The organism is Archangium sp. Cb G35, assembly GCF_001896145.1.
GTDB classification, from domain to species: domain Bacteria; phylum Myxococcota; class Myxococcia; order Myxococcales; family Myxococcaceae; genus Archangium; species Archangium violaceum.
Map to the genome: position 1 here is coordinate 113,092 of NZ_MPOI01000016.1, position 114,194 is coordinate 227,285.

Annotated in this window: 100 protein-coding genes and 15 tRNA genes (2 of these 115 only partly in view); 46 read left to right on the forward strand and 69 right to left on the reverse strand. The window is 68.5% G+C overall.

Annotation, left to right across the window (positions count from 1 at the left end):
- The 5 genes from BO221_RS41010 to BO221_RS41030 all read left to right on the forward strand — a co-directional run.
- Positions 1-1,563, forward strand: partial view of a DUF4116 domain-containing protein gene (locus BO221_RS41010; RefSeq protein ID WP_073566377.1) — the 3' portion only. The gene continues 609 nt to the left of window position 1, outside the view; only the last 1,563 of its 2,172 coding nucleotides appear in the window; its start codon lies beyond the left edge, outside the window; it ends in the stop codon at positions 1,561-1,563.
- A gap of 20 nt (positions 1,564-1,583) precedes the next feature.
- A complete protein-coding gene (locus BO221_RS41015) occupies positions 1,584-2,399 on the forward strand; it encodes an HU family DNA-binding protein (protein WP_143195981.1) in 816 nt (271 codons plus the stop codon).
- Positions 2,400-2,452: 53 nt separating this feature from the next.
- A complete protein-coding gene (locus BO221_RS41020) occupies positions 2,453-3,784 on the forward strand; it encodes an ankyrin repeat domain-containing protein (RefSeq protein ID WP_073566379.1) in 1,332 nt (443 codons plus the stop codon).
- 214 nt (positions 3,785-3,998) lie between these two features.
- A complete protein-coding gene (locus BO221_RS41025) occupies positions 3,999-4,922 on the forward strand; it encodes a hypothetical protein (RefSeq protein ID WP_073566380.1) in 924 nt (307 codons plus the stop codon).
- 159 nt (positions 4,923-5,081) lie between these two features.
- Positions 5,082-5,522, forward strand: coding sequence for a hypothetical protein (locus BO221_RS41030; RefSeq protein WP_073566381.1), 441 nt, complete (start codon positions 5,082-5,084; stop codon positions 5,520-5,522).
- Here BO221_RS41030 and BO221_RS41035 read toward each other — a convergent pair.
- On the reverse strand, positions 5,519-6,337 hold the full coding sequence (locus BO221_RS41035) for a hypothetical protein (RefSeq protein WP_073566382.1): 819 nt from the start codon (positions 6,335-6,337) through the stop codon (positions 5,519-5,521). The two genes, BO221_RS41030 and BO221_RS41035, sit on opposite strands and share 4 nt — an antisense overlap.
- A 91-nt stretch (positions 6,338-6,428) precedes the next feature.
- Here BO221_RS41035 and BO221_RS41040 point away from each other — a divergent pair, with 91 nt between their 5' ends.
- On the forward strand, positions 6,429-8,312 hold the full coding sequence (locus tag BO221_RS41040; protein ID WP_073566383.1) for a carboxypeptidase regulatory-like domain-containing protein: 1,884 nt from the start codon (positions 6,429-6,431) through the stop codon (positions 8,310-8,312).
- Positions 8,313-8,385: 73 nt separating this feature from the next.
- Positions 8,386-8,739, forward strand: coding sequence for a hypothetical protein (locus tag BO221_RS41045; protein ID WP_073566384.1), 354 nt, complete (start codon positions 8,386-8,388; stop codon positions 8,737-8,739).
- Between the two features lie 99 nt (positions 8,740-8,838).
- On the opposite strand, the gene BO221_RS54345 is transcribed toward BO221_RS41045, so the two are convergent.
- Positions 8,839-9,213 carry a hypothetical protein gene (locus tag BO221_RS54345; protein ID WP_143195982.1) on the reverse strand — a complete coding sequence of 125 codons (375 nt, stop codon included), beginning with the start codon at positions 9,211-9,213 and terminating at the stop codon, positions 8,839-8,841.
- Between the two features lie 73 nt (positions 9,214-9,286).
- Positions 9,287-9,631, reverse strand: a complete 345-nt coding sequence (locus BO221_RS41050) for a hypothetical protein (protein WP_073566385.1) — start codon at positions 9,629-9,631, stop codon at positions 9,287-9,289.
- 256 nt (positions 9,632-9,887) lie between these two features.
- Between BO221_RS41050 and BO221_RS41055 the strand changes: the two genes are divergently transcribed.
- A complete protein-coding gene (locus tag BO221_RS41055) occupies positions 9,888-10,400 on the forward strand; it encodes a peptidase inhibitor family I36 protein (protein ID WP_143195983.1) in 513 nt (170 codons plus the stop codon).
- 55 nt (positions 10,401-10,455) lie between these two features.
- On the opposite strand, the gene BO221_RS41060 is transcribed toward BO221_RS41055, so the two are convergent.
- The 3 genes from BO221_RS41060 to BO221_RS41070 all read right to left on the reverse strand — a co-directional run bounded on the left by BO221_RS41060 (position 10,456) and on the right by BO221_RS41070 (position 15,379).
- Complete coding sequence (locus BO221_RS41060) at positions 10,456-12,009, reverse strand: ELWxxDGT repeat protein (RefSeq protein WP_073566387.1); 1,554 nt, start codon at positions 12,007-12,009, stop codon at positions 10,456-10,458.
- 112 nt (positions 12,010-12,121) lie between these two features.
- Positions 12,122-13,030 carry an SAM-dependent methyltransferase gene (locus BO221_RS41065; RefSeq protein ID WP_073566388.1) on the reverse strand — a complete coding sequence of 303 codons (909 nt, stop codon included), beginning with the start codon at positions 13,028-13,030 and terminating at the stop codon, positions 12,122-12,124.
- Positions 13,031-13,045: 15 nt separating this feature from the next.
- Positions 13,046-15,379 (reverse strand): DUF3857 domain-containing protein, encoded by a 2,334-nt coding sequence (locus tag BO221_RS41070; protein ID WP_073566389.1) that lies wholly within the window; start codon positions 15,377-15,379, stop codon positions 13,046-13,048.
- Between the two features lie 58 nt (positions 15,380-15,437).
- Between BO221_RS41070 and BO221_RS41075 the strand changes: the two genes are divergently transcribed.
- The gene (locus BO221_RS41075) at positions 15,438-16,004 is read left to right on the forward strand and encodes a hypothetical protein (protein ID WP_143195984.1); all 567 of its coding nucleotides are present in this window, start codon (positions 15,438-15,440) and stop codon (positions 16,002-16,004) included.
- On the opposite strand, the gene BO221_RS41080 is transcribed toward BO221_RS41075, so the two are convergent.
- The 3 genes from BO221_RS41080 to BO221_RS41090 are packed head-to-tail and all read right to left on the reverse strand — an operon-like array spanning position 16,005 to position 18,306.
- Entirely contained in the window at positions 16,005-16,892 is an 888-nt protein-coding gene (locus tag BO221_RS41080; protein WP_073566391.1) for a Virginiamycin B lyase, read from the reverse strand.
- A gap of 21 nt (positions 16,893-16,913) precedes the next feature.
- Positions 16,914-17,375 carry a hypothetical protein gene (locus BO221_RS41085; protein WP_073566577.1) on the reverse strand — a complete coding sequence of 154 codons (462 nt, stop codon included), beginning with the start codon at positions 17,373-17,375 and terminating at the stop codon, positions 16,914-16,916.
- 40 nt (positions 17,376-17,415) lie between these two features.
- Positions 17,416-18,306, reverse strand: coding sequence for a hypothetical protein (locus BO221_RS41090; RefSeq protein WP_143195985.1), 891 nt, complete (start codon positions 18,304-18,306; stop codon positions 17,416-17,418).
- A gap of 245 nt (positions 18,307-18,551) precedes the next feature.
- On the opposite strand from BO221_RS41090, the gene coaA reads away from it, so the two are divergent.
- Both coaA and BO221_RS41100 read left to right on the forward strand, forming a co-directional pair.
- Complete coding sequence (coaA, locus tag BO221_RS41095; RefSeq protein WP_073566393.1) at positions 18,552-19,505, forward strand: type I pantothenate kinase; 954 nt, start codon at positions 18,552-18,554, stop codon at positions 19,503-19,505.
- Between the two features lie 204 nt (positions 19,506-19,709).
- Complete coding sequence (locus tag BO221_RS41100) at positions 19,710-20,660, forward strand: tetratricopeptide repeat protein (protein WP_073566394.1); 951 nt, start codon at positions 19,710-19,712, stop codon at positions 20,658-20,660.
- On the opposite strand, the gene BO221_RS41105 is transcribed toward BO221_RS41100, so the two are convergent.
- Entirely contained in the window at positions 20,654-22,396 is a 1,743-nt protein-coding gene (locus tag BO221_RS41105) for an amidohydrolase family protein (RefSeq protein WP_073566395.1), read from the reverse strand. The two genes, BO221_RS41100 and BO221_RS41105, sit on opposite strands and share 7 nt — an antisense overlap.
- 77 nt (positions 22,397-22,473) lie before the next feature.
- Between BO221_RS41105 and BO221_RS41110 the strand changes: the two genes are divergently transcribed.
- The 3 genes from BO221_RS41110 to BO221_RS41120 all read left to right on the forward strand — a co-directional run bounded on the left by BO221_RS41110 (position 22,474) and on the right by BO221_RS41120 (position 24,698).
- On the forward strand, positions 22,474-22,863 hold the full coding sequence (locus BO221_RS41110; RefSeq protein ID WP_073566396.1) for a cupin domain-containing protein: 390 nt from the start codon (positions 22,474-22,476) through the stop codon (positions 22,861-22,863).
- A 131-nt stretch (positions 22,864-22,994) separates the two neighbouring features.
- A complete protein-coding gene (locus tag BO221_RS41115) occupies positions 22,995-23,819 on the forward strand; it encodes an SDR family oxidoreductase (RefSeq protein ID WP_233166486.1) in 825 nt (274 codons plus the stop codon).
- 9 nt (positions 23,820-23,828) lie between these two features.
- Complete coding sequence (locus BO221_RS41120; protein WP_073566398.1) at positions 23,829-24,698, forward strand: alpha/beta fold hydrolase; 870 nt, start codon at positions 23,829-23,831, stop codon at positions 24,696-24,698.
- A 55-nt stretch (positions 24,699-24,753) separates the two neighbouring features.
- On the opposite strand, the gene argJ is transcribed toward BO221_RS41120, so the two are convergent.
- Together argJ and BO221_RS41130 are read right to left on the reverse strand one after the other, a co-directional pair.
- Positions 24,754-26,115 (reverse strand): bifunctional glutamate N-acetyltransferase/amino-acid acetyltransferase ArgJ, encoded by a 1,362-nt coding sequence (gene argJ / locus BO221_RS41125; RefSeq protein WP_233166487.1) that lies wholly within the window; start codon positions 26,113-26,115, stop codon positions 24,754-24,756.
- A 48-nt stretch (positions 26,116-26,163) separates the two neighbouring features.
- Positions 26,164-28,554: a PQQ-dependent sugar dehydrogenase gene (locus BO221_RS41130; RefSeq protein WP_083682234.1), complete on the reverse strand. Its 2,391-nt coding sequence runs from the start codon at positions 28,552-28,554 to the stop codon at positions 26,164-26,166.
- 392 nt (positions 28,555-28,946) lie between these two features.
- Here BO221_RS41130 and BO221_RS41135 point away from each other — a divergent pair, with 392 nt between their 5' ends.
- Complete coding sequence (locus BO221_RS41135; RefSeq protein WP_073566400.1) at positions 28,947-29,222, forward strand: type II toxin-antitoxin system RelE/ParE family toxin; 276 nt, start codon at positions 28,947-28,949, stop codon at positions 29,220-29,222.
- On the opposite strand, the gene BO221_RS41140 is transcribed toward BO221_RS41135, so the two are convergent.
- Positions 29,219-29,962, reverse strand: a complete 744-nt coding sequence (locus BO221_RS41140) for a 1-acyl-sn-glycerol-3-phosphate acyltransferase (protein WP_073566401.1) — start codon at positions 29,960-29,962, stop codon at positions 29,219-29,221. The genes BO221_RS41135 and BO221_RS41140 overlap by 4 nt on opposite strands.
- 93 nt (positions 29,963-30,055) lie before the next feature.
- Positions 30,056-30,595, reverse strand: a complete 540-nt coding sequence (locus BO221_RS41145; RefSeq protein WP_143195986.1) for a hypothetical protein — start codon at positions 30,593-30,595, stop codon at positions 30,056-30,058.
- A gap of 143 nt (positions 30,596-30,738) precedes the next feature.
- Here BO221_RS41145 and BO221_RS41150 point away from each other — a divergent pair, with 143 nt between their 5' ends.
- Complete coding sequence (locus tag BO221_RS41150; protein WP_073566579.1) at positions 30,739-32,964, forward strand: kinesin; 2,226 nt, start codon at positions 30,739-30,741, stop codon at positions 32,962-32,964.
- A 9-nt stretch (positions 32,965-32,973) separates the two neighbouring features.
- On the opposite strand, the gene BO221_RS41155 is transcribed toward BO221_RS41150, so the two are convergent.
- From BO221_RS41155 to BO221_RS55135, 20 genes are all read right to left on the reverse strand, one after another.
- A complete protein-coding gene (locus BO221_RS41155; RefSeq protein WP_158080004.1) occupies positions 32,974-34,062 on the reverse strand; it encodes an SGNH/GDSL hydrolase family protein in 1,089 nt (362 codons plus the stop codon).
- 189 nt (positions 34,063-34,251) lie between these two features.
- Entirely contained in the window at positions 34,252-37,080 is a 2,829-nt protein-coding gene (locus BO221_RS41160; protein WP_073566404.1) for an AAA family ATPase, read from the reverse strand.
- A 94-nt stretch (positions 37,081-37,174) separates the two neighbouring features.
- Complete coding sequence (locus tag BO221_RS41165) at positions 37,175-37,375, reverse strand: hypothetical protein (RefSeq protein WP_073566405.1); 201 nt, start codon at positions 37,373-37,375, stop codon at positions 37,175-37,177.
- 332 nt (positions 37,376-37,707) lie between these two features.
- A tRNA-Ser gene (locus BO221_RS55120) sits at positions 37,708-37,794 on the reverse strand.
- A 143-nt stretch (positions 37,795-37,937) separates the two neighbouring features.
- Entirely contained in the window at positions 37,938-38,480 is a 543-nt protein-coding gene (locus BO221_RS41170) for an HNH endonuclease (RefSeq protein ID WP_073566406.1), read from the reverse strand.
- Between the two features lie 26 nt (positions 38,481-38,506).
- Positions 38,507-38,581 (reverse strand) — tRNA-Leu (locus BO221_RS41175).
- A 124-nt stretch (positions 38,582-38,705) separates the two neighbouring features.
- A tRNA-Thr gene (locus BO221_RS41180) sits at positions 38,706-38,779 on the reverse strand.
- Between the two features lie 17 nt (positions 38,780-38,796).
- Positions 38,797-38,869, reverse strand: a tRNA-Phe gene (locus BO221_RS41185).
- Between the two features lie 9 nt (positions 38,870-38,878).
- Positions 38,879-38,950, reverse strand: a tRNA-Met gene (locus BO221_RS55125).
- 10 nt (positions 38,951-38,960) lie between these two features.
- A tRNA-Arg gene (locus tag BO221_RS41190) sits at positions 38,961-39,035 on the reverse strand.
- Between the two features lie 11 nt (positions 39,036-39,046).
- Positions 39,047-39,121: transfer RNA gene (locus BO221_RS41195), tRNA-Arg, on the reverse strand.
- A gap of 21 nt (positions 39,122-39,142) precedes the next feature.
- Positions 39,143-39,214, reverse strand: a tRNA-His gene (locus BO221_RS55130).
- 9 nt (positions 39,215-39,223) lie between these two features.
- A tRNA-Pro gene (locus BO221_RS41200) sits at positions 39,224-39,297 on the reverse strand.
- 32 nt (positions 39,298-39,329) lie between these two features.
- A tRNA-Pro gene (locus BO221_RS41205) sits at positions 39,330-39,405 on the reverse strand.
- A 6-nt stretch (positions 39,406-39,411) separates the two neighbouring features.
- Positions 39,412-39,483, reverse strand: a tRNA-Asn gene (locus BO221_RS41210).
- Positions 39,484-39,514: 31 nt separating this feature from the next.
- Positions 39,515-39,586 (reverse strand) — tRNA-Gln (locus BO221_RS41215).
- 6 nt (positions 39,587-39,592) lie between these two features.
- Positions 39,593-39,666 (reverse strand) — tRNA-Gly (locus tag BO221_RS41220).
- A gap of 5 nt (positions 39,667-39,671) precedes the next feature.
- Positions 39,672-39,742: transfer RNA gene (locus BO221_RS41225), tRNA-Lys, on the reverse strand.
- Positions 39,743-39,816: 74 nt separating this feature from the next.
- A tRNA-Tyr gene (locus tag BO221_RS41230) sits at positions 39,817-39,897 on the reverse strand.
- 88 nt (positions 39,898-39,985) lie between these two features.
- Complete coding sequence (locus BO221_RS55135; protein ID WP_158080005.1) at positions 39,986-40,138, reverse strand: hypothetical protein; 153 nt, start codon at positions 40,136-40,138, stop codon at positions 39,986-39,988.
- 107 nt (positions 40,139-40,245) lie between these two features.
- On the opposite strand from BO221_RS55135, the gene BO221_RS41235 reads away from it, so the two are divergent.
- The 6 genes from BO221_RS41235 (at position 40,246) to BO221_RS41260 (ending at position 45,680) form a co-directional block, all read left to right on the forward strand.
- The gene (locus tag BO221_RS41235) at positions 40,246-41,577 is read left to right on the forward strand and encodes a P1 family peptidase (RefSeq protein WP_083682238.1); all 1,332 of its coding nucleotides are present in this window, start codon (positions 40,246-40,248) and stop codon (positions 41,575-41,577) included.
- A 130-nt stretch (positions 41,578-41,707) separates the two neighbouring features.
- Entirely contained in the window at positions 41,708-41,890 is a 183-nt protein-coding gene (locus tag BO221_RS41240; RefSeq protein WP_233166488.1) for a microviridin/marinostatin family tricyclic proteinase inhibitor, read from the forward strand.
- Between the two features lie 12 nt (positions 41,891-41,902).
- Complete coding sequence (locus BO221_RS41245) at positions 41,903-42,898, forward strand: MvdC/MvdD family ATP grasp protein (protein WP_073566408.1); 996 nt, start codon at positions 41,903-41,905, stop codon at positions 42,896-42,898.
- Between the two features lie 19 nt (positions 42,899-42,917).
- On the forward strand, positions 42,918-43,919 hold the full coding sequence (locus BO221_RS41250) for an MvdC/MvdD family ATP grasp protein (protein WP_073566409.1): 1,002 nt from the start codon (positions 42,918-42,920) through the stop codon (positions 43,917-43,919).
- Between the two features lie 168 nt (positions 43,920-44,087).
- Positions 44,088-45,395 carry a hypothetical protein gene (locus BO221_RS41255; RefSeq protein ID WP_073566410.1) on the forward strand — a complete coding sequence of 436 codons (1,308 nt, stop codon included), beginning with the start codon at positions 44,088-44,090 and terminating at the stop codon, positions 45,393-45,395.
- 51 nt (positions 45,396-45,446) lie between these two features.
- On the forward strand, positions 45,447-45,680 hold the full coding sequence (locus BO221_RS41260; protein WP_043394185.1) for a hypothetical protein: 234 nt from the start codon (positions 45,447-45,449) through the stop codon (positions 45,678-45,680).
- A gap of 1 nt (position 45,681) precedes the next feature.
- On the opposite strand, the gene BO221_RS41265 is transcribed toward BO221_RS41260, so the two are convergent.
- From BO221_RS41265 to BO221_RS41280, 4 genes are all read right to left on the reverse strand, one after another.
- The gene (locus tag BO221_RS41265) at positions 45,682-46,257 is read right to left on the reverse strand and encodes a ThiF family adenylyltransferase (RefSeq protein ID WP_043394187.1); all 576 of its coding nucleotides are present in this window, start codon (positions 46,255-46,257) and stop codon (positions 45,682-45,684) included.
- A gap of 12 nt (positions 46,258-46,269) precedes the next feature.
- Entirely contained in the window at positions 46,270-46,515 is a 246-nt protein-coding gene (locus tag BO221_RS41270; RefSeq protein ID WP_043394189.1) for a hypothetical protein, read from the reverse strand.
- Positions 46,516-46,614: 99 nt separating this feature from the next.
- Positions 46,615-47,568, reverse strand: a complete 954-nt coding sequence (locus BO221_RS41275; RefSeq protein ID WP_073566411.1) for a DUF1684 domain-containing protein — start codon at positions 47,566-47,568, stop codon at positions 46,615-46,617.
- Between the two features lie 85 nt (positions 47,569-47,653).
- A complete protein-coding gene (locus BO221_RS41280; RefSeq protein ID WP_073566412.1) occupies positions 47,654-48,130 on the reverse strand; it encodes a hypothetical protein in 477 nt (158 codons plus the stop codon).
- A gap of 89 nt (positions 48,131-48,219) precedes the next feature.
- Here BO221_RS41280 and BO221_RS41285 point away from each other — a divergent pair, with 89 nt between their 5' ends.
- The gene (locus BO221_RS41285; protein ID WP_083682240.1) at positions 48,220-48,474 is read left to right on the forward strand and encodes a cupin domain-containing protein; all 255 of its coding nucleotides are present in this window, start codon (positions 48,220-48,222) and stop codon (positions 48,472-48,474) included.
- A gap of 8 nt (positions 48,475-48,482) precedes the next feature.
- Here the strand turns inward: BO221_RS41285 and BO221_RS41290 are convergent, their stop codons facing one another.
- On the reverse strand, positions 48,483-48,698 hold the full coding sequence (locus BO221_RS41290; RefSeq protein WP_198956295.1) for a DUF2905 domain-containing protein: 216 nt from the start codon (positions 48,696-48,698) through the stop codon (positions 48,483-48,485).
- 199 nt (positions 48,699-48,897) lie between these two features.
- Between BO221_RS41290 and BO221_RS41295 the strand changes: the two genes are divergently transcribed.
- Positions 48,898-49,557 carry a DUF2231 domain-containing protein gene (locus BO221_RS41295; protein WP_073566414.1) on the forward strand — a complete coding sequence of 220 codons (660 nt, stop codon included), beginning with the start codon at positions 48,898-48,900 and terminating at the stop codon, positions 49,555-49,557.
- A 15-nt stretch (positions 49,558-49,572) separates the two neighbouring features.
- Here BO221_RS41295 and BO221_RS41300 read toward each other — a convergent pair whose 3' ends face one another.
- Entirely contained in the window at positions 49,573-49,839 is a 267-nt protein-coding gene (locus tag BO221_RS41300) for a hypothetical protein (RefSeq protein ID WP_143195987.1), read from the reverse strand.
- 17 nt (positions 49,840-49,856) lie between these two features.
- Between BO221_RS41300 and BO221_RS41305 the strand changes: the two genes are divergently transcribed.
- A complete protein-coding gene (locus BO221_RS41305; protein ID WP_073566416.1) occupies positions 49,857-52,274 on the forward strand; it encodes a TIM-barrel domain-containing protein in 2,418 nt (805 codons plus the stop codon).
- A 214-nt stretch (positions 52,275-52,488) separates the two neighbouring features.
- On the opposite strand, the gene BO221_RS41310 is transcribed toward BO221_RS41305, so the two are convergent.
- The 4 genes from BO221_RS41310 to BO221_RS41325 all read right to left on the reverse strand — a co-directional run bounded on the left by BO221_RS41310 (position 52,489) and on the right by BO221_RS41325 (position 58,858).
- Complete coding sequence (locus BO221_RS41310; RefSeq protein ID WP_073566417.1) at positions 52,489-52,881, reverse strand: Mov34/MPN/PAD-1 family protein; 393 nt, start codon at positions 52,879-52,881, stop codon at positions 52,489-52,491.
- Between the two features lie 51 nt (positions 52,882-52,932).
- Positions 52,933-53,922, reverse strand: a complete 990-nt coding sequence (locus BO221_RS41315; protein ID WP_073566418.1) for a hypothetical protein — start codon at positions 53,920-53,922, stop codon at positions 52,933-52,935.
- A gap of 16 nt (positions 53,923-53,938) precedes the next feature.
- Positions 53,939-55,711, reverse strand: a complete 1,773-nt coding sequence (locus tag BO221_RS41320; protein WP_073566419.1) for a VWA domain-containing protein — start codon at positions 55,709-55,711, stop codon at positions 53,939-53,941.
- A gap of 171 nt (positions 55,712-55,882) precedes the next feature.
- On the reverse strand, positions 55,883-58,858 hold the full coding sequence (locus BO221_RS41325) for an ATP-binding protein (RefSeq protein WP_073566420.1): 2,976 nt from the start codon (positions 58,856-58,858) through the stop codon (positions 55,883-55,885).
- Positions 58,859-59,084: 226 nt separating this feature from the next.
- Between BO221_RS41325 and BO221_RS41330 the strand changes: the two genes are divergently transcribed.
- From BO221_RS41330 to BO221_RS41340, 3 genes are read left to right on the forward strand one after another with little or no spacing between them, the layout of a single operon-like run.
- The gene (locus tag BO221_RS41330) at positions 59,085-61,376 is read left to right on the forward strand and encodes an ATP-binding protein (RefSeq protein WP_073566421.1); all 2,292 of its coding nucleotides are present in this window, start codon (positions 59,085-59,087) and stop codon (positions 61,374-61,376) included.
- Entirely contained in the window at positions 61,373-61,837 is a 465-nt protein-coding gene (locus BO221_RS41335; protein WP_073566422.1) for a response regulator, read from the forward strand. The genes BO221_RS41330 and BO221_RS41335 overlap by 4 nt, the downstream gene beginning before the upstream one ends.
- Positions 61,834-63,351, forward strand: a complete 1,518-nt coding sequence (locus BO221_RS41340; protein ID WP_073566423.1) for a response regulator — start codon at positions 61,834-61,836, stop codon at positions 63,349-63,351. Before BO221_RS41335 ends, BO221_RS41340 begins: the two co-directional genes overlap by 4 nt.
- Before the next feature lie 33 nt (positions 63,352-63,384).
- On the opposite strand, the gene BO221_RS41345 is transcribed toward BO221_RS41340, so the two are convergent.
- Together BO221_RS41345 and BO221_RS41350 are read right to left on the reverse strand one after the other, a co-directional pair.
- Positions 63,385-65,724 (reverse strand): acyl-CoA dehydrogenase, encoded by a 2,340-nt coding sequence (locus BO221_RS41345; RefSeq protein WP_073566424.1) that lies wholly within the window; start codon positions 65,722-65,724, stop codon positions 63,385-63,387.
- Positions 65,725-65,796: 72 nt separating this feature from the next.
- Positions 65,797-66,444: a hypothetical protein gene (locus BO221_RS41350; protein ID WP_073566425.1), complete on the reverse strand. Its 648-nt coding sequence runs from the start codon at positions 66,442-66,444 to the stop codon at positions 65,797-65,799.
- 683 nt (positions 66,445-67,127) lie between these two features.
- Here BO221_RS41350 and BO221_RS41355 point away from each other — a divergent pair.
- The 7 genes from BO221_RS41355 to BO221_RS41385 all read left to right on the forward strand — a co-directional run bounded on the left by BO221_RS41355 (position 67,128) and on the right by BO221_RS41385 (position 75,089).
- A complete protein-coding gene (locus BO221_RS41355; protein WP_073566426.1) occupies positions 67,128-68,303 on the forward strand; it encodes a protein kinase in 1,176 nt (391 codons plus the stop codon).
- Between the two features lie 8 nt (positions 68,304-68,311).
- Complete coding sequence (locus tag BO221_RS41360; RefSeq protein WP_073566427.1) at positions 68,312-68,734, forward strand: helix-turn-helix domain-containing protein; 423 nt, start codon at positions 68,312-68,314, stop codon at positions 68,732-68,734.
- 52 nt (positions 68,735-68,786) lie between these two features.
- Positions 68,787-69,164, forward strand: coding sequence for a helix-turn-helix domain-containing protein (locus BO221_RS41365; protein WP_073566428.1), 378 nt, complete (start codon positions 68,787-68,789; stop codon positions 69,162-69,164).
- 57 nt (positions 69,165-69,221) lie between these two features.
- A complete protein-coding gene (locus BO221_RS41370) occupies positions 69,222-71,303 on the forward strand; it encodes a serine/threonine-protein kinase (protein ID WP_083682246.1) in 2,082 nt (693 codons plus the stop codon).
- 57 nt (positions 71,304-71,360) lie between these two features.
- A complete protein-coding gene (locus BO221_RS41375) occupies positions 71,361-72,326 on the forward strand; it encodes a DUF2381 family protein (RefSeq protein ID WP_083682248.1) in 966 nt (321 codons plus the stop codon).
- Positions 72,327-72,476: 150 nt separating this feature from the next.
- Positions 72,477-73,817, forward strand: a complete 1,341-nt coding sequence (locus BO221_RS41380) for an AHH domain-containing protein (protein WP_233166489.1) — start codon at positions 72,477-72,479, stop codon at positions 73,815-73,817.
- Positions 73,818-73,832: 15 nt separating this feature from the next.
- Positions 73,833-75,089 (forward strand): imm11 family protein, encoded by a 1,257-nt coding sequence (locus BO221_RS41385; protein ID WP_073566431.1) that lies wholly within the window; start codon positions 73,833-73,835, stop codon positions 75,087-75,089.
- Between the two features lie 115 nt (positions 75,090-75,204).
- Here the strand turns inward: BO221_RS41385 and BO221_RS55140 are convergent, their stop codons facing one another.
- Entirely contained in the window at positions 75,205-76,263 is a 1,059-nt protein-coding gene (locus BO221_RS55140) for a sigma factor-like helix-turn-helix DNA-binding protein (protein WP_073566432.1), read from the reverse strand.
- A gap of 39 nt (positions 76,264-76,302) precedes the next feature.
- Here BO221_RS55140 and BO221_RS55145 point away from each other — a divergent pair, with 39 nt between their 5' ends.
- On the forward strand, positions 76,303-76,635 hold the full coding sequence (locus tag BO221_RS55145; protein ID WP_073566433.1) for a hypothetical protein: 333 nt from the start codon (positions 76,303-76,305) through the stop codon (positions 76,633-76,635).
- A 494-nt stretch (positions 76,636-77,129) separates the two neighbouring features.
- On the opposite strand, the gene BO221_RS41400 is transcribed toward BO221_RS55145, so the two are convergent.
- A complete protein-coding gene (locus BO221_RS41400; RefSeq protein ID WP_073566434.1) occupies positions 77,130-77,858 on the reverse strand; it encodes a hypothetical protein in 729 nt (242 codons plus the stop codon).
- Positions 77,859-78,283: 425 nt separating this feature from the next.
- On the opposite strand from BO221_RS41400, the gene BO221_RS41405 reads away from it, so the two are divergent.
- Together BO221_RS41405 and BO221_RS41410 are read left to right on the forward strand one after the other, a co-directional pair.
- Entirely contained in the window at positions 78,284-78,703 is a 420-nt protein-coding gene (locus BO221_RS41405; RefSeq protein WP_073566435.1) for a biopolymer transporter ExbD, read from the forward strand.
- 14 nt (positions 78,704-78,717) lie between these two features.
- Positions 78,718-79,143, forward strand: coding sequence for a biopolymer transporter ExbD (locus BO221_RS41410; RefSeq protein WP_073566436.1), 426 nt, complete (start codon positions 78,718-78,720; stop codon positions 79,141-79,143).
- Positions 79,144-79,162: 19 nt separating this feature from the next.
- On the opposite strand, the gene BO221_RS41415 is transcribed toward BO221_RS41410, so the two are convergent.
- The 6 genes from BO221_RS41415 to BO221_RS41440 form a co-directional block, all read right to left on the reverse strand.
- Positions 79,163-79,549, reverse strand: a complete 387-nt coding sequence (locus BO221_RS41415; protein ID WP_073566583.1) for a VOC family protein — start codon at positions 79,547-79,549, stop codon at positions 79,163-79,165.
- Positions 79,550-79,565: 16 nt separating this feature from the next.
- Positions 79,566-80,570, reverse strand: coding sequence for a hypothetical protein (locus tag BO221_RS41420; RefSeq protein WP_073566437.1), 1,005 nt, complete (start codon positions 80,568-80,570; stop codon positions 79,566-79,568).
- Positions 80,571-80,579: 9 nt separating this feature from the next.
- Complete coding sequence (locus BO221_RS41425; protein WP_073566438.1) at positions 80,580-82,679, reverse strand: M1 family metallopeptidase; 2,100 nt, start codon at positions 82,677-82,679, stop codon at positions 80,580-80,582.
- A 63-nt stretch (positions 82,680-82,742) separates the two neighbouring features.
- Positions 82,743-83,447, reverse strand: a complete 705-nt coding sequence (locus BO221_RS41430; RefSeq protein ID WP_073566439.1) for a metallophosphoesterase — start codon at positions 83,445-83,447, stop codon at positions 82,743-82,745.
- Between the two features lie 191 nt (positions 83,448-83,638).
- A complete protein-coding gene (locus BO221_RS41435) occupies positions 83,639-86,203 on the reverse strand; it encodes an ATP-binding protein (protein ID WP_073566440.1) in 2,565 nt (854 codons plus the stop codon).
- A gap of 170 nt (positions 86,204-86,373) precedes the next feature.
- A complete protein-coding gene (locus BO221_RS41440) occupies positions 86,374-88,062 on the reverse strand; it encodes a PAS domain-containing sensor histidine kinase (protein WP_073566441.1) in 1,689 nt (562 codons plus the stop codon).
- A 356-nt stretch (positions 88,063-88,418) separates the two neighbouring features.
- Here BO221_RS41440 and BO221_RS41445 point away from each other — a divergent pair, with 356 nt between their 5' ends.
- From BO221_RS41445 to BO221_RS41460, 4 genes are all read left to right on the forward strand, one after another.
- Entirely contained in the window at positions 88,419-89,081 is a 663-nt protein-coding gene (locus BO221_RS41445; RefSeq protein WP_073566442.1) for an RNA polymerase sigma factor, read from the forward strand.
- Between the two features lie 30 nt (positions 89,082-89,111).
- Entirely contained in the window at positions 89,112-90,287 is a 1,176-nt protein-coding gene (locus BO221_RS41450; protein WP_073566443.1) for a hypothetical protein, read from the forward strand.
- A 107-nt stretch (positions 90,288-90,394) separates the two neighbouring features.
- Positions 90,395-91,105, forward strand: a complete 711-nt coding sequence (locus BO221_RS41455; protein WP_233166490.1) for a hypothetical protein — start codon at positions 90,395-90,397, stop codon at positions 91,103-91,105.
- An 87-nt stretch (positions 91,106-91,192) separates the two neighbouring features.
- Entirely contained in the window at positions 91,193-91,993 is an 801-nt protein-coding gene (locus BO221_RS41460) for a hypothetical protein (RefSeq protein WP_073566444.1), read from the forward strand.
- Between the two features lie 23 nt (positions 91,994-92,016).
- Here the strand turns inward: BO221_RS41460 and BO221_RS41465 are convergent, their stop codons facing one another.
- The 5 genes from BO221_RS41465 to BO221_RS41485 form a co-directional block, all read right to left on the reverse strand.
- Positions 92,017-92,676: an oxidoreductase gene (locus BO221_RS41465; RefSeq protein ID WP_073566445.1), complete on the reverse strand. Its 660-nt coding sequence runs from the start codon at positions 92,674-92,676 to the stop codon at positions 92,017-92,019.
- A 51-nt stretch (positions 92,677-92,727) separates the two neighbouring features.
- Positions 92,728-93,840, reverse strand: a complete 1,113-nt coding sequence (locus tag BO221_RS41470; RefSeq protein WP_143195990.1) for an AraC family transcriptional regulator — start codon at positions 93,838-93,840, stop codon at positions 92,728-92,730.
- Between the two features lie 11 nt (positions 93,841-93,851).
- Complete coding sequence (locus BO221_RS41475) at positions 93,852-94,391, reverse strand: zf-HC2 domain-containing protein (RefSeq protein ID WP_073566446.1); 540 nt, start codon at positions 94,389-94,391, stop codon at positions 93,852-93,854.
- Positions 94,388-95,011, reverse strand: coding sequence for an RNA polymerase sigma factor (locus BO221_RS41480; protein ID WP_233166491.1), 624 nt, complete (start codon positions 95,009-95,011; stop codon positions 94,388-94,390). The genes BO221_RS41475 and BO221_RS41480 overlap by 4 nt, the downstream gene beginning before the upstream one ends.
- Positions 95,012-95,143: 132 nt before the next feature.
- Positions 95,144-95,617, reverse strand: coding sequence for a PaaI family thioesterase (locus BO221_RS41485; protein ID WP_073566448.1), 474 nt, complete (start codon positions 95,615-95,617; stop codon positions 95,144-95,146).
- A 30-nt stretch (positions 95,618-95,647) separates the two neighbouring features.
- Between BO221_RS41485 and BO221_RS55150 the strand changes: the two genes are divergently transcribed.
- Together BO221_RS55150 and BO221_RS41495 are read left to right on the forward strand one after the other, a co-directional pair.
- On the forward strand, positions 95,648-97,009 hold the full coding sequence (locus BO221_RS55150) for a hypothetical protein (protein ID WP_073566449.1): 1,362 nt from the start codon (positions 95,648-95,650) through the stop codon (positions 97,007-97,009).
- A 117-nt stretch (positions 97,010-97,126) separates the two neighbouring features.
- On the forward strand, positions 97,127-99,496 hold the full coding sequence (locus BO221_RS41495; RefSeq protein ID WP_073566450.1) for an ATP-dependent helicase: 2,370 nt from the start codon (positions 97,127-97,129) through the stop codon (positions 99,494-99,496).
- 123 nt (positions 99,497-99,619) lie between these two features.
- On the opposite strand, the gene BO221_RS41500 is transcribed toward BO221_RS41495, so the two are convergent.
- From BO221_RS41500 to BO221_RS41535, 8 genes are all read right to left on the reverse strand, one after another.
- A complete protein-coding gene (locus BO221_RS41500; RefSeq protein WP_083682251.1) occupies positions 99,620-100,528 on the reverse strand; it encodes a DUF3396 domain-containing protein in 909 nt (302 codons plus the stop codon).
- Between the two features lie 27 nt (positions 100,529-100,555).
- Positions 100,556-101,398 (reverse strand): DUF3396 domain-containing protein, encoded by an 843-nt coding sequence (locus tag BO221_RS41505; protein ID WP_233166492.1) that lies wholly within the window; start codon positions 101,396-101,398, stop codon positions 100,556-100,558.
- A 58-nt stretch (positions 101,399-101,456) separates the two neighbouring features.
- The gene (locus tag BO221_RS41510; RefSeq protein WP_083682255.1) at positions 101,457-102,266 is read right to left on the reverse strand and encodes a hypothetical protein; all 810 of its coding nucleotides are present in this window, start codon (positions 102,264-102,266) and stop codon (positions 101,457-101,459) included.
- A 305-nt stretch (positions 102,267-102,571) separates the two neighbouring features.
- Positions 102,572-104,134 (reverse strand): DUF2357 domain-containing protein, encoded by a 1,563-nt coding sequence (locus tag BO221_RS41515; protein WP_083682257.1) that lies wholly within the window; start codon positions 104,132-104,134, stop codon positions 102,572-102,574.
- Between the two features lie 11 nt (positions 104,135-104,145).
- A complete protein-coding gene (locus tag BO221_RS41520; RefSeq protein ID WP_073566452.1) occupies positions 104,146-106,416 on the reverse strand; it encodes an McrB family protein in 2,271 nt (756 codons plus the stop codon).
- 194 nt (positions 106,417-106,610) lie between these two features.
- Positions 106,611-107,519 carry a DUF3396 domain-containing protein gene (locus BO221_RS41525; protein ID WP_233166493.1) on the reverse strand — a complete coding sequence of 303 codons (909 nt, stop codon included), beginning with the start codon at positions 107,517-107,519 and terminating at the stop codon, positions 106,611-106,613.
- On the reverse strand, positions 107,512-108,318 hold the full coding sequence (locus tag BO221_RS41530; RefSeq protein ID WP_073566453.1) for a hypothetical protein: 807 nt from the start codon (positions 108,316-108,318) through the stop codon (positions 107,512-107,514). Before BO221_RS41530 ends, BO221_RS41525 begins: the two co-directional genes overlap by 8 nt.
- Before the next feature lie 67 nt (positions 108,319-108,385).
- Positions 108,386-109,453 carry a PQQ-binding-like beta-propeller repeat protein gene (locus BO221_RS41535; RefSeq protein WP_073566454.1) on the reverse strand — a complete coding sequence of 356 codons (1,068 nt, stop codon included), beginning with the start codon at positions 109,451-109,453 and terminating at the stop codon, positions 108,386-108,388.
- 54 nt (positions 109,454-109,507) lie between these two features.
- Between BO221_RS41535 and add the strand changes: the two genes are divergently transcribed.
- Entirely contained in the window at positions 109,508-110,668 is a 1,161-nt protein-coding gene (gene add, locus BO221_RS41540; RefSeq protein WP_073566455.1) for an adenosine deaminase, read from the forward strand.
- A gap of 15 nt (positions 110,669-110,683) precedes the next feature.
- Complete coding sequence (locus tag BO221_RS41545; RefSeq protein WP_073566456.1) at positions 110,684-111,463, forward strand: SDR family oxidoreductase; 780 nt, start codon at positions 110,684-110,686, stop codon at positions 111,461-111,463.
- Here the strand turns inward: BO221_RS41545 and BO221_RS41550 are convergent.
- Positions 111,429-113,384 (reverse strand): ATP-binding protein, encoded by a 1,956-nt coding sequence (locus BO221_RS41550; protein WP_073566457.1) that lies wholly within the window; start codon positions 113,382-113,384, stop codon positions 111,429-111,431. The two genes, BO221_RS41545 and BO221_RS41550, sit on opposite strands and share 35 nt — an antisense overlap.
- 106 nt (positions 113,385-113,490) lie before the next feature.
- Positions 113,491-114,194: the end of a PAS domain-containing protein gene (locus BO221_RS41555; protein ID WP_233166494.1), read on the reverse strand. Its footprint extends 2,035 nt past the window's final position; 704 of the gene's 2,739 nt are visible here — the last part of the coding sequence; its start codon lies beyond the right edge, outside the window; it ends in the stop codon at positions 113,491-113,493.

The window sequence follows — 114,194 nt, forward strand, 5'->3', positions numbered from 1 at the left end:
GACGGACCGGTGGATGTGGAGGTGCTCGAGCCCTTCTTCCCCCGGCTCGAGGCGGCGGGGCTCCAGAGCCTCGTTCTCGCCCTGGATCCCCTGGCTCAGGACGTGGGCACCCTTCCTCTCGAGAGACTCCGCTCGGCCATCACCGGGTGGGGCATGCCCTTGTGCTTCGTTCCCGAGGAGCGCCGCGACGCGGAGCTGTGCCGCCTGGCCGTGGCACACGAGGGTACGGAGCTCTCCCATGTCCCCGAGTCGCTCCGGACCCGGGAGCTGTGTCTCCTGGCCGTGGCGGGCGATGGTAGGTCCCTGCAATACGTTCCCTTCGCCTTGCGAGACCGGGAGCTCTGTCTCACGGCCGTGGAGAAGGGTGCCCTTCTTGGCTACGTGCCCGACACGCTGAGGGACCGGGAGATGTGCCTCGCGGCGGCGAGGCGGGGGGGCGGATTCGTGCTGGAGTTCGTCCCCTTCGCACTGCGTGATGCGGAGCTGTGCCGTCTGGCGATGGAATCCGGCCCGGATCGGCTCGAGCACACGCCTTGGGCGTTGCGCGACCGGGACATCTGTTTCCGGGCCCTGGCCAGTGAGGGTTTTCAGCTCGCCTTCGTGCCGGAGCGTCACCGGGACCGCGAGTTCTATCTTGCTGCGGTCCAGGAGCAGGGCTGCACGCTGGAATTCGTGCCGCTCGCGATGCGGGATCTGGAACTCTGCGTGGAGGCGGTGCGTTCGGAGGTGCACGCCTGGCGCTACACGCCCCCGGAACTGCGTCCGGCGATCGCCGCCGCCACGGGCGTGGACCTGGAGGACGAGCAAGTCCGGGTGATCGTCGGCGGGTTCGCCCAGCTTCCGTTTGCCGAGCGGACGCGCGAGCGCTGTTTGGACGCCGCTCGGGAGAATCAGTTCGACCCCGGACTGGCTCCTGACGTCCTGCGCGATCGTGAGACGTGTTTGAAGTTCGCCGCGAGAAGGATCGCACTGTATGTTCCCGATGAATTCCGGACCCGTGAGGTCTGTCTTCCGAATGTGGCGTTCGATCCGAACGGCCTCGCCTCCATTCCCGAGGGGTTGCGCGATCGCGAGATGTGTCTGGCGGCCGTGCGCGGGTTCGGCGAGCAATTGAGCTTCGTCGCCGACCCTCTCCGTGACGAGGAGATGTGCCGTGCCGCCGTCGCCTGCTCGGGCGATGCGCTGTCCCATGTGCCTTTCGCGCTCCGTGACCGAGCGCTCTGTCTGGAAGCCATTCGCGAAAGGGCGCCTCCCTTCGAGTACCAGAGTGGGGGGTTGAGGGACATTCCGGATTCACTGAGGGACGAGGAGCTATGCCGTACCGCCATCGCGGGGTGGGATCGGGGGTACCATGTGCATGCCTTCGGGCTGTTGGACCACATCCCCTTCGCCTTGCGCGACGCGGAGATCTGCCGCAAGGTGGTTGACATCATTCCCGATAGGTTGATGCATGTACCCCACGCGTTGCGTGATGCGAGCCTCTGCGCCGCCGCTGTCTCCATGGCGGCCCGCTTGCGCCGCCATGTTCCGGCCGCGATTCGTGAAGCCTTGCGTGGTAGGTAGCGCCCACGGAGGTTCTCGTGGTGAAGGACAGCCCTGAGTGGGTCGAAGCCCCCGAGGAATGGGGCATTCTGAGCGACGAGGGCGAGGGCGAGCCCGACGAGGCCGCCGACGCGCGGCTCTCCGCGTTCGCACGGACGGCGCTCGAGGCGATTCGGGGCGCGCGAGGTGATGAGCGGGCAGTGCGCGGGACCCTGGCGGTGTTCCACCGCGGGTGGGAAGCCGTGTGCGAGCAGAACGGGTCCGCTTCGGACACGGAAGTTCGCGAGAACGTCTACGAATTCTTCGAGAGCCTCACGGATGCCGCGGGCTTCGAGGGCCGTGCGTCACGCTGGTGGAGCGAGGCTCGCGAGGGCTGCCTCGATACGACAGTCGATGAGCTCGGCTCACGCCTCGAAGGCATCGCCGCGAGGAGCGGAATTCCCAGGGACACCCTCGCGAGCAGCTTCGAGACGTTGGTGGCCCGGGTCCGCGAGGAGCTCACCACCTCCGGCGAAGCGATGATTCCCGGTCTTGGCACGCTGCGGAAGCGCTCGCGGGGTCCCGGCGGGGTTGTCGTGGTGATGTACCCCTGGGCCAGCGGCGAAGAACTCGATGAGGGTGCTCCGCCCCGCCCACCCGTGGAGCCGTGCGTGAGCGCGCTGCTCGAGGACATTCGTCAGCGTGGACCGGTCCACCTGAGCGGTATCGGCATCATCGGACGCCGGGTGTACCCGGCATACGAGGGCCGTAATCCGCGCACGGGGGCGGTGGTCCATGTGCCCGAAAAGTCCGTGTTCACCTGCCTGGCGGACGAGGAGCTGGAGCGGTTTCTCGACAACAGGCTGGCACCAGCGTAGCGAGCCCTGGCTCGCGGTATGCTCCAGCCCGTCTGGACCGAGGGGGGTCCTCCATGGACGACGCTGAGAACGAGGATCCGAAGGAAGAGGATCTCTACTCCGTGGCGAGGGATGGCCGCGTGGAGGACATCCCCCGCATGCTGCGGGAGCACGGCGGCCTGCGGAGTTCCAGTCTGCGAATCGAATCCCTCGGCGTGGCGGTCACGCCCCTGCATGTCGCGGCGGATGGCGCGACGGTGAGGGCCCTGATCGCCGCGGGAGCGGATCCGCACGGGGGAGTCCAGGGCTGGACGCCGTTGCACCAGGCCTCCCATGATGGCCGGCTGGAGGCCGCGAGGGCCCTGCTCGAGGCGGGGGCGAAGGTGAAGCGCGTGCGCAAGGGGACGCAGGAGCAACCCCTGCACCGGGCCGCGTTGGGTGGACATGCGGACCTCATCCAGTTGCTCGTGGAACGAGGCGCGGATATCGAGGCCCAGGCCCGGCTGGGCACGCGTCCGTTGCACCATGCCTCCACGCCCGAGGCCACGGAGGCCCTGCTGCGCGCGGGCGCGGACGCCACTGCCCGGGATGTGCTCGGCGCCACGGCGCTCGATCTGGCGCTGCAGCGGGGTGACGCCGGGTCCGTGCGGCTTCTGGAAGAGGCGGGTGGCTCTTGGGGGAGGCGTCCGTTCCGCTACGAGCCCGAGCGGGCCCAGGTGGGGTTGATGCGCATGGATACCGGCTACGAGTCCTCCTACACGCACGACATCTTCCCGGCGATCGTCATCGGGCATGCGGATTCCACGCTCGCCCCCTACCTGGCGGGCGATTGCCGGGGCCTGGAAGGCGTCCTCCCGCATCCGAACTGGTTCGTGGAGATGAGCCTTCGGGTGGGTGGCACTCCGCCGCGTGAGGCCGGCGTCATGGGGTTGATGCTGCGGCTCGAGCAGAACGCGGCCCATGCCCTCCAGGCTCCCGTCCGGCTGCTTCGGGGGCTGCGCCGCTCCTACTCCGGCTCCAAGGAGGAATTCCCCCTGCTGGACCCCGCCATGAAGAGCCGGGAACAGGAGCTCACGCGCGAGGCCCTCTCACTCCTGCACCAGGAGGTGTCTGCCTGCTACCGCCTGCCCGTGTTCGACTGGGGCCTCGAGTCCTTCGTGCGCCTCGAGGAGACGGACCTCGTGCGGACGTTCGCGGGCTGGCGCGTGGTGGGCCACAGGCCCCTTCCCGAGGGACCCATCGAGGAAGGCGCCCGCTGGTTCTACGAGCCGGACCAATCGCGGCGAGCGGAAGACGTGACACTCACGTCCGAGGTGCTGAGCACGCTCCAGGCCTGCTGCGAGCGTTTCCTGGGCAGAACCCTGCCCGCGCCACGTGCCTGGTTGGTCTGGCAGAACAGTCGCTGAGCCCGGCCGCTATTCCGCTGAAGGGGCGTCCTGCGCACGAACCGATGCGAGCCGCCGTCACATCCGCGCGGAGCCCACTCATCGCTTCTCCTGCACCCTCAAGAGCGCTCCTCCGGTAGTGCCAGGAGCATCCGGTTTCGTCCGGCGTTCGAGCCGGGCGGAGCCGTGAATTCATTCCAAAATTAAAGTTGATGAGTCTTCAAGGAGTCGTGCAATGACAATCAGGATTCTCTCGAAGTTGGCTCTCGGTCTGGGGTTGGTGTGTCTGGCCGCGCCGGCCCTGGCCGCGACCGAGAACGTGCAGTGGACGAACACGGCGGGCGTTTCCGTCTCGGGAAACAGCTTGACCAGGAACCTCCCAGGTGAGGGCTGGAACGCGGGAGCCAGCTCGACCAAGGCCATTGCCTCGGGGGACGGTTTCGTGGAGTTCAGGGTGACCGAGACCACGACCGACCGTGTTGGAGGTCTCAGCCGGGATGATGGCAGCCAGTCCTTCGCGGACATCGACTATGGGTTCTATCTCAGCCGTTTCGGTTCTCTCGCGGCCGTCGAGGGTGGAGTGGTCCGGCCCATCGGCAGCTACGCGCCCGGAGACATCCTACGCATCGCCGTCGAGGGCGGCGTGGTGCGGTACCGCAAGAACGGCGCCCACGTGGAAACCGGCCTGGCGGCACCGACGTTTCCTCTCGTCTTCGACACGGCCCTGTTCCACAACGGCGCCACCATCACGAATGGCGTGATCTCGGGAGACCTGGTCCCGGCCGTGTTCAATTCACCGGGTGGCTACGCGGTCGGTGGCCTGCCGGTCATCGATGGCCAGGGCAAGTGGGTTGGAGTGCCGCCGATCGGGCCGCAGGGACCGAAGGGCGACAAGGGGGATAAGGGAGACAAGGGGGACAAGGGGGACACTGGGCCCGCGGTGCATTCGTTCGCCGCTTGCGGAAATGGCACTGTACCCGATCCGATCCGTCAACCCGGAATCTGCATGAACTCCTGCGACGCACTCTGCAGGAACAGCTCGGGCATCCTCGCTACCGTCCCCGGCCTGGGCTGCACCGTCACCTCGGAGACGGGCCCGTGCACCCTTCCGCCCAGTCACCCAGTCCCGTGCCCCATGTGCTGTGTCTGCAAGCCTTGAGAACGGGGGGCTCGAGGTTCACTCGTAGTCGGCCGGGGTGTTCCGCGGGCGCGATGCCCATCCCGTTTCCTGGACGGACGATGGAGCGGCTCGCCGTGCGTGTCACTCGGAACAGGCCTCGCCGGAGGAGTGGCAGGGCTTCTGCACAGGACGCGGCGCATGCGCCAAGCGATTGCCTTCCTCCTGTTCGCCCTTCTGGGTTGTGGCTCCTCCGGTCAGCGGTTCCAGGGTGTCTACGCGGTGACGGGCACCGCCTACTTCAGCATCCAGGACATCGGCCACTCCTCGGCCCAGGTCCTGGACACCTTCCACGTCTCGGAGGGCACGGACTCGGACCTCCTCCTCACCGATGCCGCGGGACGGTGCTCGCTGCTCGCGGACATCGAGGGGGAGCGGGCCGTCCTCCGGCCGGGCAGCTCCTGCACGTACCTCGGTGACAACGGCCTGACCATCACGGTGACCCTCACGCGCGGAACGTTCTCGCTCTCGGGCGGGAGTGGCCGGTTCGACATGGCGGGCTCGGCGACGGCTACGGCGTGGGGAATGCGGTACCCCGGCTCCTTCTTCCAGAACGCCACGCTCACCCGGGTGGGGGATTAGTTCCAGGGCGCGTCACATTGGGGGCACAGCGTGGTGCGCTCGTAATCGGCGCTCCGGCCCTCGAATCCGCAGGCGTAGCAGGTGCGCCAGGCTCCCCTCGGGGGCGCCTGCGTGGGCATGGGCGGCTGCCAGTGCGCGGCCACGGTGGTTTCGGGCAGGGGCATGCCCGGCGTCCAGACCGTCTTGAGCTGGGGCTCGGACAGCACTTCCACCGTGCCCTCGACCACCGCGGCGGTGAAGAAGGTGGGGGTGGGGGCCGCCGCGTGACGCTTGCCGGCCATGACCTTCATCGGGTCCGGGGCTCGGGAGGAGCCGGAGCCCACCTGGAAGGAGAGGGACAGCCCTCCCGACAGCAGCGTATCCATCACCGAGCCCGCGACGTCGACCCCGAACTCGGGCGACGTGGACACCGTCTTCATCTCGCTCTCCTTGGGAATCTCGAGCGTGTCGAAGAGCTTCCACGCGGGGCGGACGCGCTCGGCCTTGGGGTGTGGCTTCGCGCTCACGTGGAAGTGGATCTCGTCGAACTCCGGAGGGAGGGACAAGGGCAGGCGCCAGCGCACCACGCGGCCTCCGTCGAGGGAGGGCAGGGGATACTGGCCGAGCATCCGCTGCGCGGGGCCCTGCTTCTGCCCGCCCATCACCAGGAGGGACTGGCCGCTGGAGGCCAGGGGCTCGAAGGCGCTCTGCAGCCACAGGACGGCCACGGCTTCCCCGAGGGGCCCGCGGGTGATGGGCTCCACGTGGAGATGGATGGCGCCGAACTCACGGGGGGTCCGCCCGAGGTGGTCGAGCACGTCTGCGTAGTGGTCCATGCCCCTCGGATGCTGGCCGATTCCACGGGGAATGTAGACCCATTTCCCGCGCCATGCGTTCACAGGTCATTCCCACTCCCCTGGAGGTCCCATGGCCCGCTCGGCCCTGGCCGCGCTTTGCCTGGCGCTGTCCATCCCCGCATCCGCTCAGACGCCCAACGCCCCGACGCCCAACGCTCCACCCGTGAAGTGCGAGGTCCAGCCCCAGCAGTCGGCGGCGTCTCGGGGGGACCCGAAGGTCCGCGAGGCCGCCCACAAGGGGCTCGGCTATCTCTCCCGTTCCAGCGCCGAGTGGACGGCGCGGCACCAGTGCTTCGGCTGCCACGTCCAGGCCGTCACCCTCGAGGCCCTCACGGCCGCCAGGAACCACCAGTACGACGTCGCCCCGAAGGACATCGACGCGATGGTCAAGGCCCTCAAGCTCGGCGTCACGGCGGGTGGCCGGGTGACGGGCGCCGCCTTCGAGGGCTCGGCCTGGGCCCGGTACGACCGGTGGGTGGACGCGAAGTTCACCGATGACCTGCTGACGTACGCCAAGGAGCTCGTCTCGCTGCAGGCGAAGAACGGCAGCATCCCGGACGACGACGCCCGCAGGCCGGTGACGGGCGGCACCATGCAGACGACCTTCCAGGCCGCCCAGACGTGGCGTCAGGCCCATGCGAGGACCGCGGACGCGAAGTGGCTCGCGCCGCTGCGCAAGGCCGAGTCCTTCCTCACCTCCACCTCCGCCCAGTGGCAGCGCTCGGGCGCCGACGTCTACCTCCAGGACATCAACTTCGCGCTCCTCGGCCTGAATGCCGCGGGCGTGGGCCGCGCCGAGCCCGGCTCGCTCCGGCTCCAGCGGATGCTCCTCGAGCGGCAGAACCAGGACGGTGGCTGGGGGCTGGCGAAGGGGAAGAGCGATGCGTTCGCCACGGGCCAGACGGTGTATGCCCTCAAGCTCGCGGGCTACTCGGACTCGGATGCGCCCATCTCCCGGGCCATGCGCTACCTGGTGCAGCGCCAGGACAAGACGGGCGCGTGGATGACGTACAAGAGCGACCAGGGCGGCGCGGAGAAGGCGGAGACCATGTGGGCCGTGCTCGGGCTCGTCACGGTGGACGTCGCGAGCATCGCCGTGAGCGGGCTCGTGGATGGCCAGCACGTCACCGACTCGATGAACATCCAGGTGGAGGCCACGGACAACCAGGCCGGTGGTATCGCCCGGATGGAGTTGCTCGTGGACGACCTGCCGGTGCACACGGCGTGTGGTGGGAAGCTCGCGTATGCGTGGCGCACCGTGGGCCTGAAGGATGGCAAGCACGTGCTGGACGTGGTGGCGACCAACGCGAAGGGGCAGACGAGCCGCCGGCGTTTCGAGGTGTTCGCGGGCAATGTCTTCATGACCCAGGTGGGCGTGAACTTCGACGAGGCCTCACAGCGCACGCTCGTCACGTTCCGCAACATCGCGGACCCGGCCGCCGGTGGCTCCATCGAGCTGGAGGTCTGGGAAGTGGGCGAGGGCAGCGAGGCGAAGCCGAAGGCCAAGGTGTTCTCCCTGACGAAGAAGGGGGAGATGGGCGCGGTGGAGCTCGCGTGGGACGGCAAGGGCAATGACGGCAAGGCGAAGCCGCGCGGGCGGTACCAGGCCCGGCTCGCGTACAAGAACGCGGGGGGCAAGGTGCTGCAGACCGAGAGCGCGCTCTTCTTCCACGACAGCGAGACGAAGCAGCGTCAGCGCTACGGGGAGATCGAGGGGCAGCTCTCGCTCAAGGCGGGCCAGGGCCAATCGGCGAACACGCTCATGGAGCTCGTGGACGATCAGGGCCGTGTCGTGCAGTCGACTCGGACCACCGAGCAGGGCAACTACCGGTTCAAGAACGTGGACAAGGGCAACTACCGCGTCCGCGCGAAGAAGGAGGGGTTCCGCGATCTGGAGCAGCCCGTCGCCGCGGAGCCGGCCGCCCCCGCCGCGAAGGCGAGCATGACCTGGTGAGGCCCCCGGCAGCGGGCCCGGGTCATGTGCACATTCCGCGAGCCGGGACGATCCGGAATCGAGGAGGTGCTGCATGGAGAACTGGACACTGGGGTATGGCTCGCTGCTGACGACGCTCGGCGTGGGGGGATTCCTCGCGACGGGCAGGCAACACAAGACGGCGCTCATCCCCGCGGGCTTCGGCTCGGCGGCGCTCGGGCTGGGCGTGCTGTCACGCCGCATGTCCTCCCCACGGTGGGTGCTGGGCGGCTCGGCGCTCGTCGGGCTGCTCGGTTTCCTGGGGGCCGCGCGAGGCCTCCGCCTGCTGCCCGCCCTGCTGCGTGGGGAGAAGCTCGAGCGGCCCGCCGCCGTCATCTCCCAGTCGGTGATGGCGGGGCTGTCGGCGGCGTACACGGTGCTCGGCGTGCGAAGCCTGCTGCGCGCGTAGGCACGGGTGTCGGGTTCACGCTGCACACGGCGGAGTCAGTTAGGGGGGCCTGTGTCCACAAAACCCCGGGGCAGGCGCAAAAAACCGGGGCAGGCGCACTCAATTACAGGCCTTGAGATGGCTGAATGAACCCGGCACCTTGAAAGCGTGCTCCATCGTCTGTCCATCTTGGAGCGTCATGCACGGTCCGTCAGGATTCCAATCGATGGCCGCCCTGACGCTTTTCGTCGAGCCGCATTTGTTCTTTATCTTGACGCTCCGGTTGTAGCCGCTGTTGTCGATGATCAAGTCGTAGCAGGGTATTTTCGTATCGACCGTGCCATCCTCTTCCTGGGGCGCGCCGGCCGGAGTTGCGGCCTGGGCTGGCGTACTACCAACGCCAAGACTCGCCATCACATAAAGAAGAACCACGCCAAACACCCGCCTTGCGCCGGGAGTCCAGCGTTCACGGCGAATAGATCCCACTCTGTTCATAGGTACCTCCCTGCTCGAGTAACAAGCAACCACCGTGTCACGAATGCAGCTCGTTTCGGCGAGATGTTGATGCTCACGGCTTTTTGCCGACGACCTTCATCTCGAGTGGGTAGCCACCGCCGCAGTCCAGGATCGAGGCCTTCTCCTTACCCTGGGACCGCTTGCCCTTCGTGCCGCGGAGGGGCTCGGTGACGCTGCCTGGACCGCCGCACCTGGCTTGGACGTACCAGGTGCCGTTGCCGCGGTCGCACCAGCCGACGGCGACGTGGTCGTCTTTATGGCTCTGGTATGCTTTGCACCCTTCTGGGCCGATGCCGGCCTGCTCGGCTGATTCCTCGGCCAGGGCCGTGCTGGCGGCCAGCAGGCCGATGCTCGAGGCGATGAGGCCGGTCATCGTGCGTATGCGTAGACGCTTCATCAGGTGTTCCTTTGCTCGAAAGGCATCAATCCGCCTCCAGGAGAAGTGGCAACCCGTGCGTACCGGCACAAGGCGCACATCAACCAGGCAAGCAACACGTAGGTAAGGAGTGAGGAACTCTCGCTCTCCGCGTTGCCGAAAGGCCAGCGCGGCGAGGGAACCCCCGAACGGTCCATGTGGTGCTGCGCTTCGCCTCGGCCTCTAGTTTGAGTGGGCTGCCCACTTCGGGACAGCGCTCACCCATGGGGAGGACGAGATGGCGAACCCTCTAACTGGCAGCATGCTCAACGAGCTTCGCGCGCTCGCCATCGCTGGCGGGGCTGCCGTCGCACTCACCTTGCTGGCCGGAGGAGCTGCTCGAGCCCAGGCTCCGGAGACCGAGTCCGATGAGCCGGCTGCCGAGGCCGCCAAGACGGACACGACCGACAGCGGCATCACCACCACCACCCTGAGCGACGGGACCGTGATCACGAAGGCCCCGGAAGGTACCGCCGAAGCCGCCGACCAGAGTTGTGCCCCGGAGCGCGTCTGTTTCTGGAGCAAGAAGAACTACAAAGGCATCAAGTTCAGCGTCGACCCCTGGCCGGGCACGATCTGCAACACCTTCATGGATGGGAGCGCCTTCCCGGTGAGATCGCTCATGGTCGGCTCGAAGGAAGGCATCGCCTCGATGCGCACGAAGCCGAACTGCAAGGGCACGCCGTCGAGTAGCTATGCCGGGGGCGCCAAGGTCCCCAGCATCAAGTTCAACATGGCCTCCTTCCGGTGAGGCTCGAGCACTCCCCAGGCGGGAGCAGCTCGAGCCTCACGGCGAGTGCCCGGGACTACTGCGAGGCCAGGGAGCTCCGCGGCGGGAGCACCCACAGCTCGCTTCCATGCGTGGCGTCCTCCGCGACGAAGAAGACGGAGCTGCCCACGCGGGTGAAGCCGCTCGGGTACGAGGAGCCAGGCCCCACATGGACGTCCTGCAGCATCCGCGTGCCCTGCTCCGTGCCATCGCTCACCCAGAGCTCCAGCCCCGTGCCCTCGCCGATGCCGCTGAACAGGATGCGGTCATCCAGCGTGTAGAGCTGCGTCTCGAACTCGTCGGACATGCTCAGCGGCCGGTGCAGCAGCTTCGTTCCGGCGCCCGTTCCATCCGTCACCCAGAGCTGCACGTCCCTCGGAGCCGGGCCCGAGGTGGAGATGGCGAGCCCGAAGAAGAGCTTGCTGCCCGCGACGGTGAAGCGGGTGATGTACGGGTCCGCGTCGGGCTGCCCGGCGAAGGGATTGGGCAGCACCGCGATGCGCCGCTTGGACACCGCGCCCGTCTCGTCCACCCGGAACCTGTACAGGGACAGCCGATGGTCGGACAGGTTGGTGAGCGTGAGGTACAGGCAGCGTCCTCCCACCACCCCGAGCAGCCGCGGATTGTACGTGTCCGGACCCGGAGGAAACGCCTCCACGAGCACCGTGCCACTGCTCGAACCATCCGTCCTCCACAGCTCGCTCATCCCATCCGAGGTCTGCGTGAGGAAGAAGACCTCCTGGCCCACGGCGCGCAGGTAGAACGGATTCGAGCTGTCGGCACCCGGCCGCAGGTCCCGGACGAGCGCCGTGCCAGCCTCGGTGCCATCCGTCTTCCACAGCTCGGTGCCGTTCACCGGGTCCGTGAAGACGAAGAAGAGCGTGCTCCCCACGATCACCTGCGAGGAGATCAGCGACGAGTCCGGCCCCATGTCCCGCACCCGCACCGTACCGGCCTCGGTGCCATCACTCCGCCACAGCTCGGTGCGCCCGGGCGCATCCATCGTCCCGGGGACGAAGCGGAAGAACAGCAGCGTCTTCCCCAGGGCCGTGAGGTTGTAGGGCAGCGTGTCACCCGGCCCCGGCGTGACATCCTTCACGAGCTTCGTGCCCCGGGTGGAGCCATCGCTGACCCACAGCTCTCCGCCGTGGGCCGCGTCACCCGCGACGAAGAAGAGCCGCGTGTCCACGCGCGTCAGCTCCGACACGGGCACCGGGGAGACGGAGCTCGGCGGCGCGGGAAACTCCTTCACCGGCACGGTGCTCGAGCCGCTCCCATCACTGCGCCACAAGCCTCCGCGGCCGTCCTCGAAGTTGGTGGCGAAATAGAGCCTCCCGCGGAACTCCACCAGGCTCGACGGGCTCGGGGTGAGCCACGGCGGCACGTCGCCGGGCGGTGGGAAGATGTCCCTGACGAGGTTCGCGGTCCCCAGCTCCACGCGGCCCCACTGGGCCTCGGGTGCATCGGTCCCTTCCTCCCCCGGTGAGCGGGCTTGCGGCCGCTCGTCTTCCTGGATGGCTTCTTCCGGGAGCCCCCCGCCACAACCCACCATCAGTGAGCAGAGCAGTACCGCGCTACGCCACGCACTCATCCCCAACCTCCCATGTCTTCGTTGGTACGGGAGGGTGGGGAGAGTGAGGCGATTCGTCCAGTGGTGCCCCAGGATGAGCGCATGCCTGCCACCGCTGCGCGTACGGAGTGCTTCACTCCCTGTCGGCCACGACGGGGAACTCGAACAAGGACACTGGCACTTCGGGGAGGCCCGCGGGCACCAGGTAGCGGCGATGGAGCTCCACGCGCTCGGGCGAGGCGTCCTGCCGGAAGCCATGCCGCGCCAGGAATGGACCGAGCTCCTCGTCCCGGACGATCCACAGGAGCGGTTCGCCCGCGAGCCGGAGTGAGTCCGCGATCAGGTGTCGTGTACCCGCTCCCATGGTGGGCCGCCCCTGCGTCTCCCAGCGGAAGCAGGTGCACAGCAGCCGGCTCCCGGGTCCGGTGCTCCGGTGCAGCGCCTCGAGGAAGGCCGAGACGTGGGCCTCCTTCAGGTACATCAGCACGGCCTCGGCGATGACGACGCTCGGGACGTCCTTCCGCCACACCGCGAGCTGGGAGAGGCCCTCCTCCAGGGGCGTGCGGGACAGGTCCACGCCCACCAGGTGCAGGTTCGGCGGCAGCGGTCCCATGCCCTCCAGCGCCTCGCGCTTCATCGCCTGCGAGGCGGGATGGTCCAGCTCGATGAACGTGGCGTCCGGGTACTCGCGGGCCAGCCGCCAGGACAACGTGTCGAGCCCCGCTCCAACGACGAGCACCTGCCGCTTTCCCTCCGCGAGCGCGGCGCGGGTCTCGTCATCCATGAAGCGCTTGCGCAACCCGATGCTCAGCACCTGCCCCGGGGTGGTCGCCTGCTCGATGGAGGTCATCATGCGGCTGTACCAGCGCGCGCCGTAGAGCCGGAGCATCCAGGGCTTCAACAGGCCCGCGTGCAGCATGAGCCGCTCCATGGCCTCGGCGGCCCCCTTCGGCAACAGCGGGGCGAGCCGGGGCTGGCGGGCGAGCACCGCCATGAAGCGGCCTACCTTCACCGCGGTCCGGCTGGCTCGATGGGTTCGCATGGGTGGCGCTCCTGTTCAGTTGGGACGCACGTCGAAGGAGAAGAACTGGGGCGCGCGGCAGGACGTGCAGCGCACGCGGAGGACGGTGATGGCCCGGCCGTCGCTTCCCGTGTGCCGCAATTGCAGGGCGTCCGGCACACGCTCGAAGGTGCCACCGCAGGAGCAGCGCTCACTCCGGATGCGCTGGTCGGCCTGGTCCAGGCTCTCCACGAGCATCACCGCCGCGCCCTGCTCCCGCTCGCGCAGGTGACGCACGGGAGGGGGAGGAGGCGAGGCGCGCCGGGCCTTGCGCTCGCGCAGGAACTGGCGGAACCGCCGGGGGATGCCCAGCACCAGGGCACCCACCACCACCAGGAACACGCCGCTGATGGCCAGGCTCGTGGTGCGCGAGAGCGGCATGTCCTTCGGCGAGGACGACGCGGAGACGATCCCCATCGGCGCGGCGAAGGCGATGCCGAGCCGCGAGCCCATCTCCTTCACCGCCTCGACGTGCCGGGCCAGCGCGTCCGGCGCCACCCGGTCCGCCAGACTCCGGTACTCGACCTGGTAGGTGAAGCCGCCGAACCGGGGGACCACGGACATCCCCAGGCGGGAGGCAGGGCCCTCCACCGTCTGCTCCGACGGGGCGACGCTCAGCAGGGAGCCCGCGTGGACCTCCCACCGCACGCGGAGGTGGACCGGGTGGTCGACCTCCACGGGGTGGACCCGGCCCTCGGTGCGGCGGGGGAGGGCCAGCTCCCGGCTCACCTGCGTGGCGGCGACGCTCAGCCCTCCGTTGGCCCAGGCGTCCTCGAGCTTGTAGTGCTCCTCCAGCGTGAGGGTGTTGGCGTCCGTGTCGTCCTGGACGCGCGGAGTGCCCTCGGACGTGAGCTTGGGGAAGAGGGCGCGGCGCAGGTCGAGGGTGCGGGTGGTGAGCTGCTCCGCGGACAGGCCGGCCAGCCACGAGCGGGCCCTGTCCGCCTCCGTGCGCGTGTAGCGGGTGGTGACGGCGAGCGTCCCGGTGCCATCGTCCTTCACCGAGAGCACGGAGTGGGCATCCAGCTCCGGCCCCGCGGGCGGCGGGAGGGGAATGGCCTCCAGGGCGGTGGTGCCGGGCGCGAGCACGAGCGCCCGGGCATAGGGCAGCGGGCTGCGCGCGCCGAGCCGGCCCCGCTGATGGGTCATGGTGGCATCCACCCACTCGGTGCGTCCGGCCACCTGGGCGCGCACGATGGCGTGGTTGAAGGCGTAGGGCGAGGGCAGTTGGGCGCTGATGCCGCCCTGGCTGCGGGAGTTCACCAGGGCCATGTGGGCGGTGATGCCCAGGGGGCGCAGCAGGGTGGCCAGCAGCAGGGCCTTGTCCTTGCAGTCCCCGAAGCGCTGGGCGAGCACCTGGCCCGGAGCATGGGGCTGGTGGGTGTTGGGGCCGAGCTCGATGCCCAGGTAGCGCACCTCGTCCTGGACGAAGCGCACCGCGGCGAGGAAGCGCGCCTCCTCGGTGGGAAGGGCGCGCCAGGATTCGGCCAGCGCCGTCAGCTCGGGCGAGCCCTCCAGTCCGTCCTGCAGCGCGAGCCCCCAGGAGGCCACGCCGGCCCAGCTCTGGAAGCTGCTCACCTGGACGTGGGGCCAGACGGCCAGATCCGCGGGGACGCCATCCTCCCCGGTGAAGGTGGTCATGTCCTTGCGCTCCCACCGGTACTCGCGCAGCCCTGCCACCTCGCGCACCGTGGGCTCCGCCGCCGTGGTGCCGTGGGTCTTGAAGTGGAGCTTGAGGTCCGCGGGGGCGAGCAGCCGGTGGATGTAGTGGGCCACGGGGACCTGCGCCGCCAGGGAGATGCTGTCCAGGTAATGGCCCCGGAAGATCGCGTGGTCCTCCTCCACCGTCCAGGACTCCTCGAGGAGGTCTCCCGCGCGCACGTCCTGGAGGAAGGCGAGGGCGGTGCGCTCGTCGCTGTAGATGTTCATGTCCAGCCGCTCTTCCTGCTGGATGACCTTCACGTCCTCGGCGCGCAGCAGCTGGGTGCGCACGCCGTCGCGGGTGCGCCACACGCCGTGCAGGCGCAGACGGTCGTGGGTGTTGGAGAACTTCACCTCCAGCTTGGAGCCCGTCTCCACGCCGCGGCTGCTGGCCACGCGCCGCACCTGGCGGACGAAGCGCTCGGTCATCTCGGGCGAGACGCGCACCTGCTCCTCGGACAGCAGCACGTGGAGGCCCGAGACGGCGTCCTGCTCGCGCAACGGCCGCTCGGTATCCACCCGGGTGGGCTCCACCCAGGAGGGAGGCTCGGTCAGCGTGACACCGGCCTCCCCGGCGCGAGCGGGCAGCGTGGCGAGGACGGACAGCAGCAGGAGGAATCGCGACAGGGACATGACGGGCGCATACTCCCAGGAGGGAGGACGGGGAGGGAAGCCCGGGAAGGGGAATCACATGGTCGCGACACGCTGGCGTGCCCGCTTCGAGCCTGGAGCCCTGGTGCTCGCGGGCTATCCGTTTCCACGGGGAGCGCGGCCCACGCGCATTCCCGCCGAGGCGCTGGGCGAGGTGTGTGTCGGGTGGTTTCCACCGGCGGTGCGCAGGCGCGAGGGCGAGTACCTCTTCGTTCCGGCGGAGCAGGCGGGGGAGCTGGCGGACTTCGCGAGCCAGCACGGCATTCCGTTCGTCCGGAGGAACGATGTCTGGTCGTTCATCCTGGAGGAGTTCCTCGACACGGAGTTCTCGCCCGAGCTTCAGGAGTGGACACTGCGGTCGCTCGAGAGCAACGGGGTGAGCCGCGCCGAGACGCAGGCGATGCGGGAGTTGGTGGGGAAGCGGATGCTGACCCTGACGGCGGTGACCTGGGAGTGGCAGCACTACGGCTTGTATGACGTGCTGAGCGCCATGCGGCCCTTCACGTTCACCACGGGCTGGTCGTTCTCCCGGTTCTACGCGGAGTCGATGCTGCTCGCCGACAGAGGAGGCGTACAGCCGGCGAGCCGCGAGGAGTTCTCCCGGTAGCTACTTCGGGAAGAGGCGTCCGATGCTGCCGCGTTCCAGTGCGAACCACAGCGCGCCATCGGGTCCAGCGGCGATGCCGTGCGGCTCCGAGTTGGGTGTCGGGAGCTCGAACTCCGCGTAGTCACCCGCCGGAGCGAGTCTTCCGATGTGGTTGTTGCCCCACTGGGTGAACCACAGCGCACCGTCGGGACCCGTGACGATCGCGTGGGGCCGTGAGCCTTCACGGATGGTGAACTCCGTCACCCTCCCGTCCAGAGCGATGCGGCCGATCCGCCCGGCCAGGATTTCGGCGAACCACAGCGCGCCGTCGGGACCGGGCGTGATTCCCACCGGGCCGGCGCCCGCAGTGGGAAGTGGGTACTGAGTGAGCGTCCCCTCCACGGTGATGCGGCCGATGCTGTTCGCCTGGTTCTGGGTGAACCAGAGCGCCCCATCGGGCCCTGGCGCGATCATGGACGGGAAGGCTCCCGGAGTGGGGAGCGGATACTCGCGGACCTCTCCACGTGGGGTCATCCGGCCGAGCTGGTTGGCGTTCATCCCGGTGAACCACAGGGCGCCATCAGGACCCGATGCGAGCCCGAACGGGCCCGCCCCGGGCGTGGGAAGCGGGAAGAGAGAGACCTCGCCGCTCGTGGTGATCCGGCCGAGCTGATGGCCCTGGTTCAGCGTGAACCAGAGCGCGCCATCGGGTCCCGTCGTGATGATGGCCGGACGGCTGTCCCGAGCGGGCAGCGGGAAGAACGCGAACTCTCCTCCCACGGAGAGCCTGCCGATACGTCCCGCGGCGATCTCCGTGAACCACAACGCGCCGTCCGGGCCACTCGTGATGCTGTAAGGCCCCGTCCCTGACTCGGGGATGACGTGCTCCTGGATGTTCAATCGGGTCATGCCTGGGACGTACCACGGGTTTCAGCGCGTGGGCTTCAGCGTGGAGAGCGAGCGCTCCACCCGGGCCGAACCGGGCCCGTAGTCGCGCTCCGGCGCGGTGTAGAGGACGAACACGGAGCGGTCCGCGAGGGGCAGGAAGTACACGAGGGTCCGTGACGTGCCTTGCTGGAACTCGTAGCGCGCCACCGGGCCCGCGGGGAGCGTGCCGCTCGTGGCGTTCAGCCGCTTGTCCGGCACGGGAATGCCCGCGGCACCCAGCACCTCCTCCGGCGGCGCATCCACCTTGGGCGGCGTGCCCTGTACCGAGCGCAGCTCCAGGCCCGCGTCGAAACGGGCCACGGCCGGTGGACCCGGCTCCTCGGCGCGCAGGGCCATGCCCGAGGGGGGCTCGTATTGGAGTCCGAGCGCATTGAGCTCCGTCTTGCGCGAGCAGGCCACGGCACAGGACAGGAGCAGCCACAGGAGGAGCGTCGAGCGGTTCACGTGCACGACTGTGCCACAGGTGCGAGGCGGAGCGCGGGACTCAGAGCAGGCAGATGCCGCAATCCAGGGTGCAATGCGTGGTGATGAGGCCGATGCCGCAGGACTCGGTGAACTGGCACTTGAGGTCACCGCACGTGTAGATGTCCTGGGCGTGGATGCGGGTGGTGATGGGCGCGTAGGTGATGCCGTTGCGCGTGCACTGTGTGTAGTACGTGTTCGTGGGGTCTCGCGTGCAGCTCGTGGCGCAGCTGCCGGCCTGGACGATGGGCGCGCAGGCTCCGGGCTTGCCCAGGGCACATGCCCTCACGCTGCTCTTGTTGCTGCCCAGCGGCGTGTCGTCGTTGCCGGCGAAGATGCCCTCGCTCGTGAAGAGGTTGCCGAAGAAGCAGCCCTCCCGCTGCGAGAACTCCCGCAGCTCCTCCGGCGTGGTGGCGATGGGCACCCCCAGCGCGTTCCTGCCCTGCACGGAGATGGCCACGCTGCGCCCGAACTTGTTGACGTGAGCGGCCAGACACGCGGAGATGAGCTGCTGCTCGGTCACCGTCGCTGGCTGTCCGCTGGCCCAGTCTGGCGTCAGCCCCAGCGAGCCCTCCCAGACATACGTCCTCCCCTTGCTGTCCGTGTACGTGCGCGTTTCGCCTCCGCGCATGGCACAGGCGACCACGTAGTGCATCACCGTGGAGGCCAGCGTGTCGTTCTGGTTGAACCAGGACGAGAACTCGGGGCTGCTCAGCCCGTTGAAGGCGAGGCCATTGAAGGCCAGCCCGTTGAAGGCGAGGCCATTGAAGGCCAGTCCGTTGAGCGTCTTCCCATTGGTGGTCTCGAGCGCCCACTGCTGGCGGACGGGCTCTTCCTGGGGCTCGGGAGCTTCGTCCACCGGGCCGCAGGCCACGGCGGCGAGCAACAGCAGCACCGAGGCGCTTCGACGCATGGCATGCGTCCTTCGGGTCGCTAGGGTCTGCATGCTTCTCCCCTGGAGTGGCCGGGTGTTCTTGGAAACAGCTCCAGGAACCAAATGCCGCTATTCGGGCAATTCATGTAAGACCTATTCGCCACTGCGTTGCTCAACGGTCACTCCTGGATGTTCTGGATGTGGAGGGGCGAACAGTTCACGAGGATTCCGTCCGGCGCCCGACGCTTGGGTAGGATGGAGACGCCGTCAGGGAGGACGGCCCCATGTCCGCACCCAAGCACCAGAGCGCGTCCATGTTCGTCGACTTCGAGCGCGAGGCGTGGCGGGCCCTGCGCGCCGCGACGCCGCTGCCCCTCAGCGCGGAGGAGGTCGAGGGCCTGCGAGGGCTCGGGGAGCACCTGGACCTCGAGGAGGTGGCGGACGTCTACCTGCCGCTCTCCCGGCTGCTCAACCTGCACGTGGCCGCGACGCAGAGCCTCTGGGCGGCGCAGCATGCGTTCCTCGGCGGCTTCACCCAGAAGGTGCCCTTCATCATCGGCATCGCGGGCAGCGTCGCGGTGGGGAAGAGCACCACGGCGCGCATCCTCCAGGCGCTGTTGTCCCGGTGGCCGGACCATCCGCACGTGGAGCTCGTCACCACGGATGGGTTCCTGTACCCCAACCGCGTGCTCACCGAGCGCAACCTCATGCACCGCAAGGGCTTCCCGGAGAGCTACGACCGGCGCGCCCTGGTGCGCTTCGTCGCAGAGCTCAAGTCCGGCCGGAGCGAGGTGTTCGCGCCCGTGTACTCGCACCTCGTCTACGACATCGTCCCCGACGGGGCGGTGAAGCTGCGCCGGCCGGACATCGTCATCCTCGAGGGGCTCAACGTGCTGCAGACGGGGCCGGTGGAGGGCGGGAAGATGCCGCACACCTTCCTGTCGGACTTCTTCGACTTCTCCATCTACGTGGACGCGCACGAGCAGGACATCCGCCGCTGGTACGTGGACCGGTTCCTCAACCTGAGGCAGACGGCGTTCCGCGACGAGCGCTCCTTCTTCCGGCGTTTCGCCGAACTCACCGAGGAGCAGGCCATCGCCCGCGCCGAGTCCGTGTGGGGGGAGATCAACGGTCCCAATCTGGCGCAGAACATCGCGCCCACCCGCTCACGCGCGCGGCTCATCCTCGTGAAGGGCCCGGACCACCGGGTGCGCCGCGTCCGCATGCGGAAGATCTGACCCCCTCAGGTATCGTGCCCCTGGACAAAAGCGCTGAGAACGCGGCCATTTCCCCTCGCCCTCCGGGAGAGGGACGGGGTGAGGGTGCCATGCATCCCGGGTTGAACCCTCTGTCCACAATGCGGGCCACGGGTTGAAGAACGGGGACAGATACCCTCACCCCGACCCTCTCCCGAGGGGAGAGGGAATAGGAGAGGATTCATCATGAAGTTCGCTTGTTCGCTCCTTGTCGTCCCCGCTGTCCTCCTGTTGTTCGTGCCGCCATCGCTCGCGTGCCTGTGGGACAGCGACACCCTGAAGGAGGAATCCATCGGCCTCGACGAGGTGGCCGCCGTGGTCCGCGGGAGGGTCCTCAAGCACTCGGCCACCTTCTATGAGCGCAAGGTGGCCTACACGCTCCCGCTGCTGGAGCGGGAGGACGTGAAGCCCGAGCGGTACGACGACCTCGCGGTGGCCTACGAGAAGCTCGGCCGCACTCAGGAGGCCATCGCGACCATGGAGGCCAAGGAGAAGCGCTTCCCCGGCCTGTATACGACGGTGGCCAACCTCGGGACCTTTCATGCCCACGCGGGCGACTACCCGCGCGCGCTCGAGGAGTTGCGCCGCGCCCTGGTCCTCAACCCGGACGCCCACTTCGGCCGCGAGAAATACCAGGTGAAGGCCATCGAGTACCTGCAGCGGCTGGCCGCGACTCCCGAACTCGTCCAGAAGGAGGAGTTCCTCGGCCTTCCGCTCGAGCCGGACCGCTACCTCTTCGTCATGAATCCGAAGAAGACCGTTCTGCGGAAGGAGCAGCCCGAGCTCCCCAAGGATGTCCTGCAAGGACTCGTGGGGATCATCCGTTTCGGCAGTGGGGACAAGAGCCCGCACCTGTGGTTCAGCCTGGGCATCTCGCTGGCGTGGAGTGGCCACAAGAACCTCGCCATCCGCGCGATGCGCCGCGCCGAGCTGCTCGGCCATCCCCTGGCGCGTGAGCATGCCGGGGAGCTGATTCGCACCATCAAGGCCTACTCCAAGAAGACTCCGGAATGGGCGGAGATTGCCGCCGAGCTCGACGCGGAGTGGGCCAAGGGGCAGGACCAGGTCCAGCAGAAGCAGCGCCAGGAGGATGCCCTGCTCGCCAAGGGCAAGGACAAGCAGGTCTTCGGTTACTGAACGCGCAGCACGCGCCCGAAGCCCCGCTCCCTGCCCAGCGCGGGCGTGGCCGTGCCTCCGTCCACCGCGAGCCGGCCGTTGATGAGCACCGTCTCCACGGCGCCCCCGTTCTGGTTCACCAGCCGCACGAAGCCGTCGAAGCCCTCCATCGAGGACTCCTGGGGCACATCCAGCCCTTCTCCGAGCCGCTCCGGGTCCACCACCACCACGTCGGCCCGCTTGCCCGGTGCGAGCCTCCCGGCGTCCAGCCCCAGCCAGCCGGCGATCTCCCCCGTGAGCCGCTGCACCGCGCGCTCCATCGGCATCACCGGCTCGCCGCGCCGTTCCGCCTCGCGCACCAGCCGCAGCATCCGCAGCGGGAAGTTGTAGTGCGCCATGTTGCGCAGGTGGGCCCCCGCGTCCGAGAAGCCGATGAGCACGTCCGGGTGGCTCACGATGGACTCCAGCTCGCGCGGCCGGTCATTGGCCATCACCGTGTACCAACGCAGCTCCGTGCCGTGGCGCGCCACCAGGTCCAGGAAGGTGTCCACCACGTCCTGCCCCCGCTCCCGGGCGATGTCCATGAACGAGCGGCCCACCAGCGACGCGTCCGGCGCCTTCAGCACCCGTGACTGGTTGAAATCCCGGTGGAACACCTTGGGCAGCAGCCGACTCTTCCACTGCCGCTTGAACCATGCCCGGTACTTCGCGTCCCCCAACAACCGCCTGCGCTCCACCGCGTCCTGCAGGTGCAGCGCCGCCGCTCCCGCGCCGAACTCCTCGAAGACCACCAGATCGATTCCGTCCGACCACAGATCGAAGATCTCCGGCAGCGCCTGCCAGCGGAAGTCCGCCTTGAGAATCCGGTTGAAGAAGCGCGACAGCAGGCCAATCTGCCGGTGCAGGCCCCGGGTGGCGCGCGTGTCCATCATGGAGATGACCGTCGTCTTCAGCGGCTGGCGCAGCAGCCCCACGCTCTCCCACAGGAAAAGGAGGACGTTCACCTTGGTGGTGATGTTGGGCACGCCCTGGAAGACGCGGTTGCGCTCACGGAGGATGCGCGTGAAGCGGCGGTATTCGGACCAGCTCGCGAAGGTGGAGGGCAGGGGACGGCTGCGGATGCTCCGGCTGCCGCCAATCTTGTCCCACGGCAGCGTCATGATGGAGAGTCCGGCGTAGCCCTCGTCGAGCCCCTCGCGCAGCAGGGCCTCCATCCGCGCCAGCTCTCCGGACGAGGGCTTCACCGTGTCGTCCAGGCTGCGCTCCAGCCCCATGGCGTGCGCTCGGATGGCCGAATGGCCCACGAAGGAGCCCACGTTGGGTCCCAGCGGCAGCTGGTCCAGGTGCGTGAAGTACTCGCCGAGCGTCTCCCAGTCCTTCTTGCGCTCGAGCAGTGAGCGCACCGTGTCGTAGGGGATGGCCTCCACCCGGCAGAACTGGTCGGCGAGGTCCTCGGGCGTGCCCACGGCGAGACTCAGCGAGCAACTGCCCACCATCACCGAGGTGATGCCATGGCGCACGGACTCGGAGAGCGAGGGGGCCAGCTCCACCTCGGCGTCGTAGTGGGTGTGCAGGTCGATGAACCCGGGCATCACCCAGCGGCCCGTGGCGTCGATGACGCGCGTGTCTGGCCCGGTGGGCAGGGGCGACTCGCTGATGGCCGTCACCCGTCCGTCGCGGATGCCCAGGTGCCGCACGCGGGGCGGACTGCCGTGTCCATCGAAGAAGAGGCCGTTGGCGATGACGAGCTCGTCCATGGGGCCCCACCCTAGCTCCCCTGGCTCCTGCTTTCAGCCTGGAGGCGACCCCATCTTCTCCCGAGGAGGCACACGCCATGAGTTCACTCGTCATCAAGAAGTTTGCGCAGCCCGATGAACGGCGGCCCTTCCTAGGGCACGGGCATCTGGATCTGCTCCACCTCGGTGGCAGCAACATCGGGATGGGAGTGTTCGAGCCGGGGTGGAAGTGGTCGAAGGACGTCCAGCCCATCGCGGGGACGCAGAGCTGCCAGGCCGCCCACTCCTGTTACCTCATCTCCGGGAGCATGGAGATCGCCATGGACGATGGCACCCGGGCCGTGCTCTCCGCGGGGGACGTGGCCTACATCCCACCAGGGCATGATGCGTGGGTGGTAGGCGGCGAGACCTGCCTGCTGTTGGATTTCGAGGGCATGGCCGACTACGCGCGGCGCGAGGCGCAACCCTCCGCCCCTTCCATGCAGTAGGGCGGCGGGCGGCACGGCTTGCGCCTGCCCCGTTTCCCCTCCAAGACTCGCCCCCCGGTGCCGGTGGATGAAACCCACCGGTGATGCCGCGAGGGAGGCGGGACCGCCAGATGAAAGAGAAGACCGTAGTCGTGACCGGTGCCAATTCGGGCGTGGGGCTCGCCACCGCGACGGAGCTGGCCCGAATGGGTGCGACCGTCGTCATGGCCTGCCGCAGCGCCGCGCGCGGCGAGCAGGCGCTGACGGAGGCCAGGCAGCGCAGTGGCTCGGACAAGCTCGAGCTCATGCTGTGCGACCTGGGTTCGCTGGAGAGCATCCGGAACTTCGCTCGCGAGCTCCAGGGCCAGCACCCCGTGCTGGATGTGTTGGTCAACAACGCGGGCGTCATCACCGTGAAGCGGGAGACGACGCGGGACGGGTTCGAGTCGCAGCTGGGGGTCAATCACCTCGGCCACTTCCTGCTGACGAACCTGCTGCTGGAGCCGCTGCGCCGGGCACCCCAGGGGCGGATCATCAATGTGTCCTCGGGGGCGCACAAGACGGGGTCCATCCACTGGGAGGATCCGCACCTGACGCGGAACTTCGGCGTGTGGAGGGCCTATTCGCAGTCCAAGCTCGCCAATATCCTGTTCACGAAGGCGCTCGCGGAGCGGCTCCGGGGCACGGCCGTCACCGCCAACTGCCTGCATCCGGGAGCGGTGGGGAGCAACTTCGGCGTGGATCGGCAGACGGGGTTCGGCAGGTCCGTCATGGCGTTCCTCGGGCTCTTCTTCCTGACGCCGGAGCAGGGCGCCGAGACGTCCGTGTATCTGGCGGCGAGTGACGAGGTGGCTTCCGTCTCGGGTGAGTACTTCTACAGGAAGAAGCGCGCACCCGTGACGAAGAAGGCCCAGGATCGCGAGGCCGCCGAGCGGCTGTGGTCCTGGAGCGAGAAGGAAGTAGGGTGGGCCGCCTAGGGGGAAACGATGAATCCTCGAACCGAAGCGGACTTCCTGCGGGCGTACGATGAGCTGATCTCCCTGTGGACCACGGCGCCCGAGTCCCGGGACATCGAAACGCCGAGCGCGCGCACGCGGGTGCAGGTGTGGGGGCGGGAGGACGCACCGCCGCTGGTGCTCCTGCATGGGTTCAAGGTCACGTCCGGCATGTGGGCCTCGAATGCGCTGGAGCTCGGGAAGTCCTTCCGGGTCTATGCCGCCGACACGCCGGGAGACCACGGCTTCAGCGTGCCGCACCGGTCGCTGTTGCGCGTCGAGGATCTCCTCGGCTGGCTGGACGAGCTGCTCATGGCACTGGGGTTGTCTCGGACGAACCTGGGTGGAATGTCCTACGGCGGGTGGCTCTCCGCGCAGTACGCCGCGCGGGCTCCGGAGCGGGTGTCGAAGCTGGTGCTGATCGCTCCCGGGGCCACGTTCCTGCGCTTCAACACCGCCTTCGTCGTGCGCGGCATTCCCTTCCTGATCTGGCCGCGCCGGGACTGGGTCCACGCCTACCTGCGCTGGGCCGCTGTTCCGGAGAAGGAAGCGGGAGGCCTGTACGACAAGGTGATGAGTGGGATCGCCGACGTGATGTGGACGGGGCTGCGCCACTTCGGCTGGTACCCCGGCCAGTGGCCCGGAGTGGTGAAGGAGGAGGTGCTGCGGCGCATCCAGACGCCGACGCTCCTGCTCGTGGGCCAGCAGGAGCGCATCTACGACGCGGAGCCGATGATGGCCCGGGCGCGCACCCTCATTCCGAACCTCACCTGCGAGGCGATTCCCGACGCGAGCCACGACCTGCCCATCCGGCAGCCGGAGCGCGTGGTCTCGCATATGAGGAGCTTCCTCGAAGCTTGAGTGGGTTCCGCATGCACCCTCTCCCAGAGGGAGAGGGAGAGGAGGGGGACGCCACTCAGCTGCGGTAGTCCGCGTTCTCGCTGATGTACTCGTGGCTGCGGTCCGCGCCGAGCACCGTGCACGCCGCCGTGCCAACACCGAGGTCCACGTCGATCTCCACCGAGCGCTCGTGCGGAGGGAACGTCACCGGCGGGCGGAAGGTGAGCCCATCCGCGGGCGGCACGCTCGTATAGAGCTCGGCGCCCTTCATGTGCGCCACCAGGGCCTTCTCCGCCTCGTTGTCGAGCCGGAAGGCGCCGTGCTCCATGATGACGCGGCCTCCCATGCTCAGGGTGCAGCGCGACAGGTCCACCTCGGGGTGGTGCGCGCCCACGTACTTGCCGATCGCCGCCACCAGCCGGCCCACGTTGGGATCATTCCCGTTCACCGCGCACTGGAACAGCGGCGAGTTCACCACCGACTTGCCGATGCCCCGGGCCACGTCCTCGCTCGGCGCGCCGTGCACGCGCACGCGCATGACGTGGTGCACGCCCTCGCCGTTGCGCACGATGTCCTCGGCCAGGTCGGCGCACACCTGCTCCAGCGCGGCCTCGAATTCCTTCAGGCTGGGGCAGGGCACCTTGCGAGACGACACCAGCGCCACCGTGTCCGACGTGCTCGTGTCGCTGTCCACGCTGATGCACCCGAACGTCCTCGAGGACACCGAGCGCAGCGCCGCGCGCAGGGCGTCTCGCGGCACGTCCACGTCCGTCATCAGGAAGACGAGCATGGTGGCCAGGTTGGGCTCGATCATCCCCGCGCCCTTGGCGATGCCCACGATGCTCCCGCTGCCCACCTGGGCCCGGCGGACCTTGGCGTACAGGTCCGTCGTCATGATGCCCTCGGCGGCGGGCAGCACGGAACCGCCCGCGAGCGACGAGACGGCCTGGGGCACCGCGTCCACCATGGCATCCACCGGCAGCCGCCAGCCGATGACGCCCGTCGAGCAGGGCAGCACCTGCGAGGCGTTCAGCCCCAGCTTGCCGGCCACCGCCGCGCACAGCCGCTCGGAGGCCTCGACGCCTCCGGGCGCGCACACGTTGCTCACCTTGTTGTTCACCACCACCGCGCCCAGCGTGGGCTCCTCCAGCCGCTTGCGGCCGAGGACCACCGGTGCTCCCGGGAAGGCGTTCTTCGTGAACACCGCCGCGAACGAGGGCGTCGGCTCGTCGAGCACCAGCAGCGTGAGGTTCATCTTCGCCGGCTTGGCCACCTCGGCGGGCATGAACTCGAGGCGCGTGCGACCGACGCGGAAGCCGCGCGGCAGGGCGGACTGGTGCTCCAGCCAGCTCCGGTGGGCGTCGGCGGACGGGAAGGTCAGGTGCGTGCTGGGAATGGCGGTACCTCGCTGCGAGGAGAAAGGCGCTTGGTGCCGCAATCCGGGGCGCGAATCAATGGGAGAGATGCCCGTCCGCCCGCTCCACGGCTAGGGAGCCGCCGGCCGGAGCCTCTCCGTGGGGATGATCTGCTTGCGCTGGCTGGGGCTCGACCAGTGCAGCCGCATGAGGGCCACGCCTGTCTGCTCGAAGAACTCCAGCTGGATCGCGTGGGCCCGGCCCGCCTGCAGCGTCACGGTGCCCTGGTGCTCGGTGGTGACGTGGACCGTCCAGTCATCGATGAGCAGCTTGCCGTCCACCCAGAGCCGGACCCCGTCATTGGATTGGGTGTAGAAGGTGTAGGTCTCCGAGTACAGGGGCACCACGCTCCCCGTCCAGCGCACCGAGAAGGTGTTGATGTCCAGGGCCGGGGCCGGCGAGCCCTCCTCCCAGCGGAAGTCCACGGTGGGGTCCACCCGCTCCAGCTTCAGGTCCTTGAAGTCGGCCGTGTCGAAGTACTGGGCCCGCAGGCCGTTGGCCGGGGCGCTCGTGTCCCGGAACACCGCCGTGTACAGCGAATCCACCGTGGGCCGGACCTCCTGGCTCGCGCTCCCGCCGTGGCTCCAGCGGTCGAAGACGTACGTCTTCCCGTCCTTCTGTTGGGGCGAGACGGCCCCGAGGGCGCGCACCACGCCCGCCACGGTCTCCACCTCCAGCGGCGTCGGCTGGGGTTGCCCGTCGAGCGTCACCCGCAGCCCCGCCGGCTCGGTGTTCATCCGCAGCTTCACCTTCCGGGGCCGTATGTCCCTGAAGATCTCATGGACGGCCCCGCCGGAGTCCTCCACCCGCAGGTGGATGCGGTACCACACGTTGGCGGCCGTCTCGCCCCGGTCCGGTATGGTGAATCTCCCGCTCCTCACCCCGCGCGTGGCTGGCACGAAGGGGTGCATGTGGTCGTCATGGTGGAAGTCCACCTGCCAGGTGAAGGCGCTGTCCGGCAGCGTTCCGTCTTCGGCGTCAATGCCCCGGCCCTCGTAGGTGATGACGTTCCCCGCGCTGTAGAGCGTCCCGTCCGTGGGCAGGAGGAAGGTGGCGACGGGCGCGGTGTTGCTCCTCACGGTGAGGGTGGCCTCGTTGCTCAGCACCGAGCCGAAGTCGTTGGACACCCGCACCCGGAAGCGGGCTCCCGAGTCCGCCATCGTCACCGCGGGCAGCGAGAGGCTCGCGGCCGTGTACCCCGGGAGATTGGCGTCATTGCGCATCCACTGGTAGCGCAGTGGCTGCGTTCCGGAGGCTCCCACCGTGAAGGTGGCGGACTGGCCGGGCGGTACCGTCAGGCTCGTGGGCTGGCTCGCGAGGGTGGGCGCTTCGTTGGAGGCCGTGTAGCGGATGCGGCGCACCTCGTCCTCCGCGCGGTCCAGGTAGTAGAGGCTGCCGTCCGGCCCCACGTCGAGGTCCACGGGCGAATCCAGGCCCGTGGCGAAGACGGCAACGGCGCCATCCTTCGGGTCATACGTGCGGATCCACCCGTTGCAGTAGTCGGAGAAGAAGTAGCGCCCCGTGTACTCCGTGGGGAACTGGCGTTGGGCCGGGTTGTAGAAGACGCCCGCGGTGATGGCGCAGCCGTTGCTGGAGCCCGAGCCGTGCCGGTAGGCGAACAGCGGGGTGCGGTAGCGCGGGTCCGTGGTGGGGCCCTCGGTGTCCGGCCAGCCGTAGTTCGCGCCGGCGATGCCGTCGTTGATCTCCTCCCAGTCGCCGGCCCCCACGTCGTTGATGAAGATGCGGCCGGTGCCCGGCTGCACGGCGAGGCTGAAGGGGTTGCGCAGGCCGATGGCCCAGATGGCCCGGTTGCTGCCCGTGGTGCGCGTATAGAAGGGGTTGTCCGTGGGGATGCTGCCGTCCTTCTCCAGCCGCAGCACCTTGCCCATCAACGAGTCGAGCTTCTGCGCCAGCTCCGAGCGCGTGTTGTCCCCCACGGCCACGTAGAGCTTGCCGCCGGGCCCGAAGTGGAGGGCGCCCCCGTTGTGGTTGCTGGCCCCCAGCGGCGGGAGCTCGAACAGGATGCGCTCGCTGCCGGGCACGGCCTGGTTGCCATTGGCGGTGAAGCGGCTGACGCGGTTGTGCTCCTGGGGCGTGGTGGCCGTGTAATAGACATACACGTACGGCTGGCGGGGGAAGTCCGGATCCAACGCCACGCCGAGCAGGCCCCGCTCGCCGCTGTCATCCGTGTCCACCGTGAGGAAGGGCACGCTCAGCAACTTCCCGTCCTGGATGAGCAGGAGCCGGCCGTCCTGCTCGCAGACGAAGATGCGCCCATCCGGTGCGATGGCCATGGACGTCGCCGCGTCGAGATCATCGGTGACGAGCGTGTCCGTGAAATAGGTGGGCACCGCGGCTGCCTCCACCTGTTGCCGGGGTGGGCTCGTGGGGGATTGCTCCACTTCCGTACAGCCCCACAGCAGGAGAAGGCAGGTCAGTGCCCGAAGAGCCTCGATACGCATGGCGCACGCTCCAGTCCGGTGGGGAGGACCGCCTCCTCCCGTGAGATGCGGCGCGAAGCTGTAGCGGGTGCTTCCTCTCCGCTCAGGCGGACACGGGGGCTGTGATTCCCCGTACGTCCGCTGCCGGATGATGCGCGAGGGGCGTGCACTTCATCCGGCGGGCGCCCCCGTCTTCGGGGTGGTGGGTGTCACGACGCTTCCGGGTGGGTGTCACCCCTGGTGTGGGTCCACCCGCGCGCCAAGGACAATGGAAACTTCCAGTGTCCATCGCCTGGGGCCATGACCGTTCACCCCTGAACTCCGCTCTCATCCGCGCTGGACTTCTCCGGAAGTGGACTGGCCTTGTTTGTGCTCAAATAATATAGGGAGGTAAACCCACAGGCCTTCGCACCGTGTACACCGTCGAAATCAGTCCATCCGCGTGGAATCAGCTCGCCCACCTGTCGCTGGAGACGTACCGGCGCATCCGGGATGAACTGGATGCAGTCGCCACGGCCCTCGCCAAGGGGCTTCACCCGGGCCGCTCCGAAACGGTGAAGGTGGCCGGGCGCCCGGTCTCCGCTCCCTCGGTGGTGGTGGATGACGCGATCGCGGTCTACGAGGTGGACCACGAGAGCCAGCGCGTCCTGCTGCTCGAGGTGGCGCGCCGGCTCCCCAGGGAGCTCTAACCGGGAGTGGTGGCCCCGGACTCGAGGCGGTCCTTCTCCCGCTGCATGAGGCCGTACACGTGGTCGCGCAGCGCGGCCGGATCGGAGAAGGCGCGCGGGTCCACGGGCTCGAGGATGCTCACCTTGCAGTCCGCCCGGAAGCGGAGGAGCAGCCCGTGCTTGGGCAGGGTGTCACCCGTGCCGGTGAGCACCATGGGGATGAGCGGGCAGCCCCTGGCGTGGGCCAGCCGGAAGGCGCCGTCCTTGAAGGGCCGCATCTGGTTGTCCGGCGAGCGCGTGCCCTCGGGGAAGAGGAGCACCGGCACGCCCCGGTCCAGCCAGCGCTCGCACCCGGCCATCATCCTCGCGATGCTCTCCTTGTCCCCGCGCACCAGCCCCACGTAGCGGTTGAGGTACATGTTCCAGCCGAGGAACGGCAGCTTGAAGTTGCTGGCCTTGGAGACCCACTTGAAGGGCCGGTAGAGGCCGAAGAGCACGAGGATGTCGCCCAGGGACTGGTGGTTGGACACCAGCACCGCGGGCCCGTGCCAGGGCAGGCGCTCACGGCCCTGGATGCGCAGACGCCAGCCGGGGTTCACCCAGAAGTAGAGCTGCGCCCAGCCGGAGGAGAACAGGTGCAGGACGCGCCCGTTGCGGTCGAAGGGCCACGTCACCAGGAAGAGGACGAGCGCCACGCAGAAGAGGACGGCGGAGCTCGCCACGAAGAACGACCAGAAGAGCACCGAGTGGAGCCAGCGCATGTCACCCTGCTCCAGTGGGTTGGAGGAGGGGTCCCATCATCGCACGGCGGGTGACGCCTGGTGGAACACGCGCCGGGCCGGCGGCGCGAGCGGTTACAGCGGCTTCTGGCCGGCGACGGCCGGCATGCCGGGGGTGGCCGGGGTGGCGGGCTTCTCCTCCTCGACCGGGAGCTCGTACTCGAGCGGGGCGGGGGAGATGGCCATGTCCTGCGTGACGACCCAGGAGTTGTAGCGCTTCTGGGACACCTCGATGAGCTTGCCGTCCTCGTAGCAGACGACGTGCAGGACGAAGGAGGGCTCCTGGATGGTGGGCTTCCCGTATTGGTAGCACTCCTGGTTGCCGCGGCGCTCCTTGCTGGTGGGCTGGCCGAGGAGGCCGGAGACCTCCTGCGGCGACATGCCCTTGTTCACCTGCCGGAGACCCCAGGCCGTCTCCACGCGGTAGGGGGTGGCCGCGGGTTGCAGGGCCACGAACCACTTGCCGGCCAGGAAGAGGAACAGCGCCGCGGCGGGGTACAGCAGCAGCAGGCGCTTGGGGCGCCGAGGCTCCTGCTTCGAATAAGCGGAGAAGATGCCCTCGTCCTGGGCCGCGTCCGCTCCACCTGCCCCGATCTGCTGGTGCTCTTGGCTCACACCCTGAGACATGCCCCGTGCGGGGGAGAGATGCAAGAAGGTCCAGGCATGGCGGGGGAGCGAGGGAGCAGGAGAGCGAACAGTTCGCGCCTGGGTTGAAACCGCTTCCCCACCAGGCGGGCAGCTGTGTTCTGGTGGACGCCATGACGCGCCCCCTCGTGTATCGCCGGTATGGCGGCTCGCTGCAGGTGTCCATTCCCTCCTTCGAGGTGCTGGTGGACGCCGTGAAGATTCCGGAGACCCAGTGGCTGGCCACGGCCTGTCCACTCGAGGGACTCCAGTGTGATCCGCGATTCCTCGCGTTCGTCGACACGGATGGGAACAAGCGCATCCGGGTGCACGAGCTCCGCGCCGCCGTCGAGTACGCGGCGAAGATGCTGAAGTCGTACCAGGGAGCGGATACGGCGAGCGACGTGCTCGTGCTGGACACGCTCTCCGAGGCGGGCACGAAGCTGCGGGACGTGGCGGGCATCCTGCTGGAGACGCTGAAGGCGGGGGACCGGACGCGCATCACGTTGGAGCAGGTGCGCACCAGCGAGAAGGCGCTGCTGGAGGCGGGACAGAACGGGGATGGGATTGTCGCCCCGGCCTTCCTGCCCGAGCCGCTGCGGGCGCTGGCCGTGAAGCTCATGGCCTGCTTCCCCGAGGTGAAGAACCGGGCGGGGCAGGCGGGGGTGGACCTGCCCATGCTCCAGCGTTTCCGCGAGGAGCGGAGTGCGCTGCTGACGCACCTGGCGGAGAAGGGGTTCGTGCTGGTGTGGGGCGAGCGGAGTGTGGAGCACGCGCGGCGCATCCAGGAGATCCGGCCGCTGCTGGACACGTACTACCTGCAGTGCCGGCTGGTGGCGGCGCAGCCGGAGGCCGTCTCGAGCTTCAAGCTGGAGCCGGGCCGGGTGCAGGGAGCGCTCGGGGACACGCAGGCGCTGGCGCGGGTGGTGTCGGAGCTGCCGGTGGCGCCTCCCGAGCCTGGGGGCGCGTTGCGCTGGTCGCGGTTGTACCGGGGCCAGGCCTTCGAGCGGCTCGAGGCGTTCCGGAAGGACGTGGCGGTGCCGCTCACGGGGGACCTGGCGACGCTGGCGGACTCGGCGTGGCGCGAGTTGCTCACGAAGGCCGACGCCATCCTGGCGTGGCAGGCGCGGCTGGAGGCGAGTCCGTTGCGCGGACTGGTGGATGCGTTGGCGGGCATCCCCGAGTCCGAGCTCGAGGCGCTGGAGGCGGCGTGCCGGGCGGACCTGGCGCTGAAGGACAAGCTGGACGCGGTGGACGAGCTGGAGCGGTTGATCCTCTACCAGCGCTGGCTGCTGACGTTCGCCAACAACTTCATCAGCATGCCGGACCTGTACCAGACGAAGCGGCGGGCGCTGATGGAGAAGGGGACGCTCATCCTCGGGGGGCGGAGGTACAGGCTGTCGGTGCTGGTGACGAACCGGGCGGCGCACGCGGCGCTGACGAGCCAGGGCACCACGTGCACGCTCTACGTGCAGGTGGTGGCGAAGGAGGGAGGGGAGAGCTACGAGGTGGCGGTGCCCGCCACGCGAGGGCGGAGCGATGGCCTGGCGGTGGGCAAGCGCGGCGTCTTCTACGACGTGGAGGGCCGCGAGTATGACGCCGTGGTGACGCAGATCATCCGTCAGCCCGTGTCGCTGTGGGAGGCGATGACGATGCCATTCGGGCGGATCGGCAAGTTCATCTCCAGCAAGATCGAGGGGATGGCGGCGGCCGGAGAGAAGACGCTCGATGAGTCGCTGGAGAAGGGCTACGCGCAGGGGACGCAGACGGCGCCCGCCGCACCGGCTCCGGGAGCGCCCGCGGCGGCTCCGGTGGCGGGACCGGGGGGCTTCATCGCGGCGACGGGTATCGCGTTCGCGGCGGTGGGCTCGTCCCTGGCGTTCATCGTGTCGCAGGTGAGGTCGCTCACCGTGTTCGATGTCATCTCGGCGGCGATGATCCTGGCCGCCGCGGTGATGCTGCCCTCGGGGTTGTTGGGGTGGCTCAAGCTGCGCAAGCGCAACCTGGCGCTGCTGCTGGAGGGCTCGGGCTGGGCGCTGAACGACCGGTTGATGCTCACGAGGGACCTGGCGGCGATCATCACCCGCCGGCCGAGGCTGCCGAAGAACGCGAAGGTGGACCGCACGGACGTGTTGCAGTCGGTCCTGGCGACGGCGCGCGAGGACGACGAGGAGGAGCCGCGCTCGCCGGGCATGTGGCTGCTCATCGGGCTCGTCATCGTCTTCGTGGTGCTCTGGCAGTTCCGCGAGCCGCTCATCCGCGAGGCCTGCAAGCGCCAGTGGATGGCCGGCGCCGCGTGCGACTCGTTGATGACCCCGGGGTCCTCGCCGTCCGTGCCGCCCGCGCCGCCGGCTCCGTGAGGGCTGGGGCTACTTCCAGCCGAGCAGGTCGCGCAGCAGGGGCGTCATCTGCTCGGCGGTTCGCTGGTGGGTCTTCCGGCTGGGGTGCCAGAGACAGCCGAGTCCCTCGTCCCCGAGGTTGGGAGGTACCTCGGCGAAGTGCACGCGGGAGTCTCCGGACTGGCGCAGGGTCTCCACCACGCCGGAGATGAGGGCCCGGGCGTGTTTGCGCGCCTTGACGTCCTTGGGATGGGTATCGGTGATGCCGGAGGCCAGGACGCAGACGATGTGGGCGTTGGGGTAGCGGCCGCGGATGCCGTCCACGAGGGCACGGTAGGTGTCGCGGAACCGCTCCTCGCCGGGGTGCTCCTTCCAGAAGTCATTGGCGCCGAGCTGGATGAACACGGCATCGGGCACCCAGGAGGAGAAGTCCCAGCGGCTGTCCTCACGATGGGGGAGGGTGCGCAGGTAGAGCTGGGGCAGGGTGGGAGTGGGGTCGTTGGCGAAGTTGACGGCCGCGCCCTTGCCGGAGAACGCGACGATGGAGGCCTCGGCGCCGAGGGCTTGCGAGATGAGGGCGGGCCAGGTGAGGGAGCTGCGCTGGGTCTCCACGTTGAAGCTGCACTGCTCGTTCTTGCCCTCGATGCCGAAGCCGGTGAGCCCTGAATCGCCGACGAACTCGAGGCGGCGCGTGGGGGCCGGAGGAGCGGGCAGCAGCCGGGCACCCGGGTCGAGCTCGAGCCCGAGGAACTGGGTCTCTCCGACGGCGGGCTCGGTTTCCTTCTCCAGACGCAGGACGTGCTCGCCCTCGGGGAGTCCCTCGGCGATGCGGTAGAGCATGCGGCCCTCTCCGACGTAGAGGTCACGGAAGGGCGCACCGTCCACGCTGAAGCGGAAGCGGTTGGGGGCGAGTTCCTCGACCTTGGGCAGATCGAGCAGACGCAGCCCGAGGGACGTACCAGTGAAGCGCACGGTCAGGGACGTGCCACTCCAGGAGAGACGGGGACCACTCGGGTCACCTCTGTCCACGCGGCCACCGAAACGCAACTCGGGGGCCTGGGGCGCCACCTGGACGGGAACGGTGCGGCATCCACTGAGCACGGTAAGGGCAACCACCACGCCCACCAGACTCCAGGGGGTGTGGCTTGGCCGTGAATCGGGATGAAGGCTCATGTGCTCGAGCTTACGTGAGCCACGGGCCGAGGTGCCGGAAGACCTCCCGGTCGCGCTCTTCACGAACTTGTCCAACAGTTGGACAAGTTTTACGAGACCGCGCCCGGGAGGCGCTCCCGTGGTCGTGCTTCGGAATCAGCTCACGGCGCTCGTGGGCCCTGACGTGGGTGGACGGGAGATCCACGCGGCGATGAAGACGTCCAGCTCGCCGCGCAGCACGTCCTTCACGCGTGGCGTACCAGCGCCCGTGCGTGGGTCCTCCACCCGGGCGCCACGGCCCAGGTGGTAGCGACGGGCCTCGTCCGCGGTGTTGCTGCCGCCCTGGCCCTTCACCACCCGCGAGGCGATGTCCTTCATCTCGCCCAGCTCGCCCGCGCACGCCAGCGTCATCATCCGGCCCGTGGTCTCGTCCTTCACCGTCACTTCCGTCTTCACCTTCGCGAGGTAGGTTCCCTCGTGCCGCTTCACCTCGCGGCCGTCCACGTCCAGGCTCTCCTCTTCCTCCTCCGGCCCGCCCCGGTGCACCCGCACGTAGGCGCGGTGGCGCTTCTCCTCGTCGATGCGCCGGTGCAGCCCCGCCTCGCCCGCCAGGTAGCCATACGCCCCGGGCCCCGCAATCCGCACCACCACCCGGAACGGCTCCTCCGCCTCCGCCACCGCCATCGCCTCGTAGCCGCGACGCTCCGCCCAGCCCAGGTACATGGTCGCCAGTTCCTGCACCCAGGCGTCCTGGCCCTCGCCTGTCTCGCTCGCGCAGATGTCCACCAACGCTTCGTCGCCGTGGTCCGTCGCCCCCGCGGCTCCGAGCACCTCGGCCATCTGCACCTCGCGCGCGACCTCCTCCACCTGCTTCGCCGCCGACGCGAGCTGCGCCTCGCCCTTCGCCTCGCGCACCAGCCGCCGCGCGAACGTGGTCCGCTCCTCCATCCGGTCCAGCTCGTTGAGCTGAGCCTCCACCGAGCGGAATGCCCTCAGCGTGGACGCCGCGCGCTGCGGGTCGTCCCACAGGTTGGGTGCCTGCGTCGCCGCCAGCAGCTCCGCACGCCGCTCCTCCAGCCTCGGCCGGTCCGCCGACACCGACAGCGCCCGCGCACGCCCCACCAGCCGGTCCATCTCATTGAGCAGCGACTTCTTGTCCAGCCGCCGCTTCACCGCCGACACCGACTTCTCCGTGGGCAGTGCGAGCTGCGCCGTCTCCTCACGCGGACGCGGGGAGAGCTCGGCCACCGCCACTACCTTGCCTCCCGGCCGCGTCTCCACCCGCACCGGTGCTCCCGGCGGCAACGGCCGGCGGGCGATCTCCACCGCCAGCGCCGCGGTCAGAGTCTTCTCTATCTCCCGCTGCAGGTAGCGCGCGCCGAACTGTGGCGAGTAGCCCCGGTCCACCAGCAGGTCCACCACCGCTGGTGTCACCTCCACGTCCAACCCACGTGCACGGATACCCTCGCGCTCCAGCACCCGGCCCACCTCTCGCTGGGCGATCTTCCGGATCTCCACCTTCGACAGTGGCTGGAAGTGGCAGATGGCGTCGAATCGGTTGAGGAACTCGGGGCGGAAGACCTCGGCGATGCGCCGGTCCACCTCGGTGATGAGCTCCTCGGGACGCCGCGAGCCCATGAAGCCGATGGCCGGCTCCCGGTACACCTCGGCGCCCACGTTCGACGTGGCCACGATGACCGTGTTGTTGCAGGAGATGGTTTCTCCCGCCCCGTTCACGAAGGTGCCCTCGTCGAAGAGCTGCAGGAAACGGTCGTGCACACTCCGCGCGGCCTTCTCGAACTCGTCGAGCAGCAGCACGGTGAACACCTTCCCCTCCAGCAGCGCCGTCAGCTCACCGCGCTTCGTCTCCACCGCGGGCGCCCACGAGGCACCAAAGGGCACGCTCTCGTCGCCGTCGTTAGGGAAGTCCGCCATGTTGAGCCGGACGAGTCTGTCCTGCGAGCCGAAGAGGTACTCGGCCAGCAGCTTGGCGAGCTGCGTCTTGCCCACGCCCGTGGGGCCGGCGAAGAGGAACACGCCCAGCGGCCGGCGCGGATCGTTCAACCCCGCCTTGAGCAACGCCACCGAGCGCAGCACCGCCTGCACCGCGTCCGTCTGCCCGAGCAGCCGCTCGCCGAAGAAGCGCTCCGTCTCCTCCAGGTCCAGCGCCATCGCGTCGTCCACGACGAAGCGCGGCAGCCGGGTGGTGGCGCAGAAGCGGGTGAGGACGTCCTCGGGACCCACGCGGTCCTTGGCTCCTCCGGCGGCCTCGGCGGCCGTCTCCTTGAGCAATTCAATCGCCTTGCGCGGCAGCCTCTGCGCCAGCAGGAACTTGGAGGCCAGCCGCAGCGTCAGGTCGCACGCCGCCGGATCGATGGGCAGGTGCAGCTCGCGCTCCAGTTCCTCGGCCACCCGGCCCAGTATCCACCGGGCCCGCTCGGCGGGCGGCTCCTGGAGCGGCACCAGGTGGAGCCGCTCGGAGAAGGCCTCGTCCGCGCGCAGCAGCTCCTGCACGCGCTTGGGCTCGGTCTCGAAGATGAAGCGGATGCCCCCCGTGCGCAGGGCCCGGAAGGCCACCGGGGCCAGCGGCCCGCCGATGACCGCGGGCAGGTCCCGGATGTACACGATGGGGCAGGGGTGGCGGCTGAGCCAGGCCAGCAGCTCCTCGAAGCTCTCCGCCGCCTGGCGCTGGGTGCTGCGCGCCAGGATGTTGGCGACGGACACCTCCACCATCCGCGCGTTGGCGAGCTCCGCGTCCACGCGGCCCTCGATGATGCGCCGCGCCACTTCCTGCACGAGGGCGGACTTGCCCACGCCCGGATCGCCGGAGAGCAACGGATGCTTGCCCCCCCGCGTCAGGAGGCCCAGCACCTCCATCACCGGACCGTCCACGCCGTGCGCGGCCGGGAGTTTCCCCTCCCGTGCCAGCGCGGTCAGGTCCCGGTCGATGAGCCTCTCGTTGTCCTCGCTCTTCCTGGTGGCCATGGTTGGGAACGCCTCAGGGGGCGCGGCCGCACTCTAACGTGCTGAATCGCAGTGGTGGACCCCGGCCTTCCGTTCCTGGCCGCCCGTGCTGGACTCAGCACTCCGCGACCGGGTGCCCCCAGGGGTTGGAGGCGGGGCACTGACGCAGCAGGGCCTCGAGCCGCCGGGCCCGGGCGCTGGCGCTTTCCTGCTTCGGCGGGAGGGGGTGCGGCACCGTGGCGCTCAGGCGCGCGGCCTGGTTCGCCAGGAGCTGCTCCACCTCCGGAGACAAACGATCGAACTCGAGCCACTCCATGGGCTTCCTCCCTGTGGGGATGGTGTGAACGCGCATCCATGCGCCTTCTGCCCCTGTCGAATCACTACGCCGCGCGTCAGCGGCGAGGTGGAATGACGGGTTCCCAACTTTTCACGGTTTACGGGCTCTTTACAGAACGGAAGGCGGAGGACTCGAACCCCAGACCGGCGACCGGTCCGCACCCGCTAGCAACGGGGCCTGGCGCCATCGCCAGTTCACACTTCCAGGAGAGACGGAACACGGTGGAGTCGAACCACGGACCCCGGAGGGTCCACCTGGTTTCCAGCCAGGCTGCCGGCCACCCGGCATGCATGCTCCAGACAGCAAGAGAGCGGAAGGCAAGGGACTCGAACCCCGAGCGCGTTGAGCGCCCGCACCGCTTTCGAGGCGGGCCACCGGGCCTCCGGTGTCGACCTTCCAGAATGTGCCGGCAGCAGCTCCCGCCTGCCGGCGCGCGGGGCGTACGGGCCGGGGATGCCTCTGGCCTCCCCGTTCATGCACCCGCTCCTGTGACGGAGCGGGGCCCGGGAGCCCCCTCTGGAGGCCCCCGTCTACCCGCCGCTCACTCCTCGAGCTCCGTGTGCCAGTACGCGACGTCACGGAGGAACTTGCGCCAGGAGACGGGCATGCCCTTCTCGTAGGCGAACGTCAGCTGCACCGAGCCGGGGAGCTTGCGCGGCTTCTCCGGCGTGGAGAGCAGCTTGAGCCCTGCCTGCACCGGCGTGCGGCCCCCCTTCTTCTGGTTGCAGGGGACACACGCGATCACGATGTTCTCCCAGGTCGTGCGGCCACCCTGGGCCCGGGGCACCACGTGATCGTACGTGGCCTCGGGGCGCGACACCTTCCGGCCGCAGTACTGGCACTTGCAGCCATCGCGCATGTACACGTTGTCGCGGCTGAACTTGATGCCGCGCCCCTTGCGCCGCTCGCCGCGCAGGAAGCGGATGACAGAGGGCATGCGGATCTCCAGGGTGACGGAGCGGACGAGGCGGTCGTCGTACTCCTCGACCACCTCGACCTTCCCCTGCCACAGCAGCATCATCGCGCGCTGCCAGGAGATCCGTGCCACGGGCTCATACGACTGGTTGAGGACCAGCGTCTCCATGACTCGGTTGTCCTTCTTGGGGGATATGTCCGCGGCGAGAGTCGAACTCGCACGTGAGCTGGGTTTGAGCCAGCCGCCTCTCCCGATTGGGCCACGCGGACGGTTGGGGGAGCCTGTTGCAGTACACGCCCTGGGGATCGAACCCAGCAGACCTGGTATGTGGGACCAGTGCCGTCTCCAGCTGGCTCGGCGTGCAAGAGAAAGGGTGAAGAAGAAGGTGAGGAGTGCCCCCGGTCGGGATCGAACCGACGACCCCCGGTTTACGAAACCGGTGCTGCTGCCAGCTGAGCTACAGGGGCAAAACAGGTACTGCGAGTGCCGGCCCCAGGAATCGAACCCGGTCCTCCCGTGCTTCAGACGGGCGCGCGGACCACCTACGCCAGGACGGCTTGAGACAGTTGCGGAGCAGGGAGTCGAACCCTGCGGCCCAGGCTTATGAGACCCGGTGGGACGTCCGGTCCCACTCCGCATCGAAACGGTTGCCCCCGGCAGGACTCGAACCTGCGGCCTCTCGGTTCGGAACCGAGCGCTCTGCTCCAACTGAGCTACGAGGGCGAAACAAGTAGCGGCTCCGGCAGGACTCGAACCTGCGGCCTCCCGGTTCGTAGCCGGGCGATCTGATCCAACTGAGCTACGGAGCCAGACAATTCATTTCACTCGAGGTCGGCTGGAGGGACTCGAACCCTCTGGAACCGGATTCACAGACCGGTGGCTCACCCTTTGCCTTCAGCCAACATGACACATCTGGGTGACAGGATTTGAACCTGCAACCTCGCGGACCCGAACCGCGCGCTCTACCAAATTGAGCCACACCCAGGAAAGACAACCACTACACTGCGACAGACTGAGTCGGGATGGCCGGATTCGAACCGACGGCCTCGTGCACCCCAAGCACGCGCTCTCGTCCAGGCTGAGCTACATCCCGATGAAGCTCCACAGGAGGGATTCGAACCCCCAACCTGACGCTTAACAGGCGCCCGCTCTTCCCTTGAGCTACTGTGGAATGTGTTGCTTTGAAGTGTTGCATTGAAGAGATCCGGGAGCAGGGTTCGAACCTGCGTCTGCGGGGTCAGAGCCCGCCGCCCTGCCAATTGGACCATCCCGGAATGAAGTGGAGCGGGTGACGGGATTCGAACCCGTGTTTCCGGTATGGGAGACCGGCGTCCTGCCACTGGACGACACCCGCGTGAGTACCTCCGGAGGGATTCGAACCCTCGCCACCCGCTTAAGAGGCGGGTGCTCTACCGATGAGCTACGGAGGCGTGTGCCGCCTCTCGTGAGGGCAGGCGGCGCTTCACCACTGCGATTCAGTTGTCAGAGAGCTGCGAACTGCGAGTGGGGACGCTGGGAGTCGAACCCAGCGGGCCAAGGCTCCGGCTCTACAGGCCGGCGCGTCTCCGTAACGCTCTACGTCCCCAGAGGTGTGAGGCTGGAAATGCGAGAGGCCGGGAACCCTTTCGGGAGCCCGGCCTCCGTCGCGCCGCCTCACGTCTGGAGGCGGAGCGTCAAAAGAGGCTCGGGTATGGCACGCCGTACTGGCGATACCGCGATTGCGAGGAGGGGACAGGCAAGGCACTGACGCGCACGCTGCGGAAACCGGTATGGCTGTTGCGCTGCTTCGGATTCATCATTCCCGGCTTCATCGTCGTCGTTCGCATCGTCACCGCTCCTTTCATGGTGAAGAGACGCCACGCCCCGGGATTCCTGACGGGGTATTTTCCGGGGGATTTTCCTACCCCGCCGGACCCGAGTACCTCCGCACGCTATGAGACCCTTCCTTCCCGCCCGCTTCCTCTCCGCGCTCCTCCTCTGTCTCCCCGGGGTGGGCTGCGCCTCGCCGTCCCAGGCTGCTCCCTCCCGCGCTTCCGCTCCCGCGAAGCCCACCCCCGCGGCGTCCGATCCGGTGACGCCCGGCCTGGCGAAGCCCCGCGCGCGCGGCCTGGGCATCACCTTTGGAGGGAAGACCGGTCCCGCCAACGCCATCACCGACGTGCCCGGGGTGGAGGTGGGCCACACGACGCTCATCTCCGGAGAGGGCAAGCTCGCGGTGGGCAAGGGGCCGGTGCGCACGGGCGTCACCGCGGTGCTGCCTCGCGGGCGCGAGCGCATCGCCGAGCCCGTCTTCGCGGCCTCCTACGCCCTCAATGGCAATGGCGAGGTGACTGGCACCATCTGGGTGGGTGAGTCGGGCCTGCTCAACGGTCCCGTCATGCTGACCAACACCTCCAGCGTGGGCGTGGTGCGTGACGCGGTGGTGGACTGGGGGGCCCGGCGTGGCCTCGGGTGGGAGCTCGGCCTGCCGGTGGTCGCGGAGACCTGGGACGGCTTCCTCAACGACATCTATGGCTTTCACGTCAAGCCGGAGCACGCCCTGCGGACCATCGACGGTGCGCGCGGCGGTCCGGTGGCCGAGGGGAACGTGGGGGGCGGGACGGGGATGATGTGCCACGGTTTCAAGGGCGGCATCGGCACGGCCTCGCGCAAGCTGCCCGACTCCCAGGGCGGCTACACGCTGGGTGTACTGGTGCAGTGCAACTACGGCAGCCGGCGCCTCTTCTCGGTGGAGGGCGTCCCGGTGGGCGAGGAGATCCGCGACCACCAGGCCTGTTACACGGGCCGCGAGGTCCCCTCGTCACCGCTCATCCGCAACATGCGCCCGTGCGCCCAGAACGCCAGCCTCGCCACGCCCCCCCTCCCCGAGGGGATGGGCTCCATCATCGTGCTGGTGGCCACCGACGCGCCGCTGCTGCCACACCAGCTGGGGCGCATCTCCCGGCGCGTCCCGCTCGCCATCGGCAAGATGGGCGGGCTGGGCGAGGACTCCTCGGGGGACATCTTCCTGGCCTTCTCCACCCAATCGACGAAGCCGCCGGACGGCAGCCAGGTGGCTCAGGTCTCCTCCCTGGACAACGGGCACCTCAACCCGCTCTTCGAGGCCACGGTGCAGGCCACCCAGGAAGCCATCCTCAACGCCATGCTCGCCGCCCACACCATGACGGGCGCGGATGGCATCCGCGTCTTCTCCCTCCCTCACGACAGGCTCGTCCAGGCGCTGCGCAAGTACGGCCGGGCTCCCGCTCCGGCACCAGCGGAATGAAATTCGCCAGGTAGGCTCGGACGTGGTAACCCAGGGTTGTGTCGTGCGCCTGACCGCTCGGGTCCCTCCCTCGTCGTCAAGGCCGGAGCTCTCCCCCCCGCACACACGGAGGCGACAAATGAAGAAAGACATGACCCGGAAGCCATTCTTCGCGCGTCTGCTCGAGGAGCAGGAACTGGAGCTGGTGTCTGGTGGTGCGAACAACACCATGAAGTACCCCTCGGATGGGCATGACTCCGCCGCCTCCCTCCAGGAGTCCAACAGTGAGGGGACCTTGAAGTACCCCTCGGACACGGACGAGCGTGACCTGTAGGAAGTCCCTGGCATGTCCCCCGCTCGCGACATCGTCCTGCTTTTCACCCACAGTGCCGACTTCTACACAGTCGACCGGGTGGCGGAGGAGCTGTCGCGGCGGGGCCTTCGTCCCGTCCGGGTGGATACCGACGGCTTTCCGGCGGAACTGGAGCTGACGTCGAGTCTCGGGTCCGGCGGGGGCGAGGTGCTCCTGAGGACAGCGGCGGGCGAGCTGCGCGGCGAGGACGTACGGTCGGTGTGGCTGCGCCGGCTGGTGTCCCCCCGGCCCGATGAGTCACTGGAGCCCGGCTGGCGTGAGAGCTGCGTGCGCGAGTCACGGGCGGCGCTCGAGGGCTTCCTCGACGGGCTGTGGGCCGCGGGCTGTGCCTTCATCAACCCGCCCGGCGGGGAGCAGGCGGGCAACAAGCTGCGCCAGTTGCGGCTGGCCATGGCCCTGGGGCTGGAGGTCCCCCCCACGCTGGTCACCAATGACGCCGAGCGCGTCCGATCCTTCTTCGCGCGAGCGGGGGGCCGCCTGGTGGCCAAGATGCAGACACCCCTGACCCAGTCCATGGAGGGAGGTCAGCCCTTCGTCTACACGAGTGCGATTGGCCCCGAGGACCTCGATAAGCTGGAGGGGCTGCGCCACAGTCCCATGGTGTTCCAGGAGCGCATCGACAAAGCGAACGAGCTCCGGGTGGCCGTGGTGGGTGGGCGCTGCTTCGTGGGAGCCATCGACGCGTCGCGCTCGGTGGAGGGGCAGGTGGACTGGCGGCGCTCGCGGCCGGACGAGGTCCGTTGGCAGAAGGGCGAGCTGCCATCCGAGGTAGCGGAGCGCCTGGTTCGCCTGGTCGCTGAGCTGGGGCTGGTGTACGGCGCCGCGGATTTCATCGTCACACCCGACGGACGTCACGTCTTCCTGGAGGTCAACCCCGGGGGCGAGTGGGGCATGCTCGAGAAGGAGCTCGGCCTCCCCATCGCCGCGGCCCTGGCCGGCGCGCTCGCGTCCGCGGGCCGTTCCCCCTGACGGCACACGCGGGAGCGTCATGGCCATCCTCATCGTCACCCATTCCAAGGACAACGACGCGCCTCACGCCGTGCGGCGTGCCCTCGAGGCCCGCGGCGAGCGCGTCTACCGCTTCGACTCGGATTTGTTCCCCACCCGGCTCCAGCTCTCGCTCGACGAGGCGGGGGAGGGCCGGCTGTCGGGGCCTGATGGGGAGATGGCGCTGTCGGAGATCTCCTCCATCTGGTACCGCCGCAACGCCACCGGGGCGGGCATTCCCAAGGACCTGGACGAGCAGTTGCGCAAACCCTCGGTGGAGGAGAGCCGGCGCCTGGTGTTCGGGATGATGACGGCGCTCGGGGTATTCCAGCTGGATGCGCTCGACGTGGTCCGGCGCGCGGAGCACAAGCCGCTGCAACTCAAGCTGGCGCGGGCGCTGGGCATGGAGGTGCCTCGCACGCTGATGACCAACGACCCGGAGGCGGTGCGCGCCTTCGCCGCGAGCTGCCCCGGCGGGGTGGTGACGAAGATGATGTCGTCCTTCGCCGTCTACGACGAGCAGGGCCGGGAGCAGGTGGTCTTCACCACGCCGCTGGAGTCGCGCGAGCTGGAGGACCTGGAGGGCCTGGACCTCTGTCCGATGACCTTCCAGGAGCGGCTGACGAAGCAGGTGGAGCTGCGGGTGACGGTGGTGGGGGAGCGGGTGATGGCGGCGGCCATCGACTCCCAGGCGCTGCCGAATGCCCGGGAGGACTGGCGGCGCGAGGGGGCGGCGCTCATCGACGCGTGGAAGCCCTACACACTGCCCGAGCGGTTGCAGGGGCAGATCGTCCGCTTGATGGATGCGCTGGGCCTCAACTATGGCGCGTTCGATTTCATCGTCACGCCCGAGGGCCGGCACGTCTTCCTCGAGGTGAATCCGGCGGGCGAGTTCATGTGGTTGATGCGCAACCCGGGGCTGCCCATCGACGAAGCACTGGCGGACGTGCTCTCCGGACGCGCGGTCCGCCGGTCCGGTCCCAGACCCTTGCCGTCAGCGTGAAGCCGAGGTGAGCCGGAGCCGGGAATGAACGGCTCTGGACGTGCGGGGCGTCCGGCGGGGTCATCCAGCCGGGCGGGCCTCGTATGGCCCATGCCCGCTCGGGAGGATTGCTGACGCCCCGCGTGAGTCAGAGCTTGCGGGGGTCCTGCATCAGAGGGGGGGACACACATGAGGCAAGCGATGAGGGCCCGGTTCGCCGGGCTGTGGAGTGGTGTGGTGTTCGGGGTGTTGGTGTCCGCCTGTGGGCCGGTTTCCGAGGACATGGCCCCGGAGTGGAAGTCCGAGGAAGAGGCCGTCTCGACGGTGGAGGCCGCGCTCACCCGGCATGGGCCGCTGCCCGAGCCCCGGCCCACGGCGCTCCTGGGCCCGAAGGTGGCGTACGGAGGGGGCAAGTACCTGGTGGTATGGCAGGACGTCCGGGACGGGGGCATCTACGGGGCGCGCATGAAGCCGGATGGCACCCTGCTGGACCCCGAGGGACTGCGCCTCAACACCCACCCGGAGCGGGACTTCGGGCGCAATCCCAACGTCGCGTATGACGGCAAGGACTTCGTGGTCGTCTGGGACTCGGCGGATGGGGTGGATGGGACGCGGTTGGCGCCGGACGGCGCGGGGCCCGGGCCCGTCTTCACCGTCATCTCCTCCGGAGAGGTGGCGGGTGACGTGGGCATCGCCTGCTCCCGGAAGCTGTGCCTGGTCACCTTCGCCGTCAGCAGTGACGAGGGCAGTGACATCGGTGGCCTGCGGATCGGACCCGATGGGAGCCGGCTCGATGAGTTCGTCCTCTTCATGTCCGAGTCGGTGGTGACGGGCGAGCCGGCGGTGGCCTGGAATGGGAAGGAGTTCCTGGTCGTCTGGACGGACTCGAGCGGCGGGGTGGACACGCCCGACATCTTCGGGGCCCGGGTGAAGGAGGATGGCACCGTGCTCGACCGGGACGGCTTCCCCATCGGGGTGGCGTCTGGCGCGCAGCGGACGCCCGCGGTGGTCTGGACCGGCCGGCGGTTCCTCGTGGTCTGGGGGGACATGCGCAACGGAACGGACTGGGACATCTACGGTGCGCGCGTGCGCTCGGACAGGCGGGTGGATGACCCGATGGGCATTCCCATCTCCACCGCATCGGGAGACCAGCGCTTCCCAGGCGTGGCCCACCACAACTGGAAGTCCCTGGCCGTCTGGGATGACACCCGCGCGGGTCCGCACCGGGTCTGGGGGGCCCGAGTGGAGGAGGACGGGGATGTGAGGGACCCGGGAGGTTTCGCCATCTCGGGTGGTGAGCTCCTGAACGAGTTCCGCCCGGCGGTGGCCTACGGGAACAACCAGTTCCTCGTGCCGTATGGCGCCTCCTCCGTGGCCGACGACCCCTTCACCCCGAACTTCATCCTGGGCAGGCGGGTGAAACACGACACGCGGGTGCTGGACACGCCGGCACTCGTATTCACCCGCTCCACGTCCACGACCACGGCCACGAAGTGAGTCATCGCGGTGAGCCTTCTCCTGGAGCTGTTGTGGTACGGTGCCCGCCCCATGGCAAAGTCCCCGTGCCCCGTGACGCTGAAGCAGTTCCAGGAGAAGGCCGAGCCGTTGAAGGTGGTCATCAACGGCCAGGAGATGCTCGCCGAGGTGAAGGCATTCTCGACGGGCTCCTTCGGTTGGAACATCAATGGCAAGATGACCATCACCGTCGATGGCAAGCCGGTGTCGGTGCAGATCGGCATGAACATGACGGTGGTGGGCTCGAAGGAAGCCGCCCGGGAGTGATTCACGCCGTCGGCGTCACCGCGACGAGGCTCACCATCGCGTCGCGGCGGGTGCCGTGCTTCACGAAGTCCTGCACCACCCGCGCGAGCGTGGCGCCGAGCTGGCCGATGAGGGGCAGGTGGGCCCCTCCCTCGCACGTGGCCTGACCCGCGGTGTCCTCGGCGTCCGGGACGAAACGCTCGTCCCAGCGCACCAGGCCGAAGGTGCCATCCGCCGCCAGCGCCCCGTGCACCAGCGGCTTGCCCGCCGTGCGCGCGAAGTCGCTCAGCAGCAACCGGCTCGCCTGGTTGTCGAAGCAGTCGACGAGCAGGTCCGCGTTTCCGCACAGCGCCGCCACGTTGTCGCGCGTCACCCGCACGCCGAAGGACTCGGCCTTCACCCCGTGGAGGTTGAGCAGCTGGAGCTTCAGCGCCTCGGCCTTGTTCTTCCCCACCGAGGGCTTCACGAAGGCCTGCGCGAGCAGGTTCTTGGACTCCACCCGGTCGAAGTCGATGAAGACGAGCGTGGCCTCCAGGTTGCGGCACAGCACCGCCGCCGTGGAGCCGATGGCCCCCACGCCACAGAAGAGGATGCGCATGGCCGGCCCTCCTCAGGCCCCGAAGGGCACCTTGGGACGCAGGTAGATGCGGTCCTCACCCCGGGGGCCGCGGAACCGGTCCACCACGTAGTGGACGAAGGCGTCCTCGCGCAGGTTCGCGATGTGCAGCCCCGGCGCCCCGCCCGAGCGCACCACCTCCAGGGCGATGCGCCGCACGTCCACGTCCGACACGTGGCCGTCCAGCTCCAGGGGCAGGTCCGAGGACAGGCCGTTGTAGGTGATGTTCAGCGTCGCCATGTCACGTCTCCTTGGGGGCCCGGTCCGGGCCTCTCGGGGAGGCACGCGGACCGGGCTCTCATGGCCCTGGGGACGTGGGACGGCGGGTCTTCCTGACGCTCAGTGGTCGCCGTAGCGCTTCTCGCCGGCCTCTACGCGCAGCTTCAGCCGGTTCTGCGGCGGCGGCAGCGGGCACGTCGCGTAGGGCGAGAAGGCGCACGGGGGGTTGTAGGCCCGGTTGAAATCCAGCACCACCTTCCCGTCCTTCGGCGGGTCCGCGTAGAGGAAGCGCCCCGCGCCGTAGGAGTCCGTGCGGTTGGTCAGGTCCCCGAAGATGATGAAGAGCGGGTCCGTGGGGCTCTCCTGGACCGGATCCAACCGGTACTCCTCGCCGTTCACCTTGAAGAAGATGGTGCCGGGCGAAGTCATCTCGTCCACCGTGCCGAGCACGTTGGGCACCGGCACCTTGCGCGGGTTGGCCGCGGGCTCGAAGCGGCCCTCCACCCGCCAGGAGGCGTTCACCGGCCAGGTGGGGATGCCGTGGAACTGCTTGCGAGCGGGGGCCTCCGCGTCCTTCACCCGGATGCCCAGCTTGTCTCCCCGGCGGATGACGAAGAAGCGCAGCGAGCCCAGCGCGAGCACGTCCTGGCCGCCCTCGCTGGCGCCCAGCTCCCCACCCGTAAAGGGCTGGCCCGCGCGGGTGAGGGAGACACCGGGCTGGACGCTCAGCGTCACCGTGCCACCCTTCCGCGTGAGCGTGCCCAGGTGCGCCGGAGTCCCGGAGGGAAAGACGACCTCGTTGTCCTCGGCGGAGCCCACGCGGTTGTCTCCTTCCTTCAGCCAGTGCAGGCCCACGAGGCTGAGCCAGCCATCCTCGGACGTGAGGTTGGCGATGCGCTTCTGGTGCCAGGCGCGAGTCTCGGCCTCGAGGTCGAACGGCTTCTCTTCGGTGGGCTTCTCTTCGGCGGGCTTCTTCTGGGCGGGCTTCTTCATGGCGGGTTTGGACGGGGGCGCGGCGACCGAGGGGGTCGCGAACGCCAGCGCCGACAGGGTGAGCAGACGTGCAATGCGCATGGCCCGACCATGACAAGACCCTTGGAGCCCGTCCACCACCCGTGAGGCGGGGGAGCGAGGAGGCTCGCCGGGAGTTCTTCCGGGATTAGCGGCGGCCAGTGGCGCGCTTCGTGGTGCGCCTGGCGGTGGCCGGGGCTCGCCGGGCGGCGGTGGCCGTCTTCGCGGCGGTGCGCTTGGCCACGGTCTTCCGGGCCGGGCCGGTCTTCTTGATGGGGCTCTTCTTCTGGCTGGCCGAGGGCTTGCGGCCTCCCACCTTGGGCTCGGTCCTCCAGCCTTCCTTCTCGCGGAATGTCTTGCTGGTGGCGCGGGTGTTCTTGCGGCGCGCGGCGGCCTTCTTCGCGGGAGCCGGGCGCTTCTTCTCGGGCTTGCGCTTCGCGACGGTGCGGCCCTTCCTGGCCGGCCCCGGCGGGCCCGACTTGCCCATTCTGCGGCGGCCACCGGCCTCACCCGTGGGCGTCACGGACGCGGGGCGCTGATCCGGCGGGTTGGCGGCGGGAGCGATCATCTCGGCGGTGTTCTGTTGCTCCGCTTCCTGCGGCGGGCGCGGCGATTCGATCGACATGCGGTGCTCCTCCTCGAGAGCGATCCAAGCGTAGCCACTGAGTGTCAGTGCCCAGGCGTTGGTGGGGCGGAGTGAGCTCCACCCGACGAATGCGTAATCATCGCTGCGCCATGATGCTCGAACGCTGGGATGCGGATCGCGAGGGCGCACTGTCCGAGGCCGCGCCGCGCACCGTCTTCGACTTCCACGCGCACGGGGTGGGTGAGCTGGACGCGGTGCTGTCCGGCCGTTTCCGCCTGACGATGGCGGGGCGCTCGGTGGTGCTCGATGCCGGCGATGTGCTGTACGTGCCCGCGGGAGTGCTCCACCGCGCCGTGTTGAGCTTCGATGGGGTGAAGCGCTGATGGTCAGGCTATAGGAACCGGCGCAGGACGAAGGCGAGCAGACTGAGCAGCGCCGAGAGCAACAGCATCGAGACCAGCGGGAAGTAGACGCGGGTGTGCTCGCCCTCCCAGCGCAGGTCGCCCGGCAGGCGGCCGAACCAGGACAGCGCGCCCGAGTACATCAGCAGGCCGATGACGGCGAGCAATGCCCCCGCCGCCGCCAGCATCAGCCCCGCTGACTTCACCGGATCCTCCCGAGGCGCCGTCCCCTCATGACCGGTGGTCTGCCCACGCCTGGTCGGATTGGCAAGAGGCTCGCCACCTCGTCCGTCCCTCCCCGGAGGGCGTGCATGGAGCGGGAACCGAGCCTCCTGGAGTCCGGTGGGGCGGGTTGTCCGCCGGGCGGTGCGCCCCAAGCTTTTCGGGACGACGAGGAGGACTGTCATGGACATGCGCGTACACGAGTTGCACCCGACGTTGATTCACGCGCCGTTGGCGTTGCTGCCGTCCACGGTGGTGGTGGACCTGACGGCGGCACTTACCGGGAACAAGAAGCTGGACGACGCGGCGCGGACGCTGTGGTGGACCACGGCGGCGAGCGGGTTGCTGGCCGGGTTCGCGGGGATGGCCGCCTCGCAGGAGGTGAAGGCGGACCGGCACTCGCGCGACATGATGTTCCTGCACGGCCTGGGCAACGTGGGCCTCGTGCTGGGGGCCTTCGGCGTGGCCGTGTGGCGCACCGGGCACCGCTCGTCGCTGGTCTCCAGTTTCATAGGGCTGGGCGCGTTCGCCATGGCGGCCTACACCGGCTGGCTGGGCGGCGAGATGGTGTACACGCACGGCGTGGGCGTGAAGGAGCTGACCATGAAGGGCGAGGAGCTGGACCAGCTCAGCCCCTCGCTGGCTTCGCGGCAGGCGCCCGTCCGGTTGCTGCGGGATGCGGTGAAGGGCCTCGGGTGGCTGCTGGGCCGGGCCCGTCAGGTCTTCTCCGGCCGCGAGCAGCTGGACCCCAGCGCGTTCGGCGTGAAGGCCGTCGAACAGAAGCTGGAGCAGCAGCCCACGGCCGGGTCCGGGGAGTCCCGTCCCGAGCTCCGTCCGGTGTAGCGCCGCTGTGGGGGCTCAGTGGCCGCTCTGGTGTTCCAGGGCGCGCCGCAGGGAGAGGATCATGCGCCGTACGGCGTAGCCCTCGAAGTCCTCCAGGGGATCCACGCTCGAGGGGAAGACCTCGAGCAGGGTCTCCAGGTAGAGCAGGGCGTGAGCGGCCGCTCCCGAGCCATCCACGGGGACCTCCTTGGAGTCCAGGGTCTCGTCGAGGTGGAAGGCGCCCACCACCATGCTCTGCCAGCGATCCGTCCGTCCGCCGTCTTCAGGGTTGTCCGTGCTCACGGAACCCATCTTAGACCATGCGCCTCGAAGACCTGTCCGTTGAGCCCACCCGTGTCACCTTCTGGGGCCCGCGTGCCGCACTGCAGGTGTGCAGTCCCCTGCCCGGAGTGTTGCGGCTCCGACACCTCCCGGCCTTCAAGCACACCGCGCCCGGGCCTCGTGAGCTGCCGCCCAAACAGTCCTGGGCCGTGGTGGAGCACCGGGAACTGCCGCTCTCGGTTCGCCGCGAGGAGCGGGGTGGGGTGGCCGTGGTGGTGACGGAGGCGCTCTCGCTGGAGGTGTCGCTGGCCCGGGGGACCTGGCGCCTGCTGGACGCCGCCGGCCGGGAGCTCGCCCGGTGCGAGGACGTCTCCGGCGAGGTCATGCCGGACTATCCGGTGGACCGTTTCCGCTCGCGGCTCGCCCTGCACACGCCGCCGGGCGAGGCGTGGCTGGGATTCGGCGAGAAGGTGGGAGCGCTCGACAAGCGCGGCATGCACTTCGTCTTCTGGAACACGGACGTGATGCCGCACCACCCGGACACGGATCCGCTCTACCAGTCCATTCCCTTCTGCCTCGGCCTGCGCGAGGGGCTCGCCTGGGGCTTCTTCCTCGACGAGTCGTGGCGCATGGAGGTGGACGTGGGCGCCGAGGACGCCTCGCTCGTGCAGTGGGAGTCCTCCGGGCCCGAGCTGGACACCTACCTCTTCGCCGGGCCGATGCCAGGGGATGTGGTGCGCCGCTATACCGCGCTCACCGGGCGTCCGCCGCTGCCGCCGCTGTGGAGCCTGGGCGCGCAGCAGTCCCGATGGGGTTACGAGAACGCCGGGGACGTCCGCTCCGTCATCCACGGCTATCGGGCCCATGGCCTGCCGCTGGACTGCGTGTACCTCGATATCGACTACATGGAGGGCTACAAGGTCTGGACGTGGGACCGGACCCGCTACCCGGACCCCGCGGGCCTGGCGCGCGAGGCGGCCGCGCAGGGCGTGAAGCTGGTCACGATCATCGATCCGGCGGTGAAGGCCGAGCCGGGCTATCGCGTCTATGACGAGGCGCTCGCGGGGGACTTCCTGGTGCGCAATGACCGGGGCAGCGTGCTGCTCGGCGAGGTGTGGCCCAAACCGGCCACCTTCCCGGACTTCACCCGCGAGGAGGTGCGCACGTGGTGGGGCCGGTGGCACCAGGGCTTCCTGGAGGCGGGCATCGCTGGCGTCTGGAACGACATGAACGAGCCGGCCTGCTTCTCGCTGGTGAATGGCCGGGAGACCTTCGACATCAAGACGGCACCCGCGGCGCACCTGGGGAAGGTGGAGGGGCCCACGCTGCCGCACGACGCGCGGCACGGCCACAGGCGCCACCTGGAGGTGCACAATGTGTATGCGCTCGGCATGGCTCGGGCGGCGTACGAGGGGATGCGCGAGCTGGCTCCAGAGCGGAGGCCCTTCATCCTGACGCGCGCGGGCTCGGCGGGTATCCAGCGCTACGCGGCCATGTGGACGGGGGACAATTCCAGCTACTGGGCGCACCTGGAGCTGTCGCTCACCATGTTGCTGGGCCTGGGGCTGTCGGGTGTGTCCTTCGCGGGAGTGGATGTGCCTGGCTTCCTCGGCCGCGCGAACGGAGAGTTGCTCGTGCGCTGGATGCAGGTGGGGACGTTCTATCCGTTGATGCGCAACCACTCCGGAAAGGGGACGCCCCCGCAGGAGCCGTGGCGCTTCGGCGAGCCGTACCTCTCGCTCGCGCGCGAGTGCCTGGAGCGGCGCTACCGGCTGTTGCCCACGCTCTACACGTTGTCACACGAAGCCTCCGTGGAGGGGCTGCCGGTGATGCGCCCGCTCGTCATGTACGCGCCGGGAGACGAGGAGGCGTTGCGCACGGATGACTCGTTCCTCTTCGGGAGGGACCTGCTCGTGGCGCCGGTGGTGCGCCAGGGCCAGAGACGGCGGCTCGTGTACCTGCCCGAGGGCCGGTGGGTTCCGATCTTCAACCTGGGTGCCTCAGAGGAGATCGAGGGCGGGCAGCACGTCATCGCCGAGGCGCCGCTGGGCACGGTGCCGCTGTGGCTGCGGGCGGGAGGCGCGTTGGCCCTCACCGAGCCCGCGTTGCACACCACCTCGGCCAACTGGTCCCAGCTCACGTGGCACGTGCACGTGGCGGAGCGGGTGGATGCGCGGCTGTACGAGGACGCGGGTGAGGGTTACGGCGAATCGCGTCTGACGCGGTTGGTTGGAGGGCTGGCCGGGGACCGCTTCGTGCTCGAGCGGAGCACGGAGGGGGCGCTGCCGCTGGCTCGTGGCACCGAGACGCTGTGTCTCCATGGGCTGCTGGCGCCGCGTGAAGTGGTGGGCGCGCGGGAGCATCGCATGCGGAACGGAGTGCTCGAACTCACCGTGGACGCCGGGTGGCAGCGATTGGAAGTTATTCCCTCTCCCCCCGGGAGAGGGTCAGGGTGAGGGTGTCCGGGCCCGTTCTCCAACCTGTGGTCCTCGGTGTGGACAGCGGGTTCAACCCGGGTTCACCCGATACCCTCACCCCGTCCCTCTCCCGAGGCTGATCATTAGTCACATCTCCAGTTCCCCCTCGGAGCGCCCCTCTGGAAGATGCTTGGTTGCTTGCTCCTTCCAAGGGGATTCTCCGAGGGAGAAATGAGGGGCAGGCCAGATGTGGCTAATGATCAGCTCCCGAGGGGAGAGGGGAGATTGTGTCCCGAGTGCGCATTCCGGAATCCACGCGGAGGCCCCCGGCCCACGAGGGCTCTTGCGTCACGCGCACGTCCCGGCCGTCCTCGCGCACCACCATGCCGTTCGGCGCCACCACCGAGAAGCGCACCGGCCTCCCGAGCGCCTCGGTGAGCGCGGCCATCGTCGTCTCGTCCTCGGCGCTGAAGCCCAGCGGTCCCACCGGGTGGCTGTGGGCGATCTCCACCAGCTCCCCGCGCAGCCGCCAGATGGCCTCCCAGCGCGCGCGCGAGTCCGGCAGCCACACCGGGCTGTCCGAGGCATCGCTCCACAGCACCGTCCCGTTCCGGCCAATGAGCAGACAGACCTCACGCGGCTTCATGGGAAGACCCTCACCCCCGCCCCTCTCCCAGGGGGAGAGGGGAGTCTCATTTCAAGCGTGCCGGGTGATGACCAGCACGTCGTCTTCGATGGCCTCGCGGATGACCGATGGCAGGCTTTCCAGGTTCACGTGCCGGTCCGCTCCCGCGAGGCAGATGCCCGCGTCCACCACCTGCAAGGTGTTCGCCTCCACGATGCTGATGAAGCGCTCGCCCATGAAGCCAAACGTCACCTCGAGCTGCTCGCTCCCCAGCCGCCGCATGTCGAGCAGCCTCGCTCCCGCCGACTCCAGCGCCCGCTCCACCCGCGTCGCCCCGTGCGCCTGCCGCTCCTGGTGACGCGGACGGGCCCGCAGCCGCGCCAGCTCCGCGTCCAGCCGTGCCGATTCCTCCACCCGCCGCCGCTGTGCCTCCAGCGCCAGCAGCCGCGCCTCCACTGCCCGCACGTGCGCCTCGCGCTCGGACGCAAGCGCCCGCAGCCTCGCCTCGGCTTCGGGACGGCCTCCCTCGGACACGGACAGCACCTGCCCACGTACCTCGACCGGAGAGAATCGGATGCCGAGCGCGCGCGAGGCACCCTCCAGCACCGCGTAGCCAAAGGCCGCCCGCAGTGACGCAGGCACCGCCTTCACCTCCGCGAGCGTCCGGCCTTCCTCCATCATGAGCCGCGCCGTGCCCTCGGCCTCGCCCTCGAACTCGACCTCCTCGAAGACGAGCGAGCCGTCATGCCAGCGCCGGGCGCGCACGGGCGAGAATCGCGGAGGCTCCTCCTCGGGGAGGAGATTCACCGGCTCGGCCACCGCGCCCTCGCGCACCAGACGCGTGCCCCACAGATGTCCACGAACGAGCGGGAGCCCGTCGAGCCCTTCTGGCCCGGCCGGCTCCCGCGCGGTGGCGGTGCGCCCCTGTACCTCGAAGCGCCACCAGCCCGGAGCGGGCGGCGTGGACACGCGGAGGCGCCGCGAGGGCGCGTCGACGGACGCCCCACCGAAGTAGGGCAACACCGCCGACTCCACCTTCCCGAGGAACTTCCGGTAGTCCACGACACCCACTCCTTTCTCACGCCACCTTCAGCAGCGGCGTGCGCATCACCCGCTCGACCCAGCCGGACTGGCTGGCCCCGGCCGCCGTCGGCGCGTCCATCAGCGCCTTCAGCACGCGAGGGACCTGGTACGGGTCCTCGAACTGGTCCACCGACACTTCACTGAACGGCACCTTCATCTGCCCGGCGCACGTGCGCACGGTGTTACCCCGGTTGGCGGCGCTGGCCACACTCACCAGCATCGCCATGGCGGCCACGGTGTAGCCGCACTCGCGGAAGGCACGGGCGAACTGGTCACCCGCCTCACCCGCCTCGTCACCCACGACGATGCAGATGAGCTTCGCCTCCTCCGGCACCCGCATCCCCGCCCGGTGCAGCGCGTGCACACCGGCCGCGTGCGTCGTGCCGCCCGACGCCTTGATGCCCTGCAGCATGTGCTGCACCGCCGCACGGCTCGCCGCCTTGGGCTTGAGCACCGTCCCCATCGTGTCGAACGTCGCGATGTGCAGCTTCTCCAACGGGAAGCCCGCGAGGATGCGCGACAGCGCCTCCTTGGACTGCTCGATGGCCCCTTCCATGGAGCCGGACTTGTCGATGAGGAACATCACCCTCACGTCCGTCTCCGCCGTCGCCTCCGCCACCGCCGCCTTCGCCGCGTTGTCGCTCGCCTCCTCCAGCTTCGCCTTCAGCTCCTGGCTGCGCACGTTCTTCACGATGTGGAGCGCCCGCTGGTCCGTCGCCGTCTGCACCGCCTTCTCCCACCGCGTGCGGATGCCCGGGTCCGTCATCAACCCCAGCTCCTCGAGCGTGGGCGTCAGGATGCGCAAGTCACGGTCGGACAGCGAGGGCAGCAACGCCGCCATGATGGCCGGCGTCAGGCCCAGGTCCTTGGGCAGCCGGCCCACCACCTCCTTGTAGGAGAGGCGCTCCAGCTCGATCCACTCGCAGATCTCCGCCTCCGAGAGCCCATCGAAGCGCTCCCGCTTCACGAGGTTGAGACCCTCCAGGCCCACCGAGCGGTGGCCCGCGGCCGCCTGCTTCTGCTTCCAGCCGAGCACCTCGAAGAAGCCCTGCGACACCGGCTTGTAACCGGCCTTGCGGGCGATCTTCTTCAGCGTCTCCTTGTAGCCGGCCTTCACCAGGCCCTGGAGCATGGGCAGGTTCTGCTCACGCAGCCGCAGCCACTTCGTCGCCACGCTCTTCCACCGGCCCATCGGCGCCTTGCGGGACGCGGGGTCACCGAAACCGGCCTCGCGGTTGAGACGGGCGATCTCCGGCGTTTCGAGCAGCTCGGCCACCCGCAGCACCGCCTTGGGCGTGAGCATGCGCGTGGACTTGCGCTCGTAGTGGAGGATCATCGCCTCACCGATGGTGCGGAAGTCGTCGTCGAGGAACGCGATGGAGCCGTCGTCCTCGCGCACGGGCTGGCCGGAGTGGCTCTGCACGAGCATCAGCGCGCACGTGGCCACCTTCAGGTCACGCCAGTCCGTCTGCGTGAGCGCGTAGGACGCGAAGTGCGCCATGAGGTCCGTGTTGAGCCGGTAGATGTCCAGCAGCTGGCGGTAGAGCTTCACCGCGGCGGGCACGAAGAGGCCGGGCTTCACCGGGGTGGCGCGGCGCGCGAGCTCCTCGCTGGCGCCCTGGGCCGCATGCCAGACGCCGTTCACGTCCAGACCCGGGCGGTTGTGCCACAGGTGGGCGGAGCCCCCGAGGACCAGGTCCAGGAGCTTCTCCGCCGGGCCGCGCTGGGCCTCGGGGAGCGTGGGGGTGGTCTGGTTGTGCGTCGTCATGTGCTGCCCCTCCAGGAAAGGTCGCGCCCGAGTGACCCGGCCATTGATTTGACTTTGGCGGTCAAATTGACGTGTGAGGTCAATTGGGCGTGTAGGGCCGGGTCGGCCGGGCGCGATGTTCTCGTTCTGCCCCGAAGGACGCCGCGTTCCGGGGTTCCTGACGGGGGGATTTCAGGCGCGAGGCATGCCTGGGACTTCGGCCGGGCCGCCGAGCGGCAGGCGGATGTGGAAGGTCGCGCCACCGCCCGGTGTGTCCTCCACGTGGATGGAGCCCTGGTGGGCCTCCACGACCTGCCGCGTCACCCAGAGCCCCAGCCCCAGGCCGCCGTAGTTGCGCACCGGGACGGCCCGCTCGAAGCGCTCGAAGATGCGCGCCCGGTCGGACGCGGGAATGCCGATGCCGTGGTCCACGACGGTCAACACCACCGACCGCTCCTCGGACCGGAGGGTGAGCTCCACGGGGCTCCCCTGGCCGAACTTCAAGGCATTGGACAGCAGGTGGTGGACGACCTGCACCATGCGCTCGGGGTCGAAATTCCCCGCCACGGGCGCCTCGAGACGCACGTTCAGCGGAGTGCCCAGGCGCCGCGCTTCCTGCTCGGCGTCCGCCACCACCTCGCCCACGAGCGTGGCCAGATCCACCTCCGAGACAGCCAGCTGCAGTCGGCCGGTGGTGAGCTGTGACACGTCCAACAACGTCTCGACGAGCCGTGCCAGCCGCCGCACCGAGCGGCGCGCCATGTCCAGCCGGTCCCCGACGTTGTGCTCCGAGGCACGGCTCAAGCCCCGCTCGATGGCACTGAGATTGAGCTGGAAGCTGGTGAGCGGTGTCTTCAGCTCGTGCGAGGCGGCGGAGAGGAAGTCATCTCGCGCGCGCACCGCCTCCATGAGCGTCTCCACGTGGGCCCGCTCCCGGGCGGCTTCCCGGCGCATCCGCACCAGCTCGAGGTTGGACTTCACCCGGACGAGCAGCTCGCGGGCGGAGAAGGGTTTGACGAGGTAGTCGTCCGCTCCGGAAGCGATGCCCTCGAGGGTGGCCTCCTCGCCGGCACGGGCCGACAGCAGGAGGATGGGCAGGTCCCTCGTGTGGGGCGCGGCCCGGAGCGCGCGCAGAAGGCCCACGCCATCCAGGCGCGGCATCATCACGTCCGAGAGCACGAGGTCCGGCGGGTGGGCCAGCGCCGACTCCAGGGCCGCCTGTCCGTCCGCCACCGCCGCCACCTCGAAGTGGGGCGCCAGCACCCGGCGGATGTAGTCGCGCATGTCCGCGTTGTCGTCCGCGAGCAGTACCCGGGCCCGGGCCACGTCCGGAGCTGGATGGGGCACCGCGGGGTGGGGCTCTTCCACGATGGGCAGGTCCTCCACGGACCAGCGCAGCGCCTCCTCGACGTAGGGGCTGGCTCCGGTCGCGGTGGACTCCTGCTCCCGGGGCGCGCGGAGGCGCTCGGCGGGCAGGTGCGCGGTGCCGAAGGGGAGCTCCACGGTGAACGCCGTCCCCCGGCCCTCGGTGCTGTCCACGTGCACGGTGCCTCCGTGCAGCGTCACCAGCTCGCGCACCAGCGCCAGGCCAATGCCCGTGCCCTCGTGCGTCCGGGAGCGCGCGTCCCTCACCCGGTGGAAGCGCTCGAAGATGTGCGGCAGCTCCGAGGCGGGAATGCCCGTCCCCGTGTCCCGCACCTCGAGCACCGCGTGTCCGTGGCGCTCGCGCGTCCGGACGGAGAGCTCCCCCTTGAAGGTGAACTTGAAGGCGTTGGAGACGAGGTTGAGGACGACCTTCTCCCAGAGATCCGGGTCCAGGTAGACGGGTTGGGACAGGGGCGGGCAGTCCACGGTGAGCTTCAGCCCCGCCCGCTCCACCGCGGAGCGGAAGCTGCTCGCGAGGTCCGCTGACAGCGCGGAGAGCTCGGTGGGCGTATAGCTGGCCTGGATGCGCCCCGCTTCCAGGCGGGAGAAATCGAGCAGCGAGTTGACGAGCCGCAGCAGCCGTCCCGCGTTGCGGTGGAGCACCTCGAGCTCGGTGCGGGCGGCCTGGGGCAGGGCACCGGCGCGTCCGGTGAGCAGGTCCTCCACGGGTCCCAGCATCAGCGTGAGCGGTGTGCGGAACTCGTGGCTGATGTTGCTGAAGAAGGCCGTCTTGACCCTGTCCAGCTCCGCCAGGGTCTCCGCGCGCTGGCGCTCCTCCTCGTAGGCGCGGGCATTGCGCAGCGCCACCGACACCTGGCCCGCCAGCAGCTCGTAGAAGGAGCGGTATCCCTCATCGAGCGCGCGATTGGGGCTCAGCCCCGCCACCAGGACGCCGAGCGGGGCCGCCTTCCCCGAGGATGCAATGGGCATCACCAGGGCCTCGCGGACCGGGTCGTTCCACGGTCCGCCCTTCAAGGTGACCCGGCGCTCGACATCCTTCAGCAGGACCGTCTCCCCGGCCTCCGCGCGCTTCAGGCTCCAGACGTGGCCGCCGTCCTTCTCCAGGTCCACCGTGATGGGGCTCGCGAGGTCTCCGTCCTCCAGCCCCACGGCGCCGCACAGGGTGAACGTCCCACCGTCCGGGGCTCGCAGGTAGAGGAGCGCGAAGGGGATGTCGAGGGGGTGGCCGCGCAGGGCGGCGACGACATCGTGGCAGACGTTCTCCACGCTCCGTGTCTCTCCGGACTGGGAGGCCAGGTCCCGCAGGAGCCGCAGCCGCCGCTCGCCGAGCACCTGCTCCGTCACCTCGCTGCAGACGGCGAGCATGCCGACGATGCGCCCCGCGTCGTCCTCGGCGGGGGCGTGGGAGACGCTGAAGTAGGACTCCTCGCGGTACCCGCTGCGCTCCAGCAGCAGCATGAGGGCGGGGGTCCAGTTCGCCACGCCGGTGGCCATCACCTTGTGGATCATCGGACCCAGCGTGTCCCAGGCCTCGGCCATGGTGATGCGGATGTCCAGGCCGAGGGCCGCCGGATGCTTGTCGCCGATCAGCTTCGAGTACGCGTCGTTGTAGAACTGGAGGAAGGACGGGCCCCAGGTGAGCACCATGGGGTAACGCGACGACAGGAGGGTCCGGACGAGGGCCTTCAGGCTCTGGGGCCAGGTCTCCACCGGGCCGAGTGGGGTGGAGGCCCAGTCGTGTGCCTGGACGAGCGCGTGCATCTGGCTGGGGCCGGCGAACATCTCCGCAATCTAAGTGCCCGTCGTTGGGTCTCCAGGGATTCTTCAAGTGGCAGGTTCCATGGCAGGAGGGCGGGCAGGTGACAGGAGATGAACACTCCAGGGGCGAGCGGGTGCCGGAGCGAAAGGCTGGTGGGCAGCTTGGGCCACGTGCCTATAGGTTGCGCCGCCCTGGCCGGCCGGGAAGGCAAGAGGATTCCAGCCCGTGGGCCGTGGTGGAGGACGTGAGATGCAGACCGATGGGGCCAGGGTCGGCCAGGTGGTGGACCTGACCAATTGTGACAAGGAGCCCATCCACATCCCCGGAGGCATCCAGCCCCATGGCGTGCTGCTGGTGCTCCAGGAACCGTCCCTCACGATCCGCCAGGTCAGTGAGAACGCCGAGTCCTTGCTGGGGGTGCCCGTCCGCTCCCTGCTGGGAATGGCGCTCGAGAACCTCCTGACGGAGTCCCAGGCCTCGCGCATCCGCGAGTGCCTCCTCTCGGAGCGGCTCGAGGACAACAACCCCCTCAAGCTCACCACGCGGGGGGGAGGCCGGGAGCACTTCTTCAACGGCATCGCGCACCGGCACCAGGGGCGGCTCATCCTCGAGCTGGAGCCCACGTCCGAGCAGGAGGCGTTGCCCTTCTTCGGCTTCTACCATCAGGCGCGCAGCTCCATGTCCCGCCTGCGGGACGCGAAGGACCTGAGCGCCCTGTGCGTGGAGGCCGTGCGCGAGGTGCGGCGGCTCACCGGCTTCGACCGCGTCATCGCCTACCGCTTCGACGAGGAGTGGAACGGCGCGGTGCTCGCCGAGGACAGGCTGGAGACGGCCGACTCGTACATGGGCCTGTGGTTCCCCGCCTCGGACATCCCCCGCCAGGCGCGCGAGCTCTACACACTCAACTGGCTGCGCATCATCCCGGCCATCGACTACGTGCCCGCGCGCATCCTCTCGCTGCCGGAGGACGCGGATCAGGGCCCGCTCGACATGTCCTTCTGCGTGCTGCGCAGCGTCTCGCCCATCCACCTGGAGTACCTGCGCAACATGGGCGCGCCCGCGTCCATGAGCATCTCGCTCCTCAAGGAGGGCCGCCTCTGGGGCCTCATCTCGTGCACCCACGTGTCGGGGCCCCGGTACGTGCCCTACGAGGTACGCAAGGCGTGCGAATTCGTGGGCGAGTTCATGTCCTCGCTCCTCGTCACCAAGGAGGGCCATGAGCACTACGACCAGCGCATCCGGGCCCAGTCCATCCAGGTGCGGCTGCTGGAGCGGATGACGCGTCACCCCGACGTCGCCGTGGGGCTCACCCAGCCTCCGCCGGAGCTGCTCGAGCTCACCGGGGCCACGGGCGCGGCCGTCTATTTCAACGGCAGGACCACCATCATCGGCCAGGCCCCCGATGACGAGCAGCTCCAGGCGCTTATCGAATGGCTCGCGGCGAAGGCGGATCCGCAGGAGCTGTTCTGCACCGTGTGCCTGTCCAATCACTATCCCGAGGCGGCGGCGTTCAAGGACGTCGCGGCGGGTCTCATCGCGGCCTCCATGTCGCGTGGCCGCCACAACTACGTGCTGTGGTTCCGCCCCGAGGTGGTGCAGACGGTGGCTTGGGGCGGCAATCCGAACAAGCCGGTGGACATGGTCGGCGACCAGCCGCGGCTGCACCCGCGCAAGTCCTTCGCGCTCTGGAAGGAGACGGTGCGCGGCAAGTCCCTGCCCTGGAAGGACTACGAGGTGGAGGCGGCGAGGGAGCTGCGCAGGAACGTCATCGACATCGTCCTGCAACGCAGCGAGGAGCTGCTCAAGCTCAACATGGAGCTGGAGCGCAGCAACGTGGAGCTGGACTCCTTCGCCTACGCGGCCAGCCATGACCTCAAGGAGCCGCTGCGCGGCATCCACAACTACACCAGTCTGGTGTTGCGCGAGCAGGCCGATAGCCTCTCACCCACCAACCACAAGCGCATGGACACGGTGGTCCGGCTCACCCAGCGCATGGAGAGCCTCATCAACTCGCTGCTGCACTACGCGCAGGTGGGCCGCACCGAGCTGTCCGTGCGGGAGACGGATCTCAACGAGGTGCTCTCGTCGGTGTTGGAGGTGCTCAAGCCGCGCATCGACGAGGCCCAGGTGGAGGTCCGCGTCCCCCGGTCCCTTCCGCCCGCGCTGGCTGACCGGGTGCGGATGGCCGAGGTCTTCACCAACCTCCTCACCAACGCCATCAAGTACAACGACAAGGAGAAGAAGTGGGTGGAGATTGGCGCCATGGACACGCCTGACGGCGGCACCACGTACTACGTGCGAGACAACGGGATTGGTATCAAGCCCGAGTACCACGACACCATCTTCCGTATCTTCAAGCGCCTGCATGGGCGCGACAAATACGGCGGCGGCACCGGCACGGGCCTGACCATCGTGAAGCGGCTCATCGAGCGGCACAACGGACGCCTGTGGCTGGAGTCCCAGCCGGGTGCTGGCACCACCTTCTTCTTCACCCTGGGCAGCGAGAAGCCGGAGCCCGTGACCGGGACGGGGGCGAAGTGAACCGAGGCCTGCCCATCCTCGTCGTGGAGGACAATGACGAGGACTTCGACATGCTCCAGATGACCTTCCAGAGCGTGTCCATTTCCAATCCCCTGCATCGCTGCACCGAGGGGGAAGAAGCCCTGGAGTTCCTCCACCAGACCGGCCGCTACGCGGACCCGGACCAGGCCCCTCGCCCGGGCCTCATCCTCCTGGATTTGAACCTCGCTGGCCTGGACGGCAGGCAGGTGCTCGAGCACCTGAAGAATGATCCCCACCTCAAGAGCATCCCCGTCCTCGTGTTCTCTACCTCGGACAACCCGAAGGACGTGCAGAGTGCCTACGCGCATGGAGCGAGCGGCTATCTCCTCAAGCCCGTGGACCTGCCCAGGTTCGAGAGAATGATTCAGCTCTTCAAGGATTTCTGGTTGGACCACATCGTGCTCCCCGATGGGGAGGTCCGCGAGGGTGCCCGGAGATGAGCCGACGCGCCCTGACGGTGCTCCTCGTCGAGGACAGTCCGGAGGACCGGGACGTCTTCCAGACGTACCTGAACGAGACGGGGGAATACGACTTCCGCTTCCTGGAGGAGGATGACGCGGAGAAGGCGCTCCAGCTCTGTGTGAGCGAGCACGTGGACTGTGTCCTGCTGGACTATGACCTTCCCGGCATGAACGGCCTGCAGTTCCTCCGCAGGCTGGAGGACGAGGAGGGGTATCTCAGGCCTCCCGTTGTCATGGTGACCGGCCGGGGGAACGAGCGCATCGCCGTCCAGGCACTCAAGAGCGGAGCGTCCGACTACCTGGTGAAGTCGGAGGTGACGCCCGGCAACCTCTACCGCGCCGTGCGTAACGCGGTGGAGAAGGAAGACATCCGCCGGCGCTTCAACGAGCAGCGCACCCGGGCGGGGCGCGCGGAGGATCGGCTCCGGCTCGCCCTGGAGGTGCTGGAGCACGGTGACGCGCTGCTCATGCTCGACAAGGACTTCCGCGTCGTCTTCGCCAACAAGAGCCAGGAGCGCCTCGCGGGCAAGCCCATCGGGGAGACCCTGGACCGTCACTTCTGGGAGCTCTGGCCCGAGGCCGCGGACCCGAGCCGCAAGTATTGGAGCGAGTACCACCGGGCCATGCGCGAGCGGGTGCCGGTGCAATTCGAGGAGTACTACCCGCCCATGAACCGGTGGACGGACGTGGGCGTCTACCCCACGCAGGATGGGGGGATTGCCGTCCTCTACCGGGACATCTCCGAGAAGAAGCGGGCCGAGGAGCAGGTCCGGGCCGAGGAGCGGCGGCGCGCCGAGTTCGAGCAGCAGCTCATCGGCATCGTCAGCCACGACCTGCGCAACCCCATCACCGCCATCTCCCTGGGGGCGGCGAGCCTGTTGCGCCGCGAGGATCTGGATGAGCGTGCCCTCAAGACACTGGTACGCATACAGTCCTCGGCCGAGCGGGTGACGCGGATGATCCGCGACCTGCTCGACTTCACGAAGGCCCGCCTGGGTGGAGGAATCGACTTGCTACGGATGCCCATGGACCTGCACCACCTCACCCGGCTCGTCGTGGACGAGGTCCAGATGTCCTTCCCGGAGCGCGAGGTGCAGGTCGTCTCGGACGGAAACGGCGAGGGCGAGTGGGATGGGGACAGGATGGCGCAGGTGCTCACCAACCTGATCTCCAACGCCTTGAAATACAGCCCCGCGGAGACGCCCGTCCTGGTGCGGACGTTCGGCGGACCGGCGAGTGTGCAGCTGGAGGTCCACAACCAGGGGCCTCCGATTCCGCCCGCCGTGCTCTCCCACCTCTTCGAGCCCATGCGGCGCGGTATTGCCCAGACCCGGGCCGACCGGTCGGCCCGCAGCATCGGTCTCGGCCTCTTCATCGTGGACCACATCGTCCGGGCGCACGGGGGCAGCATCCACGTGCGCTCCACGGACACCGAGGGCACGCTCTTTGGCGTGCGGCTGCCGCGCAAGCCACCCGCCGCCCTGGGCCCGTGAGGCCTGGAGTGGCGGTGGCCCGCGTTCCCTGACTCAGGGCGACGGCCTGCCCAACGCGATGGGGGCCGCCAGACACGCGTCGGGGATGCCAAAGGCCTTCGTGAGCGCCACCGCGTCGGGGCGGAGCTCGGCGCACAGGAGTGTCACCTCCTTGCGGATGGCCTTGGCCTTGGCGCCCTCGATGTGGTCGTTCTCCAGGAACCAGCCGCTCGCGTCCTGCAGGCAGCCCAGGCCGTACACGTCACACAGCCGGCCGAGTACCCTCTTGAGCGCCGGGTCCTCCACCTCGGCGACACCCAGGAGGAACTGCTCCAGCACCACGCGCTCCACGTGCGCGTCCGCGAGCGCCAGCAGGTGGTCCTGGCACTGGTTGAAGGCCTCGAACGAGTCCACTCCCGCGCTGAGCCGCTCGCGCAGCCGCCGCGCCGCCGAGGCCAGCAGGTCCGACTCCCGGAAGCGCAGCGCGCGCAGCTGGAAGTCGCCGTCGCGCAAGTGCTCGCTGCCCGTGCGCCGCACCGAGAAGGGGTTGCGGTCCCCGAGCGCTCCCGCCGCCCGGTCCACGATGAACCGCATCACCGTGAAGACGCGGTCGTCCTCGAACTGCTGCCGGTAGCCGGTGAGCAGGCTCTTGGCCACCAGTTGCAGCAGCACCGTGTTGTCTCCCTCGAAGGTGGAGAAGACGTCCGTGTCCGCCTTGAGCGAGGGCAGCCGGTTGGCCACGAGGTAGCCCTGGCCTCCGCACGACTCGCGCGCCACCTGGAGCGTGCGCGTGGTGTGCCGCGAGGCATAGGCCTTGAGGCCCGCCGCGAGCGCCTCCACCTCCAGCGCGTCCTCCTCGGTGCGTTCCACGTAGCGTTTCACCAGGTACTTGAGCGCGAAGTCCAGGGCGTACGTGGTGGCCAGTGGGCGCAGCAGCCGGAGCTGGTGGGCCTGGTAGTCCAGCAGCCGCACCTCCTGCGCACCGGCCGGGCCGAACTGCCGGCGCTCGTCACCGTACGAGATGGCGATGGCCAGCCCGCTCTTGGCCGCGCTCAGGGCCGCGCACGCCACGCTCACCCGGCCCGCCACCAGCGTGCCCAGCATGGTGAAGAAGCGCTTGGAGACGCCGGGGATGGCACTGGTGTACTCGCCCTCGGGGTTCACCCTCGAGAAGCGGTCCAGCAGGTTCTCGCGCGGCACGCGCACGCCGTCGAACCACAGCCGCCCGTTGTCCACGCCGTTCAGCCCCATCTTCAGGCCGCAGTCCTCCACGCGCACCCCGGGCAGCAGCCGGCCCTCCTCGTCCCGGAGGGGAACGAGCAGCGCGTGGACGCCGTGGCGCTCGCCCTTCACCTCGAGCTGGGCGAACACCGTGGCCAGGCGCGCGTGCTGCGCCGCGTTGCCGATCCACTCCTTGCGTGCCGATTCCGAGGGCGTGTGCACCACGAACTCGCCGCGCTCGGCGTCGTAGCGGGCCAGCGTCTCCACGTCGCGGACGTTGGAGCCGTGGCCCAGCTCGCTCATGGCGAAGCAGCCGGGCATCTCCACCGAGGCCACGCCTGGCAGGTACTCGCGGTGGTGATGCTCGGTGCCGAGGAAGTAGATGCTGCCGCCGAAGAGTCCGAAGTGCACGCCTGCCTTCACCACGAGGCTCAGGTCGAAGAAGGACAGCGTCTCGAAGGCGGCGATGAAGCGGCCCAGGTCCACCTTCGTGAGGTTCTCCGGGTACGCGAGCCGGCCCAGTCCGCGTGCGGCCAGTTGCTTCAGCCAGGAGAGCACCTGGGCGCGGTAGGTGGCGGTGTCGCGCTCGTCCACGTAGCGGAAGCCCGGGTCGGCCAGCCATTCGCGGACGGCGGCGCGCTCGGCGGAGTAGGTGCGATCCAGCACGGCGCGCAGCGCGTCCACGCTGAAGGAGTGGGGCTCGGGCGGCTTGACGACATGGAGCCGGGGGGCGGAGACGAGCGTGCGCACGGCCTCGGCACCGGACACTCCGAGCGCCGACTCCATGGGGGCGAGGCTTCGGGCCAGCTCGGGCATGGGGGCGGGCAGGGCGTCCTTGCCACCCACGGCCTCGGCGAGCTGGGCCCCGAGCTCCACGAGGCTTTTCTGATCACTCCGGGAGAGACGTTCGGCGGTACGGCGGATGTGCTCGCCCACCTGGGCGAGGGCGCTGGGGCTGGGCGGGTTGAGGGGATCCAACCAGTTCGCCAGCACGGCGGTGGAGCGCAGGTCCAACCAGTGCTGCGAGCGGGCCGCGGCGCCCAGGGCGCGAATCTCCTCGGGGGTCAGCTCACCGTCGGTCCAGGCCACGTAGAGCATGGGGACGAGGGGAGCGAGGCGGGGGAGGGACAGCAACTCCCGCGCGGAGGGGCCCTGCACGTCATCGATGGCCATGAGCTTCTCTCCTGGTGTTCGGGCGGAGGGGCAGCTTGCCCGCGGAAGGCCCTGGCGTCGAGGGATGTCGACTCAGTGGAGGGGCTGGCCGAGGGAGTCGAGGACAGGGCGGCGGGTGGGGAGGGTGCGGCGCTCGTGGTCGTAGAAGCACTCGGGGCCGAGCAGGGAGATGAGCTCACGCTCGCGGGCCATACCGGCCTCGGTGCCGGCTTCCGTGGGCAGCTCGTAGGGCTGGACGAGGACGATGTCTTCACCGAGCGCCTGGCGGCACCCGGAGGGCAGCGTGTCGAGGCGCTCGCCGAACATGCGGAGGAAGGGAGGGCCGTAGAAGTTGCGCCAGACGAGTCCCGGGAGGCCCTCGCTGTAGTCGCGCACGGTGAACTCCTCCTCGGACCAGGTGAAGTCCTTTCCTGTGTCCGTGGGAAGGCTCTTGTGGACGAGCCGTTGTTGTTTGCCGTGGAGGTCGGTTTCCAAACCGGAGAAGGCGAGGGGCGATTGGACGAGACGCATCAACTCCGCCACCTGTTGGGCATGCGCCGCGCGCCAGGAGGCTTTCGAGGCGGAGGTGATGGATGTCTGCCAGGAGATGGAGCCCACGTAAGGGTACCCGGCAGTCAAGGCGGGAAAAATCGAGACGAAGTTCCGATCCGTTCTGGCGGCAACCATCAGGTGGTTGCGCTCCTCATAATAGGCAATGAGTGGCGTGAATTCCGTGGGCATCGGATCCATCTCACGATCCGGCGAGGCGGAGCTGTATCGCTTTGGCTCGAACCATCGGTATCTGCGAAAGACGAGGTCGAGAAACTCTCGTACGAGTTCACCCGAGAGACGGCCAGGAGGAAGTCTTATTTGCAGGTCGAGGGAGATGACGGGCATGGCCATGCGGAAGCGCCTTCGAGTGGGCCTCAGGTGTAGATATCTACACTTGAGAATGTGTGTTTTTGTCTTACATGAAGTGCAGACATCTATACTTGGACCGCCCCAGAGCCTGCGTACTTCGCGTGCCCACGACGCAGGCATCTCCCCTGACATGGGAAGTGTCGGGATTGCATGTGCGGTGCGGCAATCGTTCGGCATGTCTACGCTCTGCGGTTTCTCATCAGCAGGGGTCCATTTGGTTCCGTTGAGCGATCGACCTGGCAGGTCAGGTGGGGTGGACTCACTTATCCGTCCACTTTTCGCCGGGGCTGGCCTCTTTCACACGTTTCCCATTCTCACAGGTCGTTCGGGCTCCATGACCTGCGCGGTTGGACAGGGCTTGCCATGGATTGTGAGCCATGCTACCCGTTTGGCCGTCCTCCGTAGGAAACTCAAAGAGTAACCGGAGCGGTGGGCGGGGTCCCACGGCGTCCATCGCCGCTTCCTCAGCGCTCCCGCCCTCTCATCCCTCCCTGGAGTCACGTATGTCCGAGCCGACGGATTCCGACAGGACCTTGTCTCCACTCGACTTCGAGACGAACGAGTACCGCTACTCGATTCAACGCCCTCTGGTCTCCCATCCGGATTACGACACCCTGCTGATCGCCTCGCGCCAGTCCATGGAGGGAGGCGCGCTCAAGCGGGTCATCCTCAAGCCCGTTCTGCTGGGGGATGGGCATGAGTTGCGCACACGGGCCGTGGAAGAGGTCCACCTCTCCCGTTTCCTGCGCCACCCCAACATCGCCCGCGTGCTCGGCTCCGCGCTCAACGACGAGCGGGCCTATGTCGTCATGGACATGGACCCCGGCCGCTTCCTCCTTTCCATCATGGACGCGGCCATTTCCGTGCAGCGCAAGTTGTCCCACGGCTTCGCGGCCTACGTGGCCGCCGAGGTGGCGGATGCGCTCGACCATGCCCATCGCGCCGTGGATGACGAGGGCAGACCGCTCCACCTCGTCCACCGCGCCGTGGGACCCATGCGCATCCGCCTGGGTTACAAAGGACGGGTCCAGCTCACCAACTTCGGCGCGGCCTGGTCGGAACTGATGGGCCGCATCCGCACGCCGCCCCAGATGCTCCGGGGGGACCCGGCCTATACCGCTCCGGAAATCCTACGGGGTTTCGAAAAGCCCGAGACGGGCCAGCGCGACCCGCTCACCCCCCTGTCCCTGGACGGACGGGCCGACATCTTCTCCCTGGGCCTGGTGCTGTTGGAACTGCTGTTGGCCCGCTACCCGCTCGACCCACCCGACACCCTGTGGCTCGACATCGCGCAACGCTTCCCTCCCGAGGTGCGCGGTGAGCGGCCTTCCTCCCTCCTGCCCCTGGAAACATTGGCCAACCGCCTCCTGCATTTCGGTCCGGAGGAGGTGCAACAGGCGACCGGGGAGTTGCCCGAGCCGCTGCGGCGCATCGTGACCAGGGCCCTGCGTACCGAGCCCGCTGAGCGCTATCAGACGGCGGGCCAGATGCGCGACGAGTTGCGCGATTTTCTCCAGGCAGACGGACAACCCCCCTACGGTGCGAAGCAGGCGCGGGCGGAAGTGAAGCAACTCTTCGACCAGGCCCCGGCTCCCGCTGAGCTTCCGGCCTATTCCGTCGTTGAGATAGGCGCCCTGCCCGCGCCTCCGGACATGAACCTCGAGCACCTCGAGGATTGAGACCCGCCATGAGGGAGCGACACAAGACACGGGATGCACTCTCCCGCGAGTTCGCGAAGCGGGTGCGGGAGGCACGTGGCAAGGCGGGGCTGACACAGTGGGAGGCCGCCGAGCGCATGGGGATTGCGACGGAGGTGTACGGCCGCATGGAACGAGGCCTGCTGCTTCCAAGCTTGCCGACGCTGCTGCGGCTCTGCAGTGTTCTCATGGTGGATGCCAACGGGTTGCTGGGGTTTTCCTCCAAGCGGGCCCCCGAATGGCTGGTGAAGCCCGTTGTCCTGGGCAGCGAGCCGCCCGCGATCAGGCGTCTGGTACGCACGGCACGGCAACTGCGACCGAGGCAGCTCCACGCGCTGAGCACCGTGGCCAACGCCATGTTGCCCACTCAGGAGGCAGGGGATGGACGCGACCCCGGACAAGCCACGGGCTGAGGGCTCGCCGACTGGCGGACCTGGAGTTGCACCGCCGAGGAAGACGCAACACATGGAAACCGGACAGCTCTCCAAGTCCTTGGGAGACGTGGCTCGGGCTGCCCGCGAGAGGCTGGGACTCACTCAGGCCCAGGTCGCGCGGCAGCTGGGAATCGCTCCCAACGTGTATGGCCGCATCGAGCGGGGCCACATGATGCCCGCTGTCCCCACGCTGCGCAGGCTGGCCTTGGTGCTCGGCCTGTCCGCTGACGTGCTGCTGGCCCTGGGCCGCGCGGACGTGGCCCCCTCGCTGGAGGCACCGCCTCCCGAGGACAACCTGTCCCCGGAGCTGCGRCAGACGGTACGCATGCTGCGCGGCTGGTCCCCCGCCAGGGTGAAGTGGCTCAACCGCATCCTGAGGGCCATTGAGAACGCGCCCGAGGACGAGTGAGCGGGACGGGGGCTGTCATGGCCGYGGCCATGACCGGGTGTGCTAACCTCGGAGGTCATGAAGCCGGCACGACTCATGGAGACAGTGTCCTTCCAGCCCCTCGCCCGTGGAGASAAGGTGGGGGAGTACGAGGTGGWGGCCCCGCTGGGCTCCGGGGGCCACGGCCTCGTCTTCAAGGTGCGGCGCGCCGGGCTSCCCTTCGCCCTCAAGCTGCTGCGCGGCCGGARCCTGGAGGCCCGGGGGCAGCGSGAAATCARCATCCTGCGGCGCCTGAAGCACCCCAACGTGGTGGGCTTCCACGGKTGCGGCAGGTGGCCGCACCCGGTGCACGGCCCGCTCTACTTCGTCATGGACTTCGTCGAGGGCCGGACGCTGGAGCAGTGGGCCCTGGAGGACAACCCGTGCGCGCGCWGCGTGGCGCGCGTGCTGCTGGAGCTGGYGCGGGCGCTGGCGCACATCCACGCCCGGGGCGTGCTGCACCGCGACCTCAAGCTGGAGAACATCCTGCTGCGCACCTCGGACGGGGTGCCGGTGCTGGTGGACTTCGGAATCGGCTGGCTGGCGGAAGAGCCCCCGCTCACGCACGGTCCGCTGCCGCCGTGCACCGCCGAGTACCGCAGTCCCGAGGCGCTGCGCTTCGTGCGCGCACACACCGGCGGGCAGGAGCGCTACGTGCCGGACGCAGGGGACGAGCTGTGGGCGCTGGGCGTCATCCTCTACTGGCTGCTCACGGACATGTTGCCCTTCGGGCCGCTCTCCCAGCGGGGTCAGCCGCTCAACGAGCGCATCCTCACGCAGCGGCCCAAGGCGCCGCACGAGGTGAATCCGCGCGTGCCCCGGGCGCTGGGTAAGCTGTGCCAGCGCATGCTGGAGAAGCGGCGGGAGGCGCGCTACGGCACGTGCGAGGAACTGGCGCGGGCGCTGGAGGCGGCGCTGGCCGGAGCGGACAACAGCTGGGACGTGCCGCTGGTGGACCCGGACGCCCCGGAGCGCGCCGCCACCGAGGAAGAGGACGGGATGGTGCCGCGCACCACCGCGGAGCGCGAGGCGCGACGGTGGAGCATGGGTCGGCCCCGGCGGGGAGCGAAGGCCCGCCACCCACCCACGCCCGAGCCCCCCGCGCAGGCTCAGGGAGGAGCGGAATCCGCGCCTTCTGGCCAGGTGCCGGAGAGGGCAGCGGGGGCCCCACATGTCCCGGAGGCGGCCCCTTCTCCGGTGGACGCCGCGCTTCTTCCCATGGCCGTAGAGGAGGCAGCGAGGGAAGTGCCGCCCGCTCTCGCGGCGCCGGGCCCCGCACACCGTGCGCGCGTGCTGCCCGAAGGAGGCGTGTCACGAGTGGGGGCGGTGGCGCTGGCCGCCGGGATGTTGCTGAGCGCATGGCTCCTGGCGGGCTCCCGGGCCGAGCGGGGCCCCACGGGCATGCCCCCCGTGGCGGCGCCCACGGCGGCCCCGTCACCTCCCGGGTGGGGGGCGGGCCCCCCGACGTCTCTCCCATGGCTTGTCCGTGAAGTGGCGGCACCGGGCGCGCCGTCCGAAGCTGGAGGGGGCGCGGCGCCACTCGTGGCCTTCACCCCCGCGCGCACCACCGCCATGCCTCTTCGCAAGCAGGAGTCCCGTCTGCCACTCCAGGAGAAGCCCGCGTCCCCCATTCGGCTCGAGGACGGGCGCTGCAAGAAGTGGAAGTGCCTCACCGCCGCGAGCTGCGGCTGGGTCCTTGTCGCCTGCACCAGCCCCCAGGTGCGCGCCACGCCCGGGCCCGAGGACTGCCCAGTCGGCGCCGTGAAGACCATGAGGGAGGAGTTGAGCCTCGGCATCGATGACAACGTTGGTGCCGACATTCCACCGGGCACACGCGGGGAGGTGGTCACGGTGCGCGCGGGTGACGCAGCTGTCACGGTGATCTCCGGGTACGGCAAGCTGGACGATGGCACCGTGCTCACCGGGAAGTTCATCCTCGGCAAGGAGCGCCTCTACGGCCGTTTCACCCGGGCGCAGACGCCCCAAGGCAGGACGTACCCCGTGTGCATGGAGATCGCAGCGCCAGGTGGGGCCGGCGAGCCCATCACGTCCGACGTCGGCGCGGATGCCGTCAAGGTCCACGCCCGAGTCAGCGTGTATGTAACGAACCGATTCGAGTAGGGCGCTCGGCCGCCCAGAGGCTCGGGCTCCACTGGAGAGCTGTGGTAGAGGCCACGCATGAAGTGGGGCGGCTCCATGCCCCCGGAGAGGTTGTCCCCCGTGCCCCTCGCGTCCTCCGCTGGCCTCCTGTCCCTGGCCCTGCTCACCTCGACCGCTGACGCCGCCGCGCGTCCACCTCTGCTCCCGTGCGAGGCGGGTGACATCCGCCTGGAAGTGAACGCGGACGCTCTGGGCAGGATACCGGCGCTGTGCATCACCCCGGACCTCACCAGCAACTTCCTCTTCGACGCGAAGCTCTCGCGCGTGGAGTTGGAGGGGCGCGAGCACTTCCGGCGGGCGGTGGAGGCGGCCGACTCATTCATGGTCGTCCCCTCGGAGGCCATGCGCGACATGCAGCCGCAGCGGGTGACGTTCTTCTTCGCGGATGGAGCGGCCCCGGCGAGTCTCACGTTCCTCTTGGTGGTACACCCCGCGCGGGTCGCACGGCAGGTGGACGTCATCCGAACAACGCTCCCGGTGGACTTCTACAAGCAGAAGGCGCGGGATGCGGACGCGAAGGCCCAGCGCTGCGAGGAGGAGAAGGCTCGCCTCCGGGCCGACCAGGGCGGGCCGGGTGGACTCCGGGGCCTGCGCGCGGCGGGCCTTCTGGACGAGAGGCTCGGTGTCGCCGTCAAGAACATCACCCGAGACGTCAAGACGAGGCCGCGGGCTGCGCTGGCTCTGGACCGGGCGTGGTCCTCCCGCGCCGGAGGGCGCGATAAGGGCCGAGTCGCGGTGGAACTGGACTTGAAGAACCCGGGGATGAAGCCCTGGACGCTTGCAGGCGCTCTGCTGCGCGGGGCCAGGGGCGAGGAATTGACGCCGCTTCCAGAGGACTCGCCGGTGTCCATTCTCCCGGGCGCCCATGGCCGCGTCATGGTGGAGTTCGAGGCCACGAAGGAGCAGGCCCAGGGGGCGTACACCCTGACGCTGTGGGACGAGGATGGACGCTCCATCGTTCTGGAGAACGTGGCGTTCCCATAGCGCCGAACCTCACGGGGCCTCTACGCCCTGGCAGCCTACCTGCTGTGTCCTCCCACTCTTGGCCAACCCAGTGGCTTGACGGGCACGCCTGCGTTTCCGTGTAATTCCGGAGCGACGGCTCGCACTCCGCGTCGCCACCGGAGGTGCGCCGTGCCCACCCGTCTTCCTGGTGCCCGCCCCATGGGCGCGCGTCTGGGCCTCTGCTGTCGCGCCTGGGCCCTCATCGTCCTCTTCCAGTTCGCGTGTGCCACGGGCACCCCCCACGGAAGCCTCGTGGCGACGGGCTACCGCCACAACCCGCTTACGCCCCCACCGGCACCCCAGGAGTACGTCACCGTCACGCCCCGCAGCGACTTCGCGCCTGTCCAGGTGTCGGACACGCAGCTGCGCGAGGCCTTCACCCAGTTCGTTCTGGAGGCCCCCCTGAGACTGGCCACCTGCCCCTCCAGGCCTCTGTCCGGCCGTCTGGTGCTGGCCTCCTGTCCGACGGGTGGCGCGGGGGACTCCAGCGTTGAAGGGGGTTACGCGCGCTTGTGCGAGCGGCGTGGCTCTCCAGGCGACTGCTTCTGGCTGCTGGGGGACGGCCCGCATGACACCCGCCTCAGCCACCCCGACAGGTTCATGCTGGCTCTCAGCCTGGCCCTCACCCCGGCGCTGGAGGCCGCCACGGGTGTGCTGCGCGACTACTCCGCGCACGCCATGACGGCCCTGCTCACCGGCCTGTCCTTGTACCTCGTGGTGCTCATGGCACCGGAGCCCATCTCTAAGGGCCTCGCCCTGGCGATGACCGTCTTTCTCTGGGGCTACCTGGGCGTGGAGCTATGGGAGTTGATTTCCGCCACGGAGGACCTCTGGGACGCGGCGGAGGCGGCCAGCACGTTCCAGGAGCTGAGCGGCGCGAGCGAGCGCTACGCCCGGGTGCTCGGGCCCAACACCGTGCGCGTGCTCATCCTCCTGGCGACGTGGAAGGCAGGAGCCAAGGGCAAGGAGGTCATGACGGGCAGCGGGCTGCCCGGTTTCCCCCAGGCGGTGCACAACGCCGCTTCCTCGGGCCGGGTTCACCTGCCCACGGCGGCGGCCGGCGCGACGTCCGTGTCCGTGAGGGGAGGACGACTCGTTCTCACGTTTCCCGCCAGCTCGGCTGCAGTCCTCTCTATGCAGGAGGAGGGCGACATCCACCACATCGCCACCGTAGAGAACGGGAAGTCCCCTGCCCGCGGCGGGCCGTGGACGCCGCAGCTCAAGAAGTTCTTCGACAAAGCCGGTATGTCCATGGAGGATCCAGCCAACAAAGTCCGCGTCCCGGGCCACAAGGGGCCTCACCCCAGGGAGTACCATGAGGAGGTCTTCGAGCGGCTTGAGACGGCAGTGAAACGGTGTGAGACCACAGCGCAGTGTAAGGAAGCTCTCACCCGGGAATTGCAGAAGCTGTCCAAGGAGATTCGAGAGGCAGGTTCCAGGCTCAACAAGCTCGTCACTCGGACTGAGTGAGATGAGGAGAACGACATGCCGAAGAAGTACTTCAGGCTAAGGGAGGACATGAGCAGCCCGGAGCGTTGGGTGCTCGACGATACCCTGGACGCTCAAGGAAAGAAGGTGGGAGCGCGGCTGTACCTCAACGAGGTGCCTGTCCGTTTCGACGGCCGCCTTCGCGTTCCCATCCTCCACCCCGGCAGCCCACTGGATTTCTCGTTCGCAGACGCGGGGGATTTCCCCGTGGTCACCGAGAAGGTCGCCAACACCCTCGCCGAACTGGCCTCTGGCGATGTGCAGCTCTACCCCGCAGAGGTGGACTCGCGGTCAGAGCCCTACTTCCTCGTCAACGTCGCGCGCCTGGTGAAGTGCATTGATGAGGCAGCCTCGGAGGAGGTGCGGTATGGGGAACCCGAAGACAACTGGCCCGACGAGCTTGGGTATTATCGGTCCGTCTATGGCATGCGCATCGACCCCTCCAAAGTGGGCGATGCCAAGGCATTCCGGCCCTGGGGCTATCCCAAAGCCCTCCTTGTCGCTGAGGACGTGAAGGAGGCGCTCGAGCGTACCGGGGCCTCGGGATTGGATTTCAGGGAGGTCACCGGACCCAGTCCCATCAGCGACGAGGAGCGCGCCTACAAGCGCAGGTGTCGTGAGCTGCTGGAGCCTCCCCCTGCCGCCAGACGTGCCGCGTGGAAGTCGCTCGGCAGGCTGGACGAGATGGCCGTTGCCCCACGGGCCATCTGCTACGAATGGCCGGGCCACCGGCAGGATTGGGCCATCATCCACCGGGAGGCAGGGCGCATCCTCCTCGTCTCCGAGGGCCTCTCGGACCCCTTCATCGCCCGTCTGGAGCCCTCCGTGGGTTTCGGCTTGGAACTCGTCCTGGAGACGGAGCAGGCGGAGTTGCCCCTCGATGCCATCGAGGGAAGCTGGCCCTACATGCTGCTGGATCGAGTCTCAAAGGAAGTGGTGACCCAGGAGCACGTGCGAGAGAGGGCCAAGGCGGGTCTTGTCGTGCTGGAGGTGGCGGGGAAGGGCATTCCCGCGTCTCTCGTGACCACTGAGGGGCGGGTGGGGGTGCTGCTCGGCCAGGAGTCGCGCTCGCTGCCCCGGCTGTTTCCCTCGCCGTTCGGTGACGTGCGGCTCGTCACCGTCAAGGCCCTGCTGCCTGCCGAGTTGGAGTACGCATCGAAGCGTGGCGCGGAGGGCGCGGCCGGGCTGGCGCGGCGCTTCTCGGAAACCGGGGAGGAACACGTCTCCCGCGCCAGCCGGCAAGCGGTGGTGTAGCCAGCGCACCGGAAGCACATCGGCAGGTGGAGCTCGGCGACGGCCAGCGCTGGCACTTGCCACGTGGCAAGTCGGCCGCGGACATTCCCGCCCCTGTTCGGGGGCCTTCTGATCCTCAGCGCTGCTTCTTCCGCTCGATGGAGAAGGGCTCCAGGCGCATGACCAGGTCATGCCGGAGGACCACCGCCTGCGGGGCATGGCACGGAACGTCTTCCATTCTGAGGTCGGCGATGTCGCGCCAGCGCAGCGGGCCTCGTTCCAATTTCTTCAGCAGCGCTGTCTCGAAGGTGGCGGGAACGCGCGTCTGCTTCAACGTCTCCAACGTCCGGCCGCGGTCATCCGTCATCAGCATTCCAAGTCCCCGCTCCTCGCAGAAGGCCTGGAGGCTCTTCCACTTGCAGCGGGTCACGTGGAGGGCCATGTGGAGGCACGGCTTCAACTCCGCCACGATGGCCTCGCCACTCTCCAGGATGAACACGACATCGGGGTAGTAGGTGAGCGGTTTACCGTCGAGCATGTAGGGGACGGCGTAGGGTTGCTCCTGGTATGTGACCACCTCATCGAGGCACTCGAGGAGCATGAAGAAGCGGCGCTCGAGCTGGGACTCGTACTCGACATTCCTTCCGAGCTTCGCGCTGTAGAACGACCCGGGCTTCCCGTCGCTGTCAGGATTGACCTTCCTGGCTTGCGTCAAAGGTGTCCCACGCACCATGAGCCGTTTCGTGGACGGCCAGACAACGGACTCGAGGTGCCTGGCCATCTTCTGTCGCAAGCGGCCCTGGTGAGCGAGACGCTTCTGCTCCTCGTGCTCGGCCTCATCACGTTCCTGGGCGGCCCTCAGTGCCTCCGAGAGCAGCCGCTCATCCCCGGCCTTGTTGAGAAGCGCCAGGACGAGCTTGAGAGCGTTGGGCCCACGTGGAAGCTGGGCGAGCTCGGTCTCCACGAAGTCCAGGAGCCGGCCAATGAACTCGTCCTCCTCGGGCCGCAGCCTGGCCAGCAGGTAGTCATGGAACTGGCGGCATGCCTCGGCCCGACGCGCTCTGCGGCTCGCGATTCGCTGGAGCGCATTCTTGATGCGTTGGCGCACCCGCTCTCTCGTTATAGCGAAGCGCGTTCCCACTGCTTCCAGGGTGAGCGGTTCCTCGTCACCCAACCCGTACCGCCACACGCACATCTTCCGGACATCGTTCTCCGGAAACTCCTCGGTCAGGGCTTGCAGGAGCAGTTCGATGAAGCTGTTTTCGTTCTCGCGGTACGGCTCCAGGGGAGATGGCCCCCCAGGCTGTGGTTCATCGAGAAGGGGATAGCGGGACTGCCAGGAATCGGGGTGGGTACGGGAACGGCCAGCTTCATCCAGGCTTCCAAACCCATGCAGCTTGTTCCATTCGGGCTGATAATGCTCGAGCAACTCGCTCTTGGCTGCCTTCAGGGCCGGGACGTCGTCCCCGAGAACAAGATAACGGCAGAGAACATCCTGAGGAGTAATGCCACGACGGCCCCGGAGGAGCTCCGCTCGCCGCTCGCACGTTGCGCGCAACCCGAGTGACCTGGTGAAGCCGATATAGCGGGGCCGCTCCAGGTCGGAGCAATGGAAGAGCGCGTACACTCCAGGCCGGTCGGGGATCGAGCTACCGACGAGCGCATGGAGTTCTTGTTTGGCGAGAGCCGAGGACAAGCTCCCGGTGCTCTTGCCGAGGTGGGAAGATGCGGATGCAGTGCTGTGACGTCGATTCTTCATGGAAGCCGCTCGGCCAGGAGGGCCGCGCTTCCGGCTATCAAACTCCCAATGGTGAAACCATCCACTGAAGAAGCGGGGCCGCTTTACCCGGTTGGAGAGCGACCAGCCAAGCAGCCAGGAAGCCCTCAGGATGAGAAGAGGGGACATCGCGCCTGTTCGCGCGGTGCCCCCCACGCCGGGTGAGCCCGAGCTCGCGCCGCCCGTTGCTTCTCGCTCATAAGAGCTGCCATGGGGTGGAATAAAGCGGGGAGGGAGCACCAGCCTTGCCCGGTTGACGTCCCTCCCCGCCCGGTGACTTCACCTCACGCGGCGGACGGCTTCTGCATCAGCGTGAGGGTGGGCTCCGCGTCCATGCCCTCCTGGATCGCTTGCGTGAGCCGTGCCAGCTCCGTCATGGGCACGTCCTGCAGGCTGATGAGCGTCTTCCCCTCCTTGTTGCGCGAGGTGAAACGCACCTCCGCCACCCCCTCGAACTGGTTGTGGATGCTGTCGGCCAGAAACAACAGACGCGCCTGATCCGCAACGGGGACCCTCACCATGGGCGTGGCCCGCTTCGCCCGCGCGGCGCGCTCCACCTCATCCACGCTGCACTCGGCGAAGGGCTTCTTCACCATCGTGTCATCATCCTGCGGCACGTCGATGAGCATGGGACCCGGGTCCGCCGACGCGGTCATGCTGGTGGCATCCAGATAACGCATCAGGGCGCGCAGGTGGTACATGCCGTACTGGGCGCAGATGTCCGGGATGAAGTTACGGGCCACCATGCCGTACGTGATGAGGGTGGACCTGGAGAGCGCCTTCACGTGCTGGTTGAGGTACGTTGCCGCGTCCTTGTACCCGGCCAGCTCCGCCAGCTTCCGGTTCACGATGTGATTGTACATCGCGCCGATCTGGTACTGGTTGGTGCTGCTCTGCCGGGTCATCTCCTTCATGATGTCCTTGATCTCGTCGAGCGTCAGGTCTTCGAGAGTCGTCAGGGCGGCAGTGCTCATCTCCTTGCCAGGAACCGCCAACGTCTTCTGCTTCTGCATGTGTCTTCCCCCTCTTTGGGATGGGTCGGGCCACGCCTTGTGGCCCGGGCCGCGTTTGCGACCGAGGAGGGAGAGAGCAGTTGGCGAGCCAACGGCGTATTCATCTCATTCTGAGGACTTACGCACGTCTCGAGTTCCGGACGTGTCCATGGCTTGGTCAGACCGTCCGAATTTTAGGATGGCCAAGTGTAGATATCTACACCTGAGATGTGTGTTTGGAGTATACACCAAGTATAGACATCTACACTTGGACCGGACCGACGTGTGCGAGCTGGAATGCACCGCCGCATTCTTCTTTCGGGCCACGGTGTGCCCCGCGCCATGACGCAACGATGACCGAATCATGGGAGGGCCTCGGCCAACGCCCTCCATCGCCTGCGTAGGGTGGATCCACTCTCCCCCCTCACACAGGAGTGCGAATCCCCATGGGAATGAACGTCGGCGGTGGCCGGGGCGGTATGAAGGCCGAGATCAACGTCACCCCGCTCGTGGACGTGGTGCTCGTGTTGCTCATCATCTTCATGGTCGTCACGCCCATGATGCAGCGGGGCAAGAACGTGACACTGCCCCAGGCCACTCACGTCACGGAGGAGAAGAAGGGGGATCCCCTCATCCTCTCGGTCACGCCCGACAAGAAGACCTTCGTCGAGACCGAGCATTATGCGGATGCGCCAGCGCTCCAGGCCCGGCTCGTGAAGGAGTTGCGCGAGCAGCCCTCCCGCCGGCTCCTCCTCAAGGCGGACCAGGCGCTCTCGTACGGAGACGTGCGCAAGGTCATGGAACTGGCGCAGGCCGCTGGCGCCAGGGGCGTGGCCATTGGCGTGGTGAAGCCGGAGAAGCCGTAGTCAGGAGGCTCGCGATGCGTACCCGGAACAGGAAGCTCGTGCTGCCCCAAGGCCAGGCGAACGCGGACATCAACGTCACCCCGCTCGTGGACGTGGTGCTCGTACTGCTCATCATCTTCATGGTCGTCACGCCCCTCATGAATCAGGAGCTCGACGTCAAACTCCCCATGAAGGAGGAGTCGTCTCACGTGGAGCCCGAGGCCAGTCAGGTGGTGGTGACCGTCTCTCCGGAGGGCCAGCTCACCCTCAACAACGAGCCCGTCAGCGAGGCGGACTTCATCCCGCGCCTGACGCGCATCCTGGCCGCCAGGCCCGTGGGAGAGCGGCTCCTGTTCTTCACCGCGGATGATCGTGCCCCCTATGGCAAGGTCGTTGCCGCCCTCGATGGGGCCCGGGCGGCGGGTGCGGAGGTGCTGGGTCTCATGACCGCGCCGCCCTGAGGTGCTTCCGCGGGGTGCCTCAGCCCTCGCTCTTCCACTCGTTGCCGCGGGACTCCAGGGGCCCGCGCTGGGGGCGGACGACACAGAAGCGCTGGCCCGTCGGCGCCTCCATCACCCACCAGCGCGTGATGAACTCCACCCGCTTCGCTCCGAGCGCCTCCAGCCGCTTCACCTCCGCCTCGATGTCATCGCTCTCGATGTCCAGGTGGATGCGGCCCGGATGCTCCACCTTCTGCACGAGGATCATCGGCTCCTCGGTGGCCGCCGTGAGCTCGCGGTATTTGGGATCCTCCGGTGTATGCGGCACGACGGGCCTTCCGAGCGCCTTGCTCCAGAATGTCGTGGCCGCTTCAATGTCCTCGCTCTTGCAGTCGATGACGAATGCGGCGAGCCGGCTGCGATGCATGAAGTCCTCCAGGGGTTCAGGAACGTCCCGCATCATTCCCGATGGCTTGCGCCTCCGCCCCCACCATCTGCGTGGCGGCGGAGGCGGGTGTTGGCTCGGCTGCGTTTGCCTCGGAGTCCGGGAGCTGGACGGGCAGCGGAGCCATGGCGCGGTAGACGTCCACGGTGAAGGCCGTGGTGGACAGCGAGAAGCCCAGCCGCGCGAGGACCACCAGTTGCGCCACCAGCAGCGCCAGCCAGGCCTTCCCCGTGCTGGTCACCTGCACCGCCGCGTGCAACCGGGAGAAGACAATCACCACCGCCAGGCCCAGCAGTCCCACTGCGATGTAGCCGAGGAGTGCTCCCGGCGAGCGCACCATCTGCTTCAGCGCACGCCAGGCCGCCAGCCGCGTCTTGCGCTGGTCATCCGCGTAGAGCTGGACGCGCGCCAGGTCGAAGCTCGACCGCCAGAGGGCGAACAGCACCACCATCAGGGCCAGGTGCGTCAGGCTCCAGAAGGTGAAGGGGTTCTCGAGTGCCCAGTGCTCGCCAGGGAGGGTGAACAGCGTGGGCTTCTTCGCGCGGGAGAAGAGCACGGTGATGAGCACCCCCAGCCCCACCACGGGCAGCAGTCCCAGCAGGGCCCATCCGAGCAGGCGCAGGTTGCGGCCGAGCTGGGCGGCGCAGTCGCGGGCGAAGCCGGCCAGCGAGAAGCGCCCGGGCGAGCACAGCCGCGAGACGATGCCGCCCGCGAGCACGAGCTGGAGCCCGAAAGACAGGACGATGCCCAGGATGACCGGGCCCGCGAGGAACGGGCCTCCGCCCTGCGCGAGCAGCTTGCTGAAGTCGAACACCGCCTCGGGCGAGGGGAAGGGCCGGCCCCGGCCAGCGAGCGAGTGCCCGAACCGGCTGATGGCGGGGAGGAGGACGGGCATGGACTGGATGAGGGCGATGCACAGGTTGGCCGCCAGCAGCACGCCGAGCAGCTTCAGCTCGGAGAAGGCCCGGAGCGGCGCCGTGAGAATCGAACGGAGGGAATTCATGGCTCTGGCTCAGAAGAGGAGGGACGCGACGGTGGAGAGCATCTGGCCCGCGTAGGTGGCCCAGCCGAACAGCGACATGGCCACCTGGCCGGACATCTGCTTCGTCCGGGAGTTGTTGGCCGGGTGGATGTCCAGGGCGTTGACGGCCTGGAGCTCCACCTGCTGGATGTCGGCGTCCTTGCCGGTGCGCTCGAAGAGGAGGTGCTTCCATCGCGCCTGTCCGTCCCAGCGCTCCACCTGGGACGATCCATCCGCGAACGTCACCTTCACGTCCACCGGGATGCGGACGTCCCCGAGCCGGTTCACCTGCACCTCGCAACGCTTCACCGTGTCGTCTTTCGCCGCGCCCCGGGGCTCGCGCTCCACCAGTTGGACGCCGCCCTTGCCGTCGTCGAAGAAGCCCTTCTTCCCGGCGCGCGCCTCGCACGACATCGAGCCCACCGCGTAGTCCAGCGTGCCCGTGCCCCGGAAGAACGTATCGAAGAACCAGCCCAGGTCCTGCCCGGACACCTCGTTGACCACGGCGAAGAAGTCCTCGCTGCGCGGGTGGCGGAACTTCCAGCGTTCCACGTAGGTGCGCATGATGCGCGCCATGGTCTCCTCGCCCACCAGTTGCTCCAACGCGTAGAGCGTCACCTGGGGGCGGCCGTAGCTGTTGCGGAAGTAGTCCCCCGTGGTCCGGTACTTCCACGAGGCCTGGACGATGGGCGAGTTCTCGCGCAGACCGCTCGTGCCGCGCATCCGGTCGCGCTCGTCCCAGTCCGTGGTGAACAGGGGACCCAGCCATCCCCGCAGCGGGCTGGGGAAGAAGTCGGCCGGGTTGGCCCTCACGCCCTCGGCGAGGCTCAGCTTGTAGGTCCCATAGCTGTTGATGCCCTCGTCGAGCCACGGCTCCTCGAACTCGTTCGAGGCCAGCATGCCCTGCCAGTAGTTGTGGCCGAACTCGTGCACCGTCGTCTGCCAGATGGCGAAGTCCTTGGGCTCGCCCGGCTCGGTGCGGCCCACCACGGTGATGAAGGTGGGGTACTCCATGCCGCCCGCCTCCATGCCATCCGTGGGCGGTGCCACCAGCGTGAGGTGCGGATACGGCCACGGCGTCCACCACCGTCCGAAGTGCTCCAGCGACGCCTTGGCGGCCGCGATGATCTGCGGTCCCGAGCGGTGGTGCTTCTCATCCACCAGCACGGTGAGCCCCACCTCGGGCAGGCCGGGCGCGCGGAACACGTCCTCGAACACCTCGAAGCGCTCGAAGGCGGTCCAGGCGAAGTCGTGCACGTCGTCCTGGTGGTAGCGCAGGGTCTGCGTGCCGTCCGGATTCTCGCGGCGCTCCACCAGCACGCCCGTGGCGCCTACCTTCATCGCCCGCGGCACCGTCAAGCGCACGTCGTAGGTGCCGAAGTCGGCGTAGAACTCGGAGGTGGCGTGGTACTGGTGGCAATTCCAGTGGGGGCTCGTGGCGCCGCCCTCGGGGGGCACCTCCAGCACGCCCAGCTTCGGGAACCACTGGGCCACCAGGTAGAAGCCGCTGTCCGTGCGGCCGGCACGGGCGACCACCTTGGGCACGCGCGCTTCCCATTGGAGCTCCAGCGTCACGTGGCCACCGGGTGGCACCGGTTCGGGCAGCGTCACGGTGAAGACCGTCTGGTCCTCCGTGTTGTCATCGTCCGGGTGCTCGAAGCGCAGCGTGGGCAGCAGGTCCGCGCCGCCCTTCACCCGGAGCGCCTTCACGTTCGAGTAGCCCCACTCGTCCGGTTTGTTATCGGGGAAGGTGGGCGAGCTCGCGTCCGCGTCCCGGAAGCCGCCCATCTCCTTGGCCTCCCGGTAGAACGTGGAGCGGTCATTCTTGAAGGCGTTCCAATACAGATGGAACCAGAGCGTGGACTGCGGCTCGTTGCTCCGGTTGCGCCAGGTGATCGTCTCCTGGCCGGTGAGCGCGTGGGTGGTTGGATCCAACCGGGCGTCGATCTCGTAATCGGTGACGCGCTCGGCGAGGGGCGCGCCCAGGGTGCGGCCCTGCTTGTCGAAGACGGGAGCGGCGGGGGCCGGTGGCTCCGCGGCGAGCGCCGGGAGCTGGCCGAGCAGCAGCAGGAGGGAGAGGAGGCGTGTCATCGGGGCGGCAGCTTCGCATGCGGGCGGGGAGATGTGCCCGCCTCGCATGCGCTCCGCCGTGGCTCACGAGAACACGTTCACGTCGCCGTGGACGGGAAGCAGGGCCACGTCCTTGCCGCCCCGGTACGTCTGCCGCGCGGGCACCGAGACGAGCTCCCACGTGGGGAGCACCACCGCGGTGAGTGAACGGCCGTAGACACATCCGGTGTCGATGCCCACCGCGTACTCCGTGACGAGCGGCCGGTCGAACACGGTGTGTCCGAAGATGACGCGCTCGGGGCCCTTCCAGTGGTGCGTCCAGAAGCGGTAGTCCGCTGGCGCCTTCGAGGGCCAGTAGCTCTTGCGCTCCGGGGGCCGAACGCACTGGGCGTGCAACAGGTGGTAGGGGTCCTGCTGCGAGATGGGCTTGCCGGGCAGCACTCCCGCGTGGACCACGGCGGCGTTGTGCTCGGGCAGGAGGATGGAGTGGGGCAGGGTGGCGAAGTAGTCGAGGTGCTCGGGGCCGAGGGCCTGCCGGGTCTCCAGGTGATCCGGGATGAGGTCGGCGTCCTTGCGGCGGCGCTGTTGCAGGTGCTTCTCCTCGTGGTTGCCGAGGATGGACTCGTGCCGCATGGCCAGCTCGACGCACTCGCGGCGCTTGGGGCCTCGGTCGACCAGGTCACCCGTGAAGATGATCCGATCGCTCGAGGTGGCCCCCACCTTGTCGAGCAATTCCAGGGCCTCGTCGTAGCACCCGTGGAGGTCTCCGATGACGATGGTGCGGGACATGATGCTGCTTCCTTCTAAAGGGTGGGCACCCGAGTGGAGAAGCCGGTTTGTCTGAATCCCAAATTCAGTGCCGACCGCCGGCGTCACCCCCATGAGAGTGGAGGTGGGTGGAGTCGAACCACCAGGCTTGTAGGGCCTCTTCGGCCGGATGCCCGAATCTTCGTATCGCCTCCAGGGACGGAATGTCCGCGTCATTCCTGACGGCACGGCAGCTCGACGGTGAAGGTGGAGCCCTGGCCGGGGCGGCTGTCCACGCGGATGGTGCCGCCCATGGCCTCCACGATGCTGCGGGTGATGTAGAGCCCCAGCCCCAGGCCTCCATAGTGGCGCTCCGAGACGGCCCGCTCGAACTTGCCGAAGATGCGCTCCTGGGCTTCCGGTGAGATGCCAATGCCCTCGTCACGCACCACCAGCCGGGCCCGGGTGCCCTCGGTCTCCGCGCGGACGTGGATGGGGCGGCCAGCGCCGTAGCGGATGGCGTTGGAGAGCAGGTTGGTGACGACCTGCTCCAGCCGCAGCCGGTCCCACCGGCCGGGCACGTGCGGTTCTCCCTCCACCCTCAGCTTCGAGCCCATCCGGGCCGCCTCGGGCGCGAACCAGGCCGCCACCTCGCCCAGCACCTCACCCAGGTCCGTGTCGGTCACGTCCAGCGCCAGTTTCCCCTGGGCGATGCGGCTGACGTCGAACAGGGCGTTGAGCAACGTGGAGAGCTTCCACAACTGGCGCCTGGCCATGGCCACGTGCCGTTGGAGCGCCTCGGTGTGGCTCTCTCCCGTGCAGCACCGGGGAATCTCGCGGGACAGGGCGGTGAGCTTGAGGTTCAGGGGTGTGAGCGGCGTCTTCAGCTCATGGGAGGCCACCGAGAGGAACTCGTCGCGCAGCCGCACCGCGCGTTGGGCCTCGCGGTACAGGCGGGCGTTGTCCACCGCGAGCGCGGCCCGTCGCGCCAGGTCCTCGGCCAGCCGTTGCTCCTCCGGGCCGTAGGCGCGGCTCGCGCGGGGCAGGCCCCCCCGGCAGTAGAAGAAGGCCAGGGCCCCGAAGGTGCGGTCGCGGGCGTGCAGGGGGACGATCAGCGAGGAGGTGACGCCCGTGCCGCGCAGCAGCTCCAGGTGCCGGGCGTCGCTCGCGTGGCGTACGAGCTGCTCATCGGTGACCTCGGTCCGCAGCTCCGTGCGCCCCGTGCGGATGACGGCCCCGGGCCCGGAGACATCCTCGATGCGCGAGGGATGGTGGCGGGCCAGCTCCTGGGCGATCTCCTTGCGGACCGGATCCACATGGGCCACCGCCAGCCGGCGCAGGCCGCCATCCGGCTCGGCCATGTCCAGCGCGCAGCCATCTCCGAGGGCGGGCACGGCCCGCTGGACCACGTGGGACAGCGTGGCCTCGTAGTCCAGCGAGCCGGCCAGCGTCTCGCTCACCGAGGCGAGGAAGGTCTGGTGGGTCTCGGCGCGCTTGAGCGCGGTGATGTCCATGAAGCTGGCCACCGCCGCATGCAGCTCTCCCCTCGCATCCCAGATGGGCCCGGCACTGATGAGGAAGACCCGCACGGAGCCATCGGGCCGGTCGTAGAGCAGCTCTTCCTGGGGCGTGGGCTTCCCGGTGGCCAGCACCCGGGCCAGGGGATACTCCTCCGCCGCGAAGCGCCGCCCATCCGGATGGATGGCGTGGTACTGGGCGTATTCCTTCACGCACGTGCACGGGAGCATGGGGTGGCCCATGAGCAACTCGGCCTGGGCGTTGAAGTTCAAGGTCCGCCCGGAGGGGGCCTCGACGATGTGCACCGCGACGGGGAGCTGCTGGAGGATGGCCTGCAGGCGCTGGTGCTGGAACTCCAGTTGCTCGTGGAGCCGCTCCCGTTCCCGCTGCGCCTGGCGGACGGGGGTGATGTCGAAGATGAAGCCCTCCAGTGCCCGCACCTCCTCGTCCGGCCCGAGGATGGCCGCCCCCCGCTCCCAGACCCAGCGCTCCTCCCCCGTCCGCGTGCGGATGCGATAGGTCAGCGTGAAGGGCGAGCGGGTGGTGAGCGCCTCCGTCATCTCCTTCCGGATGCGGGCGCTGTCCTCGGGGTGGATCAGCTCCCCCCAGGCCAGGCGCCGCTCCATGAAGTCCTCGGGGGTGTAGCCGCTGAGGGACCGGGCGGCCTGGCTGGCATAGGTCAGGGCCCAGGGCTCCTCGGGCAGGCCGCGGTAGACCATCCCCGGCACGTTTCCCAGCAACGTGCTCAGCATGCGCTCGCTCTCGCGCGCGGCCGTTTCGGCCTGTTCGGCCCGCTCCAGCGCCCTCCGCATCAGGGCCTGCCGCTGGTGCTGCTCGAGGTAGATCTCCACCTTGAGGCGGAAGATGTCCGGGGAGAGGGGCTCCAGGATGCAGTCCACCGTCCCAAGGGAGTAGCCGCGCAGCAGGTCCGCCTCGCCACAGGAGCTCGCTCCGAGGAAGAGCACGGGGATGTAGCGGGCGTGCGGATGCGCGAGCAGGCGGCGGGCCGTCTCGATGCCCACGGTCCAGCTCCGCCGGGCGTCGACGATGATGCAGGCAAGTGACTCGTCGAGCAGCGCCCCCAGTTCCTCGCTCCAGGGGACCGCCTTGTGCAGGGGAGGCTCCAGGGGCGACAGGAGCTCCTCCAGGCCCGCCAGGTCCTCCATCTGCTCGCCCACGAGCAGGAGCGCGCTGGCCGTCTCCTCCGGGACTTCTCCGGTTCCGCCCGGCTTGCGCGCGAGCGCGGGTGGGTGTGGCGACTCCTGATGCGTTCCCCACATCCCCCTGTCCTCCTTGCTGCCCCCAGGTACGGCACCAGAGGTCGTATTGGCTCAACCCCGCGCCCCCTTCGAGCCGTCCGCAACGACCCCAGGCTGGTGTGAGCCCAGCCCGGGAAGCAGGCGCTTCCGGCGGGTCTCCTGGCTGACGGGAGGCTCCTCCTTCCGTACCGCTAGCGCCGTGGCTCGGGGATGGGGAAGCACGGCAGCTCGACGGTGAAGGTGGAGCCCTGGCCGGGGCGGCTGTCCACGCGGATGGTGCCGCCCATGGTCTCCACGATGCTGCGAGTGATGTAGAGCCCCAGGCCCAGGCCCCCGGAGTGGCGCTCCGAGACGGCCCGTTCGAACTTGCCGAAGATGCGCTCCTGGGCCTCCGGCGGGATGCCAATGCCCTCGTCGCGCACCACCAGGCGTGCGCGCCCTCCCACCACCTCCACGCGGGCGTGGATGGGCCGGCCGGCGCCGTAGCGGATGGCGTTGGAGAGCAGGTTGGTGACGACCTGCTCCAGACGCAGCCGGTCCCACCAGCCGGACACATGCGCCTCTCCCTCCACCCTCAGTTCCGAGCCCACCCGGACCGCCTCGGGCGCGAACCAGGCCGCCACTTCGCCCAGCACCTCGCCCAGGTCCGTGTTCTCCGGCTCCAGCTTCAGCTTCCCCCGGGCGAGGCGGCTGATGTCGAGCAGCGAGTTGATGAGCGTGGACATCTTGTGCACCTGCCGCTGGGCCACCGTCACATGGCGCTGGAGCGACTCGGAGCGGGTATCCCCGGCACAGCACCGCGGCAGCTCCCGGGACAGGGCGGAGAGCTTGAGGTGCAGGGGGGTGAGCGGAGTCTTCAGCTCGTGCGAGGCCACCGAGAGGAACTCGTCGCGCAGTTGCACCGCGAGCTGGGCCTCGCGGTACAGGCGGGCGTTGTCCACCGCGAGCGCGGCCCGGCGCGCCAGGTCCTCGGCCAGCAACCGATCCTCCCGGTCGTAGCCGCGGCCGGCGCGGCAGTGGAAGAAGGTGAGCGTTCCGAGGGTGCGGCCCCGGGCGTGCAGGGGCACCGTCAGCACGGAGGTGACACCGGTCTTGCGCAGCAGCTCCAGGTGCCGGACGTCCTTCGCGTACTGGATGAGCCATTCGTCCGAGACGTTCTCCAACAGCTCGGTCCTCCCGGTGCGGACGACGGCCCCAGCCCCGCCCGCGTCCTCGCGCCATTGGGGGTAGTGCCGGGACAGCTCCCACGCCAGCTCCGCCCGGGCTGGATCCACGTGGGCCACCGCCAGCCGGCGCAGGCTGCCGTCCGGCTCGAGCATGTCCAGCAGGCACCCCTCCCCGAGCATCGGCACCGCCTGCTGCACCACGTGCGCCAGCGTGTCCTCGTAGTCGAGCGAGCTGGCCAGGGTCTCGCTCACCGAGGACAGGAAGGCCTGGCGGTGCTCCGCCCGCTTGAAGGGGGTGATGTCGGTGATGAATCCCTCCAGGATGACCACCCCGTCCGGGTTCTCGCCGATGCCCACCCCGCGCTCCCACACCCAGCGCTCCTCTCCCGTCCGGGTGTGGATCCGATAGGCGAGGGTGAAGGCCGTCCGCGAGGCGAGCGCCGCCTGGATTCCCTCCCAGAGCGGCTGGACGTCCTCGGGGTGGATCAGCTCCCTCCAGAGCACATGGCGTTGGGTGAACTCCTCGGGGCCGTACCCGGTGAGCTCCAGGGCGCCCGGGCTGGCGTACATCAGGGGGTAGAGGGGATCATTGATGCACCGGTAGGCCATGCCCCGGAGATTCCCCAGCAGGGTGCGCAGCATGCGCTCGCTATCGCTCTCGCGGGGCGGCTCGGGAGCGGGTGGAGGTCCGGCTTCCGGCTGGGGTCCCCACATGCCTGTCCTCCTGCCCCCTGCCGGGTATTCAGGGGGTGACACTTGGGCAACCCCTCGGGCTTCCCGGGTCGTTCCGGGCCACCGGGCACCCGGGGCGAAGCCCGCCCGGCCGGAGCCCGGAACCCGGAAAACCCGCCGGAAAATGGGCGGAAAATCCCCGCCGTCAGGTTCCCGGCGCCGGTTCCGTCGCTGTCCTCCAGTACCCCTCGTGTGCCCTCTGTCGGACATCCGAGGGTCGTGTCATCGGGAGACTTCCTTCGGATGCCGTCGTGCTACCTTGACCCGCCGTTTCAGCGAACCCCACCCTGCCCAGGCGGGGAGCTCGTGCCTCCCGGCGGCGTTCCGAGGACCTTCTGGTGTTCGACGATCTCACGGATGACGAACTGTTCGCAGAGGTGCTCCAGCGCCGCGCCGGAGGTGCGGCCGTGGGAGCCCCGCTTGGCGCGTTGTGTGAGCGCTGGGCCCGTCCGGCCCGCTATGTCATCTCCAAGATTCAGGCCAGTTATGGCCGTGGCTCTCCGGCGGACGCGGACGAGCTCTATCAGGACGCGGTCGGCAAGTTCCTCGACCGGGGACTGGACCAGTTCCGGGGCGTCTCCGAGCAGATGCCCGGGCGGAGCGCGTCTCCCAAGACGTTCTTCCTGCGCATCGTCAAGCACGTGGCCATCGACTTCTACCGGCGCCAGCGCGAGGACCTCGCGCCCGGGGTGTCGGATCCCGATGAGGCCATGGAGGAGCCTGCCTCCGAGGTGGCTCGCGCGGTGGACCTGTCCCGGCGGCGCGAGGAGCGCTCCGAGGCTCAGGAGTTCTACTGGCGCGCCTTCGAGCGTTTGCAGCAGGAGCACCCCAAGGAAGCGGGTGCATGGGAGCTGTACCACCACCAGGACGTCGAGGATCACGAGGAATGTGCCCGGCGCCTGAACATCAGCGTGGTCAACTCGTACAAGCGCGTGAGCCGCGCACAGGCCTACCTACGGCTCTATCTGCTCGACCTCCAGCAGGAGGGCGGGCACGAGTGAGCCCCCACGTACCCGGAGGAGGGTACTCACATGGTCGTTGACGCACTCTCTCGGTATCAGGCCCGGCGTGAGCAGCTCGTCCGGGGTGGCAAGTCCAACGGTGGTTCGCTCGAGGCGATTGGAGACGTTCTCCGGCGCGCCGAGCGGTTGGGCAGAGAGGGCGTCGACCAGGCCCTGCGGGGGTTGAGCCGGGCGGACATCGACGGCTGGCTCCGGTCGCAGAAGCCCGAGGCACTTCAACCCGCGCTGCTGAAGGCCGCGGAGGAAGCCGCCGAGGCCGCGCTGGGAGAGGAGGGGGAAGAAGCCGAGGTGTGGCGCACCTCCTCGATGGACGGACTTTCCGCGCGCGACCGGGCCGAGTCCGCCGCACGGGCCATTGGCGAGTGGGAATCCATTCATGGGGCGCTCGATGGCGAGGCGGCGGCAAGGTGGAAGGCATTTCGCGACGGTCTGGGACGTCTGGATACGGTGCTGCGCCCCAAGGCCCGCTGGTTCATCCCACTCAACCCACAACGCAGGGCCGAGCGGGACATATTGGATACGGCCGAGCGGACCCGGGCCTGGTGGTTCACGGAGCGCGCCGATTGTGACGACTTCCTGGCCGCGCTGAGTGCCCGGCCCGAGCGGCCGAGTCCCCATCTGCAGAGCTGTGGCGATTGCCGCGCGGACCTGTCGAATACCGAGGCGGTCGAAGTTCCCCCCAAGCGGCACCTGAGCGCGGATGACCTGTGGCGCTTCGACATGGGGATGATGTCGGCGGTGGAGTTGAAGTGGGTGGATGGGCACACGGAGAAATGCATCGAGTGTGCACAGGCCATCTGGGCGTTGGAGGAGGGGGATGAGGCCATCGAGCAGGCGCTGGACGAGAAGTCGGCCCCCGCGGCCCGCGGCTCGAGGAGCATGGAGAATCCCGCGCGCAGGCCTGGAGCGGCGCGCCATCCCGAGCAGCGTGAAGTGCTGGAGGAGCGGCGGGAGTTCCGCGTGGTGCTCGTGAGGGAGCGTCAGCGGGCCCGGCTCCTGGTTCAACCCCTCGCGGGGCGTGCCGTGACGGCGGCCGTGTTCCTGGCTCCCGGCAAGCCCTCGCTCAAGCCGCAACAAGGCCCCGAAGGTCTCCAGTTCGAGCTCGGCACCGGGGGCGGTCGCACCGCCCACCTGATGGTGCGGGTGGGCAACAGCGAGATCTTCGAGCGCGATTTCTCGTTCTAGCCAGACGCCACAGGCGCGGAAGGTGCCGCCTACTCGTTTATGTCAACGAGTGCGTCCTGGAGAGCATGTCGGACATGAAAAACAGTGGAACCAGGACGAGGAGCGCCTTGGGGCTGGCGGGTTTTCTCCTGGTGCTCATGGCGGCCCTCGGCGCCCAGGCGGAGCCGCCCTCCTCCACGCTCCCTGGTCGTAAGCCTGACTCCAGGGAGCCTTGGGGCGCTTTCCTTGGCAAGGCCGCACATGAGGCCATTGGCATGGAGTACCGCGTGCAGCACCCCACCAACGCCGTCTTCCTCGACACCGTCAATCTCTTCACCATCGTGGGGAAGGGGAAGTTGGGCAATCCCAAGCGTCTTTCGGAGTTCGTGAGGCTCTTGCGCCCGGACATCACTGATACCGACGCCCTCGTGCTTTTCGAGATCAAGCCGGACAATGAAGAGGGGCGCAAGGAGGGGCGAGAACAGGCGGGGCGCTACCTGGCGGCTCTGAATGAGGCTGTCGAGCCTGACAAGAAGCTCGCGGGAGGCACCGGCTTCGAGGGGTCGCTCTTCCTCGAATTCGAGAATGGGGGAGCACTCTGGCAGTTGTCCTGGCGCACGCCAGAGCCTGGAGTGACCCTGTACCGCTGGAACTACCGGCGCAAGAAGCCCAATGCGTCCTGGAAGGAGCGGGCGGCCCAGAAGGCAGAGGAGTTGCCCAGGGAAGAAATAGAACAGCGTGGTGAGTTGGCCGAGAGGGCGATCCGGGGCGCCTATGAAGGGGGCGAACGTCCCAAGGGCTTCCAGGGCCAGGTCTACCTGCCTGTGGACTGCCGCTGAGCGGGCGGGACGCATCCGCTGCCCTCGGAGCGAGTGAAGTGCCTGGCGCTTGAGGCGCGTCTGACCGCTGTGGTAGGGCGAAAAGCCGTGACCACGGAACTGTCCCCGGTGCTCGAGTTTCCAGCGTGGCTTTACGGCACCACTGCCGCCATCCTTCGCAAGGTGAGAGCCGAGGGGCACTGGTGGGCCCGGGAGTACCTCAAGACCGGTGCCTTTCCCCAGCCCCGGCAGATGCGCCAGGTGCCGCCCGGCGAGGTCCTGGTGATGCACTCGGGGGCCGAATTCGACTTGGGCCGCATACGCTGGTGGGTGCACCTGTTCGCCGAGGTCTTCATGGGTTTGGATGAAGGCGTCCCGGAGGAGGAGCACCAGCGCATGAGTGAGTCCTTCGAGTCCTTCTGCCTGGGCACCCCTTGGGGCGCCCTCCATTATGCTGTGTCTCCGTCCCCACCGCGGAGCGCGGAGCGCGTGGCGAACCGGCTCGCCTCGGTGCTCCGATTCTGGGACGTGCTCCAGGGCCCTCGCTATGCGTTCTGGCCTGGGAAGAAGTACACGCTGGAAGAGCTCATGGAGGATATCTACCGCAAGACCCTGGAGGCATGGTGCCCCGGAGGCCCTGCCTCGGTCCGCGAGCACCTGGCCCTGACGGTGGAGCGCATGGCTCGCGCTACCCGAGAGGACTGCCTGGAGGCCGTGCTACGGGTGATGCCTGTCGTGGTGGATGCGAACACCGATTTCAAACACCGCGAGGTGCTCGGTGATCCGGACTTCCTGCGCGAGCGCCTCTCAGCGCTTCCCCTGGAGAAGTTCGAATTCATCTCCAGCGCCGACAGATACGCGGTGAACGGGCAGTTGTACGACTGGGACAGGGAGTTGGGGCGGCATTAGCATCATCCGCGTTCCAGGTACGCCTACCGGCCGAGCTGCTGCAGCTCTCCCGATGGCGCCACCTTCACACCCTGGGGCGCCGAGTGCGCAAGGGTGACCATGGCCCGTGCGACGGTGCGGGCCTCGATGGGGCGGCTCGCAAACGGGCGCAGCAGGGGTGCGAGCACCCGTGAGGCGACGATGGCCACGTGCTCTCCCGGACGGCTCTCGGCGCGATCCCCGAGCAGCAGCGACGGTTGGAGGATGACGAGCGACTCGAAGCCCATGCCCTTGAGGGCCTCCTCCGTCTCGCCCTTCACGCGGTTGTAGAAGACGCGCGAGCGCGCATCCGCGCCGAGCGCCGTCACCACGAGGAACCGTTGAACGCCCGCCTTCTTCGCGGCGCTCGCGAAGGCCAGCACGGCGTCATGATCCACGGCGCGGAAGGCCTCCTGGCTGCCGGCCTTCTTGATGGTGGTGCCCAGGCAGCAGAAGGCATCTTGCGCGGGCGGCAGGGTCTCACTCCCGAGCCGGGCGAAGTCCACGGTGTGCTGGGCGAGCTTCGGGTGCTGTTTGGGCAGCGGGCGGCGGCCCAGGGAGTGCACTTCCCGGTACCGCGGGTCCTCGAGCAGCGCGTCGAGCAGGAATCCTCCAACGAGCCCGCTCGCGCCAGTCACGAGCGCGGTGCGTGTTTGCGTTTCCATATGCGCGGATGCTCAGCACAACCCACGCGTGGGCGCCAGGGGCACGCGGGTCTATTGCTGGATGGCGCGCGGTGGCTGGGAGATCCGATCCACGGGAGCCTGGGGCGGAGTGACGCCGCCCCGCTGGGCGGAGACCGAGCGGAAGTCATTCGTGAGGAAGGCGACCACCAGGGGCAGCGGCGGCGGATTCTTGCTGAGCGCCAGTCCGCACACGTCGAGGTAGTCGGCCACGTAGAGGCCTCCGGCGTCCCGGTAGCGGATGCAGCGCCCGTCATCCCGGCGCTCGTCCTCACGCACCAGCTCGCGCGAGTGGATGCCCTTCTTCATGACGAGCTTCTCCGCGCCCAGCTCGATGAACACCTGCTCGGCGCCCCACTGGCCCTGGATGACGGTGGAGGAGCCGCCCGTCTTGATGGTGACGTTCAGCGCCAGGTTGCTCAGGTTGCCCTTCACCCGGTTGCCTTCCACCAGGGAGAGCACGTTGGACTGGTTGTCCTTCCAGGTTCCATCCGGCTGCGGCAGGGCACGGAACACGGCGGAGTCCACCTTCTCCGCGTCGAACAGGATGTCGCCGATGCGGCCGGAGGGCAGGCGGCGGGGCCTCTCGGCGATCAGGTTGGTGACCGGCACCGAGGTGTCCACCGGCTCGAAGCGCACGGCGCCCATCCACGCCTTGCCCGTGCCACTGAGCATCAGCCCGGCCATGATGGCCTTGGCTTCCTGGGGCACGTCCAGCACCACCTCGTAGCGCTTGCACGGCGTGGTACCCACCAGCGCGCGCGACTGCATGTTGTCGAAGGCGAGCGGCTCCTTCGGATTTTCCCCCTCCACCCGCATCCACAGGCCGGACCAGCCCTGCACGTCCTCGGTGCGCATCACCGCGGAGAAGCGCAGCCGCTTGCCGCGGAAGGTCTGCGCCCCGAAGGCCTGCATGAAGGTGCCGTAGCCCGAGGGCACCGCCTGGAGCGAGCGCAGGTACGCGCTGCGGTTGCCCTCGCACGGGCCCTCCGAGTCCAGGCCCGCTTCATAGAGCTTGGGCGTGCTCTCGGTGACGAACCACCCCGGGGGCAGGGCCTTTTTGTCGTCGGCGGCCGAGGCGGGCCCCGCGAGGGCCAGCACCGCTACCCACAGGAGTGTCTGGAGCTGCTTCATCCGGTCGGTCATGGCGGTGCCTTTCACAGCGGATAGGGCCCGGTGGCGCTCAACGCGTCCGTTGGAATTCCCGAGTGGCCCTCGTAGCGGGGCACCTCTCCCACACCCTGGGGGTACTGCACCAACAGCCCACGCGCCAGCGCCTCCGAGGCGCACGTCTCCTGGCTCGTCAGGTCCGGGCAGGCGACCAGCCGCTCGGGCACCTCCGGCAGCTCCAGCGGCAGCGCCATCATGGGGAAGTCCTCGTCCTGGGTGCCCGGCTGCGCGGTCTGCTCGGGGCGGAGGACGAGGAGCGTCACCGCCGCCGCGGCCGCCATCACCACCCCCACGGCGGCGGACACCCGGGGCCGGCTCCATCGGGCCGGGCGGATGACCCGAGCCTCCTCGACGGACGCCTGGGCCACCTCGCGCAGCTGCTCCTCCAGCAGGGCCTCGCGTTGCAGCACCAGGGCGCAGGGCGGGCATGCCAGGGTGTGGGCCTCGAGGGCCGCCGCGGCGTCCGGCTCCAACGCGCCCAGCACGTACTGCTCGGCGTCGGCCGGTTGGATGTGCGGCTGGTTCATGGTGCTTCCTCCTCGAGGGCGCCCCGCAGCTTCTTGCGGACCTCGCACAGGATTTGACGGACGCGCTGCACGGATAAACCGACGCGCGCGGCCACCTCGGCGTGCGGCAGCTCCTGGCCGTCGCACGCCAGTTGAAAGACGCGCTGAGCGCTCGACGAGCACTCGCGCAGGGCCACCTGGGCCCGGGCCAGCTGTTCCTCGGACAGCAGGCGCCGCTCGGCCGAGACGGACGGGTCCACCGGTTGGTGGGCCTCGGGCAGCTCCTCCACGGGGCCGGCCAGGGACTCGCGGCGGGCCCGGCGCGCCTCGTCGGCGGCGAGGAAGGCCGCCTGGGTGAGGGCGAGGTTGGGCAGGCGCAGCTCGGTGAGCTGCCCCTTCTGTTGCTGCTGGATGAGGCGCGCCCACGTCTCCTGGGCGAGCTCATGGGCCCGGTCCACCCGGACCCCCCGGGCGAGCAGCGAGACCACCACGCGGTGCTGGTAGCGGGAGATGAGGGTGTTCCAGGCGGCACGATCCCCTTCCAGGGCGCGCCGTGCGAGGCCAGCCTCGTCCTCCGGCGCGCTGCCCCCCGGCCGCGCGCCCTCTTCCGGCTGTCGCACCACGCTCCGAACTGGTTGCACCAAGGCCACACCCATCGCGTCTTCCCGGGCTTCCACGCGCCCGCCGGGGTCTCGCTGCTGCCCGGTGCCTGGGAAACGTCCGGTGCCGGTGGACATATCGGAGGGGGGTGGAGGGGGCGCCCGGGTGGGGCGTCAGTTGACGGCCGGGCTCTCTCCGGAGGCCCACTTCATCTGGGACATCTTGACCACGCCCTGGCAGCGGGCACACACCTGCCCCTTGTCGTCATACATCCGGGCGGAGGCGAAGAGGGTGGAGGTCCCCACGCTGTCGATGGTGGCCTCGGCGCGCACGGTGGTGCCCCGGACGGGCCGCTCGAAGCTGACGGAGAGCTGCATGGTGGCGCAGCGGCGGGTGGGGTCCACCAGGGCGGGGGTGCAGCCGATGGCGTAGTCGAACATGGCGGAGATGATGCCGCCGTTGATGGCATGCGTGCCCAGGCCGCCGCGGTGTTCGGCACGGACCTCGGGGAGGGTGATGACGACCTTTTCTCCACCCGGGGGAAAGCTCAGCCGCAGACCGAGCAGGCGCAGGGTCTGACTCTGATTGAACTGTTCGGCGTAGCGGTCGAGCTGCTCCTGCGTTGGACGGGCATCGGCGTCGGACATGGGCGCGACTCTACTGGTAGAACGTCGTCCATGCCTCGCCTGCCGCGTCTGTTCGCCCTTGTCCTGCTGGCCGTCTCGGGATGCACGGAGCTGCGAGGCTGTGCGACGTCCGAGCCCGAGCCTGTCCAGGCCCTGGCGGCTCCGGACGCCGGGGAGCCGGATGCCTCCACTCCGGGTGTGGCTCCTCCGCCGCTGGAAGCACGCTACGCGAAGGAGTGGCTGGTCATCGTGCACTCCTCGTCCACGCCTGGGGAGGGGAGTGGGGTGTTGGGGGCGCTGAAGGCGACGGGGCTGCCCGCGGAGCCCGTGCGGCTGTCCACCAACGCCTTCAAGGACCTGCGCCCGTGCCTGGAGGTGGTGGTGGCGAAGGTGTTCGAGACCCGGGCGGAGGCGGAGGGCTTCCGCGAGCAACTCTCCCGGGCGGGAGTGGAGGCCTACGTGAAGAACGCCGGGCCGCTGGAGCCCGAGCGGGAGCGCAAGGACGCCACCTGCCGGGCCGATGCCGCTGCCCACGCCGCCCGTGCCGAGGCGTTGAACCGGCGGACGGTGCCTCGCTTCGTGGAGTCCCACGTCGGGCGCACCTTCATGTTGCTGGGCGAGGCGAGGACGAGCGTCGCACTCGAGCCGGTGGATGTGCGCCGGAGCGTGTGGATGGCGCCGATCGACGCGGACCCCACGGGCCTCTTCGTGAAGGGGGAGACGGTGGACCTCTACGGTGTGGCCGGGCTGCTCCAGGCGGGGTGCGCGGTGAAGGGCTTCGCGTGGATCAACCGGGGCGTGCCGCACTTCGGTTATTTCCAGCAGGAGCCGCCTCCCGAGGCGCCGGGCTGTGGACGGCCCTGGGCCTTCGCCGAGCTGGACTGCGCGGTGGCGCCGGACGCGGTGGCGTTCGCCCTGCCCGCGGGCACGAAGGCGCCGGTGTTCTTCGCCGCCGGTGAGGGGCCCCCCGAGGAGGTACTGGCGGCCGAGGAGCAGGCACTCCGGCGCTCCGAGCGCTTCGCCGTGCTGCGCTCCGAGGGCTCCATCCAGGCGGAGCAGGTGCAGGAACGGCTGAGCGAGGAGGTGAGAGCCTTCCGCTACGCCTCCGGGGCCACGCACGCCGTCTTCACGGTGGCGCGCTTCCGCACGGGGGAGGGCAACTCGATGTGCGGCGGCGACTACAACCAGCAGGTGACGCGGGCGGTGGTGCTGGGGCCGGGCGGAGCGGAGCGGACGCTGACGGCGAAGGCGCTGGTGGGGGAGGACGTGGTGGGGGTGCTGGACCTGGAGGGCGATGGGAAGGTGGAGTTGCTGGTGCAGGAGTCCTGGCCCGCGCGGGCGGCGCGGCTGCTCCACGAGGACGGCTCCGAGCTGGCCGGTTCCGTGGTGGAGAACTGCGACTGCGGGTGCTGAGGGACCCTCGGGAAGACTCCCTCGGAGGACAGGCGGGCGAGCCCCTGCGTGGAACGTCCTTCCAGACGGACGGAAACTCGTTAGAAGCAAGGTTTGCCTCTAGAAAAGCACCTTGCCTTGAACGCCGACGAACTCCTCAAAGACCTGAACGACCCCCAGAAGGAAGCAGTCCTGCATGGGGAGGGTCCGCTCCTCGTCCTGTCGGGCGCGGGCAGCGGCAAGACGCGCGTCATCACCCGCCGGGTGGCTCACCTGGTCGAGGTGCGCGACGTCTACCCCTGGCGCATCCTGGCCGTCACCTTCACCAACAAGGCCGCCCGCGAGATGCGGGAGCGGCTCGTCCACCTGCTCGGGGGCCGGGCGAATGACCTGGTGGTGAGCACCTTCCACTCCTCGGCGTCCATGATCCTCCGCCGGGTCCTGAGGGATCCGCTGGTGGCGGCGGACAAGTCGCTGGAGTCGGTGGTGGGGGGACTCACGCCCTCGTTCGTCATCTATGACGACGGCGACCAGCTCCAGCTCGTCAAGCGCGCCATTCGTGAAGCCCGGGTGGACCCCATCATGCAGCCGCGGGAGATCCTCAGCCGCATCGATCAGGAGAAGAACGCGGGCCGCCTCCCGGAGGACATGGGAGAGGTGGAGATGGAGGATCTGCGTGGGCGGGTGGTGAAGAACACCTACCCCGTCTACCAGCGGCTGCTGCGCGCGGCGAACGCGGTGGACTTCGGCGACCTGCTGCTGCTCCTGGTGGCGCTCTTCCGCAAGCGTCCGGACGTGGCGGACCAGTACCGGCGGCGCTTCCAGCACATCCTGGTGGACGAGTTCCAGGACACCAACCCGGTGCAGGCCGAGCTGCTGCGTCTGCTGGCGCCCCCGGAGCGGCGTCCGAACCTGGTGGTGGTGGGCGATGACGATCAGTCCATCTACCGCTGGCGCGGGGCGAGCGTGGACAACATCATCGGCTTCCCGGAGGCGTATGCGGGGGCGCGGGTGGTGAAGTTGGAGCAGAACTACCGCTCGGACCAGAACATCCTGGACGCGGCGCACGCGGTCATCGCGCGCAACACGCGGCGCATGCCGAAGAAGCTGTGGAGTGATCGGCCCAAGGGCGAGAACCTGGTGCTGATGATGAACCGGGACGAGCGCGCCGAGGCCCAGGACGTGGCGCGCCGCATCCACGAGCTGCAACGCGAGGGGTTCATCAAGTACTCGGGGATGGCGGTCTTCTACCGCACGAACGCGCAGAGCCGCGTGGTGGAAGAGGCGCTGCGGCTGGCGCGGGTGCCGTACACGCTGGTGAGCGGGCGCAGCTTCTACGACCGGGCCGAGGTGCGGGACGCGGCGGCCTACTTGAGGCTGATGGTGAATCCGCGCTCGGACGCGGACCTGCTGCGCATCATCAACACGCCGGCGCGAGGCATTGGCGATACGACGGTGGAGCGGCTGGTGGACTGGGCGAACCAGGCGGGGGTGAGCCTGTACGAGGCCACGGCGGCGCCCGAGCGGATTCCGGGGCTCAACTCGGCGGCGGTGCGGAGGCTGACGGGGTTCCACGCGGTGGTGTCCTCGCTGCATGCGTGCGCGCAGGAGGCGAAGGACGCGGCGAGCGCGGTGGACGAGATGTTGAAGGAGACGCGGCTGGTGGAGTCGCTCGTCACGGAGGGCAGTGACGAGTCGCTGACGCGGGCGGAGAACCTGCGCGAGTTCCTGGGCGCGGCGCAGGAGTTCGACCTGAACCGTGCGGCGGCGGCGGTGGCGGCGGCCACGGCGGGGGAGGGCGAGGACGCGCGGCAGGTGCCGGAGGAGGAGGGATTGGACTCCTCGCCGCTGACGGCGGACGTGCCGGCGCTGAACGCGTTCCTGGAGCAGATCAGCCTGGTGGGCGAGGCGGACGCGGACGTGGGCGAGGGCCGGGTGGCGCTGATGACGCTGCACGCGGCGAAGGGGCTCGAGTTCGACGCGGTGTTCATCACGGGGATGGAGGACGGAGTCTTTCCGCACTCGCGAGCGCTGGTGGCGGATGACCCGGACGGGGAGGAGATGGCCGAGGAGCGGCGGCTCTGCTACGTGGGCTTCACGCGCGCGCGGAAGCGGCTGTTCGTGAGCCTGGCGCAGTGCCGGTCGCTGTTCGGAGAGCTGCGCTACAACCCGCCTTCGCGCTTCCTGCGGGAGGTGCCGCAGTCGCTCTTCGGCTTCGCGGAGCAGGAACTGGAGACGCCAGCGCCGAAGTCCTCGCCGATGATGACGCGCAAGCGGAACTGGGCGGACGAGGATGACGGTCCGCGCATCGACCGCACCTACTCACAGGCGTCGGACATGGACGGCGTGAGCGGGGACGTGCGCGGGATGAGGGTGCGCCACGAGCAGTTCGGCATGGGGAAGATCATCTCGGCGGACGGCAACGGACCCAACGCGAAGGTGACGGTGGACTTCGGTGGGACGGTGGGCCTGAAGCGAGTCATCGCCCGCTTCCTGCTGCCGGGTTGACCCGGAGCATCCCACCCACCACAAAACATCCCCTCACAACATCCCCCCAACATCCCCTCTCCCCCCGGGAGAGGGACGGGGTGAGGGTATCCGGCTCTCGGGTTCACCCCTTGGAGCCGTGAATCAATCGAGGAACCGTCGCTCCCAGCGGCGCGTATCTTCCATGCTCTGCACGGTGTGGATCTTCGGCTCGTGGTAGAGCCAGGGTTCCAGCACGTGCGCCAGTTCCCGGTAGGCGGGCAGGACATTTCCCTGCTCGGTGTCGCCCGCCTCGGGCCAGGGGCCCAGGGAAACAACGGCCCTCTCTCCTTCCATCTCCTGGACGGTGGTGTCCGGATGGTGCAACTGAGCGCGCAGCCCGGACACGCCACCCAACTCTCCGAGTACGGGCTGTCCGAGGAAGGTCAGCCAGGAGGGGCCCCGCACCTGGGTTCCCATGAGTAACGAGTCCCAATCCATGTTGGGAACATCCAGGCCTGGGTAACGGAAGCGCAGCTTGTGAATTTCTTTCTGCACTCCCGCGAGGCTGGTATCGCAGTTGAAGGAGAGCCCGGCATTGCCAGTGCAGAAGGGCAAGGGTTTGGCCAGCTCCATTGCGAGCTCGCGTACCCGCTCCGGGCCATGTTCCTCGAGGTACTCGGTAGGGAGCGAGAAGGAGACCGCGGAAACAGCACCTGGATGTCTCTTGAGAAGAGCGCCCTCCAGAATCCTGCCTTGGTAGCTGAAGCGGTAGCTTTGCTGATGGTTCGCCGCACCCGACAAGTCAATCATGGCCATCTGCGGGCTTCGCAGGGTGCGATGGATGCTGTCCCATCCCGTGGCATCGAGGGGCTGCCAGAGGCCCTCGTCGTCTGCCTGCACGCTGATTGCATCTGGACCAATCGCGCGCAGGTATGCCTCCAACGATTGATGGACGGCTTGCGAGATGGCCGCATGGGAATGGCGCATGAAGAATGTCAGCGCCAGTCCATCTCTGATCAACAGATGTCCATTCCTGTCATGGATGCGAATCCTCGGGAGGTGTTCAGTCATTGGAGATTCCAAATTTGGCGCCATGGCTCAATCGAGGAACCGCCGCTCCCAGCGGCGCGTGTCTTCCATGCTCTGCACGGTGTGGAGCTTCGGCTCATGGTAGAGCCAGGGTTCCAGCACGCGCGCCAGTTCCCGGTAGGCGGGCAGGACATTTCCCTGCTCGGTGTCGCCCGCCTCGGGCCAGGGCCCCAGGGAGACAACGGCCCTATCCCCTTCCATCTCCTGGACGGTGGTGTCCGGATGGTGCAACCGGGCGCGGAGCCCGGGCACGCCGCCCAACTCTTCGAGCACGGGCTGTCCGAGGAAGGTCAGCCAGGAGGGGCCTCGTACCTGAGTGCCGATGTGTAACGAGTCCCAATCAATGTTGGGAACATCCATGCCTGGATAGCGGAAGCGCAACTTGTGGATTTCTCTCTGTACTCCTACGAGGCTGGTATCGCAGTTGAAGGAGAGACCGGCATTGCCAGTGCAGAAGGGCAGGGGCGTGGCCAGTTCCATTGCGAGTTCGCGTACCCGCCCGGGGCCATGTTCCTCGATATACTCGGTAGGCAGCCAGAAGGAGACCGCGGAAACAGCACCTGGATGCCTCTTGGAATGAGTTCCTTCCAGAGTCCTGCCTTGGTAGCTGAAGCGGTAGCTTTGCTGATTGTTTGCCGCACCCGACAAGTCAATCATGGCCATCTGCGGGCTTCGCATGTTGCCATGGATGACGTCCCATCCCATGGCATCGAGGGGCTGCCAGAAACCTTCGTCATCAGCATACAAGCTGATTGCATCAGGTCCAACCGCGCGGAGGTATGACTCCAACGATTGATGGACGGCTTGCGAGATGAACGCATGGGAATGGCGCATGAAGAACGTCAGAGCCATTCCATCCCTGATCAATAGATACCCATTCCTGGCATGGGTGCGTACTCGTGGAAAGTGTTCATTCATTGAATATTCCAAGCCAGGGGATGATGCGCCCGACGAGAGGGGCTATGAAATCCTGGTACATGCGCCCTTGGGTGAAACCAGCGAAAGGGTGTCCTGGTGGGTATGGGGTCCATTTGGGCACCGAGCTGGTATCTACACAGGGAAACTTGAAGTCGTAGACGGCCTGCGCATTGAGCGGATCGCCCTCGTGGATGACCACATCGGGTTTCAGGGTTCCCTTCAACTCCCCGCCATTTCCGGACTCCTCGAGTGCCCGCTCCTCTTCCGTGCTGACCAACTCCTTTTCTCCCGTCTCCAGGTCGATGATGCGGTAACGCTGTTCCAGGCTGAACCTGCCGGGCCGCAGCTTGTTCAGCGCCACCTCGGCGCATTTCCGGGCGGCCTCATGCATCTCGATTCCGAGTCGCATTGCCCACGTAATCCGTCTGCCTTGGGACTTCGTTTCCTGCCTGCACTCATCGGCATCAGGAGCAGGGCCCTTGAATTGCTTCGGATATCGGAGGAGGACTTCGGTGCGAGCCAGGTCGGCGCATTTCTCGAGCTTCTCCTCGATGGATTGCTTTGTCGCCTTGTCGAGCACCACCTTCAACACAGCGGTGGTGGAGGCCATCTCCTTGCCGTAAAGCGCGATGCATGCGGAGAGGCTGTTGCGACAGGTGGCCGAAGGGGAGTCGATGCCCACGGGCGCGTTGCTGTAGCCGTAGGAGCCCGGTGTGCCGCGGGACGCGGTAGTGACGCACGCGCATTGCGTCATGAGCACGGCCTGGGCCAATACGTTCAGGCCAACGAGACGGGTGAACACTCAGGTCCTCGCAGTCCAAGAATGCGGGCTCCTATCGTGGTCCAGGTGTAGGCGTCCACATCGGGTGTGGGGCGAAATGCCACCCTGGATGGACACCCCGGCTCACGGCTTCGGCGGCTGGAGCCGCCACGAGAGCACCCGCCCATCCCGTCCCAGCACGAACAACTACTCCCCCAGCACACGGGCCGGATGAGCAGCGGCGTGTCCAGCCGCGGGGTGAATACGGGAGGCCCCTCGCGCGGCTTGAGTGCGAGCAACCAGGCACCAGCGGGCCACTCCTTGGCGGTCCAACCTCATGAACTGGCTTATCGCTCACCCGCCGGGGCCGGAACCAGAAGCTCTCGCACGACCGGATCCAGCGCCTCTCCGAGGGTCAGGGCCCCCACGCGCTCCGTCCTGCGGAACCCCTCCTCCGAGAGCCACTCAGCCTCGCAAGCGGAGGGCAGCAGCAGGTAGGCTCCCTGGCAGCGCAGACCCTTCCAGCGCAGTGAGTCCCGGTAGGTGTGCGCCACTGACATCTCCTCCAGGATGGCTTGGCGGCTCCGGCGGTACTTCGCATCAAGGACGACGAAGCGACAGTCCCCATTCTGCTCATACGTGAGGACCAAGTCGGGAAACCGTTGCCGGGAGATGGATTTAAACTGGTCACAGGGCTTCTGGTCTCCACTGGGAAACTTCTGCTGGAGGAGCAGGCGGACCCTGACGCCGCCACTGGTGCCCCGCCACTCGGCCAGCGCACGCCCACTCTCAGCCGGTGCGGTCAGACGCTCCCAGTGGAGCGCCGGGAACACCTGCCGGAGCTGCCGGGCCAGGCGCACAAAGCACCACCGCTCGAACAGCTCCCAGGTTGGACTCAGCCACAAGCGTTCCTCGCCGCCCAGCTCCCCGATTCCCGTCCGCAGCGCCTTCCACCCCAACTGGAAGGCGCGGGCATAGGCCGGGTCCGAGGCCACAGCCGTCAGTCCCGTCGCGGTGATCTCCGCCCGGGACAACTCGACCCATGGCTGCTGACGCAGCACGGCCGCGACCTCTCCGGCCATGCGCTCCAGTAGCTCGAGTCGGACGGGGAGCCTGGCCATGAGGCTTGTTCGTGTGTCCGACTCCTGGCGCTTCGCCATCTCGATGAGGAGTTCCGCAATGGCATGTGCCCGCTGGCGGATGGCGAGCAGGAGGGCTCGCAGGCAGTGATTGGCGGCGGTGTCGAGCGTCACCTCGTTCACGGGGACGTCGAACCGCAGCGCGGAAGGATTCGAGAGCAGCGCCATGCTCTCGTTCAGGACAACGCTGGCGGAATCCGGAGACCGGAGCGCCATCCTCACGGAACGAAGGTCGAGCCTGCGGGCTTGCTGGAGGGGAACCAGGCGCCTTCCTTGACGAAGCCCGGTTCTCGGTCTGCGTGAGACCTCGGTGATGGCGCGCAGGAATGGGCTGACGTGAGCGCGCATCCGTGCAAACGCGACGAGCGCGAGCAGCGGATCCTCGGAGAGCTGCTCCGCGCGGCTCAGGACGGTGGCGGGCTCGTCTCCCGCCAGGAGGAGTGGATCGTCGGCGGCGACCTCCTCGATGAGGCGGGCGAAATGGTCGCGTCCCAGCTTCTGTCGGTCCGGCGAGACATCGAGGCGGTACTCGTACGCGGCGCCATCTGGCCCCGAGAGCCGGGCGGTGACCTCGCCCGCGAAGAATCCAGGAGCCCAGAGCCAGCCAGTATCCGAGGGAGGCAATGGCTCGTCGTCGATCCACAGTGTCCAGGGGCCCCCTGGAGGCATGTGGAAGATCGCCGTGTCGCGCTCCTCGAAGCCCGCATTGACGGCGGGTGCCGGTGCAAGCTCGAGGGCTCGTCCCTGATCGTCCGTGCAAAGGAGGTGCATGTGTGGACCGACTAGCGCCAGAAGCGGGCGCTGCCCGTGGACTTGAGGTCTTCGAGCAGCTCCCCCACCTTCGCCGCCGAGCGCTGGAGTCCCGCCTGGGCGAGGACTTTCTGGCAGGACTCGAAGGCCTTGCGGAATTGAGGCGAGTCATGTCCACGCAGCTTGGGCAGGACCTTGGCATGGACGATCCAGTCGAGCGCCGCGTCGGGCTTGAGATGGCCGTCCTTGCCCGAGCGGACCAGGAAGTCGAGCACCTCGTCCACGACCCGCCACGCGAAGTGCAGCCGCACCGGTGCCAACACTCCGATGAGCTCCGCCAGGAGCTGACGCACGCGCTCTTCCTGGCCCTTGGGCAGGCCCCGTTTGCCCCACCCGGGATAGGTCTCGAGATCGACCTCCCAGAAGTCGAGGATGACGGCCCTGTCGAGCACCTTGTCGGAGATCCCATGGGTCGTCTCGTCCATGTTCACGGTGCCGATGAGGACGAGGTTTGGCGGATAGGCGCGGAGTTCCGCGGGAACGCCGTCCAGGGCCTCGGGCTCACGGTGCAGGACGATGGGGTCCCCCGTCTCCATGGCCGACAGCAGCGGCGCCAGGTACTGCTCGGGATGCGACAGGTTCATCTCGTCAAGCACCACGACGTGCGGCTCGGCCGGCGCGGCTTCGCACGCGCGGAGCACCTCGAGGAAGTCCGTACTGACGTAATCCTCATTGGTCACGGGGTGGAGGTAGCCCAGGAGGGACGAGGGGTCCGTCCATCCAGGCTGCACTGGAACTGTGAGCAGGTGCGGCTTGCTCGCTGTCTTCACCTTGGAGGCGGTGAGGAGTGCCTTCGCGTAGGCGCGGGCCAGTGACGTCTTTCCCGAGCCAGAAAGCCCCGTCAGGATGGCGAAGTGGCGGCGAGGATGTGCCCACAGTCCCGCGTGGAGCGCCGCGACCTTGTCCTTGGGAAAGACCAGCTCGGACGGCAGCCTTTCGAGAATCTCCTGGAGGGAGGGCACCGAGAATTTCTCGAGATCGGACTCCGTCAACTCCTCCTCGGCGATCTCGATGCTGTCCTCTTCCTCGCCCTGCGGGCCCAGGCGTTCTGGCACCCAGTGCACCCTGGTGGCCCATTGCTGGCCCCGCTGGGTGAGCTGGAGGCGTGCATCAGGCCGCATCTCGATGGTTCCAAAGGCCCGAAGCCATTTCACGATGGCTCCGGGCGCGAAATCGGTCGTCCAGCCTGGATTGACGGACCGGAGCATCCCCAATAGTGCCTTCGTGGGAGCTGGCCCCTGGTCACGTAGGTGAACCAACACGTGGTCTACTCCCAGAATCCTCGTCAGCAGCCAGGGAGCGAGAACGGAGGTGTTCTCCGTTTCGAGTAACTCGAGGCCCGACTCCGTGGGGAAGAACTCTCCACCTCGCTCCTCGATGACCCCGAGCTCGGCTCGGAGGACGTAGGCGCTGGTGTTCAGCCAGCCCTTCTTCGCGTTCGGGGAGTCCTGCTTCAGGAACGTGTAGAGGTCCTCGCGGGTGACCCCGCCCTTCATGAAGTCCAGGGCGCGGAGCACCCCATCCAACGAGCCCTTGATGGCCGTCATTCCACGCCGGCGGAGCTTCGCCGGGAGCGGTTGCAACGGGACTGTATCAATCACCTCGGCGGCGTTCTGCTGATATCGCTCAAGGATGAACCAGGGCAAGGTCATCCGCTCGACCCAGGCCCCCAGCCCGGAGGGAACCGGGCCGAGTGCCTCGGCCAGGCGTTCCAGGACGTTGGCCTGTGCCTCGACGACGTAGGCCACCTTACGGCCCGTGAACATGAGCTGGTGGAGCCAGCTGATTCGGGACCAATCCGCGATGGTGGTGAAGTGATGAGGAAAGAGCGCGGCGAGGACACGAACCGTCTTGAACCATGGGGTCCTTCCGACGAAGGGCTTGAGGCGCTCCACGATCTCGTCGCGCAACCCCTGGAGGGCGCCGATGGCTTCCGCCTTGTTGCTGGGAATGGGCGTGAATGAGCGCTCCGCCAGCCACCGCCGGAACCCCTCATCTGCCAGTGCCTTGTCGACGGGGACGGCCCCCTGTGCCGTAAACGCGACGGGGTTGTCGTTCCAGAGCCGCTGCTGGAATTCGAGCGTGGCCCGCTCTTCCACGGGCGCCTTCGCGATGTGCTCTAGGTACCTCGTGAGGTTCTCGCACCAGGTCGCGTATGGAAGAGAGGGGTCCGTCCTCGCGGCGCGGTAGTCCGCTTCGAGATTCCGGAGCACTTCGAGCGAGGTCAGATCGGGCGGGGACATGGCGTTTGATCCTAATCGGGAGCGCGGCCCTCCAGGTACTCCTCCAAGTTGATGCGGATCAGGTGCGCGCGGCGCTTGAGGCAGCGGCCAGCAAGGAGCCGATGAAGGAGGGGACGCCGTGAGTGGAGCAGGCAGAACTGCCGAGGAGGACGTTCGGCTTCAGGCGTGTTCGTCTGCGTGAGGTGAGCCGTGAATCAATCGAGGAACCGCCGCTCCCAGCGGCGCGTGTCTTCCATGCTCTGCACGGTGTGGAGCTTCGGCTCATGGTAGAGCCAGGGTTCCAGCACGCGCGCCAGTTCGCGGTAGGCGGGCAGGACATTTCCCTGCTCGGTGTCGCCCGCCTCGGGCCAGGGCCCCAGGGAGACAACGGCCCTATCCCCTTCCATCTCCTGGACGGTGGTTTCTGGATGTCGCAACCGGGCGCGCAGCCCGAACGCGCCGCCCAACTCTCCCAGGATGGGCTGCCCGAGGAAGGTCAGCCAGGAGGGGCCTCGTACCTGAGTTCCAATGTGTAACGACACCCAGCTCATGTCGGAAACCTCCATGCCTGGGTAGCGGAAGCGCAGCTTGGGAGTGTCTCCCTGCATCTGTTCCAGCCTGGTCGCGCTGTTGAATGAGAGCCCCGCGTATCCAGTACTAAAGGGCAGGGGCGAGGCCAACTCCATTGCGAGTCCGCGTACCCGCTCAGGGCCATGCTCCTCGAGGAATTCAGTAGGTAGCCAGAAGGAGACCGCGGAGACCGCGCCCGGTTTGTTCTTGAGGGACGGACCCTCCAGGAACCTGCCGCGGTAGATGAACCGATAGCTCTGCTGGTCGTTCCCCGCCCCTGAAAGGTCAATCATGGCCATGCGAGGGAGTTGCATGGTGTCATGGATGATTTCCCAGCCAGCATCATCAAGGGGTTGGTGGTCGCCTTCCTCGTCCGCGTACAACGTGAGCGCGGAGGGGCCAGTTGCACGCAGGTACGTCTCGAGCGAACGACGAACACCTTGTGAGATTTCCGCGTGGGAGTGGCGCATGAAGAACGTCACGGCCAGACCATCCCTGACAAGCAGGTGCCCGCTCTCTGCATGGATTCGTATCCGAGGGTAGTTCTCAGCCACGAACAACTCCAAGCCGGGGAATGACTCGCGCGACAAGAAGGGCGATGAAATTCTGGTACATCTCCCCCTGGCTGAACCCCGCGAACGGATGTCCATCGGGGTATTGGTGCCACTCAGGTACCGAGTCGGAACTCACACAGGGAAACTTGAAGTCATAGACGGCGAGTGCATTGAGCGGGTCGCCATCGTGGATCACCACATCGGGCTTCAGCGTCCCTTTCAACTCCCCGCCATTGCCGGATTCCTCGAGCGCTTGCTCTTCTTCGGCTCTGACCAGCTCCTTCTCCCCTGTCTCCATGTCAGGCCGGTAGCGCTGTTCCAGGCTGAATCTTCCTGGCCTCATCTTGCCCAGTGCCTCTTCGGTACAGTTCCGGGCGGCTTCATGCATCTCGATACCGAGCCGCATGGCCCATGTGACGCGCCTGCCTTGGGCCTTTGTTTCTTGCTTGCACTCTCCGGCATCCGGTGCGGGGCCCTTGAATTGCTTCGGATATCGGAGGAGCACTTCGGAGCGAGCCAGTTCGGCGCACTTCTTCAACTCCTCCTCAATGGAATTCTTTGTCGTCTCATCGATCATCACCTTCAACACCGCCGTGGTGGACGCCATCTCCTTGCCGTAAAGCGCGACGCAGGCGGAGAGGCTGTTGCGACAGGTGGCCGAAGGGGAGTCGATGCCCACGGGCGCGTTGCTGTAGCCGTAGGAGCCCGGTGTGCCGCGGGACGCGGTAGTGACGCACGCGCATTGCGTCATGAGCACGGCCAGGGCCAATACGTTCAGGCCAACGCGACGGGTGAACACTCAGGTCCTCGCAGTTCAAGAATGCGGGCTCCTATCGTGGCCCCAGTGTAGACGTCCACATCCGGGCTCATGGCTTCGGCGGCTGGAGCCGCCACGAGAGCACCCGTCCATCCTGTCCCAGCACGAAGAGCTGATCCCCGAGCACCACGGGCCGGGTGAGCAGCGGCGTATCCAACCGCAGCGTGAACACGGGAGGCCCCTCGCGCGGCTTGAGCGCGAGCAACCAGCCCTGGCTGTCACGGGTGGGTACCAGCATCCACTCGCGGAACTCGACGGCCTGCGTCACCAAAGGCGCGGGCAGGGCCAGCCGGATGGACTCCCTCCCATCCTGGGGCGACAGGGCCAGCAGCAGCTTGTCCTCCGTGCCCACCCAGACCATCCCCTGGGCCCATGCCGGGGGACTCGAGAGCGCGGAGGCGGGTGTCTGCCGCCAGCGCACCTGCCCGTTGGCCAGCCCGAGCGCGAGCACCTCGCCCTTCTGGGTGGAGACGTACAGCACCTCCCCCTGGGCCTCCATCCCGAGCACCCTCGCCAGGGGCTGCCGCCAGCGCACGGTGCCGTCCTGGGGTGACAGCGCGAACACCCCCGCGTCCCCGAGCACCACCACCAGCAACCCTCCGGCGAGCACCGGCGCGGGCTGGGGCCGGGTGGCATCCGGACGGGGGACACCCGGCGGGAGGGGCCGGCGCCAGCGCACCTCGCCCGAGCCCACGGTGAGGGCCCTCACCGCCCCATCCGGGGCCACGACGTAGACGGAGCCCGCCTCCGAGACGAGCGGGGTGAGCACGGGTGGCTGCCCGGTGAGGCGCCAGCGCTCCGAGCCATCGGCGAGCGCGAGGCTGACGAGAGTCCCGCCAACCGTTCCCACGATGACAGTCTCCCCCGAGACCGCCGGGCGCGCGGCGACCTCCCGGCCCAGCTCCACGCGCCAGAGGGGCGTTCCTTGGCGGTCCAACCTCAGGAAACGGCCGCCCTCGTTGCCCACCAGGACGCCGTCCTCCAGGGCCACCAGCCCCGCACGGGACGGCGCGTCAGAGGAGAAGGCGAAGAGCGGGTCGGTGGGTTGCCGGCAGGCGGCCATCAGCGCCGCCATGGCGAGCAGTAAGACGAGGCGCTGAGGGCGGGGTAGCTGCATGGTTGAGGGAGGATCTTCAGGACCCTAGGATGGTTGGCAAGGAAGGAACCCGACATGGCTTCGATTCGCGACGACGAGCTCCCCAGCTCGACTGGTATTCCCTCATCCGCCCGCCGGGCCGACTGGGCCCCGCCCCCGGCCATCCCCGTCACCATGGAGCTGCTCCAGGCGCTCCCCAAGACGGACCTGCACTGCCACCTCGACGGCTCCATGCGGCTCAAGACGATCCTCGAGCTGGGCGAGCAGCAGAAGGTGAAGCTGCCCGCGGACACCGAGGACGGCCTGGCCAAGGCCATCCACATGGGCGAGGTGTGCAAGAACCTCGAGGACTACCTGGTGGCCTTCGACGTGACGCTCTCGGTGCTGCAGACGGCCGAGGCCCTCTACCGCTCGGCCTATGAGCTGGCGGTGGACGCGGCGGCCGAGAACGTGCGCTACCTCGAGGTGCGCTACTCGCCCGCCCTGCACCTGCAGAAGGGCCTGAAGATGACCACCGTCATCGACTCGGTGCTCGAGGGCCTGCGGGTGGCCAAGCGCGAGACGGGCATCAAGTACGGCGTCATCATCTGCGGCATCCGCCACATCAACCCGCAGACGTCCATGCGGCTGGCGGAGCTGTCGGTGGCCTACAAGAACCGGGGCGTCATCGGCTTCGACCTGGCGGGCGCCGAGGCGAACTTCCCGGCCAAGGACCACAAGGACGCCTTCCAGCTCATCCTCAAGAACAACGTCAACTGCACGGCGCACGCGGGCGAGGCCTTCGGGCCCGAGTCCATCTCCCAGGCCATCCACTACCTGGGCGCGCACCGCATCGGCCACGGCACGCGGCTGCGCGAGGATGGGGATCTGCTCAACTACGTGAACGATCACCGCATCCCCCTGGAGGTGTGCCCCACCTCCAACGTGCAGACGGGGGCGGTGCCGAGCCTGGAGGCGCACCCGCTCAAGTTCTACTTCGACTACGGCCTGCGCGTGACGATCAACACCGACAACCGCCTCATCACCGACACCACGGTGACGAAGGAGCTGTGGGTGGCGCACAAGGAGCTGGGGCTGTCGCTGGATGACCTGACCACCATCCTCGTGTCCGGCTTCAAGAGCGCCTTCCTGCCGTTCCGCGAGAAGCAGGATCTGCTGCGCCAGGTGAACGAGGAGATCGCCCGGACGCTGGCGACCTTCGAGAAGCGGCCGCAGGTGGTGAAGCAGCCGGCCTGAGCCGGGAAGGACGCCATGGACCTGGAGCTCGGTGGGAAGGTGGTGCTGGTGACGGGCGGCTCGGAGGGGTTGGGAGCCGCGGTGGCCCGGCGCCTGGTGCGCGAGGGGGCCCGCGTGGCCCTCTGTGCCCGGGGCGCCGAGCGGCTGGAGTCCACGGCGTCCGCGTTGCGCGAGGAGGGCGGCGACGTGCTGGCGCGGGTGACGGACATCACCCGTCCGGACGAGGTGGACCGCTTCGTGGAGGCGGCGCTGGAGCGGTGGGGGAGGGTGGACGGGCTGGTGAACAACGCGGGCACGGCGGCGGCGCGGCCCTTCGCCGAGGTGGATGACGCGGCATGGGAGGCGGACCTGGAGCTCAAGCTCTTCGCCGCGGTGCGCACCTCGCGGCGGGTGGTGCCCCACCTGCGCGCGGGGGGCGGTGGCTCCATCATCAACGTGCTGGCCATCGGGGCGAAGGCGCCGGGGGCGAACTCGCTGCCGTCCTCGGTGTCGCGGGCGGCGGGCATGGCGCTCACCAAGGCGCTGTCCAAGGAGCTGGGCCCCGCGGGCATCCGGGTGAACGCGGTGCTGGTGGGGCTCGTCGAGAGTGGCCAGTGGGAGCGCAAGGCGGCGGCGGCGGGGCAGCCGGTGGAGGCGCTCTACACGAAGATGGCGAAGGACTCGGGCGTTCCCCTGGGCCGGGTGGGCCGGGCCGGGGAGTTCGCCGACGTGGTGGCCTTCCTCCTCTCGCCGAGGGCCGGGTACGTGACGGGCACGGCCCTCAACGTGGATGGAGGGCTGTCTCCGGCGGTGTAGCGGACGCCTCGTCCTCCAGCACCGGGAGGGTGAAGTGGAACGTGGAGCCGTTGCCCACCTCGCTCTCCACCCAGATGCGGCCGCCGTGGCGCTCGACGATGTCGCGGCAGATGTAGAGGCCGAGCCCCAGTCCTCCGAAGCCCGAGATGGGGGCGTTGCGCGCCCGGAAGAAGCGCTCGAAGAGGAGGGCCTTCTGATCCGGGGGGATGCCGATGCCCGAGTCCGACACCGAGACGAGGGCCTGGGCCCCGTCCCGCTCCACGTGCACGCGGATGGTGCCGCCCGTGGGGCTGTACTTGAGGGCGTTCTCCAGCAGGTTCACCAGCACCTGCGCGAGCCGGCCGCGGTCGCCCTGGATGAGGAGCGGCTCGGCGGGCTCCTCGTATTCGAGCGAGCGGTGGGGGCTGATGGCGCGCAGGTCCGCCAGCACCTCGTGGGTGAGCTCCCGGAGGGACACGGGCTCGTGACGCAGCTCCAGCCGTCCGGCCTGGATGCGCGAGGTGTCCAACAGATCCTTGATGAGCCCGGAGAGCCGCGCCACCTGGGTGAGCGCCTTGTCCACGTGCTGGGCCGGGACGGGCTGTCCGTCGGCCATCCGGTGTTTCAGCACCTGCAGGTGCAGCTTGAGGGGGGTGAGCGGCGTCTTCAGCTCGTGGGAGGCGATGGACAGGAAGTCGTCCCTCACGCGGATGGCCTCGCGGGCCTCGCGCAGCAACCGCTCGCTCTCCGCCTGGGCGCGGCGCTCCACCGTCACGTCCCGGTACGTCCAGACGCGGCCGACGATGGTGTCTCCCAACCGCTGGGGGCGTGAGTAGCGCTCGATGACACGTCCGTCCCGGAGCTCCAGGTCGTCGACCCCCTCTTGCTCGGGACTCGCCAGCAGTTGCTGGGTGCGCGGGTGGACCTGCTCCGCGTTCTCCATCTGGGCGCGCATGTATTCGCTCAGCACCCGGCCATCGCGGCCTTCCAGCATGGTGTCGGGGATGTTCCACAGCTTCTGGAACCTCCCGTTGACGGCGGTGATGTGCCAGTCCTGGGTGAGGACGATGATGCCATCCGCCGTCGAGTCCAGGGTGGCGCGCAGCAGCGAGACGGTCTGCTCCAGATCCGTCCGGGCCCGGCGCTGCGCGGTGACGTCCACCATGATGCCGCGGAGCTGACGGGGGACGCCGTTCTCGGAGACGACGGTGACGATGTCCCTCAGCCACACGCTGGTGCCGTTGGCCGCCACCATCCGGTACTCGAACTCGTGGGCCCTGCACTCCTTGGCGGACTTCATGCAATAGGCGGAGGCCCAGTCCCGGTCCTCGGGGTGGAGGTGCTCCAGCCAGAAGCCGGGATCCTCCATCCATTGCCGGATGGGGTAGCCCAGGATGCGCTCGGCCTGCTTGCTGACGAAGGTGAAGCGGAAGTTCGCGTCCGTCTCCCAGACGATGCCGTCGATGGCGTCGATGAGCTCCTCGTGCATGCGCTGGGTGCGGGTGATCTCCTGGAGCATCTCGTCGATGCTCGGGGCGGTGTGCTTCACCCCCTCGGGCGGGTGCGGGGGAGAGAGGACCCGGACGGTGCCGATGAGCTCCCCGGTCCCATCCGGCGAGGGCTCGACGGCGTTCAGCTCCACGGCCAGGCGGACGGGCCTTCCCTCGGCCGAGCGCGCCCGGAGCTCGAGGGTCCGGGGCTCTCCCGTCCTGGCCACCGCTCCCCAGGCCTCCAGCAGCCCGTCGAGCTCCTCCGGGTGCACGAGCTGGGAGACGAAGCCCCGCGTCTTCCACGCCTCCAGGGGATGACCGAGGGCCTGGACGAGAGAGGGACTCACCCAGCGGAAACGTGGTGGGAGGCCTCCCCCCAGCCAGATCAGCGGAGAGGGATCCGCCACACGGGGCGGTTCCGGGTGCTCCTCACTGCTCTGGGTGGGGGCCATGGCTCTCCTTTTTCTTCTCCGTAAGCGTAGCGCGGGAGGCGGCTGGACATGGCATTCAACACCGGTGGAGCTCCAATCACCTGGGGCTTCCTCGCCGAGCGCCCTGTCAGGCGCGGCTGGGGAGGGGCGGGGCCGGCTCCACGGGCAGGGTGAAGCGGAAGGTGGTGCCCAGGCCGTTCTGGCTCTCGGCCCAGATGCGGCCGCCGTGGCGCTCGATGAGGTGCCGGCAGATGTAGAGCCCGAGTCCCAACCCGCCAAAGCCCGAGATGGGGGCGTTGCGGGCCCGGAAGAAACGCTCGAAGAGGTGCGCCTGCTGGTCCGCCGGGATGCCGATTCCGCGGTCCGAGACGGAGACGACGGCTTCCGCTCCGTTCCGGGTGAGCGTGACGCGAATCGGTCCCTTCAGGGGGCTGTACTTGCGCGCGTTCTCCAGCAAGTGGCTCAGCACCTGCACCAGCCGCTCCCGGTCTCCCTGGATGACGAGCGCCTCCGTGCACTGCTCTTCGTACTCCAGCGGGTGCTGGAGACTGACGGGGCGGAAGGACTCCAGGGCTTCGTGGATGACCTCCTGGAGCGGCAGGGGCTCGCGCTCCAGCTCCAGCCTCCCCGCCTCGAGTTGCGAGGCGTCCAGCATGTCGGAGATCAACCCGGAGAGCCGATCCACCTGGACGAGCGCCTTGTCCGCGAAGCCGGGCGGGAGGGGTTGTCCGGAGGCGCTCTTCTTCTGGAGACGTTGCAGATGGAGCCGGAGGGGGGTGAGGGGCGTCTTCAGCTCGTGTGAGGCGACGCAGAGGAAGTCATCCCGGGTTT

Coding starts and splice junctions, on each gene's coding strand:
- BO221_RS41020 (WP_073566379.1), top strand. CDS start 2,453: ATGGACGACGCTGAGAACGAGGATCCGAAGGAAGAGGATCTCTACTCC.
- BO221_RS41025 (WP_073566380.1), top strand. CDS start 3,999: ATGACAATCAGGATTCTCTCGAAGTTGGCTCTCGGTCTGGGGTTGGTG.
- BO221_RS41030 (WP_073566381.1), top strand. CDS start 5,082: ATGCGCCAAGCGATTGCCTTCCTCCTGTTCGCCCTTCTGGGTTGTGGC.
- BO221_RS41035 (WP_073566382.1), bottom strand. CDS start 6,337: ATGGACCACTACGCAGACGTGCTCGACCACCTCGGGCGGACCCCCCGT.
- BO221_RS41040 (WP_073566383.1), top strand. CDS start 6,429: ATGGCCCGCTCGGCCCTGGCCGCGCTTTGCCTGGCGCTGTCCATCCCC.
- BO221_RS41045 (WP_073566384.1), top strand. CDS start 8,386: ATGGAGAACTGGACACTGGGGTATGGCTCGCTGCTGACGACGCTCGGC.
- BO221_RS54345 (WP_143195982.1), bottom strand. CDS start 9,213: ATGAACAGAGTGGGATCTATTCGCCGTGAACGCTGGACTCCCGGCGCA.
- BO221_RS41050 (WP_073566385.1), bottom strand. CDS start 9,631: ATGAAGCGTCTACGCATACGCACGATGACCGGCCTCATCGCCTCGAGC.
- BO221_RS41055 (WP_143195983.1), top strand. CDS start 9,888: ATGGCGAACCCTCTAACTGGCAGCATGCTCAACGAGCTTCGCGCGCTC.
- BO221_RS41060 (WP_073566387.1), bottom strand. CDS start 12,009: ATGAGTGCGTGGCGTAGCGCGGTACTGCTCTGCTCACTGATGGTGGGT.
- BO221_RS41065 (WP_073566388.1), bottom strand. CDS start 13,030: ATGCGAACCCATCGAGCCAGCCGGACCGCGGTGAAGGTAGGCCGCTTC.
- BO221_RS41070 (WP_073566389.1), bottom strand. CDS start 15,379: ATGTCCCTGTCGCGATTCCTCCTGCTGCTGTCCGTCCTCGCCACGCTG.
- BO221_RS41075 (WP_143195984.1), top strand. CDS start 15,438: ATGGTCGCGACACGCTGGCGTGCCCGCTTCGAGCCTGGAGCCCTGGTG.
- BO221_RS41080 (WP_073566391.1), bottom strand. CDS start 16,892: ATGACCCGATTGAACATCCAGGAGCACGTCATCCCCGAGTCAGGGACG.
- BO221_RS41090 (WP_143195985.1), bottom strand. CDS start 18,306: ATGCGTCGAAGCGCCTCGGTGCTGCTGTTGCTCGCCGCCGTGGCCTGC.
- coaA (WP_073566393.1), top strand. CDS start 18,552: ATGTCCGCACCCAAGCACCAGAGCGCGTCCATGTTCGTCGACTTCGAG.
- BO221_RS41100 (WP_073566394.1), top strand. CDS start 19,710: ATGAAGTTCGCTTGTTCGCTCCTTGTCGTCCCCGCTGTCCTCCTGTTG.
- BO221_RS41105 (WP_073566395.1), bottom strand. CDS start 22,396: ATGGACGAGCTCGTCATCGCCAACGGCCTCTTCTTCGATGGACACGGC.
- BO221_RS41110 (WP_073566396.1), top strand. CDS start 22,474: ATGAGTTCACTCGTCATCAAGAAGTTTGCGCAGCCCGATGAACGGCGG.
- BO221_RS41120 (WP_073566398.1), top strand. CDS start 23,829: ATGAATCCTCGAACCGAAGCGGACTTCCTGCGGGCGTACGATGAGCTG.
- BO221_RS41130 (WP_083682234.1), bottom strand. CDS start 28,554: ATGCGTATCGAGGCTCTTCGGGCACTGACCTGCCTTCTCCTGCTGTGG.
- BO221_RS41140 (WP_073566401.1), bottom strand. CDS start 29,962: ATGCGCTGGCTCCACTCGGTGCTCTTCTGGTCGTTCTTCGTGGCGAGC.
- BO221_RS41150 (WP_073566579.1), top strand. CDS start 30,739: ATGACGCGCCCCCTCGTGTATCGCCGGTATGGCGGCTCGCTGCAGGTG.
- BO221_RS41160 (WP_073566404.1), bottom strand. CDS start 37,080: ATGGCCACCAGGAAGAGCGAGGACAACGAGAGGCTCATCGACCGGGAC.
- BO221_RS41165 (WP_073566405.1), bottom strand. CDS start 37,375: ATGGAGTGGCTCGAGTTCGATCGTTTGTCTCCGGAGGTGGAGCAGCTC.
- BO221_RS41170 (WP_073566406.1), bottom strand. CDS start 38,480: ATGGAGACGCTGGTCCTCAACCAGTCGTATGAGCCCGTGGCACGGATC.
- BO221_RS55135 (WP_158080005.1), bottom strand. CDS start 40,138: ATGCGAACGACGACGATGAAGCCGGGAATGATGAATCCGAAGCAGCGC.
- BO221_RS41235 (WP_083682238.1), top strand. CDS start 40,246: ATGAGACCCTTCCTTCCCGCCCGCTTCCTCTCCGCGCTCCTCCTCTGT.
- BO221_RS41240 (WP_233166488.1), top strand. CDS start 41,708: ATGACCCGGAAGCCATTCTTCGCGCGTCTGCTCGAGGAGCAGGAACTG.
- BO221_RS41245 (WP_073566408.1), top strand. CDS start 41,903: ATGTCCCCCGCTCGCGACATCGTCCTGCTTTTCACCCACAGTGCCGAC.
- BO221_RS41250 (WP_073566409.1), top strand. CDS start 42,918: ATGGCCATCCTCATCGTCACCCATTCCAAGGACAACGACGCGCCTCAC.
- BO221_RS41255 (WP_073566410.1), top strand. CDS start 44,088: ATGAGGCAAGCGATGAGGGCCCGGTTCGCCGGGCTGTGGAGTGGTGTG.
- BO221_RS41260 (WP_043394185.1), top strand. CDS start 45,447: ATGGCAAAGTCCCCGTGCCCCGTGACGCTGAAGCAGTTCCAGGAGAAG.
- BO221_RS41265 (WP_043394187.1), bottom strand. CDS start 46,257: ATGCGCATCCTCTTCTGTGGCGTGGGGGCCATCGGCTCCACGGCGGCG.
- BO221_RS41270 (WP_043394189.1), bottom strand. CDS start 46,515: ATGGCGACGCTGAACATCACCTACAACGGCCTGTCCTCGGACCTGCCC.
- BO221_RS41275 (WP_073566411.1), bottom strand. CDS start 47,568: ATGCGCATTGCACGTCTGCTCACCCTGTCGGCGCTGGCGTTCGCGACC.
- BO221_RS41280 (WP_073566412.1), bottom strand. CDS start 48,130: ATGTCGATCGAATCGCCGCGCCCGCCGCAGGAAGCGGAGCAACAGAAC.
- BO221_RS41285 (WP_083682240.1), top strand. CDS start 48,220: ATGCGTAATCATCGCTGCGCCATGATGCTCGAACGCTGGGATGCGGAT.
- BO221_RS41295 (WP_073566414.1), top strand. CDS start 48,898: ATGGACATGCGCGTACACGAGTTGCACCCGACGTTGATTCACGCGCCG.
- BO221_RS41305 (WP_073566416.1), top strand. CDS start 49,857: ATGCGCCTCGAAGACCTGTCCGTTGAGCCCACCCGTGTCACCTTCTGG.
- BO221_RS41310 (WP_073566417.1), bottom strand. CDS start 52,881: ATGAAGCCGCGTGAGGTCTGTCTGCTCATTGGCCGGAACGGGACGGTG.
- BO221_RS41320 (WP_073566419.1), bottom strand. CDS start 55,711: ATGACGACGCACAACCAGACCACCCCCACGCTCCCCGAGGCCCAGCGC.
- BO221_RS41325 (WP_073566420.1), bottom strand. CDS start 58,858: ATGTTCGCCGGCCCCAGCCAGATGCACGCGCTCGTCCAGGCACACGAC.
- BO221_RS41330 (WP_073566421.1), top strand. CDS start 59,085: ATGCAGACCGATGGGGCCAGGGTCGGCCAGGTGGTGGACCTGACCAAT.
- BO221_RS41340 (WP_073566423.1), top strand. CDS start 61,834: ATGAGCCGACGCGCCCTGACGGTGCTCCTCGTCGAGGACAGTCCGGAG.
- BO221_RS41345 (WP_073566424.1), bottom strand. CDS start 65,724: ATGGCCATCGATGACGTGCAGGGCCCCTCCGCGCGGGAGTTGCTGTCC.
- BO221_RS41350 (WP_073566425.1), bottom strand. CDS start 66,444: ATGCCCACGGAATTCACGCCACTCATTGCCTATTATGAGGAGCGCAAC.
- BO221_RS41355 (WP_073566426.1), top strand. CDS start 67,128: ATGTCCGAGCCGACGGATTCCGACAGGACCTTGTCTCCACTCGACTTC.
- BO221_RS41360 (WP_073566427.1), top strand. CDS start 68,312: ATGAGGGAGCGACACAAGACACGGGATGCACTCTCCCGCGAGTTCGCG.
- BO221_RS41375 (WP_083682248.1), top strand. CDS start 71,361: ATGAAGTGGGGCGGCTCCATGCCCCCGGAGAGGTTGTCCCCCGTGCCC.
- BO221_RS41385 (WP_073566431.1), top strand. CDS start 73,833: ATGCCGAAGAAGTACTTCAGGCTAAGGGAGGACATGAGCAGCCCGGAG.
- BO221_RS55140 (WP_073566432.1), bottom strand. CDS start 76,263: ATGTGCGTGTGGCGGTACGGGTTGGGTGACGAGGAACCGCTCACCCTG.
- BO221_RS41400 (WP_073566434.1), bottom strand. CDS start 77,858: ATGCAGAAGCAGAAGACGTTGGCGGTTCCTGGCAAGGAGATGAGCACT.
- BO221_RS41405 (WP_073566435.1), top strand. CDS start 78,284: ATGGGAATGAACGTCGGCGGTGGCCGGGGCGGTATGAAGGCCGAGATC.
- BO221_RS41410 (WP_073566436.1), top strand. CDS start 78,718: ATGCGTACCCGGAACAGGAAGCTCGTGCTGCCCCAAGGCCAGGCGAAC.
- BO221_RS41415 (WP_073566583.1), bottom strand. CDS start 79,549: ATGCATCGCAGCCGGCTCGCCGCATTCGTCATCGACTGCAAGAGCGAG.
- BO221_RS41420 (WP_073566437.1), bottom strand. CDS start 80,570: ATGAATTCCCTCCGTTCGATTCTCACGGCGCCGCTCCGGGCCTTCTCC.
- BO221_RS41425 (WP_073566438.1), bottom strand. CDS start 82,679: ATGACACGCCTCCTCTCCCTCCTGCTGCTGCTCGGCCAGCTCCCGGCG.
- BO221_RS41430 (WP_073566439.1), bottom strand. CDS start 83,447: ATGTCCCGCACCATCGTCATCGGAGACCTCCACGGGTGCTACGACGAG.
- BO221_RS41435 (WP_073566440.1), bottom strand. CDS start 86,203: ATGTGGGGAACGCATCAGGAGTCGCCACACCCACCCGCGCTCGCGCGC.
- BO221_RS41440 (WP_073566441.1), bottom strand. CDS start 88,062: ATGTGGGGACCCCAGCCGGAAGCCGGACCTCCACCCGCTCCCGAGCCG.
- BO221_RS41450 (WP_073566443.1), top strand. CDS start 89,112: ATGGTCGTTGACGCACTCTCTCGGTATCAGGCCCGGCGTGAGCAGCTC.
- BO221_RS41465 (WP_073566445.1), bottom strand. CDS start 92,676: ATGGAAACGCAAACACGCACCGCGCTCGTGACTGGCGCGAGCGGGCTC.
- BO221_RS41470 (WP_143195990.1), bottom strand. CDS start 93,840: ATGACCGACCGGATGAAGCAGCTCCAGACACTCCTGTGGGTAGCGGTG.
- BO221_RS41475 (WP_073566446.1), bottom strand. CDS start 94,391: ATGAACCAGCCGCACATCCAACCGGCCGACGCCGAGCAGTACGTGCTG.
- BO221_RS41485 (WP_073566448.1), bottom strand. CDS start 95,617: ATGTCCGACGCCGATGCCCGTCCAACGCAGGAGCAGCTCGACCGCTAC.
- BO221_RS55150 (WP_073566449.1), top strand. CDS start 95,648: ATGCCTCGCCTGCCGCGTCTGTTCGCCCTTGTCCTGCTGGCCGTCTCG.
- BO221_RS41500 (WP_083682251.1), bottom strand. CDS start 100,528: ATGACTGAACACCTCCCGAGGATTCGCATCCATGACAGGAATGGACAT.
- BO221_RS41505 (WP_233166492.1), bottom strand. CDS start 101,398: ATGGCTCTGACGTTCTTCATGCGCCATTCCCATGCGTTCATCTCGCAA.
- BO221_RS41515 (WP_083682257.1), bottom strand. CDS start 104,134: ATGCACCTCCTTTGCACGGACGATCAGGGACGAGCCCTCGAGCTTGCA.
- BO221_RS41520 (WP_073566452.1), bottom strand. CDS start 106,416: ATGTCCCCGCCCGATCTGACCTCGCTCGAAGTGCTCCGGAATCTCGAA.
- BO221_RS41535 (WP_073566454.1), bottom strand. CDS start 109,453: ATGCAGCTACCCCGCCCTCAGCGCCTCGTCTTACTGCTCGCCATGGCG.
- add (WP_073566455.1), top strand. CDS start 109,508: ATGGCTTCGATTCGCGACGACGAGCTCCCCAGCTCGACTGGTATTCCC.
- BO221_RS41545 (WP_073566456.1), top strand. CDS start 110,684: ATGGACCTGGAGCTCGGTGGGAAGGTGGTGCTGGTGACGGGCGGCTCG.
- BO221_RS41550 (WP_073566457.1), bottom strand. CDS start 113,384: ATGGCCCCCACCCAGAGCAGTGAGGAGCACCCGGAACCGCCCCGTGTG.